The following is an 84895-nucleotide window of genomic DNA, read 5'->3' on the forward strand; positions in this document are numbered from 1 at the left end:
GGAAGCGCGGTAACGCGTGGAGCTGACGAATACTAATCGGTCGAGGACTTATCCACACACTTAGCAATCATGCGTATTCAGTTTTGAAGGAATAAGACGTAAAGCTGTATTCCCGATTACTTGTAAAAAGTAATGGAGAATGCAGCTTTTTTTGTTGTGTATTAGGTGTAACCGTGCAGTCGTTCAGCACGGTTTTTTTGTTTTCTTTTTTTGTCCCTCAATTCTCCCCTACGCTAGAAACAATGGAGAGGAGGGGGAGAATGTCTATACATCCGCTACGACTATTGGCAATATTGCTTTTCGCTACATGTATAGGTGTAGCGACCTACATCATTTTGAAGCCGCATCAAGTGACCTATATACAATTGCGAGCAAATGTGGAAAAAGAAAGTGGCCAATTACTTGAAGCGAGGGATATGGAGCCATTGACACTGAGACTGGGAGGGATCTTTCAAAAACCCATTGCCCCAATTCCAGGTTTGATCCCATGGGAAGAAGGGCAGAGCCTTGTCGGTTTAGCATTCACCCGTCAAGTGAAGGGAGGCCGACCGTTATTGCAAAGTGATTTGGAGCAAAAAAGCAAGGCACAAGGCAGCGGAGGGATATCAGAAAAAATGACAGGTATGAGCATTCCCGTAGACAATGTTGCAGGAGTTTCGCCGCATGTATCAAGCGGAGAAAGGGTGCATGTGTATGCTTCCTTTGAAGATGAGACAGGAGCACACTCTGGACTCCTATTGCAAAACATGCCGATTATTGGAATTCAACGCGAAATGGAAGGTGATCATCCCAATCTGGTTGCTGTAACTCTCTCCTTGACACGTGATGAGGCTGTTCTGCTAACACACGCACTTCATTACGGAAAAATCAGATTGGGCTTGGCGGCAGTGAAGGATGGGGGAAATCCGGGAATAGGAGACGCAAAATTTGCTTCAGAGCTAATGAAGACGAAAACACGCTGGGGTATTCAAAAGGAGGAGCATGAGTGAAAAGGCGTTTGCTCATAGTAGATGATGATCGAGATTCAGTTCGTTTGTTAACGGCTCAACTTATAAACAGCAGATGGGTAGAAGTGTGCGGGGAAGCACTTGGAGTGGAAGAGGCATGGGCAAAACTACAGGCGAACCAACCCCATTTGGTGTTGCTGGGTCGTATAAAGGGAACGGAAAGAGGGGTGTTGTGTCAGCAATTTCGCTTAGCCTTTCCTCATCTTTCATTTATTGCTGCTTGCTCAAGCAATGAACTGATTTGGGAGCCTTTTTTCCGGAACTTGGGCTTATGGGTTATTGCCAAGCCAATTGAACCAGGGCAAATCGAAGCGTTAGCCATGATGATACAGCCTCAAGGCATGGTAGCAGAAGCTGCACCACAACAACACCAGTATGTAATCCAGGAACAAATCAAGGACTATCCGAGCCAGCCACCTTCATTCTCCGAGACGATCACAGATAGACTAGTTCCTGAAATGACTCGTTCCAAACAGCTTATTACTGTTTACGGTCCAAAAGGTGGCGTCGGAAAAACATTTATTTCTCGCGAGCTCGCTATTTTCTTTTCTATGCAAAAAAACGAAGGTCTCCCATTGCGGGTAATTGCTGTTGACTTCAATCTTGATCTCGGTACATTTGCGACTACCTTAAATCTCCCTCGTACCCCAAATCTTTTTACGTGGGTAAAGGATCTTGATGCTCAGTTGCATTCGTTTATTCAGAGTCAAGGAAAAGATCCGTATTCCATTAGCAGTGAGGAATGGCAGGAATACGCACAAGCCTTGCCGTTATCTCCGCAGCAAATCGAGAAATATGTGGTTTCTCATCCTGATACGGGATTGCATGTACTTACCTCCCCCCGTGATATTCGGCAAAGCTTTGAAATCCGTGACTACCATTTATATCTGATTCTCGAAACGTTAAAACAAAGCAACTACGACGTCATTCTTATCGATACGGCTCCTGATACAACAGATGCAACGATTCAAGCTCTGTTTTTTGCAGAACATGTCGTGATGGTGGGAAATCCGGTGGTAGACTCCATTGAAAATATTCAACGATTGCTGAAACTGTTGAGAGAAGCAGAGTACCCTGAAGAACGCATTCAAATTTGCATGAATCGTTTGCAGCGGAAAGAAATGTTTACCTTAGATGAAATTCGTGCCTATTTCCAGCTTCACCCTAGCAAAAAAATCTTCTCCATACCTGACGATGTGGAAGTAAAAAAATCGATTAATACAGGAACGCCAGTCATGCTCCAGTCAGGGAGAATTCCGGCCAAGGAAGCCATTGAGACATTAGGAAAAGCACTGGTTCCCGTAGATGGAGAGCAAATGAAGGCTGTTGGAAAAGAGAAGCAAAAAGAGAAAACATCTCTCTTCAAGTGGTTATGGGGATAAGGGAGGGTATCATGTTCGATAAAAAACAGTTACTAGGCATTTCTAATCAAGTCCGCAGTTCGCAAGAATTACGATCAGCGGGGAGGGGAATGGCGGGAGTTCCGTCAACACTTCACGAAAAAATGCAAGCCCCCGACCACGAGCGGACGAATGAAAAATGGATTGGGGCAGATCGAGAAACATCAATTCGTACCCAGATTGTTGAGAAATACGGAAAGCGATTATGGGAGGAAAAGCATTCCTCACTCTTTTTAGATGAGCTGACGACAGATATTCGGATGCTGTTGGAGTCGCAAACCACCCTGACATCGATACAAATGGAAGCAGAAGTAAAACGACTGTTGCATTCTTTGACGGGTTGGGGTCCATTAGACGCTTTATTAGAGGATAACGACATCACCGAGCTTCTTTTTCATCGCTTTAACTATCTCGTCATTGAAAGGAAAAGTACTGGTCGTCTTGAATCGCCGGACATTGCTGTTTTTCGCGATGAGGAAGAGCTGCTGCGCCTATTGGAACAGATTGCAGCGACAATGGGGCGTGAGTTTAATGAAACAAAAGCAGAGTTGCATACACAGCTTCCAGACGGTTCCCGGGTTGCTGCTACGCATCGCTCTATTTCTCCAGATGGTCATATGCTCACGATCAGAAAACACCGAGAGCTACTCAGCGAGTCCGACTACTTGCGGTATGGTTCCATTTGCGAGCCGATGCTTCTTTTTTTAAACAGAGCCGTCCGTTTATCTCGTGCATCTGGCATTGTCAGTGGAGGAACAGGGTCAGGCAAAACACACATGCTAAATCTCATCTCCCAGTATGTCCCTGATCATTTAAGCATTATTACGATCGAGGATGTTTTGGAGATGAAGCTTCAGCATCCTTTTGTGCGCAGATTTTTAGCGAAACCTGCAAATTATGAGGGGAAAGGTGGGTTTTCGATCAAGGATTGTGTTCGTTTGTCCTTAAGAAAAAGGCCGGATGTCATTATGGTCGGTGAGACACGAGGTGGCGAAATCGTAGATATGCTTTGGGCGATGAATACGGACCACCCTGGTAGCTGGAGCACAGCGCATGCAAACTCACCGCGTGCTTTGGTTGATTCAACATTGCCCATTTTATTTGGAAAAGCAGATGAAGGGTATAGTGCTGAAGAGCGCAATTTAATGATCGGTTCAGCACTGGATCTGATTGTTCAAGTAAAACGTTTTGAAGAGGATGGCAGTCGCAAGGTGGTAGCGATAACGGAGGTAGTGGGGACGGGTCAATCGCATGAAGAATGGATAAAGCGAGCTTGCAACATTAAACAGGTTCTACCTGATCGGGTGTATTTGCAGGATATTTACGTGTACGAAGCAACAGGGGTGGAGAATGGGAGAGTAAAGGGTCACTTCAAATGGACAGGCTATCGCCCAGAGCGACTTATCAAGCGATGGCTGGAGAAAGGGCTGTCGCGTGAGGAGATTGAGCAAGTCTTTTTCACCACACCAATTCCGCTATAGGAGGGGAAAGCATGGACATTAGCTTACCTGTTGCAATAGGGATGGGGATGGCCATCCTGTTATTGATCTTGCCCAACAAATTGTATATGCGAGAACCGACGGGGAAGCACGAAATCGTAGAAGTGCTGCAACAGGACAGAAAAACCATTTGGAAGCAGTTTGAGGAGAGGTTGGCGAAATCACGTTCAGGGTGGGGGGTAAACCAGTATGTGACCCTCTCTTTTTTATTGGGTATCGTGTCGTTTGGCGTGAGTAGTCAGATTTTGCAGTCTTGGTGGATGGCATTGCCTGCGTTGCTGGCAGGGATTATGTTTACCGAACGGTTGGTGAGTGTATGGGGAGCTCGTCGAAAGGACGATTTCGAAGCAGGCAATGTAAAAGCGATTCGTCTCATGGCCAGTTCTTTACGTACTTCTCCATCGTATTTGCATGCGTTTGAACAGGTAGCAGCTAGTCCATTTTTATCAGAAATCGTATTAGAGGAATACAGGCGTATTGTAGATCTATTGCGGGCTCAGGTCCCGTTAGAACACGTAATGAATCGTTTCTTTGAACGTACTGGATCAGCAGATGTCAAATATTTAGCGACAATTGTTCACATTCAACGTGAAATGGGGGGAGATATGGCCAAAACGCTCGATTTGGCTGCCTCCTCGATATTGCGGCGCAGACAGTCACTCCGTAGACAAAAAGCAGCTATGGCCCAGATCATTGCACAAGTGAATCTGTTAAGTGTCATGCCGTTTGTTTTTGTCATTGCGTTGTACGTGAACAATCCGAATCATTTCGATCCACTAACGGCCACAATGGGGGGACGGTTGCTTATTTTGGGAAGCTTGGCTTCTATTTTGATTGGGGGAGAAGCAATTCGTTATGTTGCACATAAAAGCATAAGCAGAGGAGTATAGGAGAGGATGCAATGTTCGTTCTCGTTATGAGCATATTGGTGAGTGTTGCTATATTTTTGTACGGCTTGCCGTCTTGTGTGAGTAAGGGAGAACCGATCTCCGCCACACTTTTGGGCAGGATTGATTCCGAGAAACAAGCCAAGCTTGAGCAATCGTTTCAACAAGGACGAAAAAGGTGGACACTGGTTCGAAGCTTGGAGAATAACCAGGTACTGCTACAGCATTTCTACAAATGGACGGGTGTCGATAAGAAAAAAATAGAGGAAACATTGGCGCGTCTGGGGATCGATATAAGTCTGACAGAGATTGTCTTGTTCCGGCTCATCAGTATGTGTTTCATTGCTTCATCTCTAGCTTCATTGACAATGAGCATGGTTAACGGTGAAAAAATCGGTATGGTAAATGGTCTCCCGTTAACGTTTAGCTTATTTTTGTACTTGTTGCCGAACATGCTGCTAGATTGGGCGGACAAGCGAGCAAAAGCTGAAATTCGAGAGCAGGTCCCTATCTTTTTTAGTATTGTGCAGTCATTGGTGGAAGCAGGCATGCCGTTGCAGCAGGCTGTTAAGCAGACTGCGAGACGTTTTGATGCCAGACTTGGCAGAGAGCTCGCGAGCCTAGAAATGGGAGAAAAGAAGCATGGGAACTGGAGAAAGGCACTTGAAGAGCTGGCCTTTCGGTGGGAGGTAGATTCGTTGACTACCATCGCGCTGGAGATGAACGAGGCGATGAAAAAAGGGGTTAGCATATCACAAATGTTGTCTGTCCAAGTAGAGGAGCAAGTGAGACAACAAGAAGACGAAGCTGCTACCCATATGAATCGGTTAAATATCAGGTTATTGCCTTTTGTCATTTTGTTAATGGGTCTGCCGTTGTTGTTCTTGGTGATGGGTCCTGCATTCATTGGCATCGGAGAAAGCTTGTAGAAAAATAAGCAAATATTTTTGCGAGAGGCACTGTCTTTTGGCAGAGTGAAAATAGAACCAAAATCTCAATGAGGAGTGAATGGAATGGGAACCATCGCAGATTACGTCAAGCGTTTTTGGTATGAGGAGGACGGTGTCACGATCGTGGAAATGGTCATTATCATTGCCGTCATCTTGATTGTGCTTATTCCGACACTGACACAACTAGGCACTGCTGAAGACGAGAAGCTGAAGGAACTGCAAGAAAAAATAAGCAAATGACAAACCTAGTCTTACTGGGCTTCTTAGGAATGGCAGCATGGATGGATTGGAGACGAAGGAAAATACCGAATACTCTTGTTTTTCCAGCGATTGCTGTCGGCCTATGGTATCAGTGGGAAGGTGAAGTATTAGCTGGAGCATTGTTAGGAGTGGCAGGAGCCTTTTTGTTGACAGTTGGTCCCGTATTCTTAAAAGGGATGGGGATGGGGGATCAAAAGTTACTGATGGCTGTTGGTGCTTGGACGAGCTGGAGTGTGGTGTATTCTTTGTTTTTGCATTCCATCGTTTTGTGCCTGATTGTCATGGTGTTCTATCCGCAAAATTGGGCTCGCCTACGCAACAATCTTCAAATTATAGCAGCCGGATGGTCGGCTCATCGACAAGTATGGCTTCCACAAAGGGAAAGATCAGCCTTTTCATTCCCCTACGCGGTATATTTGCTGGGTGCTTTTGTGTTCCAATCCTTACGAGATGTCATCGGAGCAAGCGGATGATCACACGCATGGGACGAGTGATACGTGCGAGGGCGAAAGATGAGCGAGGCAGCCAAATAATTGAGTTTATTTTGGTGTTTCCTTTAGTTTGGATCTTGATCGTATTCTCCTTTGACCAATTCAGCATGATGTACAACAAGCAAAAGGCATTGGCGGCTGCATATGAGGCAGGGAGAATTGCTGCAGTACAGCCCAATTTCGGTTTGGCCAAATTCCATGCGAAACAGCGAGGCACTTCGGAATTAGCACAAGGTATCGGAGTCCTTCACAAAGATGTGCAGCTGGAGCTAGATGGGAACGGCTGGAGAAAAGGCAGTCATGTAAGAGCTGAAGCAACAGTTTCATTTCGGCTTCTCGCTACTGGGGAATTATACGAGATAACCGAAAGCTATCACATGATGGTTGAAAATGCGGAGGAGAAGCAATGAATGATCTGTTGCACCATTTTTTGTTTCGAGTGAAAGAAGAGCGCGGGGCAACCATGATTACTGTGCTCTTCTTTCTCTTCTGCTTGGGCAGTCTGCTCTCTATCCTGTTATTTTTGGAGCAGACAGATTATCTAAAAATGAAGATGCAACATACAGCAGATCTGATTACTAAAGGAGCGCGTGCGGCTGGAAAATGGGAGTACGAGGATTCAAACGGTGATAAGCAAATCAGATTGTTTGCGACAACAGAAGAAGCTGAACAGCGTGATGCGGATATCATTCGCGGGGCACGAGAAGAAGCGGGAATTCTATGGAGATTAAACAGGCCGAATCTGGAGGGGACAAGTGATGAGGTCTCTGTTATTCACCAAAAAGGTGAACGGCCCTATTTGTACTTGCAAGGAATCTATCATTTAGAAGTAAAGGTTGAAAAGAATATACCTGTATTTTGGGATGAGCTTTTCGTAAAAATGAACAGAGTCTCCCAGTCTGGTGTCTATGAATAAAGTCACAATTTTGAACAAAGGTACTGTTATTTTTGTCCTAATCCCGCGTGGTAATTTAGTAGTATATTCCAGAAATGGGGATAGGAGTGAGATGACAGTGCCCTCAAAAATAGTCGATCGGTACAAACGAATTCTTAACGGAGAGCAAAAGCGTTTTTCCCCGTATGAGTTCGAAGATGTGCAGTACCGAAAGCAAAAAGTCCAATTAGTTGTTAGATATGCGATTGAAAATGTAAAAAGATGGACACCAGAGCAGGCGCGACGTGAATTGAGCTTGCAAGATGTCAAAGAACTGAAGCTGCATTTGGTGAGAGAATTTATTGAGCCGCCTATCGAGGCAAAAGCTGAGGATGTGTACTATTTCGTCGAATTTGCTTATCCGTATTTACCAAGGCTTTCAGAAGAACAACGAGTGCTATGGGTTTACCAAGAAGTGCTTTCGGGCATAAGACGCCATTTTCCCCCAGGTTATTTTCAGAGCATAAAGGGTGAGGAACGGGCAAAAATATGCGTCGATTATATGTGCAAGCATCTACTAAAGCTGGCAGATTTGCGTCAATTGCCGAGTATCTTCAGTAAAACAGAGAGGGCGTATACGCTCCTGAAAACATATAAACTCAAGATTCTCGTCGATACACTCTACTTTTCACCATTTGATATGGTCACCGAAATGTATCCCGAACTTAGTGATCCCGCTTATTGGGAAGAGTTATAAAAATATTTGCACAACCCTGCTGTCTTTTTTTACGGTAGAGATAGTTTCATAGGCTTATAAGCAGATGAAACGGCCGTACTCTACAGGTGAGAGAAGGAGGCGTTGCGTATGGCAACAGTAGAGGCTCACCAGAAATGCTCTGCATCCGTGGAGCAGCTTCTAGGGCGAAAAGTACGCTACCAGAAGCACAAACCTGGCAGGTATCTTTCAGTGGAAAGAGTTCCGCAGGGAGCGTTCCAGATCGAATCCGTACATCGATTTGGAGACAGAGTAGTACTCAATGACGGGCTAATTGTAATGGAGAATGCTCCAACCGTCATGGAGCGCGGGGGAAGGATCGCTCTTCTTTTCGCGACCGGAGAAGAACTTTACTTTGTAACTGAGTAGGTTCTCTTAATCGCCTTGCACGGGTGCGTGTGAGGCGACCCATAAAGCGAAATGCCTGGTTTATCAGGCTAAATACGATTCGACGAGTCGAGAATGCTGTGGGAGAATATCTATCGCTCTATAAAAAGGAAAATGGGGGTATTTTGACGTGTTGGCAAAGAGTGCAATCGAATTAGTCAACCGCTGCTATGAGGAGACAAACAAGCTGACATTGTTGTCATTGGAAGAGTTTAAGGAATCCTTTATTGCTTTTGTTTTTGGCGATTACCAGGAAGAGTTTATGGTTCAGTATGATCTGGAAGAGTTTTATGAGCATCTGAATCAGCTTCAGTTATCGAATTGCCGGAGAGATTTTGATCGCGCAGTTGAGGAATGGTACATCACAGAGTATGGAAGCGGGTATAAAGGCGTCAATTATCATGACATTTTGTTTACGCTAGTGAAGGAAGCAGTCGTTCAATACCAATCGCCAAATCGGATAGCACTCATCCGAGACGTAACCAAGCTTCTGACTATGCCAAATGGATTCCTCGCCCGATGGCAAAATGGGCAGATACGTGAACGTCCCATCCCCACATATTTTAAATACTTGATGAAGCTCGGAGTACGTACACATGAAGATATTGAAACGTTGGTAGACATGTGGCTGGTAGAGTACCCAAACGCATTTAATAAAAAGCAGCAGGAGCTATTTGCCAATCCACCGAGAAGAGGAAGACCTAACAACGTCGAACTCGCGCTGTTAATCGAGCTAGCCATGAAAGTGAGACCAGAAATGACAGCTCAGGAACGGGAGCGGCTACGCAAGATATACTATTATCATCGCAAGTCTCTCACAGTTCGAGAGATGGTTGAGAAATTTGAGAAATACATTGCCAGTAAAAATAAATCAAATGATTCCCAGGTGGGATAATCATGTTTCACCAAATGAGCCGCTTTGTCTCCAAGTTCCGTGATTTGGAGCAGCAGGAGTTTTCACAGTCTATTGAGGAAGAGCGGCAATGGAGAGCACTGAAAGAAAAGCTTGCTTTGCCACAAATAGTTGAGCAACAGCAGTCGTATCAACACAAATGTATTGCCGTTTTGAGTTTGTACGCACAGGCTGGAGCTAGTTTTCTTGCAAGTAACCTAGCGTATGCATGGTCAGGAAAAGGCATTCCTGTCACCCTTTGCGAGTTACCAAGAGTGACTTCCTATTATTATTTTGCACTTGATTTTGAACGTAGAGCTCGACAACAAGTAAGAGATTCTCCTACACCATCGCTCCTTATGCAAAATAACCATCTTCGCATCCAGATAGAATCCCCAGCACAACTTCAGCACGAATCTTCTCAAACAGATACAGCCAACTGGTTACTACGGATTTGTAAGGATAGTCCCATTGTTGTCATTGATGTTTCTTCCTACTGGAATGATATCCACTCCAAACAAATTTTTGAGCATGCCGACGAAATATGGGTAGTATTTGATGCAGATCTGGCTAGACTTACACGTTTGTTCCTGGTGGATCCAGCCCCTGCTTGGTGGAAGACAGAAAGAAGAAAAATAAAAATGATAGCAAACAAGTGGAATAGCCAATTGTCTCGGGCAAGCATCATGAAAAAAGTAGAAGGAACGCTCTCCCTATGGGATCATCAGCCTGGAGCTACACAGGTAACTGACATGATTCCGTTGATAGATGGAGAGAAAGCAGCAATGGCAAGCGCCAAAGCCAATCTACTATTAGAGCTTTTCCCGGAGGAAGAGATTGAGTTTCAGTCATTGATTCATGCTTATAAAGGAAGGATGTTATGAAAAAGCAAACATTGCTTGTCATTTGCTTAATATCGTTTCTGTTAGCAGGTTCGTCCTTTTATGCAGCAACTCAATATATTGATGCGATGGCTGCAGAAAAACTGTTTGCTCCAGTTGTAAAGGTAGCTGCAGGGAAAGAAATATCAGCCTTCGAGCCGATCACACAAGATGACGTGATACTTGTACAGGAAGAGGTGGATGAAATTCTTCCAGGTTCAGCGGGCGATTTGGATGCCGTTCTGGGGAAAAGGAGCACGCAGACTATATACGAAGGCGAGCAATTATTAGTGGAAAAGCTGACAGATTCGCAGCTTTTACCGGGAAAAGGGGAGGCACGCTACGAGTTCCCCCTACTATCGATTCATCCTTTAACGGAATTACGCAAAGGCGATCATGTGAAAATCTGGGTCAAATACAAGAGTCTCTCGGAGCTGCAAGACTATCCTGCACCACTCCATTTCCGAAAAACCAATGATACGGCAGATTTGTTATTTGAAAGTCAGCTTGCAAGCGTGAGGGACAGTAACGGTATCGAGATCTATACATTAAAGCCGAGCTTGTTGCCATCGCCTGATCAGATGGATTCCATCTTTCATGGAGCACGAGAAAAGCCGTTGCAGAATGGCGAAAAAAGATATCGTGACTACCGGGTTCAGCCAACAGCACTACCTGCTTTTATCGGCTTTAATTTGACAGATGAGGAGTATGTGATAGTAAGCGAGGCAATGTCATATGGGATGCTTCAGGTAGGTCATATCATGGGTTCAAAGGAGCAAGCGTCATGAAAATTTTAGTTTGTTATCCGATGAAGTCACTCGCCAAGACGTATATGCCTGTCTACAGTGATGTGCTAGTAGCAGAGTCGACGGAGGAGTTTTCACGGCTTGTGCAGCTTTATATTCCAGAAGCTGCCATAATCTTTTCCGAAATGTTCAACTCTCCCGTTTGGGAATGGCTTCCGGCCCTGAAAGCACAACTCCCGCCAAACTCACCGTTAATTATTGTCCCTCTCTATCGGGATGAGAAGATGATTGAGAAGGTAGCGGAGGAGTCTGGGTTAGAGCATGTATACCTGTTATCGGCCCATTTATCACAAGAAGAAATACGCCATCAAATCGGCCTGATTCTAGGCTTCGTGCAAGAGTGTACAGATATCGGACCGTCAAAAGAAAAGGGGCTCGTTTACGCTTTATTGAGCTACGGAGCTTCTGGCATTACTACCTTTTGTATTAATTATCCCGTCATATTAGCGAGGCAGCATCCTGAAAAGCGAATTGTCGTACTTGATATGAATGACGCTAAGCCGGATCTAACACGTTTCTTCAAACTTCAACAACATCAATTATCTTTATTTCGTCCCGACTTTATCGATTTACAAACAACTGCCAAGCGTAACTGGAGCAATGTCTGCAAACAGAGCGCGCACTTGCCTAATCTGTATTACGCACATGCTGCCAGCAAATGGAAAAGCCCAGAATTAAGCAATCTAATTAATGTGTTTCGCATGCAATTTGACTATGTATACGTCGACTGGGGTTACTGCTTCCCTGAGTCTGAGACTCTACAGCGATTGCTTCATACTGTTGACCGCAATCTTTTATTCGTGAGAGCTGATCCCTTTAGTATCGATAGTGCCAGAGAGTGGCTGCATAAATGGAGAGAAAGAGGAGTGAAATGCGAGGTTCTGCTCAGTCATTTAGATCCTGGGCAACCCTTTCGAATCGGGGAGGATGTTTCGGTCTACGGCGTAGTACCACGTATTTCTGAGAGCAGGCTCATGCAATCTCATCAGAGCTGCAGTGTATTAATCGAAGAGTTTTTTCCTCCCAAATCGTACATCAGCAGTTTGAAGGAAATTGCTAAGGCACAATATTTGGATAAAAGTGCGGTGTTTTGCTGATGAGAGGGATAGAGCGAGAACACCCGGCTGGATTGGACATCCAAACCATTGAGGACATTAAACAAGCAGCGAGAGATTATTTAAATCATTTTGGCAAAACTCGAGAAGAGAAGCTAGAGATGCAACGAATTCTCGCTTTGGCAGAACAGGGAGACCGTGATAGTCACAATCATATTATTCTTCGCTTGCAGCATTATTTTGAGGAAGTCCTCCAACGACCAGTAACCGAACAAATTTTGCCGCATGTTAACGGTTACGAAGGTCTCACCTTTTCTACATACGGGTGGGGCATACTCGATGCCGTCCTCCATTTGTCTCCGTGGGTAGAGGAAGTGCGAATTTCTGCAAACCGCAACATTGCCTACTTGGAGCAAGGGGTCAAAAAATTTCTCTCTTACACACCAAGCTGGAAAGAGGTTGAAACTCTTCAACAAAAGCTGACCAATACAGCGGGTCTATCTTTTAACGAGAAAAAACCTAGATTGAGCGGATACTTACATTCACTAAAAGCCAGACTGACCATGTTCACTTTCCCTTATTCCAGAGTACCGACCATTCTGGTTAGAAGATTTACAACGCCTGCTTTTTCTCTCGACCAACTCCGCACACAGCAACAGCCAGCTTTCGACGAAAGAATTCAATGGCTAATGGAACAGCAAGTGTATGGGCGCAGCAATGTGCTGGTTATTGGACCGATGGCTGCCGGTAAAACAACATTGATGATGTGTATGCTGAAACTAAAGGACCCTCGGACAGAATATATCACGATCTTTGAAAGTGAACACGAGATGCGATTTGGTGATATTTGGCCAGGGGAAGTGATTGAACTCCAAAACGTGGAGGAAATCGGCATTGAATTGGAGCATTGCTTCAAAGACATGTACCGATCAACCGCAAATACGATTTTGATTGGAGAAATTCGTGAGCCTATAGAAGCGTACCATTTTATAAATGCAGGAATCAGAGGGACGGACGCTACAATCGGAGCGATGCACGAACGTTTTGCTCATAGAGCTTTACATGATTTGACGGATCTTGTTTATCAATATGGAGGGAGGAGTATCGAGCTGACCCAGGAGCGAATTAGCAGGGCAGTCAATTTTGTCAATTCGCTTACATACCGTAACAGCGGTCACCGTTTTATTGATGCCATTCATACGACGGAGTGGAATTCATCTTTTAACCGAGTCGAATCTATTCCCCTCGTAGGTCGCAACATGCAGACGGGAGCTTATGAATGGACAGGGAATCAATTGAGCCCACATTTAGTTGAATACATGTGTTACGTCGGCAAAGCCGACATTGAAGTGCTGAAAGAGCTACGTCTTACCGATATAGGCAGGCAGCTATGATTTACACATTTCTTTTTCCGGTGTTTCTATGTCTCTTCTCTGGCTTTCTGTTTCTCGGCTTACACCTGTACAAGGGATGGAGAAGTCCACGCGTATTGTTCCCACGTACAGTTGAGGCATGGCGAGAGAAATTTTTAAGGCATTCTACCCGGCGCATGATGTATGAACACTTTGATCGTTGGTGTCAAACCGTGGGAGGTACACCAGAAGGGTACTTATTGCTATCCATGATTGGCGGAATAGCGGGGTTCATCTCGGGTATTTTGCTAGGAAATATGATTGTATCCTTGTCGCTTTTTCTCTTATTCCTCTTGCTGCCAACACTGATTCTATACGCACGCTATACCGTACAAATGAATAAAAAAATCAGCTCATTCTGTCGTTTCGTAGAGTTGTTTGCCCGTTATTATAACAGTCGCAAAAACATTGTCCTTACCTTTCGCGAAATGATAGAAGAATGCCCTAAAGAGTTATTGCCTGACCTCCTTCTGCTTAACAATAGCCTTTCGGATGGGGGAAACTCGGTTGCAGCAGTGGAACAATTTGCGCAGAGACTAGACCACCCGTGGGCTTTTGATTTTGCAACCTATATTTCCAGCGGTTTGGAAGGGGAAACAGAAGATATTCAATCACCTCTAAATCGGTTAACGAATGAGATGTTTGTACAACAAGACGAAAAGCATGAGCGTGATAGTGAAATATACTCCATTTGGATCAGCTTGCTTATTGTTATAGCGATTTGCGTTTGCCTGATCCCCTACAATCAAGGGTTGCTTCAAGATTCTTACCGTCTCTATTTCTACACGCCAGATGGACAAGCCATATTAGCGATTGCGGCGACTGTGTGGACTTTTTCGATCCTGTTGGCATTTATTTGGGGAAGGAGATATCGCTAATGCCAATGCTCATCATGTATACCTACCTTGGATTAGGCGCTCTATTTGTTTTCAGTGCAACGTTTATGATCGGGAAGTATTTGTTTCACAAGCAAAAGCCAAAGCTGTTTGTTTCCGGAGTGTGGTGGGGAAAGTGGGAGCAGGCACTAAAGCCTGACGAAGACGACAAATGGGAGCAGTTACTATCACGAGCAGGAAGGCCTTTTGGATGGGGAAAACCGGAGTGGGTGTTTCTGCAATTGTTGTCTGGAAGTACCGTTTGCATCCTGATTCTTATGTGGGTCGTCGTAAGTCGAATGGAATCATTCCCCCTTCTGTCGATGTGTCTGGTATCTGCAGGGAGTTATATGCTGCCGTACATGGGCTTAAAGATGTGGGCAAATCACAGAGAGGATATGCTGAGTACAGATATCGCCAGATTTATCAATCGCTATGTAACCCTTCTGGAAAATCAGGTGCCCATTTACAATGCCATGGTCAAGGCAGCTAGACCGACTAGAAAGCTAAAGGAGTATATCCCTACTTTATCTGAGTGGAACAGAGACTCTAATGAGGCACTGGAGAGCTTTAAACGCAAAATCGGTGTCGACGACGGAATCATTCTCGTATCAAGTATGCGTACAATTGAAACGCTGAGCGAAGGACAAGTAAGTGCAACTATGCAACGAATGGAGTGGGCTGTCGATCATCGAAGAATGTTTCGTCATCGGAAAAAGATAAAATCTTTGGGGATCGGCTACACGGTTATTGTCTACCCGGCATTTTACATGGGTTTATTGGTAGCGATGTTCCCTTGGTATAAGCTGCTTACAGAAATTCTGGATAAATATTTGACCTGAGGAGGAGCAACTCATGACCAAGCTTTTATCTATCATCATGTGCATCGTTTTCTCTTTAGGAATAATCGTTTCTAGCTTGTCCGAAATAAACACATCGGTAGTGAGAGAGGACGGGCTGAGAGATCGAGCAGTTGGATGGATCGACAAAGCCATACCTTAAATCACGTATGAGAAAAGGGGAAATTCGAGATGTCGAAAATGTTCTTTATTTTGTATTAGGTCATGAAAAACAATGTAATATCAATGTTTTTCCCATGATATTTGGACGGGTTGCAAACATTTTGCAAACCTTTCGTTGACTAAAGTGCATTTTTCGAGTTAAAAATGACAGATTCTAATGAGTCAACTGCCTCTTTTTGCATGGTCATAGAAACATGGCTATATCGATCAAGAGTGATTCCGATATTGGCATGACCAAGTAGTTCAGAGACTACTTTGGGATGAACACCTTGTTCTAATAACAGAGTCGCCACGGTATGCCGCAAATCATGGATTCTGATATCTGGTAAACCAGCTTTCTCTAATATTCTACGCAATTTCCTTCGAACAGGAGTAGAAGAGTATGGTTGCCCATCCTCAGGACGGCAGCATACTAAACCATCGATATTATACGATGGACCAATTAATAGTTTTTTCTGCGCTTGTTCTGCTTTATGGCGGCGTAAGGGAGTAACCAAGCTTTCTGACAGAGAAATGATTCGCTCACTGCTTTTTGTTTTTGGCTCGGTGAGTCGATATTCGCCTTTGGTTCTCACCAGTTGCTGGCGGACATGGATCGTCTGTTTATCAAGGTCAATATCTTTCCAAGACAGTCCAACTATTTCGGCGTAGCGCATTCCTGTTGTCACAGCGAGTAGAATTAGGATGTATAGTTCTTCGCCATTGGCTGCTGTTACAAGCTGCTGAACTTGCTCTTTGGTTAACACTAGCGTTTCTTTCTTTTCGACCCGAGGCAGCTCAACCATTTGTGCTACATTGCGAGGGATAATCTGCCAACGGACAGCATTTTGTAAGGCTCTATGCACCATGCCATGAATGTGTCGAACCGACATAGGAGAAATACCTCCAGTGCGATACGTTGCGCCATTTTTCAGTAGATCGGCATACATCTTTTGAAGGTGCATCGTCTTGAGGTCTTTTAACTTTAAACGTCCAATAGAGGGTATGATATAACGATTTGCCCTTTGTACATAGATTCTGTAAGTTGTGTGACGTGTAGAGGTTTTGGCATAGTTTTCTAACCAATAATGCATGTACTCCGTCACTGTCATGTCAGTTGTGTCCACGAGAAGACCCGTTTGTATCTCGCGTAATTTTTCTATCATCGCCTGTTGAGCTTCTTTCTTGGTATTGAATCCCGAAAACCACTTTTGCCGACGCTTTCCAGTTACTTCGTCTCTAGGAAGCTCCACAACAAAGCACCATTTATCCCCGCGTTTCCTAACATGTCCTTTCATAAACATCCTCCTTACATCATGCAATGAATACATTCATTTGGAGTAATTCCTCCAAGTCTGCCACTTGAATAATCAGATGCTCTATATCCCAGTAATCAACACCACCGTCAATAGCGCGTTGTTTTAGAGGAGAGAGGAGAATACCAAACTTACCAGGCTTATCAATACTAAGGATCATGTCTCCAAGAGTCACCGTGATTGCCAAAGTATCCGGAAAGAAATCTTCGTTCCCAAGCGGTTCAAATGGGGCACTTACAGCAACAAATACCTTTTCTCTATCCCAAGGCAGCTCCCCCTTTCGAAAGCTGATCATGTACTTCTGCGGCAAAAGTTTATCATCGTGGTAGTCATGAAATACACGAATCTTCATCGAATAATTACTCCTTGTCCTTTTTGCATTTTTCGTTCAATCGCAATTCTAAATACCTCTTTAGCATCATCACACCAGTTGTCAGGACTTGCCTTCCTGTATCGATTACGCTCTCGATATATACATTCCTCTTCCCATCTGCCAGCACTAATTCGCCGCTTTATTTGCTCCCATCGCTCTTTTGCGAGCTCAAGAGAGACATTAAATTCGGAAGCTATCATGTAAACGTAATATCTTTCGTATTCTGGCATAGGTAGGGATTGAATCATGTAGTGTGGCATCATAGCATACTTAGCAAATTGTTCTGCCTGTTCTTCCAATAGGTCTTTGAACAGATCCGGAAAATTGGCTTGATCCCCCGAATGCCCCCGAAATAGGTGCCCAAGTTCATGGAAAAAATGCTTACGCTTATCGTCTCTCGACAGGTTTTTATCGATCACAATGCAACGAAAATTACCCTTTTCAAAAGAGAAAGAAGGAGCGTCTTCATACCGGAGTTTTATTCCCAACCTTGCAGCGATTAAATCTTCCTGTAGGTCATCTACTGTTTCAATTCCTATGGAACGATAGAGGACTGTGATTCGTTTTTCTAGTTCAGTTGGTTGGTAATAGTTCCATTGCAGCATGGGAGACCCCCTAGAAATGAGAATATACGTTCGTGTTTGTGGTGAAAAGAAAAGGCCGATAGGGGGCCTAGTGTTTTATAGTAGGTATTCGAGTCCATTGTTAGTTCTTTTTGTTTTCCTCGTCAGCTTCTTGTTCAAGAATCTCTATGAGCTTAAGAGCTTGTTTCCTTCTTCTCTCATCCAATTGATCCCACTTGTGATACATGATGGTTGTAAGTTCGTCTCCAGGATCGCCCTTCTTGAAGGAAGGGGGGGTATGGTTATCCTCATGCAGTATCCCAGCTCTTTCTAATAGCTCTTCATATGAAGTTGCTTTCAGATATTTGGACAAGGTATTTAAGGTTTCAGGGGTAGGCATTTGGGCGCCAGATTCAATACGTGATAACGTTGCAGTTGATATACCTGAATCTATACTCAACTGCCTCTGACTTCTGTATCCACTTTTTTCACGAGCTTTTGCTATGAAGATACCAAGCTCTTTAGCTTTGTCCATATATATCACCAAGGACATTTTATCACACCCATTACGTGTACGTAATAATAATTGCGTTACGTTAACGAAGAATTTTTTCTAAAAAGTATTGCGTCAACGAAGAGGTTAGTTTATATTGGTGTTACGAGGACGAAGAACAAGGTGGTGAAACAATGAAAAAAGTAACAGTTCGTCTAAACGTAAAAGCACTCGAAAAAGAACAAGAAAAACTGCGCGTAAATGATACTCAACTTGCAGCTATGATCGGTGTATCAGTTACCCAAATCTGGCGTGCCAAGCTTCCGGTTGAAGATCATAGACACAATTCTCCTGGACCAACATTTATAGCTGGCGTCATTAACGCATTTGGTGGGCCCTTTGAAAAGTACTTTTTTTTGCAGAAAGTTCTTCGTGGACGAAACAAAAATACAGCATGAAAGGAATGAATGCCTTGGTAAAAAATACGCCGGATCAAATCAACCTCGAATCTTTTCCGCCATTGCTCAAAATGGACGAGGTATCCCAAATATTACGAGTTGATCGCAAGTATGCTTACGAGTTGGCACGTCGGACCGGATTTCCGGTGATGAATATTGGAACAGACAAGCGCCCTATGCTCCGGGTTCCGAAAAACGGATTAATCAACTGGATTGAGCAAGAGTATGGCGTCAAGCTGACAGCTTAGTAATACAAAAGGAGGTATCCCATGGACTTCACAGAGATCAAGAAAATCTGTCGTACTGCCAGCGAACAAGAAGCGAATCAAAAGCTGGATGATGGCTGGGTATTGATCAACATTTTGAATAGCGGTTTCAACATTGAGTACCTCTTGGTAAGGAGCTAAAAAATGCGATCTGCACTGAGAAAAAGAACCCCCCTATGGTGAGCATCCAAGGGGGAATGTGGAAAGTGAGCATGAGTTAATTGTACATCGAAAATCGAATAGCAATGGTAAGGATGGTGCGAACAAATGAGCGACTTTGGTAGACGGTTAGGCCAGTCACTTCAAGAGGCTGGCATGACACAGTTGGCTTTCAGCTTTGAAGCGAATGTAAGCCGGGAGGCAGTTTCTTCTTACACAACGGGGAGAACTACAACGCCTCCCGATGTTAAGGCAAGGGCTGTGCAAGTGACAAACAATCCGTTTCTAGCTATGGCTGCTGCTTACGAATCCACATCAGGTACAAGCCCGGTCATTTTGGACGGCGACAATGTGGAGCTCAACAGGCATACAGTTGTTGCCAAAACGGTAGAGGAAGTCGAGGAGTTGCTACTAGCCATAAGGCGAGCCCAACCCATCCTTGTAAAGCCGCCGACCACATGGAGTACATCAGAGAAACATCAAATTGAACACCTGATCCAAGAGACATTGGATGTGGTTACATCCACGACGCATATGGCGGCAGTGATTACGAAAGAGTCAAAATTGGGCTGGATAACACAGTGGACGAAGCACAAAACGAAGCTTATGGGTAAAGGCTTTCTAAAAATGGTGAAGGGGGCAGGGGGTAATGAATGATCGGTACATGGTATTTGATCGAGAGCAGTTATTCATGGTGATCGGAGCTTTAGTGCAAGAAAAGATACGGATTCAGAAGAGCGATAAGGGGTACCAAGTGAAACGGATTATTCTCACGGCAAATACGCTTATCGAAATGTATTGCGGAAAACCGGGCTATTTGGATGAGGAACAACTTGAGCTAGCTGCTGGAGCGTTGGAAAGAGTTGTCGAAGAGCGTAGAGGGCTGGCTGACAATAAGGCATCACAGGCGCTATGGCTAGCTGATCGGATTCGAGAGGTTAAGGCAATACGAGAAAGACGATTTTTCAAAGCTCCTTATAAAACGGTGAAGGGCAAACGGATTGCGGTTCTCCTGAAAGCAAGCGAAGTTGCTGCCTATCTGAGAATAGAAAAAACCGCCCGCGGCGAACGGACGGCTTAGAAAAACATCGTAACGGAAGAATAGCATATCTTTCCGAGGAGGACAACCCCTTATGAAACCAGCACACATCCGTATTCAGGAGTTACAAAAAGAAGTGGCGAATTTGGTTGAGCTTCGAGAAGAAGCCAAATCAGAAATGAATAGCAATATGGACGAAGCAATATATTTCCGCAAAAAAGCAGTTGAAGCAGAAGAACGTATGCATGCTCGTCAGGAAGAAATTGACGCACGTCTTGCAGAAATCACCGACTTGGAGGAACAGGAGGTGTTAGTGCATGCGGCAAGTGCCTGATTTCGCGGGATATGTGGACCAAACGGAAGCAGTACGGCAAAAACAATTGGAGCAACTGGCGTTTGATCAGGATTCCGAAACGTTGGAGAAACAAGTTCGTGACTTGATGCAGGAGCTCGAAGACATTCAAGAGGAAGTCCGAGGCATTTGGGAGTTTAGGCGTGATTACTCCAACAGGGACAACCTCATGGCTCTACAAGAACAGAAACGGAGGCTGACCAAATGGGCGATGCAAAACGGATTGCAGAGCTAGATTTGAACCTCTGCCAAGCATCTGGAGAAATTGATTTGCCTGATAAGCTCATAGATGCAGCAAAGGCTTTCCGGGCAAGAGAGGCCCTTCCCCATTGGATTCATCGAGCAGTTGAGGCAGAAGAAAAGCTCGAAAGAGTGAAGGGGAAACTTCAAGCTATTGCAAGTTTAGTCTCAAGGTCATCAAGTCAGTCAAGGATTGTGATGGATGCTCTTAAAGAAATGCAGTAACGCGGGCTTCGGCCCTGCGTGGAAGATTCTGTGACCTCCTAGAATATGAGATCGCACGTGAGGGAGTCTTCCACGGAGGTTCGAACCTCTACGGATAAACCAGAAAATTAAACGGGAGGTCATTAACCATGAGACCAATCACATACAAAGGCTTCAAAATCCAAGAAGGAACAGACATCACGACTGGAAACCAAGTCTTCAAGGTTTACACGAAAGAAGAATGGGCATACGGAGAAGGTTTCCGGGCATACGAATGGGAGGCCTGCACACTGCAAGAGGCAAAGGAATTCATTGATTGTTATTGATGTTCAACAGAAGAAGTCGAAACCAGGGTCATCACCTTGGTCTGCCGGACTTGACCGCCCGGCACTGACGAGACAGGTCATAAATAGCGAGGTAGAGACGTGGCGTAGGCAAGGAACTACAACGGCTGCCGTAGAGGTTGGGACGGCGGCGCCTCGCGATCAAATCGAAAGGAGGGAATGTTTTGATCAAGACAGTTGAATTCCAAGGTGGAATGTATCTTTCAAACGATTTAATTGTTCTTCGAAGAAGGGAAAACTCTTTGGAAATTGCTCTTCCGTTTCATGAAGACACGCCGAATTTTGTCATGAGTATAGGTGAAGCTTATTCGCTCAAAAACGCACTTGATGAAGTCCTGAATGTAAGGCTGCTTACATGTGGGCAAAAGTAAAAGACCCAGCGTTACAGCGCTGAGTCTTCGGTCTTAAAGCACGATTGGGAATCAAGTTAATCGTAGCTTATCAAGTGATTTAACACAAGAGGGAGTGGTTCTGTGGGAGCTTTAAAACTGGTCTCCACGGAAAACATGCCGTATCAAGAATGGCTCCAGTTGAGAAAGAAAGGCTTGGGCGGATCAGACGCTGGCTCTGTCGCAGGATTTAGCAAGTATCGTTCTCCAATTTCCGTTTGGCTCGAAAAGACGGGTAAGGTTCAGCCCTCACAAGAGGAATCACAAGCAGCTCGGTTTGGGCGAAAGCTAGAGCCAGTTGTCGCTGATGAATTTGCTGAACGAACTGGATTAAAAGTCGAGCCAATTCATGAAATGCTCCAACATCGAGATTATCCATTCATGCTGGCTAACCTCGATAGATTGATCTACGAGGACGGGAAACAAGGAGTCTTAGAGTGCAAGACTGCTGATAAATACTTCGCTTCTGAATGGGACGACGAAAAGATTCCCGACCATTATTACTTGCAAGTTCAACATTACCTCGCTGTGACTGGCCTACAGTTTGCATATATCGCTGTTCTGATCGGCGGCAATGACTTCCGACACAAGCGTGTTGATCGGAATGACGAGGTAATTTCCCATCTAATCAAAATCGAGTCTGATTTTTGGCGACTGGTTGAAGAGGATATTCCACCAGCCATGGACGGGGCTGAGACAACAGCAGAGATGATAAAGCAACTTTACCCAGAATCTAACGGCCAAGAAATCATCCTCCCCAACGAGGCAATGGAATGGCTTGAGCAGTATCACGAAGCAGCCGCAAGGATCAAGGAATATGAATTCCTGAAAACCGAAGCTCAGAACAAAATCATGTACGCCATGAAAGATTACGCCATTGGTTGGATTGGTGAGAAAAAAGTTACACGGTCAGTAATTGCTGAGAAGCAAATGAACTTTGTAAAAAAGGCGCATACACGGCTTTACCTACCAAAATCATCATAGGAGGTCGAATGGATGGGGAACCCGCAAGATATGGCTGGAAAGCTTGCCGAACGAACAGGTAACAACTCTCCTGAGAAAAAGGAGACAACGATTTTTGATCTGATTGAGTCCAGAAAGAACCAATTTGCTCAAGCCGCTGGGAACAACATGGATGTAAACAAGTTCCTACGGATCGCAACATTCTGCATTAGAACAAACCCTACGCTCATGAAATGTAGTGCTCCATCGCTGATGTCTGCATTGATGCAGTCGGCTCAGCTTGGTCTTGAGCCAGGAGTATTAGGACATTGCTACTTAGTCCCTTTTTGGTCAAACAAATTAAAGTCTTTCGAAGCTACATTCATTATTTCGTACAAGGGCATGATTGAGCTGGCTAGACGGAGCGGTAACATCCAATCAATCGCTGCTCGAATTGTTTATGAAAATGATGATTTCCAATTTGAATACGGCTTGGAAGAAAAACTGACTCATAAACCTTGCGTAAATGGCGAAAGAGGCCAGATGAAATTGGTTTACATGATCGCTCATTTCACTGGTGGCGGTCATTACATCGAAGTGATGAGCAAGGCGGAAATCGATACTGTCATGATGTCCTCAAAGTCGTATGACAACAGTAAAAAACAGGCGACAGGCCCATGGAAAGACCACTATGAGGAAATGGCAAAGAAAACGGTTATCCGTAGAGCTTGGAAGTACTTGCCTATCAGTGTTGATGATGCGCGTGTAGTCGAACAAGAAGGCACTGTGAAGCATGAGATAGCAGAAGATATGTCAACTGTCGCTTGGATCGATGCGGAAGCATACGCGGTTGAGGAAGATCCAGAGCACCAAGACGCAGATAATCAGGAGTCGGGGTCAGCGACAAATAACGAAAATCAAGCAGACTTATTTTCCCAAGGTTAGATTGGTGGGATGACGCCAAGTGAAAGGTCAAGAATATGATCTGCGGTTCATGCGCTGGAAGGTCTCAAAAACCTTTCAACGCGACGGTGAAGATTGGGCGTTATTGATAGGGAGGGGCAGACGAAAACTCCACATGTGGGAAGTGCCCTATTCCTTTCTGGAGATTGTAAGTCATCGAAGAGTGTCATGAGAGGGGGCAGGGGATGGGCATAGCAGATTACGGGACAACGGGGTTTTTTGTCCTCCCTCGTTCATCCTGGCGGTCAAAAAGGGACAAGCTGCTGTTTTATGACTTAGTAGAACAGGCGAACTACAAGGATACGGCTGGATGTAAACGGGGGCAGCTCATCACCTCTACCCTCCAGTTGTCCAAGGATACAGGATGGACAGAGAAGCAAATCAGAGGTTCATTGGAATATTTGAAGCAGAAAGGACTCATTTCAATAGAGTCTTTCAAGGATCGGAAGAAGGGAATGCGTATCACAATCCTCCCTTACAACGAGTTCCAGGACCTCGATTTTTACTCAAAAAAGGGCGAATTAAAAGGCGAATTGAAGGGCGAATTCGAGGGCGAATTGACGCCATCGGAAAAACCAGCAGTACCAAGGGTTGAAGGCACATCAAAAAAGGGTGAGGGCGAATTGAAGGGCGAATACAAGGGCGAATTTGAGGGCGACTCTTTAACTACAGTATTAACTACAGATAAACAACAAAAAGATTTAAAAGACTTACCCGAGCAGTTGTCGAGCTCAGAACATGTAGAGACCTTTGTTGACTCGCAAATGCTCGTCAACCCGATATCCTCTCTCCCAAGAAAATTGTTTGTTGGATACTTCAACACTATTCGCTTAAAGAGAGCAACAGGCCGGATTGCAACAGGCAAGGCAACAAAGATATGGGACAAGCTGTTGTCCTATTGGCAAAACGAGAAATTAGCTCAGACGCCGGACGGTAGGGCAGCGATCATCCTATATGCTCTCAGCCTTCATGTCATGAAGTTTGATGACAAACAGGAGGAATACACATACGGCATTATTCGACGGACCACAGAGCATGAGGCTCGTCAGAAGATGCTGAAACTCAGGAATCAGGGAGGTGCTGGGCGTGAGATCGCTGCAACAGGTACTGACTCAGGGCGAGCAGAGTATCACCAAAAACGCCGAAGTTTCTAAGCCACCAGCAAGGCAGTGTCCTCATTGCAAAGCATTACTTGAGCCAGTTCAGATCGAGCTACTTGGTCAAAATCGCTGGGGGACAGTCACTTGCCCTTGCGAGACAAAAGCCAGAGAAGCCCATGAGGAAGAAAAACGGAGGCGCGAATGGTTGACACTTTGCCACGAGTTCACAAGCAGAAACAAACTGCTTCCAAAGGCAACGCTAGGAAACTACGACAATCGCAAGGGATGCGACAATGCCATTAAGATTGCGAACAACTTTGTTGATACATACATCGAATGGCAAAGCCAGCGCCCAGGTTTGGGACTATATTTCAACGGACCCAATGGGCTAGGGAAGACGCATCTTCTCACTGGGATGTACAAGGCGCTGATGAGTCAGAACGTTTCGGCAGTGTTCATGACCACCTATCACATGTTCCAACGATTCAAAGAGGTTGGCAAGGTCAACGATTACGAGTACGAAAAACGCCTTTTGAAGGTGTTGTATGGTTGCGAGGTGCTGCTTCTGGATGATGTAGGCGGTGAAGTGCCATATGACTCACGGGCTGAGAAACTACTCGATGTAATCAACGCGCGGAGCCAGAAGAGACCCATTATCTATTCGAGCAATTTTACGACGGGAGCGCTCGAACAGTGGATGGGGAATCAAGGAACGAGAATCGCTGATCGCATCTTGGAGAATGCCATCACAATTACGCTGGATGGTGAAAGCAACAGGGGGCTGATTAACGATAAGCACCATGACTGGCTTGCTGGAAGGGTGAAGGGACTTGGATAATGCTGTCGTACAAACTGAAACCTTGAGCCACGTGCTTGTAAATAATCAGGCTGAACAGAGTGTCATTGGAACTATGTTCCTGAACGAAACCTATTTTCCACTGGTCTACTCGATTTGTAAGCCAGAGGACATGCATTCGCCGCACCACAGGCAGATATACCAAGCCATGGTTGGTCTAAAACAAGAGGGCAAACCAATCGATCTTGTAACGGTGACAGCGCATTTACAGGACAACAAGCTGCTCGATGAGATCGGCGGTGTAGCTTATCTCACGGAGATAGCCAGTTCCGTTCCGACTGCTACAAACAGCGAATACTACGCGAATATCGTTCGTGAGAAGTCCAACCTTCGAAAGATTCACCTCGCAGCACTTCGGATACCAAGCCTGATCGAACAAGAGGTCAATCTTGATATGGCGGTTGAGTACCTGGAAAAAACATTGCAAGAGGTCGTTGTAACCTCCCACGGCAGAGGATTCCGGCAAACAAAGGATGTTCTGCTGAATGTCTACGATTCCATTGAGCAAAACGCGAATAGTGGGGCTGGCGAGGTTACTGGAATGTCAACTGGGTTCACGGACTTGGATCGGATTACGAGTGGGCTTCAAAGATCAGATTTAATCATTGTCGCTGCCCGTCCATCCGTAGGCAAAACGGCATTCGTTCAAAACATAGCCCAGCGTGCAGCAGCAATTTCTGCTGATCCAGTTGCTATCTTTTCGCTGGAGATGAGTGCGGAGCAATTAGTACAGCGCATGATCAGCTCAGAGGCCAATATTGAGGCTGATCGGCTACGCACGGGGCAACTGGAGGCAGGAGATTGGGAAAAGCTCACAGGGGCAATTGCGAGCCTCTCCAAGAAACCCATTTTTATCGACGATACTCCTGGTATTACGGTAAGCGAGATTAAAGCCAAATGCATGCGACTCAAGAATGAACACGGCGGGCAATTAGGCGCTATCATGATTGATTACTTGCAGTTGGTTCGCTTACGAGCAAAGGCGAGCAGTAGGCAGGAAGAGGTATCAGAAATCTCGCGTACCCTAAAAGCCATTGCCCGCGAGCTCGATGTGCCAGTTATTGCACTGTCTCAGTTGAGCCGTGGAGTAGAACAGCGACAAGACAAGCGTCCGATGATGTCTGATATCCGGGAGTCAGGCTCGATTGAGCAGGATGCCGATATCGTAGCGTTCCTGTACCGCGATGACTATTACGACAAGGAGTCAGAACAGAAAAACATCGTCGAGGTCATTATTGCAAAGCAACGAAACGGTCAAACCGGAACGGTAGAGTTGGCTTTTCTCAAGGAGTACAACAAATTTGCTAACTTGGCACCGCGTCAATTGACCATGGTGGATGTACCGAATGACCACGAACAGGACGAGGAAGACACGCCGTGGCGGAGATAGTCAGCGGACTCCCTGGATCAATTCCGGTCAAGGTGCCAATACCAAGTCGCTTGCTTTTGATAGAAGACGATAAAGAACGATCGGCTGCCATGAGGAAATGGTGGGAAGCATATGCAGCCAGATATCCGGAATTCAAAGCTGACCGAAGAGATAAAAAGTTCGTTTACATGGTGAGGCGAGGAGGAGAGCAGCAGTGAAGAAACGGAAGCGCCCGACAGCTCGACAGAAACACGAGATCGAGCAAAGAAAACTCAATCCCGAAAACTGGTTTGTGGAACGTGATAATTCAGAAGTGTTCGTCATCATCCACCGGGTATCAGGAAAGAAACGGACATTCAAGAAAGGGGCATAAGCGGTGCAACGATTGATTATCCCCTTGCTGATGGAGAAGAGACGCCGCAATCAAACGACAAAAAAAATGGAGAATATCTGGGTCGTCCCTTCTTGGAATCATCTGTACACCATCGTCAATAATGCACCAACTCTCGGTAAGTGGGGAGAGCTTTATAAACAGCGTGTGGCAGAGGCTGCTCTCGAGTGGGCCATGGATAACGATTGGGTGATGATTGAGACCAGAAAGGTTATTCTTCGGACCTGGATTTTCTGGAACGACGCACGAGAGAAAGATTGTCACAACACCGATAAAGCCTGGGCCGATGCTTTTGAAGGGATACTCTACAGAAACGACAGTCAGGCATTAATTCAATATCAGGACTTTCAAATTGATCGTGCAAACCCACGTATCGAAATAGAGCCGATTGTTGGCGGTCTGATCATAAGAGACACGCCAGCACGAAAAAACAAGCCATCAAAAAATCAAATGGCTATTGAATTCTAATTCAAGGGAGAGTGTGGAAAATGAGCAATCAAGCACAATTTACGGCAATGGTAAAGAAAATGGCAACGGATGATAAAAAAATGGTGTTGAGCTTGGAGTTGGTCGGGAACATCGAGCCAACTTCGCTAGTGAATGTTCTGGATATGATCGGTGAAAAAGTGACAGTAATCATGGGTAATCCTCAAATGGCTATGAATTTCGATGAGAACGAAAGAGAGGAGCGGCAGGGTCTATCTTTTACGACCGACCTATCTGGCGTGGTTACAGAGATTAAAGGTGGCGCTGGCGAGGATGACCATTCACCCGAGGATACGGATAACGAAAAGGAAGATGGGGGAGAGGAAGGCGACGGGGACGGCAGTTCCACAGAGCCGGGCGATAACCTGGGAGACTCATCAAGCGAACAAGAAGGTGACGGGAACGGGAGTCCAAGTATTTCGGAAGAAGAGGCGGATAGCTTCAATGAGTCCAGCGAAGAAGGAGAAAGCGGGACTGCCGATGACGGGGCAAATGAACCAGAGAAAAAGGGCGAGACGGTAGTCGCGACTGACAAAGAAAAGCTTGAGGCGTTCATTTTAAGCGGACAAGCCCCTGCATTTGAAGAAACGGAATATGACTTCCCTGCATTGCTTGCAAGAAAACAAAATGGCGAAACGTGGATTAAGATTGCATCGTCCATCGGCACCTCTTCCTCCAAACTCCAAACGGCTTGGTCCAAATACAAGAAACTCGTTGCTGAACATATGGCAAAAAACGGTGAGGAACCGGGGGCAGCGTAAAGCTGCTCCTCTCCACAAGAAAGGCGGGATCATATGACAGCCGTTAAACCAGCGCCAAACCATCCTTGGAGACGAAAATTTATAGCGACAAGTCAGGAAAACGAATATATCAAGCAGTCCATCGTTAATCCACAGGTGAACAACTGGAAAGTAGGCGGAGCATTGCCGTCCTGGAACGGGAGGAAATAAGGCTACTCAGGATATCGGCGTCCATGACTACCAAAAAGTTCGTGGACGTCTCCATACACACGAACAGGAAGGTCTGGAAACACGATGGCAACATGACCAGCATCAAGCTGTAAACGGTCGGAATCTTGTTCAATGGCATAGGGAATTTCCATTGCTTCTAGGGCGTCCTTGAGGTAACTGACCTCTGACCAAGGGACCGAGTAATAAAACGACTTTTCCATACGAAACACTCCTTTGCCCCATGGTAACACAGGAGGTTCGGACAAAAAACAAAAGGGTGGGTTGAGAAATGTATGATCACGACTTTGATATGGATGAGAATTACGGGTTCAATACCCAGTTGAATGAAATGATTGATCAAGAAGTGGAAAAGCGTCTGGAGGCAAAGGTTAATGGGTACCATGCAACGCTTGAACGAGAGAAAAGGGTGGTCCAAGTTCAGCATGATCAGCAGAAAAAAATCCGTGAGATTGAGCAGCAACTGAAAGATGCTGAAAAAACCTTTTTCAAACAGGGTGCAGATCAGACAAAACGGGAGCTGATGGGTGGTTTCAAGCCAGGTGATAAGGTTTGGTTTGCTAAAGAAGATTGGACTATCAGCATTTGTGACACATGCCAAGGTAAAGGCAGTCTGGAGGTTATGTCTGTCGCATTACCTGAACCACTCACAGTAACATGCCCTAATTGCCGAGGGAGTAGATCTAAGAAAGAAAATACGTTTATTTCAGAACAGGGGACGATATGCGAAATCAAGATACACATGCGGGCACAAGGAAGGTGTTTTGAAAGTACTTTCTACATTGAACCAGTGGGATTTAGATCAAATATTGATCCTTGGAAGCGAAATCACACAGAAATTTTCCATACAGAGGAAGAATGCCAGCGTTATGTAAATGACATTCTAAATCCTCCGGTCCCACCAGAAAATGTTAAATAGGGAGGGGCAGAAGTGAATAAGACCGTGAATGTCCTCTCGGTATCAGGCGGCAAGGACAGCGCCGCAATGTGGATTTATGCAACAAAGGAGTTGGATGTGGAAGTGTTACCAGTCTTCGCAGACACAGGCCATGAACACCCGTTGACATACGAATACCTGAACTACCTTGAACAACAACTCGGACCGATCAAGCGGGTAAAGGCAGACTTCACCGAGCGGATCGCCAGGAAGCGCATTTATGTACAAAACCACTGGACAAGGAAATTAACCTTAGATGTTGAGGGCCACTGGTACACAGAACGAATTGAAGACGATGAAACAGAACGAGAGCCAGTACCAAAATGGGAACCGGAAGATAAAGCAGTCGAAGGCTTGAAAATAGGGGGTTGGATATGGCAACCGTTCCAGAAAGGCATGACTGAAACAGAGGCTACCTTTGTGGTGGAACGTGCATTGACTGTACTTCACCCAACAGGAATACCATTCCTTGACCTATGCCTTTGGAAAGGGCGCTTCCCATCGACGAAAGCAAGGTTTTGCACTCAGTTCTTAAAGGTTGAGGTCATCCAGGAGCAAGTCTACGAACCATTATTGCTGGAAGGGAACGACATTGTGAGCTGGCAGGGTGTACGGGCAGAAGAGAGTCGGGCGCGAGCGAACCTGCCCGAACGTGAGGATGGGAAAGGCTTCTCGGTTTATAGGCCGCTGATTCACTGGAAGGTAGACGATGTATTTGAAATGCATCGGCGTCATGGCATCGATCCGAATCCATTATACAAGCTCGGAATGGGCCGTGTCGGATGTATGCCATGCATCAATTGCAGTAAAAGCGAGCTGTTTGAAATAGCCCGAAGGTTTCCGGAAGAAATTGCGCGAGTAGCTGAGTGGGAACAATTGGTCAAGTTGGCATCGAAACGCGGGGCGGCAACCTTTTTCCCCACAGCTCACGGTCAAGGCAATGGAATCCACGAATGGGTGGACTGGTCCAAGACTTCATATGGTGGGAAGCAGCTTGATCTTGTCAAAGCAATCGAATTTGAAAACGTGCCAGCGTGTTCCAGCGCTTACGGTCTGTGTGAGTGAGGTGGCATCATGGCAAGAAAATTTCACGAATTTGATTGCAGGTGTTGCGGCAAGCAGGGACACGAGAAACGCCGCATTGATCTGAAACGAAAATGCCCTTGGTCCATCATCGCTCACATGCAATGTGATTGTGGGAGCAAGTGGACGACATACATCCGGGATGAGAGCCGGATCACACCATTTGATGTGCTCGATGAGGACGAGGCCGAATACGAGGCAGTTTAACAAAATGCTCAAAATGAAAAAGGGCGGTGGTATCAGTGAAAATTTGTTATAGAGAGATCAACTTCCGATCAGAGAGCTTACGCTTGATTGAAATGGTGAACACGATCATTGACGAGTACCGGGAAATGGGATATTCCCTAACCCTTCGACAAGTGTATTACCAGCTCGTGGCGCGTGATATCATCCCGAACAACGAGCGTAGTTACAAGAATCTGGGCAATCTCATTTCTGACGGTCGCATGGCAGGGCATATCGACTGGCACGCTATCGAGGATCGTACCCGGAACCTGCGAGCCAACCCACATTGGGAGACGGCAGAACAGATTATTTACGGAGCAGCGAGCCAGTTCGCATATGACAAGTGGGAGGATCAGGATACTTACGTCGAGGTGTGGGTGGAGAAGGATGCCTTGGTTGGAATCGTCGGTCAGATTTGCAGCAGAATGGATGTACCATACTTCTCGTGCCGTGGATACGTGAGTCAATCGGAAATGTGGGCTGCTGCTCAACGTTTAGAACGAATGGCGGGGGATAAGGAGATCGCTATTATCCACCTTGGAGACCACGACCCGAGCGGCAAGGACATGAGCCGTGATATCGTTGACCGTCTGGAAACATTTGAGGTGTTTCCGCAGTTCAAGAGGATCGCACTGAACTACGATCAGGTCGAGGAGTACAACCCGCCTCCAAACCCTACGAAGCTTACAGACAGCAGGGCAGGCGGTTATATCGAAGAACATGGCTATGAGTGTTGGGAGCTGGATGCATTGCGACCGGACGTTATCGAAGGATTGATCAGAGAAAACGTCATGGAGTATTGCGACCTTGACCTACTACAGGCAGCAAAGGAACGAGAGCAAGAAGCGAGAGCCCTATTGCGCAAGGTAGCGGACAACTGGCCTGATATCGAACGTCGTTACTCTTAAGAGTTAGGGAGGGAACACAGCTTGAAACGTGGCGAGGTAGTAGAAAAGCTTTATCGTATCGGTGAAATGTCTGACGAAGAAGTGAAAATAAACGTCGAATGGATTAGGCAAGTAGCTCGTTGTGGCGCAAGTTTGCTGAAACAACAGCCACGAATGGTAAAGGAGCAGGCTCGAAAAATCACAAACAAAAGATTAGGGAGAGCGGGAAAATGACTGTATACAAGATCAAAGGCCAATCAGGAACCGTTGAGCAGCTCATCACCCTGTCAGCGGAAACGCCCGAGCAAGCGTTGGAAGATGCGAAGAAATACTTCCCGAAGCGAATGCATGGTCAACTGTCTGTCAGCTCGTATGAAAACGAGTACCGAGAATTGCTTCGAAAAAACGGCTACCCAGAGCGCGTTCTGGATCAGTTCAGCGACGAGGATTGCGAAGGTGAATGCGAGGCGGTGGGGATAGTATGACCGAGCAGCAAATCGTTGAAACGTTGGGAGTTATGGTGATGGGGTGGAGCAAGGAGCAAATTGATTTCCTGTATCCAGCATGGAACCCACTCCAAAACATAGCCGATGCAATCCAAGTTGCTGAAAAACTGTTTGGAGAGGAGTACCACATTTCCAAACATGACGGCCAATATTGGTTTAGGGCGTATGTCTTCAAAAGAGAAATAGAGGTTACACACGCTGAGTCGATCAACGCTGCGATTGTTGATGCTGCATATCAGGTGGTAGCTTAATAAAACGGTAATGGTTGAAAGTGAGGAGAGGTTTTTTGGATAGACGAGAATTACTCGTAGATGCAATCAAAGGAAGTAAAGAAATTTTGGAGGAACTTGAAGATTTTGCAGCTAACGAAGGGCATCCGAACCATCAAGTGATGCTTGCTGTTCTTGGAGAAATCAGTCGTTTGAAGCAGAGTATTGAGGGGATGGAACAGGAACTTGAACTGGGCCCGAAAAGGAAGAGAGACATCCACGAGTGGTTCAATTTAACCTATGGGCAGTACCTGACGGTCCCAAGGAGTGTCCTGCAATCTATGCCGGAGACGTGGCAGCATCGGTTCGTCGCACTTCTGGAGGAACTCGACGAGTCAGGGTGGATGTCCATGCTACCGAAGGATACGTGCTACAAAGTCGAGCTCTGCAAGATGGAGGATAAAATCAACGGCGATGGCTGGAAGTGGGGCGGGAAGGTGACTGACCGGCTGGCTGACTATCAAAGGGGTAGAAGAAACGTATTTGCTGAGTAATATACCAAAGTGTTCTATAGAGAAGAGACAAAAAAATAAGCCCCCAACCCGGGAGCTCCAAATGTTTGTTCGCATGAACATTATAACACGGGCTTGCCGCGAGGGGGAAGTTGGAAAGATGAGCGCTCAATTAGATTTGTTCGTTAACGCTAAAGACAAAGAGAAAGCGCGTGAGCTATTAAAAGCCTACCCATCGATGAAAGCTGCCGTGGAGATTTACACTGTTGAGAAGTATTTCCCTGAGCAGTACGACTTCACGGAAATTGATATGGCAAACATCGAAGGGAACGGCACGAGAGGTGATATTGATGGGCGTGGTACTCGACGTGACGTTGTCGGCAACACAATCATTCTCAGGGAAGAACGTCCGTTGATGATCCGCACCTACGAGCAAAAGTGCATGGCAATTGAAAGGGCAGTAGGGGCACTCCAGGTAGAAGGACGGGAGATAATCCAGAAATGCTTTTTCGAACAAAAACGGGACAAGCATATCTATGAGTATGAGCTACGCTTGCCAAAGAGCACTTACGACTTTCACAAGAACAGAGCAATTGATAGAGTGACATTCATCCTGAAGGCGGCTGCCATTATCTGAGCCGTCTTTTCTATTGGGCGTTTTTCGTACAAAATCTGAACCTTTCTTGTACCAAAAGTAGGCTTCACCCCTGTTATTATGAGAGCATGAATAACTGTGAATGAGCTACTTGGCTTCGGCTGGGTAGCTTTTTCTTTTCCCAAAACAAACACAAACAATCAGGTGGTGGTGATCATGTAGTGGCAGTCAATTGGGATGAGATCAGAACAGAATACGAAACAACCGATATCACCTTGGTAGAGTTGGGAGATAAACATGGAATCAAGTACCCGACAATCAAAAGCCGCAAGCAACGACAAGCTTGGGAGAAAGGTGCATCCATTGTTGTGAAAGATGCATCTGCACCCAACAAGGATGCATCCAATCGTAGCCGAGTAGGTCCGCCACAAGGCAACCAAAACGCGAAGGGTCATGGAGCGCCCAAGGGGAACAAGAACGCCTTGGGAAACTCGGGTGGAGGTGCGCCAATCAGGAACAACAACGCAGTTACTCATGGCTTTTTCCGCAAGTTTTTCCCAGAAGAGACGCTGACGATCATGGAGCAGCTTGAAACACGCTCTCCACTCGATATGCTTTGGGATAACATCGTAATCCAGTACACGGCGATCATCCGGGCGCAACAGGTCATGTTTGTGACTGACAAAGAGGAAATGATTAAGGAGATCAAAAAGCGCAAATTTGAAGTGGTGGACACAAGCACCAAAGAACAAAGCTCATTCGAGGCTGTAATGACAGAGGAAGAGTACGAATTTCAATTCTCATGGGACCGTCACGCTACATTCCTCAATGCACAGTCACGAGCAATGGCAACACTCCAATCTCTAATTAAGCAATACGAAGACATGTGCAACAAGGGATTGGTAACCGAGGAGCAGCGTCTACGTGTCGAAAAGCTCAAGGCGGAGGTTAAAGCTCTGGAGACCGGAAAAGACGAAGGTGTGCAGATCGTGGACGACATCGAGGATGAGGACGAATGAAAAAGGTCATACTCTCTCAAATTGTCACTCAAAAATTCAAGCGCTTTTGGGTAGCCTCGAAGAAAAAGAAACATCTTCGGTACGTACTAAAGGGCGGTAGGGGGAGCGGAAAGTCGTTCCACATCCCGTTACGGATTGTGACGGACATCATCGAGTACCCTGTATCTGCGCTTGTGATGCGGAAGGTACAGAACACTGTCCAGAAATCAGTGTTTCAACAGATCAAGGCCGCAGCAACCATCCTTGGGGTCAGCCATAAATTCCGGTTTATCCCGTCCAAGTTGGAGATTGTCTACAAGCCCAGAGGTAACAAGATTTATTTCTCGGGTGCCGATGATCCTGAAAAACTCAAGTCGATCAAGGACGCTTCTTTCCCGATTGCTATTCTGTGGATCGAGGAGTTAGCAGAATTCAAGACTGAGGATGAAGTAACGACTATCGAAAACTCTGTTTTACGTGAAGAGTTAGAAGGCAAAATTCAGTCCGAGGCGGAGCTGCGCAAGAAAAAGTATGGATTTGATTACTCGTTTTACTACTCATACAACCCACCAAAGCGTAAACAGTCATGGGTAAACAAGAAGTACGAGTCTCATTCCATCGACGCCAATACGTTTGTCGATCACTCGACCTACCTAGATAACCCTCACCTTTCCAAGCTGTTTATACAAGAGGCTGAGAATGTGAAGAAAAACAAGCCGCATAAGTACGACTGGGAATACGGCGGAAAGGCGATTGGGAGTGGTGTGGTGCCGTTTGACAACCTTGTATTCCGTAGGATCACGGACGAAGAGATCAGCACGTTTGACAACATCCGCCAGGGCATTGACTGGGGCTATGGGGTTGATCCTTTTGCCTTTGTGCGTTGGCACTATGACAAGACACGCCGCAAGCTGTATGCAATGGACGAAATCTACGGTGTAAAGATATCCAACAGGGAAGCAGCAGAGAAGATCAAAGCCAAGGGATATCACACCTTTTTGACTATAGCTGACTCAGCAGAACCTAAGTCTATTGCGGAGATGAAGGAGCACGGGCTGCGAATAAAAGGGGCTAAAAAAGGCCCAGGATCGGTGGAATACGGCGAGAAGTGGTTGGACGATTTGGAAGAGATCGTGATTGACCCAGCACGCACGCCGAATCTAGCCAAAGAGTTTGAGGACATCGATTATCAGACCGACAGTGACGGCGATCCGAAAGCAAAGCTGGAGGAAAAGAACAACCACACCATAGATGCCACTCGGTATGCATGTGAAGAAGATATGAAACATCGAAAGAAGATGGTAGCTGCTCCAAGTTTGTAATGGAGGTGAGCGCATGCAGAAAGAAGAGAATGTGAAGAGGATTTACCCAGAGGCCAGGACAGGTGTAATCAACTGGATCGAGCAAAATTTTCACGACATTGAAGGATTTGTCTGCATCTTCAATTTGAAGGATGGGACAACACAACTCGTCTATGACACCTATACCTACTTGGAGGCTATCGGACTCGCGGAGATAGCAAAAAATACGATTCACGTAATGACTAGAAACGGTGAATTCGTACCAAAGGAACGTGAATGATGGCGGAAGTGCTGGAATTCAAGGCATGGGAGCTTATTGAATTTGCGTGGGGGTTTGGAGTTCGTCACCGGAACGGCGAATGGTCTACGCTCATATTGAAGGGATGCGCCCAAGAGATCGATGTCTCTGGCAAACGTGTGATTCTGCACGACAACGGTATTGAGTTTTTACCGCAGCAGCACGAGGAGACAAGGAGGTGAGGGAATGTTTGAAAAGTACATTGACCTAATAGAACAGCATGGCGTCACCGCTAAAGTTCTTGGCGATCTTATCCAGGATCACGCTAGTTTACGTGGACGTATGCTGGCTAACTACGAGCGTTACAAGGCAGAGAAAGATGGGCAAGGTGTCCCAATTTATCAACGGAAGTTTGAAGTTGAATCAGCAAACAAGATCAACAGCAAGCTGGCAAATGACTTCTTCTCGGAAATCATCGACACAAAGGTTGGCTATTTGTTTGGTAATCCCGTCGTTTTCATGCTCGATAAAAAAACACCTGACTACAACATATTGAATCAGCGTATTGAGCGTTTTAACAAAGTGAACAATTTGGCAGATACCAATAGCGAGGCTGGGAAATTTGCTGCCATGTGCGGTTATGATGGGTTGTTATTGTATATCGACAAGGAAGGTCAAGAAAGGATCATACGTGTTGATCCTTGGGAGACAATCATATTAACTCGCAGCGAGATTACGGAGCCTACTTACGGCATCCGTTACTTTAAAACCTATGATGACCAATGCAAGGTGGAGTTCTACGATGACAAGCAGCGTAGAGTGTTCATGGGGGAATCGTGGGAAAAGCTCGTTGAGGACACAAGACAAACCAAGCTACACATGTTCGACTATTGCCCGCTGTTTGGATTGCCTAACAATGCCGAGCTACAAGGGGATGCCGATAAGGTATTGAGCCTCATAGACGCGTATGATAGAGCCTTGTCAGATGGTAATAGCGAGATCGAGCAGTTCCGTCTGGCCTATATGATCTTTTTGGGATACGTGCCGGATGAAGAAACAGTCAGGAAAGCGAAAGAGTTGGGGGCACTGTACATCCCTGAAATCGAGAATGGCGAAGATATCAAGTTTCTGACCAAGCAGCTCGACGTTCAGTTCTTGGATAGTCATCTCGACCGACTGGAGGAGAATATCACCCGATTCTCCAAGCATGTAAACTTTACAAATGCGTTCGGAGGCGGCACGGTAACGGGGCCAGCAATGCGGTATAAGCTTTTTATGCTCGAAACCAAGGCGAAGACCATGGAACGCAAGCACGAAGCTGCAATGATGTACATGTTCAAGGTTCTGGCGAGTGCCTGGGCAAAGAAAGGATTTCAGCTTGATTACACAATGCTCGAGCTCAAGTATACGCGGAACATTCCTGTAAACCTGTTGGATGAAGCGGATACTGCTCAGAAGTTTCTGGGCGTTCTATCTATGCGAACTATCCTGTCGAACATATCTGTCGTGCCTGATGTGGATGAGGAAATGCGTAGGATCGAAGAAGAGCGAGACAGCAGAATCGATCTTGATGATAAATCCCTTGAGGACGAAGAGGACCAAGAGAGCCACCAGGAGGAGTGATCTGAATGGCTGGGAATCTTGAAAAGGTGTTTGAGCGAATCGATCGTGTTATCAATCGCTTAGTAGCGAAGAGTGAAAGACAGATTGCACAGCGCTATGCTCAGACGCTCTTAGAAATCCGTACTCTCTTAGCTAAATACTACGAGAGATATGAGCAAGGCGGGACACTAACGTATGCAGAGATGGCAAAATACGACCGTCTCTATAAGCTGCTGAAAGAGATAGACAGGATGCTAGGTCAAAACTATAAGGACTTGGCTAAAATCTATCAGGATGTATTAGGCGAGGCTTATCAAGAGGGGTACTATCTTACTGCCTGGGCGATTGAAACAGACGTGCAGGCTAAACTTGCGTACTCCACTGTAGTAGGCGACACCATCTTAGCAATGATCAATAACCCTATATCAGGCTTGTCATTGAATATGCGTCTTAAAAAGAATAGGGCAGACATCGTACACAAGATACAACAGGAGCTAACGCAGGGACTTGTGAAAGGTGAAACCTATTCTTCGATGGCTAAACGTCTGAAAGGCGCTCTTGAAGGCGACGCGGTGAAAGCAACAAGGATCGTTAGGACAGAAGGGCACAGGGTACAAGAGAGCTCCAAGCACGATGCTGTTGAGCATGCACACAAGCAAGGCGTTGTAATGGCGAAAGAATGGAACAGCCTTGGTGATGAGGTTGTACGAGCCGGGGTATTAGCGAATCACCGCAAGTTGAACGGTGTGAAAATACCAGTTCATGAAAACTTCAAGCAAGGTGGAGCAAGTGGGCCAGCACCAGGGCAAATGGGAACGGCTGCACATGACATAAACTGTCGGTGTTTCTTGACTTACACGGTAGTGAGGGTTGAACGAAAGACACATACCGAAATGGAGTCAGTCACCTATGACAAGTGGTTAAAAGAACGAAGATTTTGAGGGGTTCATACAGGCGAACAATCACAAATTGGGCAACGGTATGGGCAACTCATAGGGAGGAAGAAAGGACATGAATATTGAGGAACTGAAACGGCAGTTAGCAGAGGGTAAGATCACGTTGGAACAGTTCAAGGCCGAGCTGAAAAAGCTGCTGGAGGCAAAGGGTATCACACAAGAGCAACACGACGAGACATTGAAAGGCGCTGACAATGCTGGCGATGGCTCTGGCGGTACTCTAACACAGGAACAAGTACAAAAGATGATCGAAGAAGCTACAGCTAAGGCGGCACAAAGTGCATCCGATCAAGTGCGAACAGAGTACAGCAAGAAAAACAAAGAGCTACAGGACAAGCTGGACGAGCTTACCAAGTCGAAAATGTCTGAGGAAGAAAAGGCAAAGTTTGAGCGTGAAAAGCTGGAACGGGAGTTGCGGGAACGCGAGCAGGCATTGAAATTGCGAGAGGTTGCTTTGCATACCGTCGATAAGCTCCGTGAATTGGAATTGCCGTTGGAGTTCCGCGAAATTCTGGCTGGGCAAGACATTGAGGCAACCAACCAACGCATTGAGACATTCCGCCAGCAATGGCAGAAGGCACTGAATGCGGCAGTTGAGGAGCGATTCAAGCAAAATGGCGGCGATCCAGGCAAAGGCCAACAGCAGACCGGGGAGAAAAATCCTTGGAGTAAAGAACACTGGAACAGGACAGAGCAAGGCAAGATTTACGCAGTAGACAGAGCCAAAGCGATTAAACTGGCAGCCGAGGCTGGTCAAGCGCTGACCTAAAACAAAAGGAGAGAAATAACAAATGGCAATTACTCGTTTAGCTGATGTGATTCAGCCTGATCTTTTCACACAATATTCTATTCAACGCACAACTCAATTGTCTGGGTTGATTCAGTCCGGCATTGTGCAACATGATGAACAATTTGATTCTCTGGCATCGGGACCAAACACAGTTATTGATATGCCGTATTTCAATGACCTGACCGGACGTTCTGAAAACATGGTTGATGATGGTTTCATTACTCCAGGGAAAATTGGAACAGGTTTGGATAGGGCGAAGAAAATTGCACGTACGCGTGCGTGGGGGGCAAACGGATTGTCTGCTTTTTTGTCCGGTGCTGATCCAATGGGTGCTATTGAAAGTTTGGTAGCTTCGTACTGGGTACGGGAACAACAATTGGTGCTGATTTCCACACTCAAAGGCGTATTCAGCTCTGTATCTATGAACGGTCACAAGTTGGATATTACCGGACTTACTGGGGGTGCTGAATTGCTGGATGGAGCATCCTTTGTGGATGCTACTCAGCTTTTGGGTGATGCGAAAGACATTATCACTGGTGTGATGATGCACAGCGCGGTTGAGGCGTACTTAGTTAAACGTCAATTGATCGAATATGTGAACACAGTCAATGAGTTAAATCAACCTGTACGTATTCCGTATTTCATGAACAAACGTGTCATTGTGGATGATGCAATGCCATTTGATACTTCTACAAAAGTAGCAAGTATGTACCTTTTTGGTACTGGTGCTATCGCATTGGGCAATGGCTCCCATCCAGATATCATTCAAACAGAGGTTGATCGTGAAAAAATGTCGTCCTCTGGCGAAGATTTCTTGATCACGCGCCGCATTTGGATTATGCATCCCCGTGGTATTAAGTGGACAGAGAAAACAATCGCTGCACAATTCCCAACAGATGGAGAGCTGGAAACAGGTGCAAACTGGGAATTGGTATATGATCCGAAGAAAATCCGCATGGTCAAATTCGATTTCAAAATTTCTTAATCCATAAATGAGGGGAGGGACAATGGTTCCTTTCCTCTTTTCATGAGGAGGGGTGAAAATGGGTGCATTGTATAGGCGCTATAGGATGTCACAAGCCGCTAAGAAAGCCCGACCAATATCGGAGGAACAAGCACAAGGTCCAGAGTCAAAAGGCGATGAGAATGACCAGAGCAATAAGCAAAGACTAGGACAAGAAGAGTATGAAGCCATGATGAAAAGCAAAGTCACGGTTATGGCAGCGCTAAGAAAATTTGATGTCAGTTTTTCGGACCGTACTGGTTCGGAAGAATTGAAGAAGCTATTAGAAACGACACTGGCTGAAAAAGGACTACTGCCAGAGGTGAAACAAAATGACGGTCAATGATTTGCAAGATTGCTTGGGGATCGTCATTGTCGGTACTCCTCAAGAGGGCAGGTACAAAAAAGCTCTTGAGGCTGCCAAATCTCATGTGAAACAGAAGTGCAACAATCCCTTTATTGATGTAAATGGTAAAGAAACAATTCCGGAAGACGTGCAAATGGGAGTAGCGCTTGTGGTCAAGTCGATGCTGGAGGAACATAGCGTCGCATCGAATTCTATCAACGGCCAGCTTACCGAGAGTTTTTTTCAAGGAGCCACCTACGAAGCAGCCAAACAGTATTGGAAAGCTCATAGGCGGGTCGGTGTTGTCGGCTGATGGGGGTAACGATCAGAAAGACCAACAATATTCCAAAGCTCAAAAAAGTGTTGGGGGAGCTAGGGGCAAGTGAAATACAAGTAGGGCTGTTTGGTGAGGATTCCAACGTAGACAAAGAAGATATTAATTTGGTGACGTTGGCTCGTGTGCATGAGTTCGGTATGACGATCAAGCCTAAGCGTGCAAGCGCCTTGACAATCCCTATCTCCCCTAAGTCTAAGGGCAAGCGTGTATCTGATTTCCCTACTGCATTCAAGGTGAAAGGGAAAGATATCATAGCCATTCCAAAGGGGAAGTCAGGCATTGAACCGATTTTTATTTTGGTGAAGGAAGTAACCATTCCCGAGCGTTCTTTTTTACGTTCAGGTTTCGATGAGAACGTAGACAATATCGTTCGAAAAATTGAAAGGCTCATGAAAGATGTCCTTGAGTATGGGATATCCCCGGATATGTTCTTGGATATGATCGGACTGGAGTTTGCTGGTTTGATTCAGAAGAAGGCCAGGAACTTGAAAACTCCACCGAAATCAAAGGCAACCCTGTCGGTAAGCCCAGGCAAAACAAATCCGTTAATGGATACAGGGAACATGGTGGGGAAAATACGCCACAAGGTTGTGAAGTAATGCCAAAACATTTTCAGTTTAAAAGGCTTATTGATAGATTCGGTATTCAGTTAACCATCTTAGAGCCGACAGAGGGATCGACTGGGTACGGGCCAAACGGTAAGAAGATTAACCAGAGTCCTACTTCCAAGGTGGTCATAGGCGTTCTAACGCCACTCAGTAAAGACGAAATAAGACACGCGCCAAACGGTACGTACTCGGTACATGACCGCAATCTCTACACGCTAGAGCCAGTAAAGCCAAAGAGCCAAGTAGAGCATGAGGGGAAAAGATACACCGTCCTGGAGATCGAGGATTATACAGCATACACAGACGTGTACATGTATCTAGCAAAGGGGGCTGGCTGATGGACATTGTTCAGATTCGTGATGCCATAATTGTCCCATTAAATCAGTTTCTCTCGGAGGAAATGCCCGGTGTCATGATCATCGAGGCGGACCAAAATGGAGACAGACCAAAAGGACCGCATGCTACTTACAAGATCACGAGTCCACATATAAAAGATGTGGGCATGCCTTCTGAGGCGGTGGAAGAAACAGATACAACGGTTTATCTGAGGCAGGATAAGACTTTTAAAGTGGCGTTCTCGATCAATGCATATGCCGTAGACATTGACGAAAGTATCTCGTTAGCTACTAGGCTGCACGAGTGGTTCGACTTTATAGGGCAAGAAGTCTTCGAAGATAGCGATTTGGCTTTGGTGGAGATAGGGAACATAGAAAACCGGGATGCGTTCATTGTTGATGATTACGAGAGACGCAACGGTTTTGATGTGATTATTCGAGCTACTAAGACTGTGAAGTTAGATGTCGGCTACATCGAAAAAGTAGAAATTAACGACAAAATTTACACAAAGGAGTGAGTGGGGCATGGGTAATCGCTATGTAAGTGTAACGATCACACGACAAACCAAGGCAGCAAGCCAACAAGGTTTTGGAACGCCTCTTATGCTGGCGACTTCCAAAGCGGCAGCTTATAAAGAGTACGCAGGCGATTCTGCCTTGTCTGGTATTGGCGCAGACTTTGGTACAAGCTCCAGAGAATACAAGCTTGCAGAAAAGCTTCTCGGGCAGCAAAACAAACCGGAGAAGCTTGCTGTATATGGGACGAAGTATGACGGGACGACAGGCAATCCCGAAGAGTTGAAAACAGCATTAAATACCTTGATGCTGGAACACGCTGATTTCTACTACCTGGTTTGCCCGGAGCAAGGAGATGACGAAATCAAGGCGTTATCTGACTGGGTAAACGTGTATGAAAAGCTTTACTTCGCTTCTACGACAAACGTCGCTTTGCCTGCACTGAACAGTGACAACACGTTCATCATGATTACGCCAAAGGCGGATACAGAGTTCCCGGCAGAGGCGCTTGTCGGCTACATTGCGCCACTTGAAATTGGTTCCTACACGGTCCAGTTTAAGTCTCTGAATGGCGTATCTCCTGCCAACTTTGGTACGGAACAGGAAACGATTATCAACGCGATCCACGAGAAGAACATGGCGACGTACATCCGAGAGGGAGGCGTAAACATCGTTTCCGCAGCGAGGGCGACGTCAGGGGAATTCATTGACATTATCCAGTCGGCGCATTACCTCAATGCACGCATGACCGAGAATGTTTTCCGACTGTTGACAACGTTGCCCAAAGTGCCTTTTACAAATGGCGGCATTGCACTGATGGCGGCTGAAATGGAAGCCACTTTAAAAGGCGGATACAACAACGGCATGATCGCGGAGGAGGAGGGTGTACCACTCTACACCGTCACGGCACCGCGTCGCGAGGAAATCTCCAAAGCGGATAGGGCAAACCGAGTGCTACCGGATATGCGTTGGCAGGCAACTATTGCCGGGGCTATCCATAACGTTAAAGTCGCTGGCGTAATTCAAGTCTAAGAAAGGAGAGGTAGCAAATGTCAAAATCTACGAATTACAGCTTCAAGAAGGTGTCTCTCATTGTCGCGGGAAGACACCACACTGGATTCATGGACGGTACACCTATCAAGGCAGAGCGCAACGAGGACGGGATTATCCCACATGTTGGAGCAGACGGTTTTGTGACGTTCGCCGAGAGTGCTGACGAGTCTGGCACGATCACTGTTACGTATAAGCAGAACAGCCCGGCGCTCGACCATGTAAGACAACTGTACAAGGCGAAAAAGCCATTCCCCATTTCTTTGGACGATCAAAACGATCCAAGGGTAAAGGTCGGGGGTACAGAGGCTGTTGTTCTAAAGCTTCCACCACTTGAGCGTGGCACGGAAATTACCGGGGTCGAGGTTCAGTATTACGTAGCTGATTACGATGTGAAGTAAAAAAAATAACCATTTCGGAGGGAACAGAACATGCCAGAAACAAAAGTGAAAAATCCATTTATGGCAACGAAAAAGCATAAGAGCGACATTACAGGCACGGAATACACCTTCCAAAAGGTAGCTCCCCGTCCTTGGCTCAAACTAATGGATGAGTGGGACTCGAAGGGTAAAACGTCAGAAAAGTTGACTGAGATCGTTTTAGAACACATTGTTGTTGAGCCAAGATTGAATATTGACGATTTTGAGGACTATGCCGAACTGGACGAAGTAACAATGGCGGCTTTCCGATTTCAACGGGGGAAATAATGAACTGATGGGCCTTACTAGCATCGATGATGTTGGTGAGGCCCATATTGCTAATGCAAGGCGGTTTTGGTGGGCTTATACTATTGCCCTTTCCTTCCCAGTGTCCCCGCAAGAAGTAAAGGAGTGGGACCCAGACGAGATTTTAGAAGCGCTTGCAGCTATTCGGCTACAAAAGGCTTACATGGATAAGAATACGCCTCCAAAAGAGGGAGGTTGAAATGTCGACATTGCGCGAGCTGATCGTGTCGATTGAATTTAACGACATTGATCTAAAAACACTTACCAAAACAGATAGTCTTATTGATGAGATAGAAGATTCACTGTCTTCCATGGCTAACGAAATCTTAGACGCAACCAGGGACTTTACCATGATGGGCAAGATGGGGAAGAAGTCGCTCAGAGACATACAAAGAGAGAGCATTGTTGCAAGCACGACACTTGGCTTGATGAGCAACGAGATACAAGGGGCGACGTTCAGGGCCATAGCGTTAGGTTTAGCCTTAACTGGTGCCTTAGCCGCACTGATAGCGATAGCAGGACCAACAACCGCTGCTGTAGGTGCGTTGACTGCTTCGCTAGTTGGTGCGGGCATAGGTGCGGTTGCGTTTGGTGCTGTAGCGGTCGGAGCGCTGGCTCAGGTCTTTGAAGCCGCCGAGGAAGTAGAGAAGCTAGAGGAAAAGGTTGCAAATGCCAAAACCGCAAAAGAAAGGTCGGAGGCGCTAGCTGACCTATCGAAGCTTTACAAATCTATGTCCAGCGAACAACGGGACGCACTAACCAGTTTGCGGGACTTCAAAGAATTTTGGGTAGAGTTTGTTGGAGAGTTCGAAAAGCCAGTATTCAGGAGTTTTAGTGTCGGATTGAATAGCGTGAAGAAGCTGCTTACAAAGCTATCACCGACGATTTCAAATGTTGCTGAGACTATTGTTGATTTGACTGAGAGTTTCAATGCAAAACTAGATGGTTACGAGTTTTTCAAAATCTTTAAATGGCTAGAGACCAATGCAGCGGATAGCTTGAGGAAATTCGCATACGCATCCGGCAATTTCTTCATGGGCTTCATGTCCTTGTTGAGAGCCTTCGATCCGATTGCCGACGATGTGGAACAAGGTCTAGTAGGAATGAGCAAAGGGTTTAAGAAATGGGCCGATGGATTGAAAGACTCAGAGGATTTCAGGAGGTTCTTAGACTACGCCAGAGAAAACGGTCCAGTAGTTATTGCAGTCATAAGCGATATTGCCCAGATAGGTAAGAAGCTTGTAGAGGAACTAGCGCCAGTGGGCACCGTCGTGCTGAAAGGTTTCAAGGAGACGACTGGTTTTATTCTTGACAATTGGGGGCCACTTGGAGAGGTAGTTATTGGTGTAACTGCCGCAGGTATTGCTTTTGTGGCGATGGCCAAGACTTGGGCGATTATCTCCGGTCTAATAACCTTCATTCAGACATGGCGTACTGTTTCCTTGGCGGCAGCCGTTGCTCAATGGGGGCTGAATGCAGCCATGCTTGCTAATCCTGTCGGACTTGTAATTGCAGGGATAGCTGCATTAATAGGGATCGGTGTTCTCTTGTATCGGAACTGGGACACCGTGAAAGCAAAAGCAATCGAGTTGTGGAACATCATCGACAGTAATCCATTGCTATCACTGGCAATGGGGCCGATGAAGTTGTTGATCGACGCGGGGATCGCGCTGTACGAGAATTGGGACGACATAAAGCGCTTTGGCTCTGACTTATGGGTAAACTTGAGCAACACCTTTGCAACCGGGGTTAACAAAGTAATTCGAATCTTAAACCCACTTATCGAGAAATGGAATGAACTGACGGGATCAGACGTTTCGAAATTTGAAGAAATGGCGATCGATTACTCTATCCAGGTTAGAGACATGGAGGAGAAGAGAAAGGCCCGTAATATGGGCATCGATGGCTCGCATGCTACCGGATTAGCCGAGGTCGCGAAGAATGGATATATCGCGGAGCTCCACAAAGGAGAGTCCGTTTTAACAGCGCGACAATCCGACACTCTGAGGAGTGCGGGGATCCTAGCGCAAAACGGAAACAAGCCTGCGATTAACCTCGGAAGCAACATCCCAGCAGGGAAAGCCACCAGCACCGCCCCGGTTCTTCCCAATATCAATATCACGATCAATGCAGGTGGAGGCGGGCAATCTGTTGATGAAAATAAACTCGCACAAATGGTAGAGCAACGAGTAGCAGCGCTTTTCGCCCGCCTACAAGCCCAACAAGGATAGGAGGTGCAGCCCATGGCTTTACTGGGGGGCGTTTTACTTGACGTAGTTTACTCGGACAAGCCCAGCCGTCAAACAACCGCGACACAGCATCCTATAGAGAGCGGCGAGAGCATAGCGGATCACATCGAGAGAAAGCCTACTACATTGAGTATCAACGGCGTTGTCATTGGCCCGGATGCGGCTGCACGCTTAACCAAGTTGGAAGACATGCAGAAAAAAGGGCAGCTACTCACATATACAAACCGTGTTCGGTACGACAACATGGTGATTCAAAGTTTTGACACGGACCACGGAAAGGAAACCAAGAACGGTTTTATTTTCTCCATGTCGTTGATTCGCGTTATCGTGGCGAAACCTTCTCCTGTCACAGGCATGGCCTTACCGCAAAGAGTGGCAGCGAAACCAGTCGCCAATAAGGGACGCCAACAAACGGTGAAAGGTCAGCCAACAGCCGCTGACAAGAGGGCTGATTTTTTACGTAACAAAGGCTTGGAGTAGGGGGTAGCCATGGAATACATCGACATTGATAAAAACGAAATACCGTACCGATTTGAAATTGACTTGGCAGGACGGATTTATGGCATGGAGATTCATTACAACTATTCGTTCGATTTCTTTACTGTCAACCTATCGAGTAACGGTGAACCAATCATAGTAGGAGAGAAGATTGTTTATGGACGACCTCTTTTCTCATACTCAACGGATTTGAGGCTGCCGAAGGTCGCCATTGTACCGAGGGACTTGAGCGGACTAAGCTCGTCTGTCGGCTGGAATGAATTGGGCACATCCGTGTTTCTAATGGTGGAGCAGGTGGGGGTGTAAGGTTATGTTATATGGTCGAGTGATCGAACTAACGGTAGGTGGTAAACAATTTAAAAACGGAATAGGCTTGGACGGCCTGACGATCTTTTTTGACGTTCCGTTTGACGACGACAAAGAGCCAAATGTCGGTACGATCAAGGTCTATAACATGGCCGAATCGACCATTGCGGCGATCAAGAAAAACCAAGCAATCATCCTGAATGCTGGCTATCAAAGTGACATTGGTAGTCTCTTACTTGGGTTCGTTGAAAAGGTACAAACCACTTGGCAAGGCGTTGACAAGATCACGGAAATTACGGCCGTAGATGGTGCCGAAAAGTGGTATAGCCAGATTGTGAAGAAAACGTACACACCTGGAACTACAGGCAAGGCAATGTTAACCGATTTGGTCAAGCAGACGGGCCTAGAAATAGGCTCGTTTGTTTTACCAGCAGATCGGCCATACCGAGGTGGCAAAGTATTCAACACGAAGCTGCGGAATGCCATTGCAGAGGTTGCCAAGGATTGTGGAGCGAAAGCACATGTGACGCGGGGAAAAGTGTTCATTCGGCCGAAAAACGAGGGGCAAACGATCGGATTTGTAATAGACAAGGATCATGGCTTAGTTTCGAGTCCAACACCGATTGAAAAAGATATTGGGAAAGGCGAGAAAAAAACGCTGGTGCAAGGATGGAAAGTGGTTACTTTGCTCAATCACCGAATCACGACAGACGCCATTCTTCAAATCAAAAGCAAGACGGCCAATGGCATGTTTCGCGTGGAAGCTGGCCGCCACGATGGAAATTCATTTCTGACTGAAATGGAGGTGTACCCGGTGTGAAAGAGGCCACTGATTTTTTTAACGACTTTCGCAATAGCTTAATCGCAGGACTTTACACGTCTGCAATTGGTCAAATCATTTCTTACGACGCTGAGAAGATGCAAGCAGACGTAAAGCTCGTACCTGGAGGCGATCTAATAACAGCGGTACCAGTGGCCACGATTCAAACGAGTAAGTTTGTTATGCGAGTCCCCTATCAAAAAGGCGATTACGTGATGGTGTCTTTTTCTATGCGTGACATTGATAGTGTGATGCACGAGGACACAGCTCCAGAAACTGACCGTATGGCCTCTATAGATGACGCCATTGTCGTTTGTGGAATCAATCTTTTTACACGGCCGTTACCGAAGACACATGTCGATGTTGCCGACAATAACAACGAGATTACGCTCAATCCCCGCGATTTGCTCATTGCTTCGAAGGACATGAAAACCCGGTTTCTGCTGTCCGAGGCGGGTGGGATCAAAATGTACGACGACACAGCAGCAGGGATCGAAATTGTAGCACCTTTAGGCGTTACGATCAGAGCCGACAATCCGAAGGGGAACGGTGTCAAAATTACCGGGATGTCCAGGGGGGAAAGGTATTGATCGACTTTGAGGTTGACGAAACAGGGGACTTCATTTTGGACGGACAAAATGATTTGCAAATGGTCGATGGTGATGAGGAGTTGTGTCAGTGTGTGGCAGACATCCTTTCTACTAATTTAGGCGAATGGTTTTTGAATCCCCAAGGGCATGGATTCCGACGTTTCGAAGTTTTAGGGAAAAAGTTCAACAAAGACCTGGTAACAGAGGAACTGGTAGCTGCTGTGTTACAAGAGGATCGAGTGTCGAGTGTCGAGGAGATCCTTTGGGAATTTGACAGAACAAAGCGGAGTTTGTCTGGACGGTTTCGTTTTACCAAGCTTGATGGGTCAGTTGTAGAAGGGGTGTTTTAACGATGCTAACAGCGCAGGGTTTTCAGAGAAAAAGGTACGAAGATTATTTGGCTGAGATGCAGGAACAAGCCCGGATTGAATTTGGCGCGAATGTGAATCTGTCGGATCGATCAAAACTGGGAAAATTGATAAAGCTTTGGGCGTATGAAAGAGCAGAAACAGCCGAATTGATCGAAGATGTTTACAACTCAGGATACATGGATTCGGCCAATGGGGTCAGCTTACACAAGCTCGGAAAAAACGTAGGGATCGGACCGAAAGGGGCCCAATACTCGACGGGAGCATTGCACATTGCGGTAGAGCCGGGGGCAGTTGTGAGCGCAGGATTGATCGGAAAAACCGAGGGTGGGGTATTATTCCAGACTGAGGAAAGTGTGCAAGACAGTGATAAGGACGGGGTTGTGGCCGTGGCAATCAAGGCGGTAGAGCCCGGAGCTTCTGGGAATGTACCAGCAGGCACAATCAAAGTTATTGTTACACCAATGGACGGGGTGTTGAGCATAACCAATCCAGAACCGACACAGCACGGGCAAGATGCTGAGACGGACGATAAATTCAGGGATCGTTGGGACATTTCCGTAGCAAAAGGCGGGGCCTCCACAACGGACGGAATTAGGGCGACACTGATTGACGAGGTTCCAGGGCTTCGCGCTGCGATCGTCATTGAAAACGATGACGAGGTAGTCGACGCAGATGGACGACCGCCGCATTCGTTTGAATGTGTGGTCTTGGGCGGACAACCAGAGGACATTGCATCCGTTATTCTGAAAGCAAAGCCTGGGGGCATCCGTGCCTATGGTTCCCAAATGCAGGTTGTGAAAGATAAGAGCGGACAGGACAAGAAAATAGGCTTTTCCTATGCGGCAGAGAAAGCTATTTGGGTGAAGATAAACGTTGCCAAAACCGCCTCCTTCCCTACAGATGGCGCTGATGTGCTGAAGCTGGAAGTTATCAAATACATCGGTGGCCAGGATCAGACCCACACAGCGTATTCCGGTTTGAGTATGGGCGACGATGTGATTCACGCAAAAGTCGTTGCTACAGCATTCGGTATCCCAGGTGTGAAAAATGCGGTTGTGACTATTTCAACCAATGGCATTGACTATACAGCAGCAGACGTGGGAATTAGCACGATGGAAGTTGCGCAAACGTCATGGGATAAAGTGGTGGTTACGGTTGTCTAATGCGGCATTTAATCGGATGCTGGAGCGCCTGACGGACAATTTCAACAAGAATCCAGGCAGTAATGTCAGTAAATTAATGCGGATCGCAGCCTACCACATCCAAGAGAATCGGGATGTCTTAACCAAAATAAAAGAGTGGCAAGATATTGATCAAGCAGAAGGGCACACGTTAGATCGACATGGCCGGAATGTAGGACAAAGCCGAGGACAAGCCTCTGATGAGGTATATCGCGTGCTGATTAAGTCGAAGATCAAGCGCAACCTTTCCAACGGCTCAATTGACACGATCATCGACTTTTTGGCGTTTCTATTACAAGTCGATCCAACAGTCGTAGAAGTACGCGAACTATGGGAAGTGGGGCGGGATGCTGTTCTACACGTAAATGTCCCTGGTGGAGAAATAACCAAAACGGGCCTCACACTTACCCAGTTTGGGCGATTAGTCAACCTAGTCACAGCATCCGGGGTAAAGGCAGAGGTACTGTTTGAGGGGACGTTCGCCTTTTCCTCCAACTACACTGAAAGCGAATATGACAGAAACACGGGTTTTTTGTCCGCAGATGGGACGGCCGGAGGCACGCTTGGCTATACATACGACCCTGAGGACGATATTGATTTACCTATTTAGAAGGGGGTGAGAGCCGTGTCGTACAATAGCCCGTTGCCAGAGTGGAATAAGTCAGAGCCGAAGCCAAACCAAACGAAACTTGACGAGGGATGGAAGCCGGAAGAGAAGCCGCCAGCGTCCGTTTGGAACTGGTTTATGAATACCACCTATAAGGCTCTAAAAGAGTTGCAAGAGAAAGCTGTAGCCAAAGGGGAAGACGGAAAACTTGTGGCGGATCGGCTTGTTGACGGCGCTGCAACAGACGCAGCGATTGGGAATAGAACAATTGATCAGACGCAAACGCCTGTGAATACAGGGTTATTATCAGCTTTGCTTGGTGGTCTGGCGAACATGATTAAGAAAATCACAGGGAAATCAGACTGGAAGACGGAGCCTCGCACAACACTGGAAAACGCTGCAAGGCTCACCGGGGATACATTTAAGGGCGTTGTGAGTTTCGACGGCGGCGGGGAAATCGTGAGCGTAAAGGCAGGAAATTCTGATCATGTTTACATCGGCTTCTACGGAGACACCCAAGCCCCAAATACACGTTCTGGATATTTCGGATATCCAAATGCAGGCAGCACTGATTTGTCCATCGGTAACGAAATGGAGAACGGAAATATTCATTTCGTTACAAAGGGAAAGGCGAGGCTAAATGGCAATGAGCTTTTCCATGCAGGAAACCACAATTCGGCAGGCGATCCGCACGCGCAGTATGTAAGAAAGACACAAAGTGTTACAGGAGACTGGAACGATGTAACAACCACAGGTTTTTACGACGGGAACCTTTTGCTAAACGCTTGCCCTGGTGGTACTCATGGGTGGCGTTATTGTCAAGTTACTTCCCATAGTCAAGATGGTGGAGCAAGATGGGTTCATCAAGTTATGACCGCATTCGATGGCACAGGGACATATGAGCGGTTTTCTCAGGATATCGGAACACAGAGAAAATGGACACCTTGGTATCTCGTAAGCCAGCATAATAACTTACGTCAGTATGCAGGCAGTAAAGACGAAATGAAACTTCTGTACAAGGTGGTAGACCACAAGAGAGCTGACGGCACCATTTATGCCCAATCCATTTTGTCCAATCCTGATGCCAATGGTAATTACCAAACCCTCTCATTGACGTATTACAACAACGCTGGAACCGTGGCGCTGGAGACGAAAAGCTGGACCTTTATGTATGATTCAGACGGCTTGATTACGTCAAAAGTACCAAACTTCTAAGGAGGGCAATTCATAATGGATATCGATAGCTTGTTACTGGCTCACGGTTTGGGGGGCGGAGCAGGACAAAATGTTGGCGAGGGTATCGTCGCAAGATTGCAAGTTGCGCCAGGGGAAACGGTGACAGCAGGGGATGTTGTGGAGTATATCAACGGGAATGTCCGAAAAACAAAAGCTGAATTCACCAAAGACACACCAACTGCTTTGAATTTCGAGGTCGGTCAAAATGTTCAAGCGGTTGGGGCGTGCAAATTGGACGAGAACCGTGCATTTATTGCGTACAAGGTGCAAAACGGCACAAATGCACTCTGGCATGCAGCCGCATTGATCATGACCATTGATGATGCGGGGAATATGTCCGTTGGCTCACCTGTAGTCTTCGAAGCAGCTCATACTAACCAGGAGCCAAAACACATGACTCCTGTTTTAGTGGATACGGACAAGGTTTTGCTTATGTACGTACTTCGATACAATAACACAAATGCTCATCACGTGAGATCAGTTGTCGTCTCTACAGCGAACAACGTCATCTCGTTTGGGTTAGTCAAAGACCCACCATATGGTTTTCAAAATAATGATAAGATATTGGCTGATTTGCTTGAAACCAATAAAGCGATAGTAGCATGGCGTGACGGAAGCTCAGGAACAGAGCTTAGATTTTCAATTGCAACGGTTTCAGGTATGACCGTTACCTATACGCAGCCGTGGGCAATGACGTCCGTAGAAGGGTATCGTGCTTGCCTGCTTGTTTTATCGCCAACACGCGTTTTTGTTGCTTGGAACTCCCAATCAAGCCCATATTCGCTGTATGCACGGTTGTTGAAAGTAAACGGTAGCACAATCGATTTTGTCGATAACGCGTTTGCAAGTATAGGCTTTTATGAAGCGTCTTATTGCTGGGCGGCAAAGTCTGGACCGGATAGAATTTGCCTTGTGACATCATTACCGCATAATACCGCAACTGGGGGATATGCTCATTCATTCAGTGTCGCTGGTGATGTTCTTACGTATCACAATTCTCGGGCTATGATTGGGGTGCTTGCAGGTCTTGGTCTAAAGGTGAACTTTCTGAAACAAGACGGAAACGGTACAGATTATTATGTAGCGACCTATGTAAATACCAATCTGGACTATATTTATTTTCAGAAAATCGCGATTACATCTACCAATAATGAAATAACATTCCCAACAAGTTTCTGGGTGGACGGAAGGCAAGAGTTTGCAACTGATGTGTTTTCACCGTTGCTTTATGAGAGACAAGGCAGACTAGTTATGCCATTTGGTAGTTACAAAGCTGGCTTTTATAAAGGGTTGTTGAAAGGTTACAAAATACGCGGGTTAGGTTCAAAAGGGATTGCGTTGAATGGTGGCACAGCGGGGCAAACGATAAAAGTGGGTATGCGCGGTGTTTCAAAAGCTCGAGGTTCGTTGGCGGCTGGGAATCATCAGTATGTCGATGATAATGGGAACATTACTGCTACCAACGTCAATCATAAGGTTGGATTGGCTGTTGCCAGCAACCAAATGATTATCCAATTCCCGTTTTGGGAAAGTAGAGTGGCAGGCGATGCAACGGACGTGATTGTTTCACCAGGCGGCACATTAACACAGGGGCGGGTAGTAAAAATTCTGCCTAATGGCAGTGTCGTTGATTTGACTGTAGCAGGAGCCGGTATAAACTTTGGTGTTGCTCAACCAGGAGGCAAGGTGCTGGCACGAGGTGTTTCGAAAGGACACACTGGACTAAGGCCAGGAGAGAATTACTACTACAACACGTCAAACGGAATCATTTCACAAGATCAAAGCGGAGTGTTCGTTGGGATCGCCATTTCGCCGACAGAACTACTGATACCGAAAACACTATTTTAGAAGGCGGTGACCGTTGTGAAGGTGCTGACAAAAGCGACAGACAAAACCATATTGTACATTGGGCACAAGGCCGTTGTTGTAGAAAATGGGATTGATGTGGGCCATACCGTTTACGCCAATACAGAAGACTACGTGATCCATGATGTAGAGATCATTCCTGGAGATGTACGGATCATGGAGTATTGCTATACGCCAGAAGCTGGCTTTTACAGGAATCCTGATTTTCCAGATGAACTGTATGTTACTCCAGAGGAGCAGATCGCCGAACTTAGAGATCACATGCGTACCATGCAGGAGAAAATCGACTACATTCTCGATAAAATAGACACACCGAAATAATGCGCCGACTCATCATTTAGAGAAGGCGTTTTTTCATGGGGAGCTGCTAATGCGGCTCCCTTTACTTTTGCCCCAAGGGGGTGAGGAGGACGGACCAATGAAATTTGTACAAAGTTTGGACAACGTTGCGACACCAGCCAATGGTATTGCAGCAACAACAGGGGCTTTTCTAACTCCGATTTTCCATTACTTCTATGGGACTGGTAGACTCGATATTCTGATCGTGCTTTTCTTCATGATTATCCTTGATTGGATCACAGGCATATCAGCAGCAAAAAAGGATTTTTCCTACTCGTCTGACTATGGCATAAGCCGCATACCACGCACTCTCTTTCTATTAGCTCTGCCTGCATTGGCTAATTTGTTGGATAAGGTTATGGGAACGCCAGGCTTCTTGTTCTACGGCGTGACATTCGGACTGATTTACCACACCTGGACGAGCCTGACTGCAAACGCACATCGAGCAAACTGGCCCATGCCAAAATCAATTGAGAAGTTGGTCGGATCAGAGATCAAAGCTAAGGCTGAACGAGCTGCACGAAAGGAGCAAAAGTAAAAATGAATATTACTATCCCAGGTGCGCGCGTGGTGGACGTTCGCACCTCTTTGCCACGCCACAAAACATTAAGATATGGACGGCGCAAGCTAACGGATATCCGATCAGCAGCCATGCATCATTCGGCTACTGTAAGCGGATCGCCAGAGGCATTTGCACGCTATCATGTAGGTACTAACGGATGGCCGGGCATTGCCTATCATTTTGTGATTCAAAAAGATGGCGTGATCTATTGGTGCAATGATCCAGAGGCAATCTCCTACCATGTAGGGAATAGCAACCGTCATGCGCTAGGCATTTGCCTTGTCGGGGACTTCCGGACACAGCAACCTACAGCAGCACAGCTCGAGTCGGCAAATCGTCTTATCCAGTATCTACAGGCACAGATTCCATCCATGACGCAGGTGTTTGGTCACCAGGAGTACCCCGGCTATTCATGGAAAAACTGCCCGGCATTCCCGATGGGCACGTTCCGCACAAATTACTCACAGTTCTTACAAAAAGCTGTGGGTAAAGTGGACAAGCCCAAACAAGTTCCGGTTGCCATTAAACTGAATGGAGCATTGCTCTCGGCAACTGGCTTCCTACAAGATGGCGTTTCTATGCTGCCAGTCCGAGCAGTAGCAAATGCAGCAGGCGGCAAAGTGGAATGGATCGAACAAACGAAGGACGTTCGTGTTAATGGTAGAGACCTTACTGAAAAGGTTGTGTCGGGTTCAGCTTACGCTCCGGCTCGTGAGCTGGCTGCTGTGCTTGCCTTACAGGTTGAATGGGATGGAAGTACAAATACGGTGGGACTGAGAGGAGAAGTGTAGAATCATGAAAGACTTTCTGAGCAAGCATAAGAAATCTGTGTTGCTTATTATTACGGGTGGGCTGGCTATTGCTGGCGCTTATATTGGTATTGATGAGGAAGCACAACAACAGATATTGAAAGCTATAGAAGGCTTATTTTAAACGAGTGAAGCCCTCCTTCGGAACAATCCGGGGAGGGCTTTTTTGCGTTATGCGTTCTTATTAGAAATACCCAAGTGCTTTTTTAGTGCGTCTTGTAAAACATGTGAGAAATTCACCTTGTTCTCTTGCGCCAGATCATCCAGCCATTTGGGGATGGTCAATGTCTTCTTAACGGCTCTATTCTCCATTTCATCGCGGAATGGAGGCATCCAGACTTCAACTAGCGTAACGACTTCACTAGACTCCGGTCTTAATGCGGACGGCGAGGAAGGCTCCGGGATTGCTTCACCATCCTGCTCCATTCCGTATAAGTGAAGAGCCATAGCTTCGCGCGCCATGCGAAAGGCTTCCTCTGGATCATCCCCGCAAGTGAGGCAACCAGGTAAATCCGGGAATGAAACGGAAATGCCGTCTTGCTCAAACAAGAAGAACGCCGGATAAATATAACGGTCTTTTTTCATTCGTGTATCCCCGCCTCTTAGTTTAGTTTGAGTGATATTTCAACATCTATACAAAAAGAAGTCCGGGAGGGGACTAGAGCTTAATCCCCGCCTGCTTCTCGATCTTCTTTACTGTTCCGAGTGGAATGTCTTTTCTAGGGTGCGGTACTGTCACTCGTCCGGGTTTAGTCTTGTGTTTGAACTGCCAGTGGCTTCCGGTTGTTTGTACCGAGTACCACCCGTCTTGTTCAAGTGTTCGTATAATTTCTCGTGATGAGTGACTTGCCATAACTCCCCTCCTTCTTGATCTAATTATAACACGTATAATAATACGTGTAAACAGTTTCTTGGAAAAAATTATGATTGTCTGTTCTTGTTTTGTTCTCATATAATACAGGAACAAGCGTTCGTTTATCTAGGGAGGGATAGGTGTGTTATCTGATATCGAGCGGAAGGTATTGCGAGTGATTAGCAACTATTCGGCAGGGCGGCGTAGAACACCAACAGTAGACGAATTGTGTATTAAGACTGGACGGGATAGAGGCGGCATCATGACGGTGTTGGGGGTTCTGGCGAAAGAGGAATACATTGAGTGGCATAGGTCTGAACCAGACAAGATGGAAGTATACGAAACGTGGGAGCGAAAGGGACGGTAATAATGGCAAAGAAAATCGATAATTTATTCGGCTCATCTCGGTTTGTATTACCAGAACAGCGCGAGCTCTATCTGCAAATGAAGGAAGACGACAAACTCGTACCTATGCCTATACTTGAGCAGGATGAACTTGCAACATTTGACTACCTACTACGGGATGCACAGCAAAAAGAAAAAGCAGTATCAATCACATGGTGGCGACATAAGAAAGACGAGCTAGGCACTATTTGCACTATGTGGGGTGCAGTGCCAGAGATCAATGCGAATACAAGAAAAGTAAAGCTTTTAACAGTTGAGGATGTCCAATGGATTAACATGGAAAGAATAATCGATGTGAGCACTTAAACAATACATTTTACTGCCCGCCACTATATTAATGGGAAGGCGGGTTTTTGTTGTTTGCGATTATATTTGGGCAACTTTTCATTATTTGGTAAAATGGAATCACAAAATAGATTTCTATGAAGGGATGGGGAGTTCTAAGTGACTATTGTTATAATCATCGTTGCAATCATAGCGCTTGCGGGATTAGCGAGTTTTATCGTCAAGAAAAAAATGGGTTACATTGGAATGGTTCAGACTAACTACGTTAGCGGAATAAAGGGACTGTCAGATGGAGTGAAAGTGACGTTGCATCTTTATCCTGACAAATTAGCTATTAACAACAAGCAATTCATTTCACTAGAACGAATAAAGTCAGCGAAAGCTTTTAACGAGGATCAGCTACAAGAAAAACAAAAATCCGTAATCAAGCGTGCTATCGCTGGAGGAATTCTTTTAGGTCCATTGGGCGCAGTTGTTGGAGGAATATCTGGTGTTGGGACAAAAACCAAACAGCAACAGGTACTATTTATGACTCTTGATTACACATCAGTAGACGGCAATGAGGAAAATGCAATTTTTGTTTCTGATGTCGCAGCAGAAAAAATGGCTCTTTTAAACTTTGCGGCTTCTTTAAACAAAAAGATTGGTAACGAGGAAAAAACATATCAGAATACATACGAAGTCTAATGGATTATGTACGATGAAAAGCCTTCTTCCAAAAACGGAGGAAGGCTTTTTTGTGCAAACATTGCAAACCAAATTGCAAACCGTCGTTAAGGAACTGCTTGGAACACAAAGGGATGGAAAATACAATTAAAAGGTATGGAATCAGGATTCTTCACGACCTCAGAACAAGAGAGGGAATCCAGAGGAATGCAGCAAAAAGATGTTCTTTATATTTTTAGCATGCGTTATGGTGTTAGGGATCGGTGTCAGCAGTTATGGTAATGAATTAAGCCCTGCGGCAAACGATTCTGCCGAGAGCATTAATCAATCCATCACATCGCTGAACTACGATACCCGCAATGAAAACATCAACTTCAGGATGCAAAACGGCACTTCCTATACGTCGTCAAACTGATGCTGCACATTCACGTTCTTCTCATCATTTCGATTATGGTAGGGAGCTTGTGCGCGATGCTTTGGAATCTCCAGCCAGAGGAGCAGCTTAAACAGACACAACAAGAAAGGGTGTATCGAGCAGCGACGGTTATCTTCCATTAAAGAAGAGCTGGCGTTTCTAAAACGATGGTGAAAGCAAAAGTCTTTCTTATTTGTCTACTGGTCCTTTTATTGGTTACTTCTGCACTGGGAGCTTACCACTTGTACGCAATGGAAAGGGCGATTGCCCGTGGAATCTATGCTGACTTACTGGATGATATGCAGGACATCGGGTATTTGGAGCCGACGTTAGCAGATTACTATCTTCTGAAAATGAAAGAACTGGGTTGGGAAGTGACAGAGGATGCGTTTGCCGGGAGCTGGCCTCGAACCGAGAGCGAGCGAGCTCGCAAAGAGACACAGGAGGCGATTACCTTGTCAGTTACTATCCAGCCTTCAAAAGTGACCCAATGGCTGCACAAATTTGTGGAGGGGGATACATCCTTTTCCTTTACGGGAAGCCGTCCGTCCGAATACTTTGATCCAGGGTGGTAGTGCATGAATAAAATGATTAGCATTTTGGCAGTAATGGCTATTGTATTGCCTTTGACGGTAGGTATGCTTCTCACCGGTCCGCAAAATCTCCTTTCGGCATGCACGCAGTTTTTCGGTGATTTGCTCGCTGAAGTAACGCGTTTTGGTACAGGCTAATGGGTCAATTAATCGCTGTGATTCTGAACATTATGGTTATGCTACTCGTTCCATTAGGACTTTTACAGGTACATACGGTCGTTCAGGCCAGAAACGAATTATTGGAAGTGAGCGCGGCCGCTACGAAATACGTCAGCAACCACGGGGGGACGAGTGAAGGCAACTTGCAACAAGAGGTTCGGGCACTAATCGCTCGGGAGCTGAGGGAGAAAAAGTTCTCCATTCCAGATCAGGATCTGTCTGTCAGTGTCATTCGCACTCGTTCTTTTGATCCCGTCCTGTGGAGCCACGAAGATGAGTTTGTCGTGGAGCTGGCAATTCCATACCCCCGCTTTACCTCCTGGATTCCAATGCCGGCTGATTCCTTGCAAGTCCAAAGAATAGGTACGGTTAACATCATGGACTACGATCTGTAAAAGCTCCCATTAGGAGGCTATCGTTACGGGTATAAATATCTTATCCATTTCTACGATGCTGTTCTTTTTGATGGTAGGTATGTTTATTGTAGATGCAGACATCGCCATGCAGAAAAAAACAGAAATGAAGATACTCTTGGAGTTGTCTAATCATCACGCAACATTTGCTGTCGATCCAATATTGAAAACAGAGGGTGTAATTGACCTGCTCGAAGACGAGGCTCTCAAACGTTTTGATGACAGAATGTACGAGAACGGTGGCTACCGTCGTGAGCAAGCCATGTTCGTCCCTCAAGCAGACAGTGTGACCACTGATCCCATTCCTTTCTCACGCTATTATGTGGATTTCCGATCGTGGCGCCATGACCTCCAATTACGCCTACAGTACAATGGGACAACCCTCGTGACAGAGCGAGCAACGAAAGGACCAGTGCGTCCGGGAGGTGGAATGCTGCAAATTACTGTTGTCACTGAGCGTGGGGAGGAACTGCAGCTCGCACCGAAGACAATGGTCGGTCCATCCCATGTCGTAGTTGCCTACATCGACGAGCGACCGTTTCTGCCAATGCTGCCGTCGCATTCGTTTCCAGTCGTATCTGTAGAAGAACTGAAAGATTAGTCAGACTTATTTACAAATTGCAAATTCTTCTGGTACTATGTAGGAAAGTGCTTACCCAGCTTGCGATTGTGAGGAAGTCGCTCTCCGAACATCCCGTTTGCCGGTCCGTTAAGCATAGTAAAAGTGGGGTTATTAATTTGTTTGATAAAGATACCATTTATATCGTAGGCGATGCACAGTCCTCTTCGAACAATCCGATTACACAGCAATTCAGTGCTTTTTTTATCGGATTGGTTGTCGATACTTCCAACGACAAGATCGTAGATGCGGCCTGCTCCTCCACGGTCCAACTGACGTCTGACTTTGCTCGGTCGATCTTTATCGGTCATTCAATTATGGCGTCGGAGGAAATTGGCGAAGAGATTCGCTTTCGGTATTTTGGATCTTCCCAAAAAACATTGATTGCAGCGTTTAAGGACGCGCAAAAGAAGTACAAACAAGCAGTTTCCGCGAGAAATAAAGCCACAGTCACCAAATGAATACACCCGCTGCTTTATTTATTCGTATGCACGGCATACACGTAAGTAAAACCCAGCAAATGCCATGATCACGCGCATTTGCTGGGTTTTTTGCTTATTACGAGAGGTCAGTTTTTGATGAAAAGGAGGAGAGTCCTTGCTATCTTTTGTCTTCCGCAGATTTATCTCCATGATCGTGACGTTATGGCTCATCATTACCCTCACCTTTTTCCTGATGCATGCCGTTCCAGGATCTCCTTTTGAAAGAGAAGGAAAGGCATTAGACCCAGCGGTGGAAGCTAACCTCAATGCCTACTACAACCTGGATAAGCCGCTACTGGTCCAATACGGGCTGTACTTACAAAAGCTGGTGCAATTTGACCTCGGGCCATCTCTTGCCAACAGTTCAGATACTGTCAACAAAATGATCGCCCGTGGATTCCCCGTCTCTTTTCAACTCGGTCTGATTTCTGTCGTCTTTGCGATTGTCACCGGTATCGCGCTTGGTGTGATCGCCGCACTACGGCATAACCGTCTCATTGATTACCTTGCCATGATTATTGCTGTTATCGGGATATCTGTTCCCAGCTTTGTTGTCGCTTCCTTATTAATCAAATATTTGGCGGTCGAATGGAAGCTGTTGCCGACCGCAACGTGGGGTACCTGGCAGCATGTGATTATGCCAGCGCTGGCATTGGCGTTTGGTCCGATTGCGATTATCGCTCGTTTGACTCGTACCAACATGCTGGAAGTGTTGACCCAGGAATACATTGAAACCGCTCGCGCAAAAGGGCTGTCTCCGGCGACGATTGTATTGAAGCACGCACTTCGCAATGCGATTTTGCCTGTGGTCACGCTTTTAGGCGCACTAATTGCCAACGTTTTAACGGGAAGCTTTGTGATCGAAAAAATATTTGCGATCCCTGGGATGGGGAAATACTTCGTCGCTGGCATTAATAACCGTGACTATTCCGTCATTATGGGAACGACTGTCTTCTATAGCACACTTTTGATATTCCTGATGTTTGTCGTCGATGTACTGTACGGCATCATTGATCCACGAATTAAGCTGCATCGAAAGGAGAGCGAAGGATGATCGTTTCTGATGATTTATTTATCCCCATGCGCAAAGACAACCTCAATGCGGAAGCGATTGTGCGACCTCAACTGACGTTTTGGCAAGAAGCTTGGCTTCGTCTGAGAGGAAACAAGCTGGCTCTGATGGGGTTGGTGGTGATTATCTTGCTTGGGGTTATGGCTACGATTGGACCGATGATCTCTGGTCATGAATACGCTAAACAGTCGATTATTATGAAAAACAAGCCGCCATCTGAAGCGAACTGGTTTGGTACCGATGATTTTGGCCGTGATGTGTTCACTCGTGTTTGGTATGGTGCGCGCATTTCCCTGTTTGTCGGTTTGACAGCAGCACTTATCGATTTTTTCATTGGTGTCTTGTATGGAGGAATTGCCGGATATTTGGGCGGGCGAATCGATAATATCATGATGCGCTTCGTCGACATTTTGTACGGACTTCCTTATTTGTTGGTTGTGATTTTGCTGATGGTCGTCATGGGGCCAGGACTTTTAACCATTATTATCGCGTTAAGTGCGACAGGCTGGATCGGGATGGCACGGACTGTGCGTGGTCAGGTCCTGCAAATGAAAAACTCGGAGTACGTACTGGCGGCAAAAACAATGGGAGCAAAGCCTTTCTACATCATTCGCAAGCACCTGCTGCCCAACACAATTGGCATCATCATTGTCTATGTCACGTTATCTGTTCCATCAGCCATTTTTGCAGAGGCGTTTCTGAGTTTCCTCGGTCTCGGTATTCAGGCGCCAAAGGCTAGCTGGGGTGTAATGGCTAACGATGGGCTCTCCACAATTTTGTCCGGTCATTGGTGGCGACTCTTTTTCCCTGCTTTCTTAATCTCGCTGACGATGCTTGCGTTCAACGTACTCGGTGACGGCTTGCGCGATGCGTTCGATCCGAAGTCAAGGAGGTAGGCAACATGGATAAAATGGAAAAGCTGCTGGAAGTCAGTGGGCTTCGGGTCACATTTAAGACGCATGGCGGTGAAGTGAACGCCGTTCGGGACGTGAACTTTACTTTGAACAAAGGGGAGACACTGGCGATTGTTGGTGAATCCGGATGTGGGAAGAGCGTGACTGCAAGGAGCATCATGCGTCTGATCCCGGAGCATATCGGAAAAATCGCGGGTGGAAGCATTCATTTTAAAGGGCAGGACCTGGCAAAGCTGCCGGAAAAGCAAATGCGTGAGCTGCGTGGGAAAGAAATCTCCATGATCTTTCAAGATGCGATGACGTCACTCAACCCGACCATTACCATTGGTGAGCAGATCATGGAAGGAATCATTCGCCATCAAAAGGTTGCAAGAAGCGAAGCCAAGCGGCAAGCGATTGAAATTCTCACCTTGGTCGGGATCGCCAATCCGGAAAGTCGTCTCAAGCAGTACCTCCATCAGTTCAGTGGCGGGATGCGCCAACGGATCATGATTGCGATTGCGCTCGTATGTAAGCCGTCCATTCTGATTGCGGATGAGCCTACGACAGCTTTGGATGTAACGATTCAGGCGCAAATCATCGAGCTGTTCAAAAGCATTCAGCTAAAGACGGGGGTCTCGATCATTATTATCACGCATGATTTGGGAGTCGTCGCCAAGATTGCGGATCGGGTCAACGTGATGTATGCCGGAAAAGTGGTAGAGTCCGGACCTGTTCGCGACATTTTTTACAATCCGCAGCATCCGTACACCAAAGGCTTGCTGGCGTCGATGCCTCGTTTGGATGCGGATCGCTCTATTCCGTTGAGTCCCATACCTGGAACCCCCCCGGATTTGTTCAGTCCGCCAATTGGCTGTGCATTCGCTGCGCGCTGCGACTACGCGTTGGAAGTATGTCGGAATTACCAGCCTGCGGAGACCCATGTCCATAGCAGACACGCGGTTTCCTGTTGGTTGCAGGACCCGCGGGCGAAGAAGTTGCTGGCGTCGATGCAACCGCCAACGGGGACCTGATTCATGGCTGTCGAGGGCAGTGGTCAAGCCTGGCTTCATTCATGTAAAAGAGGGTGTCGTCTGACGGCGCTATCCTTTTACGTCATACAAAAACAAAAAAATAAGGGGGAAGAAACAGTGAAAAAACTATCAACATTGTTGCTGACGGCTACGCTCGGTGTGTCCATGCTCATGGCTGGATGTACATCGGGTCAACCAGCTGCACCGAGTGAGCCTGCACCAGGTAACACGGCTCAGCCAAACGCTCCGACGCCGGGCGATCAAGCGGCAAAGCTCCTGTTGCTGAACAATATCAAGGAACCGACGTCATTGGACCCGCCGATTGGCTTCGATGAGCCGTCCTATAACATTTTGAACAACTTGATGGAAGGCTTGACTCGCTTGGATGAAAATCAAAAGCCTCAACCGGCGGCCGCTTCCGAGTGGACAATCTCCGAGGATGGCAAAACCTACACCTTTACCCTGCGTGACAACAAATGGTCCAATGGTGAACCGGTAAAGGCTCAGGACTTCGAATTCGCGTGGAAACGCATGCTTGATCCTGCACTGGCATCTCCGGCAGCATCCCTCGCGTACATTATTGAGGGAGCGGAGGCATATAACAGCGGTAAAGGTCCGGCGGATGGCGTAAAAGTAAAAGCGGTGGACGACAAAACACTAGAGGTCGTGCTCGCTCAACCAGCTTCCTGGACGCTCCTGTTGGCATCCAACCCAGCTTTCTTCCCTGTGCACAAAGCAACCGTTGAAAAAGATCCGAAATGGGCAGCAGAAGCCGCAAGCTTTGTTGGAAATGGACCATTCAAGCTGAAAGAGTGGGCACATGACAGTGAACTGAAAATGATGAAGAGCGATACGTACTGGGATGCCGCAAACGTAACTCTGCCTGGTGCCGTTTGGAAAATGATCGATGACGAGAATACCGAGTATCAAATGTTTACGAACGAAGAGCTGCACAGAACGACAACCGTTCCTGCAGACATGGCAGACCAATTGTTTAAAGAAGGCAAAGTATTCGTGCGTGACGGAGCAGGTACAGAGTTCTATCGTTTCAACGTAACGAAGGAGCCATTTGATAACGCCAATATTCGTAAAGCCTTTAGCTTGGCGATTGACCGTCAAACGCTGGTTGACCTGGTGCTGATGCGTCAGCAAAAACCGGGAACAGGCTTCGTATCGTATGGTTTGCCTGATGCCAACGGTGAAGGACAATTCCGTGAAGTAGGCGGAGAATTGGTGAACTTCAACCCAGATGAAGCGAAGAAGCTCCTGGAACAAGGAATGAAAGAAAAAGGCTACACAAAGCTGCCAGAGGTTACACTCACGTACCGCAGTGGAACGGCTAATGAAAAAACGGCACAAGCCGCGCAAGAAATGTGGAAGCAGACACTGGGAGTTGATGTGAAGCTGCAAAAAGTAGAAGGCAAAGTTTTGACGGATATGCAAAAGCAATTGCAGTATCAAATTGCTCGTTCTTCTTGGTTGCCTGACTTCGGTGATGCGATCAACTTCCTCGATATTTTCCAATCGAAGGCAGCAAGCAATCGTACGGGCTGGAGCAATGCGCAATTCGACAAGCTGATCCAAGACGCATACAAGGAGCCAGACGATGCAAAACGTCTGAAGCTGCTGCATGATGCAGAAAAAATCTTGTTGGATGAAGCACCAATCGCACCGCTTTATTTCTACAACACTTCCTTGCTCTCAAGCGAAAAAGTAAGTGGTGTACAAAGCTCTTCACTTAGCTACACAGACCTGAGAAAAGCTGTCGTGAAGTAAGAAAGAGTGAGTTGGGAGAAGTCATTTCAGGCGGCTGGAATGACTCTCCCCCCTTTTTTGCTAGAATTTTTAATAGTGCTATAATTTAGTATGTCTATTAGAAAAAACACAGCTAAAGAAAGCACGAGTGCTGGAGAAGATGGAGGAAAACATGATTATTCAAGCCATCGAAGTAAAACGAATATCTGTTCCATTGAAAAAGCCTTTTAAAACGGCTTTGCGTACGGTGCATAGTCTGGAATCGATTCTGGTGAAAATCACCTGCGACAACGGTATGGTCGGGTGGGGCGAAGCTTCAGCTACTGTCGTCATTACCGGAGACAGCATCGAGAGTATCGAGTCGGCGATTATGAATACAATGAGACCTCAGCTCATCGGCTTGAATTTGCTTGCCTATGAACGAGTTTTCCAAACCCTGCATCAATCCATGGTAGGAAATACGAGTGCGAAGGCAGCGGTAGACATTGCATTGTACGACCTCATTTCTCAGCGCGCAGGAATGCCGTTGTATCAATTCCTGGGTGGCTACCGTGACCAATTGGAGACTGACTATACCGTCAGCGTGAACTCCCCGAAAGAAATGGGTGAGGATGCGGCTGCCTATCTAAAGCAAGGCTTTCACGTACTGAAAATCAAGGTCGGCAAGGACAATATCGAGGATGACATTTTGCGCATTCAGGAAATTCGCAAATCCGTGGGCAATCAGGTGAAGATTCGTCTTGATGCCAACCAGGGATGGAATGTAAAAGAAGCGGTGCAATCCATTCGCAAAATGGAAGACATGGGTCTTGGCATCGAACTCATTGAGCAGCCTGTAAAAGCGCATGATCTGGAAGGCTTGAAGCGGGTAACAGACTCGGTCGATACGCCAATCATGGCTGACGAGAGTGTGTTTTCACCAGCGCAGGCCTTGCAGGTTTTGCAAAACCGTGCGGCGGACCTGATTAATATCAAGCTGATGAAGGCTGGCGGCATTTACAAAGCACAATTGATCAACCAATTAGCTGAAGAGCACGGTATCCCATGCATGGTTGGCAGCATGATCGAATCGCGTCTGGCTGTATCAGCAGCAGCTCATTTTGCAGCCAGCAAGAAAAACATCACCCGCTTTGATTTCGATGCTCCGTTGATGCTTTTGCACGATGGCATAGAAGGTGGCGTAACATACGAAGGTCGCTTGATGCGCATGCCAGAAGAGTCTGGGCTCGGTATTCGTTCCGTCAGCCTGTGGGAGGGGGAGAACTAAGATGAAATCTGCCATTGTTTCTGTCTCTGTCGCCACTGTGTGGACCAAGCCGGAGTCGCCGCGTGATATTGACCAAGTGGCACTCCACTCCCCGGTTGATGCACGAAGCTGGCTCGCTTCCCTTACTGTTGACGAGAAGCTTGGTTTTTACGACAATAACGCGATTCAAACCCAAGCGCTGTACGGTACGCGCGTAGAGGTAGTGGAGGAGCAAGGGGAATGGTCACAAATTCTGATTCCTGATCAGACGACGAACAAAAACACAACAGGCTATCCGGGCTGGGTTCCTTCTCGCCAGCTAGCACCGTGGTCAGATGCTTTTCAGGTACAGCAGGGCCAAAAGCTGGCGATGGTCACGGCGGCGTTTACCCGTCTACATACAGCCGACAAAAAGCCAGACATCGAGCTTGCGTTTTTGACCAAACTGCCGCTGATTGAGGAAACCGCTGACTGGGTAACGGTAGCGACACCGAACGGCACAGGACTTTTGCCAAAAGCAGATGTACAAATCGTGAAAGCAAACGAGCCCATTGAGCTGTCCGGCAATCGTGGAGAGGCAATCGTAGAAGCAGGTAAGCGATTCCTCAACCTGCATTATTTATGGGGCGGCATGTCCTCTTACGGGTATGATTGCTCGGGATTTGCGTACAACATGCACCGATCTGTCGGTCTCCAGATTCCGCGTGATGCATCTGATCAGGCAAAAGCAGGACAGCTCGTGGAAAAAGAAGCTTTGCTTCCGGGCGATCTGCTGTTTTTTGCCCATGAAGAAGGGAAAGGCAGAGTTCATCACGTAGGCATTTACATGGGGAATGGTGAAATGATTCATTCTCCGGATTCGCGAAGTGCCATCGAGATCGTCAAGCTGGATGGCTACAAGCTCGAAAAGGAACATTGCGTCTCCAGACGATACTGGTAAACGGATAACGGGGAGGAGTGGCCAGATGCAACGAAAGAAGCTGGTCCAGGTAAAGAACCTGACAAAAACCTTTACGTTGGGTAAAGGGCTCTCACTTACGGCAGCGGACAATGTTTCCTTCGATATTTACGAGGGGGAAACGTTTGGACTGGTAGGGGAATCTGGCTGCGGCAAATCGACCACAGGCCGTACAATCATTGGATTGTATCAACCGACGACAGGTGAGGTCATTTTTGACGGGCAAAACGTCCATCAGGCATCATCTGCTGAGCGGAGCAAGCTGACACGCCATATGCAAATGATTTTTCAGGACCCGTATGCTTCTCTCAACCCCCGAATGAACATTGCGGAAATCATTTCGGAGGGCCTGCATCTTAATGGGCTATATAAAGGGAAGGAACGAATGAAACGTGTGATTGAGCTGTTGGAGATGGTTGGTTTGCAAAAAGAGCATGCCAACCGTTTCCCGCACGAGTTCAGTGGTGGTCAGCGACAGCGGATAGGGATTGCGCGGGCGCTTGCCGTCAATCCTACCTTCATCATTGCCGATGAGCCGATTTCCGCACTCGATGTTTCGGTTCAGGCACAGGTCGTTAATTTAATGAAGAAATTGCAGCAGGAACAAAAGCTGACGTATTTGTTTATCGCGCATGATTTGGCGATGGTCAAGCACATCAGTGACCGTATTGGCGTCATGTACTTGGGCAATATGGTCGAGATGACTGCCAGTGAAATCCTTTACGAATCACCGAAGCATCCTTACACGCAGGCGTTGTTGTCGGCCATTCCTGTCCCCGACCCCGATTTGGAGAAAAGCCGTGAGCGCACTATTATCGAAGGTGACGTTCCCAGCCCGATCAATCCACCTAGCGGCTGTGTGTTCCGTACGCGCTGTCCGGTAGCCAAAGCTGTATGCGCCGAAAAGAAGCCCATCTGGCAGGAAGTGGACACCAACCACTTCGTCGCCTGTCACTTGTATCAGTAGTCTTTGATTTTATCAGAAGATTCGACATTGTCTTTTTGCCATCCTTCGTTAATGGGGATGGCTTTTTCTTCATAAACTTTTAACTCTAACCTATGAAAAGGCTTTCATCAACTATTCGGAGAGGAGAACTGTTAATATTCTGTTAACTGGCAGGAATTGAACAGGTTTTGTCGAAATACGGATACAGTAAAACATTCCGTGACTCACCTACTTCATCGTGAACTTCCATTCCAGAGAAGTGAGGGTTGCATATGACTCTGAGTACCTCCTCGTTCCATTCAACTCCCCGTCGCTGGCGGGAAGTGGAGACACAGTTGGGGATTGTTGTCCCTAGATCGCTTCGATCGGACACTTCTGCTCTACTGTTTTTGGAAAGCGTCGCTGCAACACCCATGTTGGACAAAGAAGAAGAGCTTGCTTGCCTGATTCGCTATCAAAGGGATGGCGATCTTGAAGCACGTGAAACGATTGTGCGCGCCTATTTACGATACGTAGTTAGTACCGCTTTGCGCCATTTGAAAAGAGGGATGCCGTTCCTGGATTTGATTCAGGAGGGCACGATAGGTTTGTTTACCGCGATTGACAAATTTGATGTGGGACGTGGCGTGCGTCTCTATCATTACTCGCACTGGTGGATCTCTCAAGCGATCACCCGTGCCATCAACGACAAAGCAACTTTGATTCGCATTCCTGTCCACATGCATGAGCAGATTCGCCAGTATCAGAAGCAAGTACTACATCTCGTCCATGCTTTGAACCGTACGCCAGATCGGCAGGAGATTGCCGTACTCTTGGATATTCCATTAGAAAAGGTGGAGGCCATCGAACTGGCTTTAATGATGAAGATGGAATCCATCGACGCTGAGCTGGATAGTGAGAAATGGCAGGCTTGGCATGAGGATGAGAGCTTGAGCTACGCAGAAATCATGGATGATGGGTTGTCCTCTCTGGATGACTGGATTGAAAAGGTAGACCTTCGCTCGCAAATGCGCGCAGCGTTGGAGCGGCTTAGTCCCCGCGCTCAAGAAATTATCTCCATGCGTTATGGTCTCTATGATGATCAAGTGTATACGCTGGAAGAAGTGGGGAAAATGTTTGGTCTTACCCGTGAGCGTATTCGCCAAATTGAAGCGACGACGATTGACCGATTGCGAACGCAAAAGGCTTCACACGTATTAAAAGATTATTTAACCTAACATAGGATTTGGTTATTACGGCCCCTCTTCGCACAGAGGGGTTTTTTTCTGTCAGAAATGGTCGAATTCTCAAAGTGTCAGACTCACAGCCGGAGAAGCGTAGTCTTTTTCTCCTTGTGGTAAACTGGTAAGATAGCTTCATGATTTTTTCGCTATGTTTAAAGAGGGAGTTCGAAAAGGAGGATCGCTACATGGGCGATTATATGATAAGAGCAACTGGTTTTAATGGGCATGTTCGCGCATTTGCCGCACGCACGACAGAATCTGTCGAAGATATGCGTCGTCGTCACGACATGTGGAATACAGCGACAGCAGCAGCGGGACGTACGCTGACCATTACCTTGATGATGGGGGCTATGTTAAAAGGAAACGAGAGCCTCTATGTCAAAGTAAAAGGAGGCGGACCAATCGGGCAAATCATCGCGGAAGCAAACGCACATGGTGAAGGAATCGCTTATGTATCCAACCCGCACGTCCACTTTGAGCTAAACGATAAAGGCAAGCTCGATGTAGCGCGTGCAGTGGGAACAGACGGGTTTGTGTACGTGACGAAAGATCTCGGTCTCAAGGAGCCGTATCAAGGCAGTGCGCCGATCGTCTCTGGTGAGATTGGGGAAGACTTCACTTATTATTTTGTGATGTCCGAGCAAACGCCTTCAGCAGTAGGTGTGGGTGTACTGGTTAATCCTGAGGACCGTTCTGTTTTGGCTGCGGGTGGATTCATTCTTCAGCTGTTGCCGAATACGCCAGAAGAGGTTGTAGCAGCCATTGAAGAACGCTTGGGGCAGCTTCCACAGGTTTCTCGCATGATTGGCGAAGGTTTGACTCCTGAAGAGATTTTGGCCCGCGTATTGGATGAGCCAAAAATCCTTAGCCGCACGGAGATTCAATTTAGCTGCAAATGTACAGCGGATAAGGTTGTTCAGGCACTGATCAGCATGGGACGCGAAGAAATGGAAGGTCTGATTGAGGAACAGGGCGAAGCTGAAGTACACTGTCATTTCTGTAATGAACGTTACCATTATGACAGATCCGCGTTGGAAGACATCCTGAAAGACATGTAAGCGCGGCGTCAAGTAGGGGAGTGTTGGCATGACCAACGTAAAAGGGTTGTGGGCATTCATTGGGGCGCTTGTATTGTTGCTGCTTGCCGTTACCTGGGCATGGTACCAGGCATCAGGCAAGCTGCAGCCTGCCGCCATCGTAGGGGATAAGACGATTAGCAACGATGAGTATGTAACGGCGCTGAAACAAAAGTTCGGTAAGCAAGTACTAAACGACATGATTAATCGGGAAGTCGTTTTTCAAGAGGCGAAGCGATCCGGTATCACGGTTGATCCGAAGCAGCTGGAGCAAGAGCTTTCCCAGATTCGCGACAGTTACGGCAGTCGGACAGACAGCGAGTTTGAGGCTGCGCTGTTAAAACAAGCGGGTACGACCGTGGAAGCCCTGAAGCAGGAGATTTCTTACCAAATCCTGCTGCAAACCCTGGCAACGAAGGACATGACCATCAAGGATGAAGAAGTGCTAAACGTCTACAATAGCCGATCTGACCGCTATACCCGACCGATGCAGATGCGTTTAGGACAAATCGTGGTGGCTTCGCAAAAAGAAGCGGAGCAAGTGTTGGCTGATTTAAAAAACGGGGCCGACTTTCAGACGATTGCCAAAGAGCGCTCGATTGATGCGGATTCAGCGGTAAACGGCGGCGATGTAGGCTGGGTTTCCATCAAGGATAATCGATTGCCTGACGAGGCGAAGCCCATTGTAGAAAAGCTGGAGAAAAACAAATATAGCGAAGCGATCAAAATAGAAGATCAATACGTCATTTACCAACTGACAGAGCGCAGGGAAGCCAGTCAACGGACGTTTGAAGAGGTAAAAGATGAGCTGCGCCGAGAAATCGCATTTGCCCAGGTCGAGTCGCTGGATGTCGTGCTGGAGCGATTGCGAAAATCGGTAGGGGTCCAGATTTCTGGGCAAATGCCTCATTGACCAAATAGGCTACCGTTGATATAATTATGTCAATAAATCCTAGCGTTTTACTCGGTTATTAAAAATAGGAGGGGCAGAACATATGCGCGTGGCTAATTCCATTACCGATTTGATTGGATTTACTCCGCTTGTGAAGCTGAATCGTGTTGTCAGCGAAGATATTGCAGACATTTATTTGAAGCTGGAGTTCTTCAACCCGGGCAGCAGTGTAAAAGACCGAATTGCGTTGTCGATGATTGAGGCAGCAGAGGCAGATGGAAGTCTGAAACCGGGTGATACCATCATTGAACCTACGAGCGGAAATACCGGTATTGGACTCGCGATGGTTGCTGCTGCAAAAGGATATCGTGCTATTCTTGTCATGCCAGAGACGATGAGTATTGAGCGACGCAATCTGTTGCGTGCGTATGGTGCGGAGCTGGTTCTCACACCAGGCAGCGAAGGGATGGGCGGAGCGATTCGCAAAGCGGAAGAGCTGGCGAAAGAAGATAGCTCGTATTTCATTCCGCAACAATTTAAAAACCTGGCAAACCCGGCCATTCACCGTGAGACAACTGCTCGTGAGCTGCTGGACCAAGCAAAGGAAATCGGCGGCGTAGATGCGTTTATCTCCGGTATTGGTACAGGCGGAACGATTACGGGTGTAGGGCAGGTTCTTCGTGAACACTATCCGAATGTACAAATCGTGGCTGTTGAGCCTGCGGCTTCGCCAGTTTTGTCTGGCGGCAAACCAGGACCACATAAGATCCAAGGTATCGGGGCTGGGTTTGTTCCAGAAATTCTCGATACACAAATTTACGACGAAATCATTAAGGTAGAAAACGAGGACGCTTTTGAAACCGCGCGTCGTGTTGCTCGTCAGGAAGGGATTCTCGGCGGGATTTCTTCTGGAGCAGCGATCCATGCGGCCCTGCAAGTAGCAGCGAAGCTCGGCAAAGGCAAAAAAGTGATCGTTGTCATTCCTTCGAATGGGGAGCGTTATTTGTCCACGCCTCTGTATCAGTTCGAAGATTAATTGTAAAAAAATACCGCATGACCACGGAGCGCTATGTTGGCGACGTGGTCTTTTCTTTTTGTGTCAGGCAACTATATAATGAACGGATAAATAGTGAAAACCGGAGCGTGAAGAGGAAGAATGTTCCCTACCTTTGCTGATTGCCAGGCGTACGCCTTATCTTATCCGTTAGTTCCCCTTGCCCTGCGTAAACCGTGGTCTTCGACGATTGATCCGTGGCAGGTGCTCACAAAACTACAGCCTTCTCTGCAAAATGCTGTCCTGTTGGAAAGTGGACGAGCTGGGCGGTATACCTTTTTGGCATATGAGCCTATCGCTACGCTGCGCAGTCAGCGAGGAGAAACTATCGTTTCGTACCCAGAAGGGAAAATCGAGAGCATAGAGACTCACAACCCATTGAATGCTTTACGAGAGCTGATGTCTCGTTACCGTACGCCTGCGCTTCCAAGTATGCCAGATTTTGCTGGAGGCGCCGTAGGCTATATTAGCTATGAGATGAACCGCTTTTTTGAGCCTAGCTTGCCACAGATCGCGACTGACGACTTACAGTTGCCAGACCTGTATGTTATGATAATGCAAGACCTTCTTGTCTTTGATCATGAGACCCGAGAGATCATTTGCCTGACGCATTTGAGCGCGGACAATTTGACCGAAGAGAGCTATCGACAAGCAGCACTTCAGCTGGAAAAACGCATGGACTCGATTGCTTCATTGGCAATGGATCGCGATGAGGCAGACTGGGAAGCTTTGCGCAAAAGACCGCTTGCCAAGCTAGTGCCAGCGTCAGTATCCTTTGCCAAAGACCAATTTGAGGATGCCGTTCGCCGGGTGCAGGAGTACATCGCCCAAGGGGATGTTTTTCAGGTCAATCTGTCGGTACGGCAAAGCAAGCCGGTGCAGGTGACTGCCCCAGAAGTATACGATGTGCTTCGCAAGCTGAATCCGTCTCCTTATATGGGCTATCTGAGCTTCCCTGAATTTCAATTGGTTAGTGCCTCGCCAGAGCTACTAGTAAAAGTAAAAGGCAAGGAAGTGCATACGCGTCCGATTGCCGGTACACGACCGCGTGGATTAACGGACGAGCAAGACGATGCATTGGCACGTGAGCTGATTGATAATGAAAAGGAACGCGCAGAGCATGTCATGCTGGTTGATTTGGAGCGCAATGACATGGGCCGTGTCTGTCGCTTTGGTAGTGTGGAGGTTAGCGAATTCATGGTCGTGGAGAAATATTCCCACGTCATGCATATCGTCTCTCACGTTAAAGGAGAGCTGGCAGCAGGCAAGGATGCGCTTGATGCGATCGAAGCGACTTTTCCGGGAGGTACCATCACCGGAGCGCCAAAAGTTCGCACGATGGAAATCATCGAGGAGCTGGAGCCAGTCAAGCGAGGCGTCTACACGGGATCAATCGGCTGGTTTGGCTTCAATGGTGATATCGAGGTCAACATTGCCATCCGCACCATGGTGATCAAGGATGGCGTAGCTCATGTGCAGGCTGGAGCGGGTATCGTGATTGACTCGGTTCCAGAGGCTGAGTATGCCGAGTCATTGAAAAAGGCAGAAGCGTTGTGGAAAGCGCTTGAGTTGAGCGAGCAGAGAACGATGAGTTGAGAGGAGATGAGTGTACGATGATTTTGATGATTGATAACTACGATTCCTTTACCTACAATTTGGTGCAGTATGTGGGAGAGCTTGGGGAAGAGCTGCAAGTGTATCGCAATGACAAAATTACACTGGAAGAAATCGAACGATTGGCACCGGATTACTTAATGGTGTCTCCAGGACCGTGCACGCCAAATGAAGCGGGGATCAGCATGGATGCGATCCGCCATTTTGCCGGAAAAATTCCGATTTTGGGTGTTTGCTTGGGTCATCAGTCCATTGGGCAAGTGTTTGGTGGAAAAGTCATTCGGGCTGAGCGCCTGATGCACGGAAAAACGTCGGAAGTTTTCCATGATGGCAAAACTATCTTTCAAGACATTCCTTCTCCCTTTACGGCGGCACGCTACCATTCCTTGATTATTGAGGAAGCGTCCATTCCGAGTGAGCTGGAAGTAACCGCCCGGACAGCCGAAGGCGAAATTATGGCTGTGCGCCATCGGGAGTACCCAATCGAAGGGGTCCAGTTCCACCCTGAATCGATTATTACCGAGCACGGCAAGCAATTGCTGAAGAACTTCCTTACCGCATACGCGCGCCATACGACAGGTTAACACATAGATACGACAGGAAAACCGCCTTTTTACGAGGGCGGTTTTTTATTTACATACTCTTTATATAACATTCATGGTTCCTCGATATACGGCTTGTACAATGAAACCGAAGAAGGCAAAAAAGGAGAGATAGTAAATGGATGTAAATCGTCGACAGTTTTTGACTTATCTCGGTGTAGGGACAGCGGCGTTGGCTTCGGTAGCAACAGGAATTCCTGCCCTGGCAGCTGGCGGTACCCTATCAGGAAAAACGGCTGATCATCTGTTTGGTCTCGATACAAAAAAACATAACTTCAATCCGAAATTCAAAGAAATTCATCCGACTACAAAAGACGACGTTGTACTGCCGGACGGCTTCAAATACGATGTAGTGGCTTCCTATGGCGATAAAATCAATGCAGCAGGAGATACCTTCGGGTTCAACAATGACTTCACCTGTTTCCTTCCAATCGAAGGCAAGTCCGATCATGGCCTCTTGTGGGTGAATCACGAATATTTAGGTGAGTTGGAATATTACGTGAATGGCTATGACTACTTGAATGCAGATGCAGATGACAACAAACGTACCCCTGAGCAAATCAAGAAGTACTTGTATGCACTGGGCGGTTCCATTATTGAAATCAAAAAAGAAAATGGCAGCTGGAAGCTTGTTTCCGATTCCGAATATGGCCGTAGGGTAAGCGGGCTGACCAAGCATGTACTGACTGGCCCAGCAGCTTCTATTGCCAAAGAAGTAACCGGAACATTTGCGAACTGTTCTGGCGGTGTCACGATGTGGAATACAATTCTTTCCTGCGAGGAAAACTACATGGACGTCGTCGGTGATTGCAAGCTGCCTGAAGCCAAGCATTATGGTTGGGTTGTTGAGGTAGATCCATTTGATCCGAAGTCGACTCCGAAAAAGCATACAGCGCTGGGCAGATTCTCCCACGAAAACACGGCAATGGTTCTGGCTCCGACTGGACAACTGGTCGTCTACATGGGCGATGATGCGAAAGACCAATACGTGTACAAGTATGTATCCAAAGGCAAGTACGATCCGAAGGCAGGGAAAAACAATTCCAAGCTGCTGGAAGAGGGTACACTGTACGTTGCCAACTTCGGTAAGGGCAAGTGGATTGCATTGGATTTCGCAACAAATGAAGCACTGCAAAAAGCAGTCGATGCAGATGGCAAACCGATGTTTGCTTCTCAGGCTGACGTGCTTCTCAACTGCCGTGATGCATCCAAAGCAGTAGGGGCTACCCCGATGGATCGCCCAGAAGACCTGGAAGTTCATCCGATTGATGGTTCCGTCTTCATTGCCTTGACCAACAACGACAAGCATGGCAACTTCTACGGACAAATCGTTCGCCTGTTCGAGAATGACAACAACCATGCAGGCTTGGAGTTTACGTTTGAGATTTTTGCAGCAGGCGGACCACAAAGCGGTTTTGCGGCGCCAGACAACATGGCTTTCGACAGCGCGGGTAACCTGTGGGTCGTGACAGACATCTCGTCTTCGTCGATGAACAGCGGCATTTATAAATCCTTTGGAAACAATGGGGTGTTCTTCATTCCAACAACGGGTAACAGCAAGGGAGAAGCCGCACAATTCGCCTCTGCACCAGTAGGCGCTGAAATGACAGGTCCTTGGTTCACCCCTGATGAAAAAACACTGTTCCTGGCGGTGCAGCATCCAGGTGAAAACCTGAAGTCGTATGACAAGCCGACCAGCCACTGGCCTAAAGGCGGAAATGCAGTAGCCATGCCGAGCGTGATTGCTATTACAGGTTTCTAGGATAAGGAGTGTAACAGATTATGCTGTCGAGCATCGGTATTCCTGGATTAATTCTGATCCTGATTATTGCTTTGGTGATTTTCGGACCGAGTAAACTGCCAGAGATCGGTCGTGCTTTTGGACGAACCTTAACCGAATTTAAAACCGCAGCAAAAGATTTGACCAAAGACGATGATGAAAAAGAAAAGGCTCCAGAAGAAGCGTTGAAACGAATCAACTAATCCAGCCTGAGAGAAGGCGGTGCGTACACGAGACGCACTGCCTTTTTCCGCGCATGAGGAGGAGTTCGAGTGAGCAAAGAGATGCCTATACTTGAGCATGTTACAGACCTGCGCCGCAGGATTTTGATTGTGCTGTCCGTTCTTGTTGTCAGTATGGTTATCTGCTTTTTGTTTGTGGATCATATTTATTTGGCGTTAGCGAATCATTCAGGGGAAAAGCTGGCGATTCTTGGGCCGGGAGATATCCTGTCGATCTATGTAAAGCTGGCCGCAGTCGGTGCGCTCGCGATTACAATCCCGGTTGCCGCTTACCAAGTTTGGCGCTTTGTGGTGCCCGCATTGGAAGAAAGAGAGCGAAAAGTGGCGCTTATGTATATCCCGGCTCTATTCTTGCTGTTTATTTTCGGGCTTTCCTTCGCCTACTTTGTGCTCTTTCCGATGATGTACAAATTTGTGTTGGGGCTATCCAACGGGAATTTTGAACTGGTCATTACAGCGAACGATTACTTCACCTTTATGCTTAATCTGTGCCTGCCGTTTGGGTTGCTTTTTGAACTGCCGGTTGTCGTTTTGTTTTTGAGCCATTTGGGGATTCTCAACCCGCATCGTTTGGCTAAAATGCGCAAACCCGCCTATTTGGTGCTCGCGATTATCTCGATTACCATTACGCCGCCTGATTTTCTTTCCGATATTATGGTAATTGTGCCACTGATCGTTTTATATGAAATCTCCATTACTATCTCGCGTTTCGTACACGGCAAACGTACGCAGGAGACAGCGCTTTCCCCGGAAAATATGATATGATGCTCTCGAATATATTATCGGGAGAGAGCGAAGATGCACGTTTATGTAAATGGGACGATTTGTCCGGCTCACGAGGCTACAGTATCGGTATTGGACCACGGGTTTTTGTACGGTATTGGTTTGTTTGAAACGTTACGTGTATACGACCGCAAGCTATTTCTATGGGATGCTCATTACGCCCGGCTTTGTTCCGGGCTTTTTGCGTTGCAGATTCAACCTGCTTGGACAAAGGAAGAGCTGGCTTGCGCCATTTTGATGACCATAGATGCCAACGAGTTGCGTGATGCTTACGTCCGCTTGAGTATTACGGCTGGCGCAGAAGGAGTAGGCTTGGTAGCAGGGGGGTACGAGCGTCCGTCCTTATTCGTATTTGCCAAACCCGTAGCACCTTTGGCAGTACCTCCTCCGCCAAAGCGATTGCAGACATTGGCGTTGGCTAGACAGACAGCAGAAGGCCAGCAGCGTTTTAAATCGCATAATTACTTAAACAATGCTCTTGCACGCCAAGAGCTCGGCGCCCGTCTCGATGTGGAAGGTCTGTTTTTGACGCATGATGGCTTCGTGGCGGAAGGAATTGTGAGCAATGTGTTCTGGGTCAAGAACGGCAAGTTGTTTACCCCTTCTATTGATACGGGCATTCTTGATGGTGTGACGCGGCGACATGTTTTGACTTTGGCACAGCAATTATCGATGCCTGTCGAAGAAGGTCGATATCGCTTGGAAGATCTGCTCAACGCCGATGAAGTCTTTACGACAAATTCCGTGCAAGAGATCGTTCCGATTACCGAAATTGACGGGCATTGTGTCCCTTCGCCATATGGTACATATTCGCGCGAACTGCACCGCGCCTACCGTCAGTCTGTAGCGGCTAGCGAGTAAATTATGGTATGCTACTATTCAATGTGCGAAGACGGAAAAAGGGAGTTTGATCATGAAATACAATTCATTTCGAATCCATGCTGCGACCTTCGCTGAGACGGTATCGGAGCTTGTCAAAAGGGAGGTTCCTGTTCCAGAAGCGGAACGCATGGCGGAAGCGGGAACGAGCCTGAAGATTCACACGGAAAACATGAGTGTGGCTGTAGCAGAGAGTGTGAGAGAGATTATGCACTCTTTCGATGCGGAAGCCATTCTTTCAGACCAACCGGGTACTGCCGACAAAAAATACGTGCTGCTGTTGGCTTCACACAAGCAGATGGATTTGGCGTTGGATTATATGAAAACCCAAACAGAAGAACTGCGAGCGTTGGCGGCAGAGGTACGGGAAGTTTTAGCTATGCCTGCCAAGCTTCGTGCACGTCGTGAACTGAACTGTGGCCAGTATGTCCTGCCACTGGGAGAGCGAACGTTAGTCATGGGTATTTTAAATGTGACACCTGATTCGTTCTCGGATGGCGGTCGCTATGTCGATGTGGAGGCAGCACTGGCACAAGCGCGTGCGATGGTTGAGGCCGGAGCTGACCTGATTGATATCGGGGGAGAATCGACACGTCCGGGGTCGGAAGCAGTCGATGAGGCGACGGAGCTGGACAGAGTGCTACCAGTCATTCGGATGCTTTCGCGGGAATTGTCCGTTCCGTTGTCCATTGACACATACAAAGCGGCGGTTGCAGAACGGGCCATTTTGGAAGGGGCCCATATCATCAATGATGTATGGGGAGCGAAGCGTGACCCGCGGATGGCAGAGGTAGCTGCTCGTCTCGATGTGCCCATAATCCTGATGCACAATCGCGAGGACACGGACTATCACGACTTTTTCCCAAACTATATCAAAGACCTGCGTGAGTCAGTACAGATCGCCTTGCAGGCAGGGGTAAAACAGGAGCGAATCATCCTTGATCCGGGGATCGGGTTTGTAAGGACTGTCGAGCAAAATCTCGAAACGATGCGCAGGCTGGATGATCTGGTAGGGCTGGGCTATCCCGTTCTGCTTGCCACTTCACGCAAGCGGATGATTGGTCATGTTCTCGATCTGCCCGTAGATGAACGTGTCGAAGGTACGGCAGCGACAGTTGCCCTCGGGGCGGCAAAAGGCTGCCATATGGTACGGGTGCATGATGTCAAAGAAATGAAGCGCGTTACGAAGATGATGGACGCGATGCTAAAAGGGGGCATGTAACCTTGGATAAAATCTACTTCAATGGCATGTCTTTTTACGGATATCACGGTGTGTTTGGAGCAGAGGCTGAACTGGGCCAACGGTTTTATGTCGATCTGGAGCTATCACTCGATTTATCCAAAGCCGGAGCAAGTGACGATCTTCACGATACAGTCAATTACGCCGATATCTTTACTTGTGTGCAAAAAATTGTCGAGGGTGAACGATTTCATCTGGTAGAAAAACTGACTGCTGTGATAGCAGAACGTCTACTGGAGCAATTCCCTTTGCATGAAGTCAAAGCAAAAGTGACCAAGCCGAATCCGCCGATCAATGGGCATTACGAGTCGGTTGCGATTGAGATGATCCGTAGAAGAGAGGATTTTGCTTCATGACAGTTTGTGCGTATTTGGCGCTAGGCTCCAATCTCGGGGATCGGGCTCAGAACTTGCGCCGGGCGATACAGAGATTGAACGAGCAACCTGGAATTCGCGTGCTTCGTGTCTCCTCTGTTTATGAGACCGATCCATTTGGTTACGTCGAACAAGACGCCTTTCTGAATATGGCGATCGCTGTGGAAACAGAACAGACCCCCGATCAACTGCTAGAGACGGCGTTGTCAGTCGAGCGAGAGCTGGGTCGTGTGCGAACGGTTCGATGGGGACCGCGCACGATTGATATTGACTTACTGTTGTACGGGACATCTCGTGTTTCGCAAGACAATCTCATGATTCCTCATCCCGGGCTGAGCGAGCGTGCTTTTGTACTCGTGCCGCTTCGAGACGTTTGGGAAGGCGGCGTTTTACCTGAGCATAACCAGACCATTGATCATTATCTTTCCTTATTGGTAGAAGATCACAAGGGGGTACGTGAGTGGGGAGCAATCAACTGGGAAATCGAATCCGGTCCTTCCGAAAGCTAAAAGGGTATACGCAACAGTCCCTTTCGGAAAAGATGGGAGTGTCACTGTCGTTTGTTGGATCACTAGAGAGAGGAACTCGTACGCCAACAGAGCCTGTATTACGTAAGATCGCCAGCACTTTACAGGTAGACTACGATGAATTATGTGCTATAAATAAGTGATGTAATGAAGTTTGGATAGGATTGTCCTCTCCAAGACCCCGACTAAGCGGGAATAAGGAGGCGAAAATAGATGAAAATCGGCAATATTGAATTAAAGAACAACGTAGTTCTCGCTCCAATGGCAGGTGTCTGTAATCCTGCTTTTCGTCTGATTGCCAAGGAGTTCGGTACTGGATTGGTTTGCGCCGAGATGGTAAGCGACAAGGGCATCGTGCACGGAAACAAGAAAACGATGGATATGCTATTTGTAGACGAACGCGAAAAACCACTAAGTTTGCAGATTTTTGGCGGAGACAAGGAAACCTTGGTGAGTGCGGCGAAATATGTAGACCAGCATACGAACGCGGATATCATTGATATCAACATGGGCTGTCCTGTGCCGAAAATTACGAGCTGTGATGCAGGGGCGCGTCTGTTGCTCGATCCAGACAAAATCTACGAGGTCGTATCTGCTGTGGTCGATGCCGTCGACAAGCCTGTTACCGTGAAAATGAGATTGGGCTGGGACGAAGATCATCTGTATGTACTGGATAACGCCAAGGCAGTAGAACGTGCAGGCGGCAAAGCTGTTGCTGTTCATGGACGCACCCGCGTACAAATGTACAAAGGGCAAGCGGACTGGGACTGGATCCGTCGTGTGAAGGAAACCGTTTCGATTCCGGTGATTGGAAACGGGGATGTGGCTACTCCTGAGGATGCGAGACGCATGCTGGATACAACGGGTTGCGATGGTGTTATGATTGGACGTGCTGCGCTCGGCAATCCGTGGATGCTGTATCGCACCATTCAATACCTGACGACGGGAGAGCTTGGTCCGGAGCCAACCGCACGTGAAAAGATGAATATTTGTTTATTGCATGCAGAGCGTTTAATCGCGCTGAAGGGTCCGAGAGTGGGAGTCCTTGAGATGCGCAAGCACGCGGCGTATTACTTGAAAGGCTTGAAGGGCTCGACGCACACGAAAAATCTCGTGAATGCGGTTGAGACAGAAGAGGAGCTTCGCAGCGTCCTCATGAACTATGTCGACTGGATCGAAAACTACGCAGATGACAGCGAAGAACCGCTGGAAACAGCACGTGACGAGGCTGTCAGCTACTAAATTTGGTGGTTCATTCCAGACATTGACAAGGGTTCCTTCATATCCTATAATACTCCGTAATATTGGGAGCCGAGCTGCCAGTCCACACTGGCAGCTTTACCTTTGAACCTCAAAGACGATTGCATTCTGCTGTATATTGTATAGAACATCTACATATAATCCTTTGTACTTTACCCAGTATAAATGGAATCATTTTTTAAAACGGGGGAATTGAACCATGTCTGAAAAAGAAGTCATCCTTACACCAGAAGGTTTAACGAAGCTGGAACAAGAGCTTGAAGATTTGAAAACGGTTAAACGTAAGGAAGTAGCTGCTCGTATTAAAGAAGCGATTAGCTTTGGAGATATCAGTGAGAACTCTGAATACGAAGAGGCAAAGAATGAGCAAGCGTTCATCGAAGGCCGCATTCTGACGCTGGAAAAAATGCTGCGCAATGCCCGCATCATCACAAATGAAGATGTAGATACAGGTGTCGTAAGCGTAGGTTCCCGCGTGAAGCTGAAAGACCTCGAGTTCGGTGATGTTGTCGATTACACGATTGTAGGTTCTGCTGAATCCGATCCGATGAACAACAAGATTTCCAACGAGTCCCCGGTAGGTCAAGCGCTCCTCGGCAAAGCAAAAGGCGCGATTGTTGACGTTAACGTACCGGCAGGAGTCATTCAGTACGAGATTCTTGATATTAACCTGTAAGCAGTCGATCTATGGCGTACCTTTTGCGAGGTACGCCGTATCGCTATTATAAAAGTCTGTACAAAATTGTTAATGCAGGCATTTTCTAGAGGAGTGAGTAAAATGGCAAACGAGCAAGACCTACAGCAAGAAGAACAGCAGCAGGAAGGACTCCACGAGCTTCTTCAAGTGCGTCACGACAAAATGAATCAATTGCGTGAGTGGGGCTTTGATCCGTTCGGTAAAAAATTCGAGCAAACGCATCACGCTGCAGATATAACGAAAGCTTTTAGCGAAAAGAGCAAGGAAGAGCTGGAAGCGGAAGAGAACGTGGTTACGATTGCAGGCCGCTTGATGGCGAAACGTGGAATGGGTAAGGCGAGTTTTGCTCAGCTGCTGGATCGTTCCGGTCAGATTCAAATCTACGTCCGTCAGGATACTGTTGGCGAAGAGCTGAGCAAAGTATTTGATTTGGCTGATATCGGTGACATGATCGGTGTAACTGGTGTTGTTTTCAAAACAAAAACCGGCGAGCTCAGTGTAAAAGCAAAGGAACTATCCTACCTGACCAAATCACTGCGTCCACTGCCTGAGAAATACCATGGACTCAAAGATATCGAGACCCGTTACCGTAAGCGTTACGTGGATTTGATTGTAAACCCAGAAGTTCGCGATACGTTCATTACGCGTAGCCGTATTCTGACTTCGATGCGTCGTTATTTGGACAACCTTGGCTATTTGGAAGTAGAAACACCTACACTCCACGCGATTGCCGGTGGTGCATCTGCTCGTCCATTTATCACGCACCACAATGCATTGGATATGCAGCTGTATATGCGTATTGCAATTGAGCTGCACTTGAAACGCCTGATTGTCGGTGGCCTGGAAAAGGTGTATGAGATCGGTCGCGTATACCGTAACGAAGGGATCTCTACTCGTCACAACCCTGAGTTCACGATGATTGAACTGTACGAAGCGTATGCCGACTACCAGGATATCATGAGCCTGACAGAAGAAATGGTTGCTCATATCGCACAGGAAGTATTGGGCACCATGAAAATTCAGTACCAAGGCAACGAGATTGACCTGACACCAAAATGGCGTCGTGTACACATGGTAGATTTGATTAAGGAAAATCTCGGAGTCGATTTCTGGAAGGAAATGAGCGACGATGAAGCGCGTGCTTTGGCAAAAGAGCATGGCGTATCCGTTGAGCCTCACCATACGTTCGGACATGTAGTGAATGAATTCTTTGAGCAAAAGCTGGAGCATACGCTGATTCAGCCAACCTTTGTTTACGGTCATCCTGTGGCGATTTCGCCATTGGCGAAGAAAAATGACCAGGATCCGCGATTCACGGATCGTTTTGAGTTGTTTATCGTAGCTCGTGAGCATGCTAATGCATTTACAGAGCTCAATGATCCAATTGACCAGCGTGAACGCTTTGAAGCACAGCTCTTGGAAAAAGAAGCTGGTAACGACGAAGCGCATGATATGGACGATGATTTCATTGAAGCGCTTGAGTACGGTATGCCGCCAACTGGAGGATTAGGAATCGGAATTGACCGTCTGGTAATGCTGTTGACCAACTCTCCTTCTATTCGCGACGTACTGCTGTTCCCTCATATGCGTAACCGCGACTAGTCTTGTAGAATAAAACCATCTGAGAAAAACTCAGGTGGTTTTATTTTTTTACTTGCACTTAAAAAGGTTAAGTGATATATTAATACCTGTTCTTCTTTTTTACTTAATCGATTACAAAAATGGATGTGAAAATAGTTCTTGCTTTTCCTTCAAGTTATGTGATAGATTAATGAGGTCGCTGAAAAACACGTTAAAAAAACTTGTTGACACGACCTGGACAACCTGATAAGATGAAATGGTTGTTGTGAAAATGCTCTTTGAAAACTGAACAGCGAAAGCGTTAATGAGTCTATCATTAAATGATTTGCCAGCTTTGAACCAGTAACAAACTTTATTGGA

117 protein-coding genes and 1 other RNA gene are annotated in these 84895 nt (G+C 46.8%); 111 read left to right on the forward strand and 7 right to left on the reverse strand.

Features of this window, described 5'->3' with window-relative positions; translation table 11 throughout:
- Nucleotides 1-260 precede the first annotated feature (260 nt).
- The 19 genes from cpaB to FB479_RS30685 all read left to right on the forward strand — a co-directional run bounded on the left by cpaB (nucleotide 261) and on the right by FB479_RS30685 (nucleotide 15454).
- Nucleotides 261-989 carry a Flp pilus assembly protein CpaB gene (cpaB, locus tag FB479_RS29160; RefSeq protein WP_142067535.1) on the forward strand — a complete coding sequence of 243 codons (729 nt, stop codon included), beginning with the start codon at nucleotides 261-263 and terminating at the stop codon, nucleotides 987-989.
- Nucleotides 986-2389, forward strand: coding sequence for a CpaE/TadZ family protein (locus FB479_RS29165; RefSeq protein ID WP_142067536.1), 1404 nt, complete (start codon nucleotides 986-988; stop codon nucleotides 2387-2389). The genes cpaB and FB479_RS29165 overlap by 4 nt, the downstream gene beginning before the upstream one ends.
- An 11-nt stretch (nucleotides 2390-2400) precedes the next feature.
- Nucleotides 2401-3888 (forward strand): TadA family conjugal transfer-associated ATPase, encoded by a 1488-nt coding sequence (locus FB479_RS29170; RefSeq protein WP_142067537.1) that lies wholly within the window; start codon nucleotides 2401-2403, stop codon nucleotides 3886-3888.
- Between the two features lie 11 nt (nucleotides 3889-3899).
- Nucleotides 3900-4796, forward strand: coding sequence for a type II secretion system F family protein (locus FB479_RS29175; RefSeq protein ID WP_142067538.1), 897 nt, complete (start codon nucleotides 3900-3902; stop codon nucleotides 4794-4796).
- An 11-nt stretch (nucleotides 4797-4807) separates the two neighbouring features.
- Nucleotides 4808-5722: a type II secretion system F family protein gene (locus FB479_RS29180; RefSeq protein WP_142067539.1), complete on the forward strand. Its 915-nt coding sequence runs from the start codon at nucleotides 4808-4810 to the stop codon at nucleotides 5720-5722.
- Between the two features lie 84 nt (nucleotides 5723-5806).
- Entirely contained in the window at nucleotides 5807-5983 is a 177-nt protein-coding gene (locus tag FB479_RS29185) for a hypothetical protein (RefSeq protein ID WP_012683911.1), read from the forward strand.
- Nucleotides 5980-6477 (forward strand): A24 family peptidase, encoded by a 498-nt coding sequence (locus FB479_RS29190; RefSeq protein ID WP_106656117.1) that lies wholly within the window; start codon nucleotides 5980-5982, stop codon nucleotides 6475-6477. The genes FB479_RS29185 and FB479_RS29190 overlap by 4 nt, the downstream gene beginning before the upstream one ends.
- Nucleotides 6474-6905: a TadE/TadG family type IV pilus assembly protein gene (locus tag FB479_RS29195; RefSeq protein ID WP_142067540.1), complete on the forward strand. Its 432-nt coding sequence runs from the start codon at nucleotides 6474-6476 to the stop codon at nucleotides 6903-6905. Before FB479_RS29190 ends, FB479_RS29195 begins: the two co-directional genes overlap by 4 nt.
- Complete coding sequence (locus FB479_RS29200) at nucleotides 6902-7411, forward strand: hypothetical protein (protein ID WP_106656115.1); 510 nt, start codon at nucleotides 6902-6904, stop codon at nucleotides 7409-7411. The genes FB479_RS29195 and FB479_RS29200 overlap by 4 nt, the downstream gene beginning before the upstream one ends.
- A 97-nt stretch (nucleotides 7412-7508) precedes the next feature.
- Entirely contained in the window at nucleotides 7509-8126 is a 618-nt protein-coding gene (locus FB479_RS29205; RefSeq protein ID WP_106656114.1) for a DUF4046 domain-containing protein, read from the forward strand.
- 108 nt (nucleotides 8127-8234) lie between these two features.
- Complete coding sequence (locus FB479_RS29210) at nucleotides 8235-8513, forward strand: hypothetical protein (protein WP_106840856.1); 279 nt, start codon at nucleotides 8235-8237, stop codon at nucleotides 8511-8513.
- Between the two features lie 148 nt (nucleotides 8514-8661).
- Complete coding sequence (locus FB479_RS29215) at nucleotides 8662-9426, forward strand: hypothetical protein (RefSeq protein WP_047074825.1); 765 nt, start codon at nucleotides 8662-8664, stop codon at nucleotides 9424-9426.
- 2 nt (nucleotides 9427-9428) lie between these two features.
- A complete protein-coding gene (locus FB479_RS29220) occupies nucleotides 9429-10307 on the forward strand; it encodes a CpaE/TadZ family protein (protein WP_142067541.1) in 879 nt (292 codons plus the stop codon).
- On the forward strand, nucleotides 10304-11092 hold the full coding sequence (locus FB479_RS29225) for an SAF domain-containing protein (RefSeq protein WP_142067542.1): 789 nt from the start codon (nucleotides 10304-10306) through the stop codon (nucleotides 11090-11092). Before FB479_RS29220 ends, FB479_RS29225 begins: the two co-directional genes overlap by 4 nt.
- A complete protein-coding gene (locus FB479_RS29230) occupies nucleotides 11089-12207 on the forward strand; it encodes a hypothetical protein (protein ID WP_106656110.1) in 1119 nt (372 codons plus the stop codon). Before FB479_RS29225 ends, FB479_RS29230 begins: the two co-directional genes overlap by 4 nt.
- A complete protein-coding gene (locus FB479_RS29235) occupies nucleotides 12207-13559 on the forward strand; it encodes an ATPase, T2SS/T4P/T4SS family (protein WP_142067543.1) in 1353 nt (450 codons plus the stop codon). The genes FB479_RS29230 and FB479_RS29235 overlap by 1 nt, the downstream gene beginning before the upstream one ends.
- Before the next feature lie 191 nt (nucleotides 13560-13750).
- Nucleotides 13751-14455, forward strand: coding sequence for a hypothetical protein (locus tag FB479_RS29240; protein WP_232030207.1), 705 nt, complete (start codon nucleotides 13751-13753; stop codon nucleotides 14453-14455).
- Nucleotides 14455-15294, forward strand: a complete 840-nt coding sequence (locus FB479_RS29245; RefSeq protein WP_142067544.1) for a hypothetical protein — start codon at nucleotides 14455-14457, stop codon at nucleotides 15292-15294. Before FB479_RS29240 ends, FB479_RS29245 begins: the two co-directional genes overlap by 1 nt.
- Nucleotides 15295-15307: 13 nt before the next feature.
- Nucleotides 15308-15454 carry a hypothetical protein gene (locus tag FB479_RS30685; RefSeq protein WP_007725181.1) on the forward strand — a complete coding sequence of 49 codons (147 nt, stop codon included), beginning with the start codon at nucleotides 15308-15310 and terminating at the stop codon, nucleotides 15452-15454.
- A gap of 139 nt (nucleotides 15455-15593) precedes the next feature.
- Here the strand turns inward: FB479_RS30685 and FB479_RS29250 are convergent, their stop codons facing one another.
- The 4 genes from FB479_RS29250 to FB479_RS29265 all read right to left on the reverse strand — a co-directional run bounded on the left by FB479_RS29250 (nucleotide 15594) and on the right by FB479_RS29265 (nucleotide 18240).
- Nucleotides 15594-16751: a site-specific integrase gene (locus FB479_RS29250; RefSeq protein ID WP_185746437.1), complete on the reverse strand. Its 1158-nt coding sequence runs from the start codon at nucleotides 16749-16751 to the stop codon at nucleotides 15594-15596.
- Nucleotides 16752-16767: 16 nt separating this feature from the next.
- A complete protein-coding gene (locus FB479_RS29255) occupies nucleotides 16768-17121 on the reverse strand; it encodes a hypothetical protein (protein WP_142067546.1) in 354 nt (117 codons plus the stop codon).
- Nucleotides 17118-17747 (reverse strand): ImmA/IrrE family metallo-endopeptidase, encoded by a 630-nt coding sequence (locus tag FB479_RS29260; RefSeq protein ID WP_142067547.1) that lies wholly within the window; start codon nucleotides 17745-17747, stop codon nucleotides 17118-17120. The genes FB479_RS29255 and FB479_RS29260 overlap by 4 nt, the downstream gene beginning before the upstream one ends.
- 100 nt (nucleotides 17748-17847) lie before the next feature.
- Nucleotides 17848-18240 (reverse strand): helix-turn-helix domain-containing protein, encoded by a 393-nt coding sequence (locus FB479_RS29265; RefSeq protein WP_185746438.1) that lies wholly within the window; start codon nucleotides 18238-18240, stop codon nucleotides 17848-17850.
- Between the two features lie 152 nt (nucleotides 18241-18392).
- Between FB479_RS29265 and FB479_RS29270 the strand changes: the two genes are divergently transcribed.
- The 21 genes from FB479_RS29270 (at nucleotide 18393) to FB479_RS30705 (ending at nucleotide 28706) form a co-directional block, all read left to right on the forward strand.
- On the forward strand, nucleotides 18393-18656 hold the full coding sequence (locus tag FB479_RS29270; RefSeq protein ID WP_142067549.1) for a hypothetical protein: 264 nt from the start codon (nucleotides 18393-18395) through the stop codon (nucleotides 18654-18656).
- A 14-nt stretch (nucleotides 18657-18670) separates the two neighbouring features.
- On the forward strand, nucleotides 18671-18904 hold the full coding sequence (locus tag FB479_RS29275) for a helix-turn-helix domain-containing protein (protein ID WP_185746439.1): 234 nt from the start codon (nucleotides 18671-18673) through the stop codon (nucleotides 18902-18904).
- Between the two features lie 21 nt (nucleotides 18905-18925).
- Nucleotides 18926-19063, forward strand: a complete 138-nt coding sequence (locus FB479_RS30690) for a hypothetical protein (RefSeq protein ID WP_185746440.1) — start codon at nucleotides 18926-18928, stop codon at nucleotides 19061-19063.
- Between the two features lie 126 nt (nucleotides 19064-19189).
- Nucleotides 19190-19738, forward strand: a complete 549-nt coding sequence (locus FB479_RS29280; protein ID WP_142067551.1) for an XRE family transcriptional regulator — start codon at nucleotides 19190-19192, stop codon at nucleotides 19736-19738.
- Nucleotides 19731-20162: a hypothetical protein gene (locus FB479_RS29285; protein ID WP_142067552.1), complete on the forward strand. Its 432-nt coding sequence runs from the start codon at nucleotides 19731-19733 to the stop codon at nucleotides 20160-20162. Before FB479_RS29280 ends, FB479_RS29285 begins: the two co-directional genes overlap by 8 nt.
- A 52-nt stretch (nucleotides 20163-20214) precedes the next feature.
- Nucleotides 20215-20454: a hypothetical protein gene (locus FB479_RS29290; protein WP_142067553.1), complete on the forward strand. Its 240-nt coding sequence runs from the start codon at nucleotides 20215-20217 to the stop codon at nucleotides 20452-20454.
- On the forward strand, nucleotides 20438-20707 hold the full coding sequence (locus tag FB479_RS29295; protein ID WP_142067554.1) for a hypothetical protein: 270 nt from the start codon (nucleotides 20438-20440) through the stop codon (nucleotides 20705-20707). The genes FB479_RS29290 and FB479_RS29295 overlap by 17 nt, the downstream gene beginning before the upstream one ends.
- The gene (locus tag FB479_RS29300; protein ID WP_142067555.1) at nucleotides 20677-20937 is read left to right on the forward strand and encodes a hypothetical protein; all 261 of its coding nucleotides are present in this window, start codon (nucleotides 20677-20679) and stop codon (nucleotides 20935-20937) included. The genes FB479_RS29295 and FB479_RS29300 overlap by 31 nt, the downstream gene beginning before the upstream one ends.
- A gap of 128 nt (nucleotides 20938-21065) precedes the next feature.
- Nucleotides 21066-21242 (forward strand): hypothetical protein, encoded by a 177-nt coding sequence (locus tag FB479_RS30695; RefSeq protein ID WP_185746441.1) that lies wholly within the window; start codon nucleotides 21066-21068, stop codon nucleotides 21240-21242.
- Between the two features lie 14 nt (nucleotides 21243-21256).
- An RNA gene (locus FB479_RS29305) (hammerhead ribozyme type II) lies at nucleotides 21257-21324 on the forward strand.
- Nucleotides 21325-21424: 100 nt separating this feature from the next.
- Nucleotides 21425-21631, forward strand: a complete 207-nt coding sequence (locus FB479_RS29310) for a hypothetical protein (protein ID WP_142067556.1) — start codon at nucleotides 21425-21427, stop codon at nucleotides 21629-21631.
- Between the two features lie 102 nt (nucleotides 21632-21733).
- Entirely contained in the window at nucleotides 21734-22633 is a 900-nt protein-coding gene (locus FB479_RS29315; protein ID WP_142067557.1) for a YqaJ viral recombinase family nuclease, read from the forward strand.
- Nucleotides 22634-22645: 12 nt separating this feature from the next.
- On the forward strand, nucleotides 22646-23536 hold the full coding sequence (recT, locus tag FB479_RS29320; protein WP_142067558.1) for a recombination protein RecT: 891 nt from the start codon (nucleotides 22646-22648) through the stop codon (nucleotides 23534-23536).
- A 473-nt stretch (nucleotides 23537-24009) separates the two neighbouring features.
- Nucleotides 24010-24708: a hypothetical protein gene (locus FB479_RS29325; protein ID WP_142067559.1), complete on the forward strand. Its 699-nt coding sequence runs from the start codon at nucleotides 24010-24012 to the stop codon at nucleotides 24706-24708.
- The gene (locus FB479_RS29330) at nucleotides 24641-25492 is read left to right on the forward strand and encodes an ATP-binding protein (protein ID WP_185746442.1); all 852 of its coding nucleotides are present in this window, start codon (nucleotides 24641-24643) and stop codon (nucleotides 25490-25492) included. The genes FB479_RS29325 and FB479_RS29330 overlap by 68 nt, the downstream gene beginning before the upstream one ends.
- Nucleotides 25485-26900 (forward strand): replicative DNA helicase, encoded by a 1416-nt coding sequence (dnaB, locus tag FB479_RS29335; protein ID WP_142067561.1) that lies wholly within the window; start codon nucleotides 25485-25487, stop codon nucleotides 26898-26900. The genes FB479_RS29330 and dnaB overlap by 8 nt, the downstream gene beginning before the upstream one ends.
- Nucleotides 26888-27097, forward strand: coding sequence for a hypothetical protein (locus tag FB479_RS29340; protein WP_142067562.1), 210 nt, complete (start codon nucleotides 26888-26890; stop codon nucleotides 27095-27097). Before dnaB ends, FB479_RS29340 begins: the two co-directional genes overlap by 13 nt.
- Entirely contained in the window at nucleotides 27094-27252 is a 159-nt protein-coding gene (locus FB479_RS30700) for a DUF6906 family protein (protein WP_185746443.1), read from the forward strand. Before FB479_RS29340 ends, FB479_RS30700 begins: the two co-directional genes overlap by 4 nt.
- 3 nt (nucleotides 27253-27255) lie before the next feature.
- A complete protein-coding gene (locus FB479_RS29345) occupies nucleotides 27256-27738 on the forward strand; it encodes a RusA family crossover junction endodeoxyribonuclease (protein ID WP_142067563.1) in 483 nt (160 codons plus the stop codon).
- 20 nt (nucleotides 27739-27758) lie between these two features.
- A complete protein-coding gene (locus tag FB479_RS29350; RefSeq protein WP_142067564.1) occupies nucleotides 27759-28517 on the forward strand; it encodes a hypothetical protein in 759 nt (252 codons plus the stop codon).
- Nucleotides 28518-28550: 33 nt separating this feature from the next.
- Nucleotides 28551-28706 (forward strand): hypothetical protein, encoded by a 156-nt coding sequence (locus FB479_RS30705; RefSeq protein ID WP_185746444.1) that lies wholly within the window; start codon nucleotides 28551-28553, stop codon nucleotides 28704-28706.
- Between the two features lie 2 nt (nucleotides 28707-28708).
- Here the strand turns inward: FB479_RS30705 and FB479_RS29355 are convergent, their stop codons facing one another.
- Nucleotides 28709-28927, reverse strand: a complete 219-nt coding sequence (locus FB479_RS29355; protein ID WP_142067565.1) for a hypothetical protein — start codon at nucleotides 28925-28927, stop codon at nucleotides 28709-28711.
- Nucleotides 28928-28995: 68 nt separating this feature from the next.
- Here FB479_RS29355 and FB479_RS29360 point away from each other — a divergent pair, with 68 nt between their 5' ends.
- From FB479_RS29360 to FB479_RS30715, 39 genes are all read left to right on the forward strand, one after another.
- Nucleotides 28996-29643, forward strand: coding sequence for a hypothetical protein (locus FB479_RS29360; RefSeq protein WP_142067566.1), 648 nt, complete (start codon nucleotides 28996-28998; stop codon nucleotides 29641-29643).
- Between the two features lie 12 nt (nucleotides 29644-29655).
- Nucleotides 29656-30726, forward strand: a complete 1071-nt coding sequence (locus FB479_RS29365) for a phosphoadenosine phosphosulfate reductase domain-containing protein (RefSeq protein WP_142067567.1) — start codon at nucleotides 29656-29658, stop codon at nucleotides 30724-30726.
- A gap of 9 nt (nucleotides 30727-30735) precedes the next feature.
- A complete protein-coding gene (locus FB479_RS29370; protein WP_142067568.1) occupies nucleotides 30736-30951 on the forward strand; it encodes a hypothetical protein in 216 nt (71 codons plus the stop codon).
- Nucleotides 30952-30986: 35 nt separating this feature from the next.
- On the forward strand, nucleotides 30987-31877 hold the full coding sequence (locus FB479_RS29375; protein ID WP_255438813.1) for a hypothetical protein: 891 nt from the start codon (nucleotides 30987-30989) through the stop codon (nucleotides 31875-31877).
- Between the two features lie 21 nt (nucleotides 31878-31898).
- A complete protein-coding gene (locus FB479_RS29380) occupies nucleotides 31899-32090 on the forward strand; it encodes a hypothetical protein (RefSeq protein WP_142067569.1) in 192 nt (63 codons plus the stop codon).
- Entirely contained in the window at nucleotides 32087-32341 is a 255-nt protein-coding gene (locus FB479_RS29385) for a hypothetical protein (protein WP_142067570.1), read from the forward strand. The genes FB479_RS29380 and FB479_RS29385 overlap by 4 nt, the downstream gene beginning before the upstream one ends.
- Nucleotides 32338-32613, forward strand: a complete 276-nt coding sequence (locus FB479_RS29390) for a BC1872 family protein (RefSeq protein ID WP_142067571.1) — start codon at nucleotides 32338-32340, stop codon at nucleotides 32611-32613. Before FB479_RS29385 ends, FB479_RS29390 begins: the two co-directional genes overlap by 4 nt.
- A gap of 35 nt (nucleotides 32614-32648) precedes the next feature.
- Nucleotides 32649-33125 carry a hypothetical protein gene (locus FB479_RS29395; RefSeq protein ID WP_142067572.1) on the forward strand — a complete coding sequence of 159 codons (477 nt, stop codon included), beginning with the start codon at nucleotides 32649-32651 and terminating at the stop codon, nucleotides 33123-33125.
- Between the two features lie 118 nt (nucleotides 33126-33243).
- On the forward strand, nucleotides 33244-33720 hold the full coding sequence (locus FB479_RS29400; protein WP_142067573.1) for a hypothetical protein: 477 nt from the start codon (nucleotides 33244-33246) through the stop codon (nucleotides 33718-33720).
- Nucleotides 33721-33899: 179 nt separating this feature from the next.
- The gene (gene terS / locus FB479_RS29405; RefSeq protein WP_255438814.1) at nucleotides 33900-34697 is read left to right on the forward strand and encodes a phage terminase small subunit; all 798 of its coding nucleotides are present in this window, start codon (nucleotides 33900-33902) and stop codon (nucleotides 34695-34697) included.
- Nucleotides 34694-35998, forward strand: coding sequence for a PBSX family phage terminase large subunit (locus FB479_RS29410; protein ID WP_142067574.1), 1305 nt, complete (start codon nucleotides 34694-34696; stop codon nucleotides 35996-35998). Before terS ends, FB479_RS29410 begins: the two co-directional genes overlap by 4 nt.
- 13 nt (nucleotides 35999-36011) lie before the next feature.
- On the forward strand, nucleotides 36012-36257 hold the full coding sequence (locus FB479_RS29415) for a hypothetical protein (protein ID WP_142067575.1): 246 nt from the start codon (nucleotides 36012-36014) through the stop codon (nucleotides 36255-36257).
- The gene (locus FB479_RS30710) at nucleotides 36257-36457 is read left to right on the forward strand and encodes a hypothetical protein (RefSeq protein ID WP_185746445.1); all 201 of its coding nucleotides are present in this window, start codon (nucleotides 36257-36259) and stop codon (nucleotides 36455-36457) included. Before FB479_RS29415 ends, FB479_RS30710 begins: the two co-directional genes overlap by 1 nt.
- A gap of 4 nt (nucleotides 36458-36461) precedes the next feature.
- Complete coding sequence (locus tag FB479_RS29420) at nucleotides 36462-37838, forward strand: phage portal protein (protein ID WP_142067576.1); 1377 nt, start codon at nucleotides 36462-36464, stop codon at nucleotides 37836-37838.
- A 5-nt stretch (nucleotides 37839-37843) separates the two neighbouring features.
- Nucleotides 37844-38758, forward strand: a complete 915-nt coding sequence (locus tag FB479_RS29425) for a phage minor head protein (protein ID WP_142067577.1) — start codon at nucleotides 37844-37846, stop codon at nucleotides 38756-38758.
- Between the two features lie 70 nt (nucleotides 38759-38828).
- Nucleotides 38829-39542: a DUF4355 domain-containing protein gene (locus tag FB479_RS29430; RefSeq protein WP_142067578.1), complete on the forward strand. Its 714-nt coding sequence runs from the start codon at nucleotides 38829-38831 to the stop codon at nucleotides 39540-39542.
- A 22-nt stretch (nucleotides 39543-39564) separates the two neighbouring features.
- Nucleotides 39565-40548: a major capsid protein gene (locus FB479_RS29435; protein WP_142067579.1), complete on the forward strand. Its 984-nt coding sequence runs from the start codon at nucleotides 39565-39567 to the stop codon at nucleotides 40546-40548.
- 58 nt (nucleotides 40549-40606) lie between these two features.
- A complete protein-coding gene (locus FB479_RS29440) occupies nucleotides 40607-40912 on the forward strand; it encodes a penta-EF hand family protein (RefSeq protein ID WP_142067580.1) in 306 nt (101 codons plus the stop codon).
- Nucleotides 40899-41225 carry a hypothetical protein gene (locus FB479_RS29445; protein WP_142067581.1) on the forward strand — a complete coding sequence of 109 codons (327 nt, stop codon included), beginning with the start codon at nucleotides 40899-40901 and terminating at the stop codon, nucleotides 41223-41225. The genes FB479_RS29440 and FB479_RS29445 overlap by 14 nt, the downstream gene beginning before the upstream one ends.
- The gene (locus tag FB479_RS29450) at nucleotides 41225-41848 is read left to right on the forward strand and encodes a hypothetical protein (RefSeq protein WP_142067582.1); all 624 of its coding nucleotides are present in this window, start codon (nucleotides 41225-41227) and stop codon (nucleotides 41846-41848) included. The genes FB479_RS29445 and FB479_RS29450 overlap by 1 nt, the downstream gene beginning before the upstream one ends.
- Nucleotides 41848-42195 carry a hypothetical protein gene (locus tag FB479_RS29455; protein WP_142067583.1) on the forward strand — a complete coding sequence of 116 codons (348 nt, stop codon included), beginning with the start codon at nucleotides 41848-41850 and terminating at the stop codon, nucleotides 42193-42195. The genes FB479_RS29450 and FB479_RS29455 overlap by 1 nt, the downstream gene beginning before the upstream one ends.
- The gene (locus FB479_RS29460; RefSeq protein ID WP_142067584.1) at nucleotides 42195-42710 is read left to right on the forward strand and encodes a phage neck terminator protein; all 516 of its coding nucleotides are present in this window, start codon (nucleotides 42195-42197) and stop codon (nucleotides 42708-42710) included. Before FB479_RS29455 ends, FB479_RS29460 begins: the two co-directional genes overlap by 1 nt.
- Nucleotides 42711-42717: 7 nt before the next feature.
- Nucleotides 42718-43740, forward strand: coding sequence for a DUF3383 family protein (locus tag FB479_RS29465; RefSeq protein WP_142067585.1), 1023 nt, complete (start codon nucleotides 42718-42720; stop codon nucleotides 43738-43740).
- 17 nt (nucleotides 43741-43757) lie between these two features.
- Nucleotides 43758-44159: a phage structural protein gene (locus tag FB479_RS29470; protein WP_142067586.1), complete on the forward strand. Its 402-nt coding sequence runs from the start codon at nucleotides 43758-43760 to the stop codon at nucleotides 44157-44159.
- Nucleotides 44160-44189: 30 nt separating this feature from the next.
- The gene (locus FB479_RS29475) at nucleotides 44190-44465 is read left to right on the forward strand and encodes a hypothetical protein (RefSeq protein WP_142067587.1); all 276 of its coding nucleotides are present in this window, start codon (nucleotides 44190-44192) and stop codon (nucleotides 44463-44465) included.
- Between the two features lie 218 nt (nucleotides 44466-44683).
- Nucleotides 44684-46714, forward strand: coding sequence for a hypothetical protein (locus FB479_RS29480; RefSeq protein WP_142067588.1), 2031 nt, complete (start codon nucleotides 44684-44686; stop codon nucleotides 46712-46714).
- Between the two features lie 12 nt (nucleotides 46715-46726).
- The gene (locus FB479_RS29485; RefSeq protein WP_142067589.1) at nucleotides 46727-47212 is read left to right on the forward strand and encodes a phage baseplate protein; all 486 of its coding nucleotides are present in this window, start codon (nucleotides 46727-46729) and stop codon (nucleotides 47210-47212) included.
- Between the two features lie 9 nt (nucleotides 47213-47221).
- On the forward strand, nucleotides 47222-47536 hold the full coding sequence (locus tag FB479_RS29490; RefSeq protein WP_142067590.1) for a phage baseplate plug family protein: 315 nt from the start codon (nucleotides 47222-47224) through the stop codon (nucleotides 47534-47536).
- 4 nt (nucleotides 47537-47540) lie between these two features.
- Nucleotides 47541-48356 carry a phage protein gene (locus FB479_RS29495; protein WP_142067591.1) on the forward strand — a complete coding sequence of 272 codons (816 nt, stop codon included), beginning with the start codon at nucleotides 47541-47543 and terminating at the stop codon, nucleotides 48354-48356.
- On the forward strand, nucleotides 48353-48946 hold the full coding sequence (locus FB479_RS29500; protein WP_142067592.1) for a Gp138 family membrane-puncturing spike protein: 594 nt from the start codon (nucleotides 48353-48355) through the stop codon (nucleotides 48944-48946). Before FB479_RS29495 ends, FB479_RS29500 begins: the two co-directional genes overlap by 4 nt.
- Nucleotides 48943-49296: a DUF2634 domain-containing protein gene (locus tag FB479_RS29505; RefSeq protein ID WP_142067593.1), complete on the forward strand. Its 354-nt coding sequence runs from the start codon at nucleotides 48943-48945 to the stop codon at nucleotides 49294-49296. The genes FB479_RS29500 and FB479_RS29505 overlap by 4 nt, the downstream gene beginning before the upstream one ends.
- 2 nt (nucleotides 49297-49298) lie before the next feature.
- Nucleotides 49299-50480 (forward strand): baseplate J/gp47 family protein, encoded by a 1182-nt coding sequence (locus FB479_RS29510; RefSeq protein ID WP_142067594.1) that lies wholly within the window; start codon nucleotides 49299-49301, stop codon nucleotides 50478-50480.
- Nucleotides 50473-51108 (forward strand): DUF2612 domain-containing protein, encoded by a 636-nt coding sequence (locus FB479_RS29515; protein ID WP_142067595.1) that lies wholly within the window; start codon nucleotides 50473-50475, stop codon nucleotides 51106-51108. The genes FB479_RS29510 and FB479_RS29515 overlap by 8 nt, the downstream gene beginning before the upstream one ends.
- Nucleotides 51109-51123: 15 nt before the next feature.
- Entirely contained in the window at nucleotides 51124-52320 is a 1197-nt protein-coding gene (locus FB479_RS29520) for a pyocin knob domain-containing protein (RefSeq protein ID WP_142067596.1), read from the forward strand.
- A gap of 15 nt (nucleotides 52321-52335) precedes the next feature.
- Nucleotides 52336-54189: a hypothetical protein gene (locus FB479_RS29525; protein ID WP_142067597.1), complete on the forward strand. Its 1854-nt coding sequence runs from the start codon at nucleotides 52336-52338 to the stop codon at nucleotides 54187-54189.
- Between the two features lie 15 nt (nucleotides 54190-54204).
- Nucleotides 54205-54528: a hypothetical protein gene (locus FB479_RS29530; RefSeq protein ID WP_185746446.1), complete on the forward strand. Its 324-nt coding sequence runs from the start codon at nucleotides 54205-54207 to the stop codon at nucleotides 54526-54528.
- Between the two features lie 97 nt (nucleotides 54529-54625).
- The gene (locus tag FB479_RS29535; RefSeq protein WP_142067599.1) at nucleotides 54626-55084 is read left to right on the forward strand and encodes a phage holin family protein; all 459 of its coding nucleotides are present in this window, start codon (nucleotides 54626-54628) and stop codon (nucleotides 55082-55084) included.
- Nucleotides 55085-55086: 2 nt separating this feature from the next.
- The gene (locus FB479_RS29540) at nucleotides 55087-55899 is read left to right on the forward strand and encodes an N-acetylmuramoyl-L-alanine amidase (protein ID WP_142067600.1); all 813 of its coding nucleotides are present in this window, start codon (nucleotides 55087-55089) and stop codon (nucleotides 55897-55899) included.
- 4 nt (nucleotides 55900-55903) lie between these two features.
- Entirely contained in the window at nucleotides 55904-56041 is a 138-nt protein-coding gene (locus FB479_RS30715) for a hypothetical protein (RefSeq protein WP_185746447.1), read from the forward strand.
- 47 nt (nucleotides 56042-56088) lie between these two features.
- Here FB479_RS30715 and FB479_RS29545 read toward each other — a convergent pair whose 3' ends face one another.
- Both FB479_RS29545 and FB479_RS29550 read right to left on the reverse strand, forming a co-directional pair.
- Nucleotides 56089-56502, reverse strand: coding sequence for a type II toxin-antitoxin system HicB family antitoxin (locus tag FB479_RS29545; RefSeq protein ID WP_142067601.1), 414 nt, complete (start codon nucleotides 56500-56502; stop codon nucleotides 56089-56091).
- A gap of 73 nt (nucleotides 56503-56575) precedes the next feature.
- Nucleotides 56576-56770, reverse strand: a complete 195-nt coding sequence (locus FB479_RS29550; protein WP_142067602.1) for a type II toxin-antitoxin system HicA family toxin — start codon at nucleotides 56768-56770, stop codon at nucleotides 56576-56578.
- A 142-nt stretch (nucleotides 56771-56912) separates the two neighbouring features.
- Here FB479_RS29550 and FB479_RS29555 point away from each other — a divergent pair, with 142 nt between their 5' ends.
- From FB479_RS29555 to lysS, 32 genes are all read left to right on the forward strand, one after another.
- Nucleotides 56913-57137: a LexA family transcriptional regulator gene (locus tag FB479_RS29555; RefSeq protein WP_142067603.1), complete on the forward strand. Its 225-nt coding sequence runs from the start codon at nucleotides 56913-56915 to the stop codon at nucleotides 57135-57137.
- A 2-nt stretch (nucleotides 57138-57139) separates the two neighbouring features.
- Complete coding sequence (locus tag FB479_RS29560; RefSeq protein ID WP_142067604.1) at nucleotides 57140-57481, forward strand: YolD-like family protein; 342 nt, start codon at nucleotides 57140-57142, stop codon at nucleotides 57479-57481.
- A 138-nt stretch (nucleotides 57482-57619) separates the two neighbouring features.
- Nucleotides 57620-58147, forward strand: a complete 528-nt coding sequence (locus FB479_RS29565) for a hypothetical protein (RefSeq protein WP_142067605.1) — start codon at nucleotides 57620-57622, stop codon at nucleotides 58145-58147.
- Between the two features lie 645 nt (nucleotides 58148-58792).
- Nucleotides 58793-59116, forward strand: a complete 324-nt coding sequence (locus FB479_RS29575; RefSeq protein WP_255438828.1) for a hypothetical protein — start codon at nucleotides 58793-58795, stop codon at nucleotides 59114-59116.
- A 3-nt stretch (nucleotides 59117-59119) separates the two neighbouring features.
- Complete coding sequence (locus FB479_RS30720) at nucleotides 59120-59272, forward strand: hypothetical protein (RefSeq protein WP_185746448.1); 153 nt, start codon at nucleotides 59120-59122, stop codon at nucleotides 59270-59272.
- Nucleotides 59272-59688, forward strand: coding sequence for a hypothetical protein (locus tag FB479_RS29580; RefSeq protein WP_106656106.1), 417 nt, complete (start codon nucleotides 59272-59274; stop codon nucleotides 59686-59688). Before FB479_RS30720 ends, FB479_RS29580 begins: the two co-directional genes overlap by 1 nt.
- A 55-nt stretch (nucleotides 59689-59743) precedes the next feature.
- Nucleotides 59744-60307 (forward strand): hypothetical protein, encoded by a 564-nt coding sequence (locus tag FB479_RS29585; protein WP_142067608.1) that lies wholly within the window; start codon nucleotides 59744-59746, stop codon nucleotides 60305-60307.
- A gap of 137 nt (nucleotides 60308-60444) precedes the next feature.
- Nucleotides 60445-60786 carry a DUF3870 domain-containing protein gene (locus FB479_RS29590; RefSeq protein ID WP_142067609.1) on the forward strand — a complete coding sequence of 114 codons (342 nt, stop codon included), beginning with the start codon at nucleotides 60445-60447 and terminating at the stop codon, nucleotides 60784-60786.
- 136 nt (nucleotides 60787-60922) lie between these two features.
- The gene (locus FB479_RS29595) at nucleotides 60923-61861 is read left to right on the forward strand and encodes an ABC transporter permease (protein WP_106656104.1); all 939 of its coding nucleotides are present in this window, start codon (nucleotides 60923-60925) and stop codon (nucleotides 61859-61861) included.
- Between the two features lie 26 nt (nucleotides 61862-61887).
- Nucleotides 61888-62775 (forward strand): ABC transporter permease, encoded by an 888-nt coding sequence (locus FB479_RS29600; RefSeq protein ID WP_370511717.1) that lies wholly within the window; start codon nucleotides 61888-61890, stop codon nucleotides 62773-62775.
- A 5-nt stretch (nucleotides 62776-62780) separates the two neighbouring features.
- A complete protein-coding gene (locus tag FB479_RS29605; RefSeq protein ID WP_142067611.1) occupies nucleotides 62781-63806 on the forward strand; it encodes an ABC transporter ATP-binding protein in 1026 nt (341 codons plus the stop codon).
- A gap of 117 nt (nucleotides 63807-63923) precedes the next feature.
- The gene (locus tag FB479_RS29610; RefSeq protein ID WP_142067612.1) at nucleotides 63924-65582 is read left to right on the forward strand and encodes a peptide ABC transporter substrate-binding protein; all 1659 of its coding nucleotides are present in this window, start codon (nucleotides 63924-63926) and stop codon (nucleotides 65580-65582) included.
- A gap of 151 nt (nucleotides 65583-65733) precedes the next feature.
- Nucleotides 65734-66828 carry a dipeptide epimerase gene (locus FB479_RS29615; protein WP_142067613.1) on the forward strand — a complete coding sequence of 365 codons (1095 nt, stop codon included), beginning with the start codon at nucleotides 65734-65736 and terminating at the stop codon, nucleotides 66826-66828.
- Between the two features lies 1 nt (nucleotide 66829).
- Entirely contained in the window at nucleotides 66830-67747 is a 918-nt protein-coding gene (locus FB479_RS29620; RefSeq protein WP_106656099.1) for a C40 family peptidase, read from the forward strand.
- A 25-nt stretch (nucleotides 67748-67772) separates the two neighbouring features.
- A complete protein-coding gene (locus FB479_RS29625; protein WP_007725224.1) occupies nucleotides 67773-68732 on the forward strand; it encodes an ABC transporter ATP-binding protein in 960 nt (319 codons plus the stop codon).
- Between the two features lie 251 nt (nucleotides 68733-68983).
- Nucleotides 68984-69928 carry a sigma-70 family RNA polymerase sigma factor gene (locus FB479_RS29630; protein WP_088910250.1) on the forward strand — a complete coding sequence of 315 codons (945 nt, stop codon included), beginning with the start codon at nucleotides 68984-68986 and terminating at the stop codon, nucleotides 69926-69928.
- Between the two features lie 191 nt (nucleotides 69929-70119).
- A complete protein-coding gene (hslO, locus tag FB479_RS29635) occupies nucleotides 70120-70992 on the forward strand; it encodes an Hsp33 family molecular chaperone HslO (RefSeq protein ID WP_106656097.1) in 873 nt (290 codons plus the stop codon).
- 28 nt (nucleotides 70993-71020) lie between these two features.
- On the forward strand, nucleotides 71021-71923 hold the full coding sequence (locus FB479_RS29640) for a peptidyl-prolyl cis-trans isomerase (protein ID WP_142067614.1): 903 nt from the start codon (nucleotides 71021-71023) through the stop codon (nucleotides 71921-71923).
- Nucleotides 71924-72005: 82 nt separating this feature from the next.
- Nucleotides 72006-72938 carry a cysteine synthase A gene (cysK, locus tag FB479_RS29645; RefSeq protein WP_106656095.1) on the forward strand — a complete coding sequence of 311 codons (933 nt, stop codon included), beginning with the start codon at nucleotides 72006-72008 and terminating at the stop codon, nucleotides 72936-72938.
- Nucleotides 72939-73058: 120 nt separating this feature from the next.
- Nucleotides 73059-74552: an anthranilate synthase component I family protein gene (locus tag FB479_RS29650; RefSeq protein WP_142067615.1), complete on the forward strand. Its 1494-nt coding sequence runs from the start codon at nucleotides 73059-73061 to the stop codon at nucleotides 74550-74552.
- Nucleotides 74553-74569: 17 nt separating this feature from the next.
- Entirely contained in the window at nucleotides 74570-75154 is a 585-nt protein-coding gene (gene pabA, locus FB479_RS29655) for an aminodeoxychorismate/anthranilate synthase component II (protein WP_056493388.1), read from the forward strand.
- Nucleotides 75155-75290: 136 nt separating this feature from the next.
- Complete coding sequence (locus FB479_RS29660; RefSeq protein ID WP_142067616.1) at nucleotides 75291-76934, forward strand: PhoX family protein; 1644 nt, start codon at nucleotides 75291-75293, stop codon at nucleotides 76932-76934.
- Between the two features lie 20 nt (nucleotides 76935-76954).
- A complete protein-coding gene (tatA, locus tag FB479_RS29665) occupies nucleotides 76955-77155 on the forward strand; it encodes a twin-arginine translocase TatA/TatE family subunit (RefSeq protein ID WP_017247013.1) in 201 nt (66 codons plus the stop codon).
- A gap of 69 nt (nucleotides 77156-77224) precedes the next feature.
- On the forward strand, nucleotides 77225-77959 hold the full coding sequence (gene tatC, locus FB479_RS29670; RefSeq protein WP_106656092.1) for a twin-arginine translocase subunit TatC: 735 nt from the start codon (nucleotides 77225-77227) through the stop codon (nucleotides 77957-77959).
- Nucleotides 77960-77992: 33 nt separating this feature from the next.
- Nucleotides 77993-78838 (forward strand): aminodeoxychorismate lyase, encoded by an 846-nt coding sequence (gene pabC / locus FB479_RS29675; RefSeq protein WP_106656091.1) that lies wholly within the window; start codon nucleotides 77993-77995, stop codon nucleotides 78836-78838.
- 52 nt (nucleotides 78839-78890) lie between these two features.
- Nucleotides 78891-80078, forward strand: coding sequence for a dihydropteroate synthase (gene folP, locus FB479_RS29680; protein ID WP_185746449.1), 1188 nt, complete (start codon nucleotides 78891-78893; stop codon nucleotides 80076-80078).
- Between the two features lie 2 nt (nucleotides 80079-80080).
- Nucleotides 80081-80452: a dihydroneopterin aldolase gene (gene folB / locus FB479_RS29685; protein WP_064203224.1), complete on the forward strand. Its 372-nt coding sequence runs from the start codon at nucleotides 80081-80083 to the stop codon at nucleotides 80450-80452.
- Nucleotides 80449-80979, forward strand: coding sequence for a 2-amino-4-hydroxy-6-hydroxymethyldihydropteridine diphosphokinase (gene folK, locus FB479_RS29690; RefSeq protein ID WP_106656090.1), 531 nt, complete (start codon nucleotides 80449-80451; stop codon nucleotides 80977-80979). Before folB ends, folK begins: the two co-directional genes overlap by 4 nt.
- Complete coding sequence (locus FB479_RS29695) at nucleotides 80931-81140, forward strand: helix-turn-helix domain-containing protein (protein WP_047074774.1); 210 nt, start codon at nucleotides 80931-80933, stop codon at nucleotides 81138-81140. The genes folK and FB479_RS29695 overlap by 49 nt, the downstream gene beginning before the upstream one ends.
- A gap of 70 nt (nucleotides 81141-81210) precedes the next feature.
- The gene (dusB, locus tag FB479_RS29700; protein WP_106656089.1) at nucleotides 81211-82239 is read left to right on the forward strand and encodes a tRNA dihydrouridine synthase DusB; all 1029 of its coding nucleotides are present in this window, start codon (nucleotides 81211-81213) and stop codon (nucleotides 82237-82239) included.
- A gap of 217 nt (nucleotides 82240-82456) precedes the next feature.
- Nucleotides 82457-82933 (forward strand): transcription elongation factor GreA, encoded by a 477-nt coding sequence (gene greA, locus FB479_RS29705; RefSeq protein WP_047074771.1) that lies wholly within the window; start codon nucleotides 82457-82459, stop codon nucleotides 82931-82933.
- Between the two features lie 102 nt (nucleotides 82934-83035).
- On the forward strand, nucleotides 83036-84556 hold the full coding sequence (lysS, locus tag FB479_RS29710) for a lysine--tRNA ligase (protein WP_012683951.1): 1521 nt from the start codon (nucleotides 83036-83038) through the stop codon (nucleotides 84554-84556).
- The last annotated feature ends 339 nt before the right edge of the window (nucleotides 84557-84895 follow it).

This window comes from Brevibacillus sp. AG162, from assembly GCF_006715575.1.
Lineage (GTDB): Bacteria > Bacillota > Bacilli > Brevibacillales > Brevibacillaceae > Brevibacillus > Brevibacillus brevis.

Coding starts and splice junctions, on each gene's coding strand:
- FB479_RS29435 (WP_142067579.1), top strand. CDS start 39,565: ATGGCAATTACTCGTTTAGCTGATGTGATTCAGCCTGATCTTTTCACA.
- FB479_RS29495 (WP_142067591.1), top strand. CDS start 47,541: ATGTTATATGGTCGAGTGATCGAACTAACGGTAGGTGGTAAACAATTT.
- FB479_RS29650 (WP_142067615.1), top strand. CDS start 73,059: ATGTTCCCTACCTTTGCTGATTGCCAGGCGTACGCCTTATCTTATCCG.
- FB479_RS29430 (WP_142067578.1), top strand. CDS start 38,829: ATGAATATTGAGGAACTGAAACGGCAGTTAGCAGAGGGTAAGATCACG.
- FB479_RS29190 (WP_106656117.1), top strand. CDS start 5,980: ATGACAAACCTAGTCTTACTGGGCTTCTTAGGAATGGCAGCATGGATG.
- hslO (WP_106656097.1), top strand. CDS start 70,120: ATGGGCGATTATATGATAAGAGCAACTGGTTTTAATGGGCATGTTCGC.
- FB479_RS29350 (WP_142067564.1), top strand. CDS start 27,759: ATGAGCAATCAAGCACAATTTACGGCAATGGTAAAGAAAATGGCAACG.
- FB479_RS30695 (WP_185746441.1), top strand. CDS start 21,066: ATGAGACCAATCACATACAAAGGCTTCAAAATCCAAGAAGGAACAGAC.
- FB479_RS29535 (WP_142067599.1), top strand. CDS start 54,626: ATGAAATTTGTACAAAGTTTGGACAACGTTGCGACACCAGCCAATGGT.
- FB479_RS29420 (WP_142067576.1), top strand. CDS start 36,462: ATGTTTGAAAAGTACATTGACCTAATAGAACAGCATGGCGTCACCGCT.
- cpaB (WP_142067535.1), top strand. CDS start 261: ATGTCTATACATCCGCTACGACTATTGGCAATATTGCTTTTCGCTACA.
- FB479_RS29465 (WP_142067585.1), top strand. CDS start 42,718: ATGGGTAATCGCTATGTAAGTGTAACGATCACACGACAAACCAAGGCA.
- greA (WP_047074771.1), top strand. CDS start 82,457: ATGTCTGAAAAAGAAGTCATCCTTACACCAGAAGGTTTAACGAAGCTG.
- lysS (WP_012683951.1), top strand. CDS start 83,036: ATGGCAAACGAGCAAGACCTACAGCAAGAAGAACAGCAGCAGGAAGGA.
- FB479_RS29280 (WP_142067551.1), top strand. CDS start 19,190: ATGAGCGACTTTGGTAGACGGTTAGGCCAGTCACTTCAAGAGGCTGGC.
- FB479_RS30715 (WP_185746447.1), top strand. CDS start 55,904: ATGAAAGACTTTCTGAGCAAGCATAAGAAATCTGTGTTGCTTATTATT.
- FB479_RS29455 (WP_142067583.1), top strand. CDS start 41,848: ATGCCAAAACATTTTCAGTTTAAAAGGCTTATTGATAGATTCGGTATT.
- recT (WP_142067558.1), top strand. CDS start 22,646: ATGGGGAACCCGCAAGATATGGCTGGAAAGCTTGCCGAACGAACAGGT.
- FB479_RS29620 (WP_106656099.1), top strand. CDS start 66,830: ATGAAATCTGCCATTGTTTCTGTCTCTGTCGCCACTGTGTGGACCAAG.
- FB479_RS29195 (WP_142067540.1), top strand. CDS start 6,474: ATGATCACACGCATGGGACGAGTGATACGTGCGAGGGCGAAAGATGAG.
- FB479_RS29260 (WP_142067547.1), bottom strand. CDS start 17,747: ATGCTGCAATGGAACTATTACCAACCAACTGAACTAGAAAAACGAATC.
- FB479_RS29355 (WP_142067565.1), bottom strand. CDS start 28,927: ATGGAAAAGTCGTTTTATTACTCGGTCCCTTGGTCAGAGGTCAGTTAC.
- FB479_RS29170 (WP_142067537.1), top strand. CDS start 2,401: ATGTTCGATAAAAAACAGTTACTAGGCATTTCTAATCAAGTCCGCAGT.
- FB479_RS29410 (WP_142067574.1), top strand. CDS start 34,694: ATGAAAAAGGTCATACTCTCTCAAATTGTCACTCAAAAATTCAAGCGC.
- FB479_RS29295 (WP_142067554.1), top strand. CDS start 20,438: ATGCGGCAAGTGCCTGATTTCGCGGGATATGTGGACCAAACGGAAGCA.
- FB479_RS29545 (WP_142067601.1), bottom strand. CDS start 56,502: ATGAAAAAAGACCGTTATATTTATCCGGCGTTCTTCTTGTTTGAGCAA.
- FB479_RS29585 (WP_142067608.1), top strand. CDS start 59,744: ATGCTGTTCTTTTTGATGGTAGGTATGTTTATTGTAGATGCAGACATC.
- FB479_RS30710 (WP_185746445.1), top strand. CDS start 36,257: ATGGCGGAAGTGCTGGAATTCAAGGCATGGGAGCTTATTGAATTTGCG.
- FB479_RS29615 (WP_142067613.1), top strand. CDS start 65,734: ATGATTATTCAAGCCATCGAAGTAAAACGAATATCTGTTCCATTGAAA.
- FB479_RS29230 (WP_106656110.1), top strand. CDS start 11,089: ATGAAAATTTTAGTTTGTTATCCGATGAAGTCACTCGCCAAGACGTAT.
- FB479_RS29220 (WP_142067541.1), top strand. CDS start 9,429: ATGTTTCACCAAATGAGCCGCTTTGTCTCCAAGTTCCGTGATTTGGAG.
- FB479_RS29560 (WP_142067604.1), top strand. CDS start 57,140: ATGGCAAAGAAAATCGATAATTTATTCGGCTCATCTCGGTTTGTATTA.
- FB479_RS29255 (WP_142067546.1), bottom strand. CDS start 17,121: ATGAAGATTCGTGTATTTCATGACTACCACGATGATAAACTTTTGCCG.
- FB479_RS29415 (WP_142067575.1), top strand. CDS start 36,012: ATGCAGAAAGAAGAGAATGTGAAGAGGATTTACCCAGAGGCCAGGACA.
- FB479_RS29360 (WP_142067566.1), top strand. CDS start 28,996: ATGTATGATCACGACTTTGATATGGATGAGAATTACGGGTTCAATACC.
- FB479_RS29600 (WP_370511717.1), top strand. CDS start 61,888: ATGCGCAAAGACAACCTCAATGCGGAAGCGATTGTGCGACCTCAACTG.
- FB479_RS29385 (WP_142067570.1), top strand. CDS start 32,087: ATGACTGTATACAAGATCAAAGGCCAATCAGGAACCGTTGAGCAGCTC.
- FB479_RS29525 (WP_142067597.1), top strand. CDS start 52,336: ATGGATATCGATAGCTTGTTACTGGCTCACGGTTTGGGGGGCGGAGCA.
- FB479_RS29630 (WP_088910250.1), top strand. CDS start 68,984: ATGACTCTGAGTACCTCCTCGTTCCATTCAACTCCCCGTCGCTGGCGG.
- FB479_RS29290 (WP_142067553.1), top strand. CDS start 20,215: ATGAAACCAGCACACATCCGTATTCAGGAGTTACAAAAAGAAGTGGCG.
- dusB (WP_106656089.1), top strand. CDS start 81,211: ATGAAAATCGGCAATATTGAATTAAAGAACAACGTAGTTCTCGCTCCA.
- FB479_RS29200 (WP_106656115.1), top strand. CDS start 6,902: ATGAATGATCTGTTGCACCATTTTTTGTTTCGAGTGAAAGAAGAGCGC.
- FB479_RS29180 (WP_142067539.1), top strand. CDS start 4,808: ATGTTCGTTCTCGTTATGAGCATATTGGTGAGTGTTGCTATATTTTTG.
- pabA (WP_056493388.1), top strand. CDS start 74,570: ATGATTTTGATGATTGATAACTACGATTCCTTTACCTACAATTTGGTG.
- FB479_RS30690 (WP_185746440.1), top strand. CDS start 18,926: ATGGACTTCACAGAGATCAAGAAAATCTGTCGTACTGCCAGCGAACAA.
- FB479_RS29270 (WP_142067549.1), top strand. CDS start 18,393: ATGAAAAAAGTAACAGTTCGTCTAAACGTAAAAGCACTCGAAAAAGAA.
- FB479_RS29175 (WP_142067538.1), top strand. CDS start 3,900: ATGGACATTAGCTTACCTGTTGCAATAGGGATGGGGATGGCCATCCTG.
- FB479_RS29490 (WP_142067590.1), top strand. CDS start 47,222: ATGGAATACATCGACATTGATAAAAACGAAATACCGTACCGATTTGAA.
- FB479_RS29470 (WP_142067586.1), top strand. CDS start 43,758: ATGTCAAAATCTACGAATTACAGCTTCAAGAAGGTGTCTCTCATTGTC.
- FB479_RS29540 (WP_142067600.1), top strand. CDS start 55,087: ATGAATATTACTATCCCAGGTGCGCGCGTGGTGGACGTTCGCACCTCT.
- FB479_RS29210 (WP_106840856.1), top strand. CDS start 8,235: ATGGCAACAGTAGAGGCTCACCAGAAATGCTCTGCATCCGTGGAGCAG.
- FB479_RS30685 (WP_007725181.1), top strand. CDS start 15,308: ATGACCAAGCTTTTATCTATCATCATGTGCATCGTTTTCTCTTTAGGA.
- FB479_RS29300 (WP_142067555.1), top strand. CDS start 20,677: ATGGGCGATGCAAAACGGATTGCAGAGCTAGATTTGAACCTCTGCCAA.
- FB479_RS29400 (WP_142067573.1), top strand. CDS start 33,244: ATGAGCGCTCAATTAGATTTGTTCGTTAACGCTAAAGACAAAGAGAAA.
- FB479_RS29575 (WP_255438828.1), top strand. CDS start 58,793: ATGGAAAGGGCGATTGCCCGTGGAATCTATGCTGACTTACTGGATGAT.
- cysK (WP_106656095.1), top strand. CDS start 72,006: ATGCGCGTGGCTAATTCCATTACCGATTTGATTGGATTTACTCCGCTT.
- FB479_RS29640 (WP_142067614.1), top strand. CDS start 71,021: ATGACCAACGTAAAAGGGTTGTGGGCATTCATTGGGGCGCTTGTATTG.
- FB479_RS29225 (WP_142067542.1), top strand. CDS start 10,304: ATGAAAAAGCAAACATTGCTTGTCATTTGCTTAATATCGTTTCTGTTA.
- FB479_RS29185 (WP_012683911.1), top strand. CDS start 5,807: ATGGGAACCATCGCAGATTACGTCAAGCGTTTTTGGTATGAGGAGGAC.
- FB479_RS29445 (WP_142067581.1), top strand. CDS start 40,899: ATGACGGTCAATGATTTGCAAGATTGCTTGGGGATCGTCATTGTCGGT.
- FB479_RS29580 (WP_106656106.1), top strand. CDS start 59,272: ATGGGTCAATTAATCGCTGTGATTCTGAACATTATGGTTATGCTACTC.
- pabC (WP_106656091.1), top strand. CDS start 77,993: ATGCACGTTTATGTAAATGGGACGATTTGTCCGGCTCACGAGGCTACA.
- folP (WP_185746449.1), top strand. CDS start 78,891: ATGAAATACAATTCATTTCGAATCCATGCTGCGACCTTCGCTGAGACG.
- FB479_RS29485 (WP_142067589.1), top strand. CDS start 46,727: ATGGCTTTACTGGGGGGCGTTTTACTTGACGTAGTTTACTCGGACAAG.
- FB479_RS29370 (WP_142067568.1), top strand. CDS start 30,736: ATGGCAAGAAAATTTCACGAATTTGATTGCAGGTGTTGCGGCAAGCAG.
- FB479_RS29605 (WP_142067611.1), top strand. CDS start 62,781: ATGGATAAAATGGAAAAGCTGCTGGAAGTCAGTGGGCTTCGGGTCACA.
- FB479_RS29285 (WP_142067552.1), top strand. CDS start 19,731: ATGAATGATCGGTACATGGTATTTGATCGAGAGCAGTTATTCATGGTG.
- FB479_RS29510 (WP_142067594.1), top strand. CDS start 49,299: ATGCTAACAGCGCAGGGTTTTCAGAGAAAAAGGTACGAAGATTATTTG.
- FB479_RS29625 (WP_007725224.1), top strand. CDS start 67,773: ATGCAACGAAAGAAGCTGGTCCAGGTAAAGAACCTGACAAAAACCTTT.
- FB479_RS30705 (WP_185746444.1), top strand. CDS start 28,551: ATGACAGCCGTTAAACCAGCGCCAAACCATCCTTGGAGACGAAAATTT.
- FB479_RS29440 (WP_142067580.1), top strand. CDS start 40,607: ATGGGTGCATTGTATAGGCGCTATAGGATGTCACAAGCCGCTAAGAAA.
- FB479_RS29550 (WP_142067602.1), bottom strand. CDS start 56,770: ATGGCAAGTCACTCATCACGAGAAATTATACGAACACTTGAACAAGAC.
- tatA (WP_017247013.1), top strand. CDS start 76,955: ATGCTGTCGAGCATCGGTATTCCTGGATTAATTCTGATCCTGATTATT.
- FB479_RS29450 (WP_142067582.1), top strand. CDS start 41,225: ATGGGGGTAACGATCAGAAAGACCAACAATATTCCAAAGCTCAAAAAA.
- FB479_RS29235 (WP_142067543.1), top strand. CDS start 12,207: ATGAGAGGGATAGAGCGAGAACACCCGGCTGGATTGGACATCCAAACC.
- FB479_RS30720 (WP_185746448.1), top strand. CDS start 59,120: ATGAATAAAATGATTAGCATTTTGGCAGTAATGGCTATTGTATTGCCT.
- FB479_RS29390 (WP_142067571.1), top strand. CDS start 32,338: ATGACCGAGCAGCAAATCGTTGAAACGTTGGGAGTTATGGTGATGGGG.
- FB479_RS29250 (WP_185746437.1), bottom strand. CDS start 16,751: ATGAAAGGACATGTTAGGAAACGCGGGGATAAATGGTGCTTTGTTGTG.
- FB479_RS29425 (WP_142067577.1), top strand. CDS start 37,844: ATGGCTGGGAATCTTGAAAAGGTGTTTGAGCGAATCGATCGTGTTATC.
- FB479_RS29460 (WP_142067584.1), top strand. CDS start 42,195: ATGGACATTGTTCAGATTCGTGATGCCATAATTGTCCCATTAAATCAG.
- FB479_RS29265 (WP_185746438.1), bottom strand. CDS start 18,240: ATGGACAAAGCTAAAGAGCTTGGTATCTTCATAGCAAAAGCTCGTGAA.
- FB479_RS29660 (WP_142067616.1), top strand. CDS start 75,291: ATGGATGTAAATCGTCGACAGTTTTTGACTTATCTCGGTGTAGGGACA.
- FB479_RS29325 (WP_142067559.1), top strand. CDS start 24,010: ATGCGTATCACAATCCTCCCTTACAACGAGTTCCAGGACCTCGATTTT.
- FB479_RS29245 (WP_142067544.1), top strand. CDS start 14,455: ATGCCAATGCTCATCATGTATACCTACCTTGGATTAGGCGCTCTATTT.
- FB479_RS29475 (WP_142067587.1), top strand. CDS start 44,190: ATGCCAGAAACAAAAGTGAAAAATCCATTTATGGCAACGAAAAAGCAT.
- folK (WP_106656090.1), top strand. CDS start 80,449: ATGACAGTTTGTGCGTATTTGGCGCTAGGCTCCAATCTCGGGGATCGG.
- FB479_RS29480 (WP_142067588.1), top strand. CDS start 44,684: ATGTCGACATTGCGCGAGCTGATCGTGTCGATTGAATTTAACGACATT.